Source organism: Streptomonospora sediminis (assembly GCF_054778995.1).
Window position 1 is genome coordinate 1 of sequence record NZ_BAAGYZ010000021.1, and the last position, 115,343, is coordinate 115,343.

Consider the following 115,343-nt stretch of genomic DNA (forward strand, 5'->3'; position numbering starts at 1 on the left):
GATCTTCGGCGCCCTTCGCCATGCCCGCAGCCGGTTCGGGAAACTCCCATCAACGATCTAGGGTGTGTTTGGTGGGTCCGTCCGTAGCGAGCGGCGCACTCGTGTGTGCCCCGCGCCCGATGCGCGAAGCGCCGTTGCGGCGCGGGGTGCTGCGATAGGGCCGCCCCTACTCGGCGGACTTCGCCATTATCGCCGAGCGGGGCCCGTGCCGCTCTCGCAAGGCCGAGGAGGGAGTAAGGGTGGTTCACCTTTCGACCGACGAGAACACTGCGAGAGTGAGAATCCCTACCCGAGACGGCCGCGCAGTAGGACAGCGACCCACTAAACGCACCCTAGGTTGGTGACGCAGGCCACGCCGCGGCGGGCGGCGCGCCAGGATGCGCAACGGTCTGCTCGTTTCGGCTGCGGGAGGCCACATGGGATCCGGTGACCCGGTACCGACCAGGGCGAGCACGGTCGATGGGGTGCTGCGCCGCAGCGCTGCGCGTACCCCGCGCCGGGTCGCGCTGCGGTTCGGCGACCGCGAATGGACCTTCGGCGAACTCGACCGGGGCGCCACCCGGGTGGCCGCCTGGCTGCTGGGTCTGGGTCTCACCCGCGGCGACCGTGTCGCCGCCTACGGCCACAACTCCGACGCCTATCTGCTGGCGTTTCTGGGCTGCGCCCGCGCCGGGCTGGTGCACGTGCCCGTGAACCAGAACCTGGGCGGCGCCGAACTCGGCTACCTGCTCGCGCAGTCGGGCAGCATCGTGGTACTGACCGATCCCAAACTCGCCGGCCGCATCGAGGAAGTGCGCCGGCAGATCCCCGCCCGCGACGTGCTGGCGCTGCGCGGCCACGAGGAGTCCGTGCTGGAAACCGCGCGCGACCCCGACGCCCCCGAGGACGTGTTCACCGAGGCCGCCGATACCGACCTCGTGCAGTTGCTTTACACCTCGGGCACCACCGCCCAGCCCAAGGGCGCGATGATGACCCACCGGGCGCTGGTGCACGAGTACCTCAGTTGCCTGCACGCCCTCGACCTCGGCGCCAACGACCGCATGCTGCATGCGCTGCCGCTGTACCACTCGGCGCAGATGCACGTGTTCCTCATGCCGGCCCTGGCCGCGGGGGCCTATAGCGAGCTGGTCGAAACCCCCGAACCCGCCGATCTGCTGAACCGGATCGAGGGCAACGGCATCACCGCTTTCTTCGCGGCCCCCACGGTCTGGTCCGCGCTGGCCAACCACCCCGACTTCGCCGAACGCGACCTTTCCGGGTTGGCCAAGGCCTACTACGGCGCCGCCATCATGCCGGTACCGGTACTTGAACGCATCCGCGAACAGCATCCGGGCATCGGCTTTTACAACTGCTTCGGGCAGAGCGAGATCGGCCCGCTGGCCACGGTGCTGCGCCCCGAAGAGCATGTGGCGGGGCGGATGGAGTCCTGCGGGCGCCCGGTCCTGTTCGTCGAGGCCCGCCTGGTCGACGAACAGGGCGCCGATGTGGCCGCGGGCGAACGCGGCGAGATCGTCTACCGTTCCCCGCAGCTGTGCGAGGGCTACTGGGACAAGCCCGAGGAGACCCGCGAGGCGTTCCGCGACGGCTGGTTCCGCTCGGGCGATATCGCACGGCGCGATACCGAGGGGTTCTTCACGATCGTGGACAGGGTGAAGGACGTCATCAACACCGGCGGGGTGCTGGTGGCGCCGCGCGAGGTCGAGGATGTCCTCTACCGGCACCCCGCGATCGCCGAGGTCGCGGTGGTGGCGGTGCCCGATCCGCACTGGGGCGAGGCGGTCACGGCGGTCGCTGCGCTCAAGGAGCCCGCCACGGAGGACGAGCTGATCGCGTTCGCGCGCGAACGCTTGGCGGGCTTCAAGACGCCGAAACGCGTCCACATGGTCGACGACCTGCCGCGCAACGCCAGCGGCAAGCTGCTAAAGCGGGTGCTGCGCGAACGGTTCAGCGGCGGCTGAGCGTCCCGCTCCGCGGGCTGCGGCGCGGTCCGGCCCACCGGGTGGCGGGCGTGCTGTGTGCCTGTTGTGCCGCTTGTCGCATCAGGGCATAGCCTGCGGGTATGCGAATCGTCATCGCCGGAGGACACGGCAAGATCGCGCTGCGGCTCGAACGGCTCCTGGCCGAGCGCGGTGACACACCGGTCGGCCTCATCCGCAATCCGGAACACGCCGCCGACCTAACGGCGGCCGGAGCCGAACCCGTGCTGATCGACCTGGAGGACACCACCGCGACCCGGCTCGCCGAGAAGCTGATGGGCGCCGACGCCGTGGTATTTGCCGCGGGCGCCGGTCCGGGCAGCGGCGCGCAGCGCAAGTCGACGGTCGACCGCGACGCCGCGCTGCTGCTCGCTGATGCGGCCTCGCTGGCCGGTGTGCGCCGCTACATCATGGTCTCGGCCATCGGGGTCGACGACGGCCCGCCGCCGGGATCGGAACCGGTCTGGGCGGCCTACATCGAGGCCAAGCGGGCCGCCGACGACGAGCTGCGCCAGCGCAGCTTGGAGACCGACTGGACGATCCTGCGGCCGGGGCGGCTCACCGACGATCCGGGAACCGGAACCGTGTGGCTCGCGCCGAAGGTGGAGCGGGGGGAAATCCCGCGTGAGGACGTTGCCGCGGTCATCGCCGCGCTGCTCGCCGAACCGGCCACCGTCGGCCGGGTGCTGGAACTCGTCGGCGGCAACACGGCGGTCGGCGAAGCGGTCGCGGCCGTCGGGGCTTAGCGGCCGGTCAGGGATTTCTGGCTAGAAGTCGCCCAAAGAAGGCATCATGGGTGCGGACGGGCCCGGCGGACCGATTCCTCGGCTGACGTGGATGGCGGGCAACGCTCAACGGGCAGGCGAAATGCCGCACAGAGCAGATAGGTACGGTTGACAAATGAGCGTCACGCAGGTCGTGAGGGACAGCACCGTCGTCGAGCACGCGAAGGTCGCCGCGCAGCAGAAACGCCGGATGTTCATCGTGCAGTTGGACATCAACAGCTACGACGAGGCCTCCAGCAAGGTCCGCCCCGGCCTGACCCGCATCCTTGAGGGGATCGAGGAGGCCGGGTGGCTGCTCGACCAGATCACGCCCAGCGCGGGCGAAGAGTCGGAATCCGCGCGCCTGTTCCTCTTCCGGCCGAACACGGCCGGTACGCCAGCGGCCGGCGGCCACGAGGCCGCCGACCACAACAGCGGGCAGCAGCAGGCCTACCAGCAGCACCACACCGGTGCCCAGCAGCAGCAGGACCCCTACGCCGGCTACCAGTACCCGACCGGGCAGCAGTACAGCCAGGGTTACCAGCAGCAGCACTACCAGCAGCAGTACCCGGGCTACGGGCAGCAGCAATACCCCGGTTACGGACAACAACAGCAGCCCGGTTACGGACAGCAGCAGCCGGGCTATGGGCAGCAGTACCCGGGATACGGCCAGCAGGGCTGGTGATCGCAGACCCGGCCCGGAGCGGCGCATTCGCCGGCTTCCCGGCCGGCGGCGGCCGGCTCCGGCCGTTCCCGTTCGATTCGACCGAACGGCCCCAACGGCCCGCGTGCGCCGCACGCGGGCCGTTCGCATGTCTAAGGGCGCCTTCGGTGGGTCGCTGCGCCAAGGGCGCGAACCGCGGGTGCCTGCGCAACGGCGCCGGGAGAGTCGCGGTTGCGGCGGATCCGCGCCTGGTCGGCGGCCGGTCGGCGACACACCCGCAATGCGCCTGCGATGTGCCGGTTCCACCGCATTAGCCGGATCCTTGCAGGCCATGGGCAAAATAATCGGCGGCATTTTGCCCGCAATAACGTGACGCGCTTAAACGGCTACGTTAAGTTACTTCCCGCGGGGCGCAACGCGCCGCCCCTTCGAGCTTCCCGTACGTCCGAGAGGATTCCCATGAAGCGCATCGCCACGGTATCTGGCCTCATCGCCGCCACCGCTCTCGCCTTCGGCGCCATGTCCGGCACCGCCAGCGCCGACAACAACGCCGAAGTGCAGAACATCACTGTCCCGATCTGCGTCGACCTGCTGCAGGCCTCGGGCGTCGCCCCTGACGGCTGCTCCGTCGTCGACGTGCACAAGGAGAAGGGCCTCGGCATCAGCTGACCCGGACACGCTGGCGTGACAGGGCTCGGGCTCCGGTTGCCGGCCGCCCGGGCCCTCGCCTGTGCCCGGGGGCGGACCCGCCGGCGGGTGTGTCGCGGCCTCCCGGTAGAGCCGCCGGTGGCGGCGGGATGCAGATATGCCGCAAACCGCGGCGGATCGGGCGGCAGCGCACCGCAATCTCGGCGTACCCGCCCGTAACCGGAACCGCGGGCTGAATACTGGCCGCCATGCAGCAGAGGAGGCAGTATGGCAATCATGAGCACCGACAAGCCCGCCCCGTCCACCCGGCGCCTGACAGTCGACGACCTGGCACGCATGCCGGACGACGGCAGGCGCTACGAGCTCGCCGACGGGGAGCTTGACGTGTCGCCGGCACCCGTGTTCCTGCACACGGTCATTGAGTCGCGGCTCACCACACACCTGGGGTTGATCGCCCCCGAGGACTACTACGTCCTCCACGGGGCGGGCATCAACTTCAACGCGGACCGCACGCACCACCGCATCCCCGATGTCGCGGCGGTCCGCACCGAAGACGCCGAGCACCCCTACCTCACCCGGCCGCCCAAGCTCGCCGTCGAGGTCGTCTCCCCCGAAAGCGTCATCCGCGACAACCACACCAAGCGCCGCGAATACGCCGAGTTCGGCATCGAGTCGTACTGGATCATCTCCCCCGCGCCCGACAAGACCAGCCTCATCGAACTGCGGCTCCGCAACGGCCGCTACGAAGAGGCCAACCAGGTCCACGGCGAGGACCTCTTCGAAACCGACCTCCCCTTCCCGGTCAAACTCGTCCCGCACTGGCTCACCGCCGACGGCCCCTGGCGCAGCCACATCGGCGGCGCGTGAAACACCCCCGCCGCCGCGCAAAATATGCCGCAAACCGCGGCGGATCAGACGGCAGCGCACCGCAATCTCGGCGTACCCGCCCGTAACCGGAACCGCGGGCTGAATACTGGCCGCCATGCAGCAGAGGAGGCAGTATGGCAATCATGAGCACCGACAAGCCCGCCCCGTCCACCCGGCGCCTGACAGTCGACGACCTGGCACGCATGCCGGACGACGGCAGGCGCTACGAGCTCGTCGACGGGGAGCTTGACGTGTCGCCGTCACCCGTGTTCCTGCACACTCGGATCGAAGCCCGGCTGATGTTCTGCCTCCAAACGGCGGCGTCCGAGTACTACGAGGTCCAAAGCGGAATGGGCGTCAACTTCAACGCGGACCGCACACACCACCGCATCCCCGATGTCGCGGCGGTCCGCACCGAAGACATCGAGCACCCGTACATCGCCCGCCCGCCCAAGCTCGCCGTCGAGGTCGTCTCCCCCGAAAGCGTCATCCGCGACAACCACACCAAGCGCCGCGAATACGCCGAGTTCGGCATCGAGTCCTACTGGATCATCTCCCCCGCACCCGACAAGACCAGCCTCGTCGAACTCCGGCTCCGCAACGGCCGCTACGAAGAAGCCAACCAAGTCCACGGCGAAGACCTCTTCGAAACCGACCTCCCCTTCCCGGTCAAACTCGTCCCGCACTGGCTCACCGCCGACGGCCCCTGGCGCAGCCACATCGGCGGCGCGTAAAACACCCCGCCGCCACGCAAAATCCGGTGTCGGCCGCGGGTCCTTGACACCGGTTGTCAGGTATCCGCGGCAGACTCCCCGCCATGTACGAGACCCAACCCGAACTCGATGACCTGCAGCTGCTGCTCGACCGCTCCCTGGAGGGCTCCGGCTCGCATCTGCGGTCGATTTACCAGGCCGGCAGCGACCACCCGCACACCCTCACCGCCGCTCAGCTCACCCGGGTGCTCACCGGTATGTGCACGCTGGCGATCTCGACCGTGACGGCGCGCGGCGAGCCCCGCATCAGCGGCGTGGACGGCCACTTCCTGCACGGCCGCTGGATCGTCGGCACCGAGCTTTCCGCAGCCAAGGCCCGCCACTTGGCCGCCCGCCCCGCGGTCAGCGCCGCCCACATGCGGGGCGAGGCGCTGGGGGTGTTCACCCACGGCACCGCCGTGCCCATCAGCCCGCTGAACGCCGCCGACCCCGAAGCGGAGGGGTGGCCCGCGGTGCTCGCGCACCTCACCGCCCACTACGGCGATTCGCCGGAGAACTGGGGTCAGGTCGTCTACTACCGGATCGAACCGGAGTGGATGACCGCCTACTGCGCCGACCCGGAAAAACTGCTCTCCGAGTCCTGAACGGTATGGCCGCGGACCCGGCGCACTGGCCGCCGGGGCAGCCGCGGCGCGCAGCGCCCACCGAGGCGGGCGCCGGGGTTGCCCGGCGCCCGCCTTTTCTGCTGCCGGCTCCCGCGCCCGGTCACGCCGCTGCCGGGGCGGCTGTTGCCTCTTGTTGCGGATGTGGGTTCTGCAGCGGATGTCCAGCAGGCTGCACCACCGGCCGTGGCGTCCACGGGCGGGCGAACAGGGCAGCACGCTCCGCAGACCCGGAAGTGCCCGTCTCCCTAGAGTTTTCTCATGTCGGGACCGGTCGCAAAGGTCCCGCTTCTTCCCTCCCCCGCCGACGAAGATGAGGAGACGGCACCGTGTCGTCACGAATCCGATCCGCGCTCTCACTGTGCGCCGCGGCGGCGCTGACCGTCGGAATAGCCGTACTTCCCGCATCCGGCGCCGCTGCCGACGAGACCGGCGCAGCCGGCAACGCTCCCGCCGAGGCAACCCCCGCCAACGTGCAGCGGTTCCTCGACAAGCGGATCCCCGAACTGCTGAACGAGTACAACATCCCCGGCGCCACGGTGTCGGTCGTGGCCGACGGCCGACCGGCCGTCGCCGGCGGATACGGCGAGGCCAACGTCGAGAACGGCACCCCGGTGGAGGCCGATAAGACGTCCTTCCCCATGGCCTCGGTCAGTAAGACCTTCACGGCGACCGCCGTGCTCCAGCTCGTGGACGCGGGCGAACTCGACCTCGACGCCAACGTCAACAAGTACCTGCCCCAGGACGCCCGGATCCCGGACACCTACCCGGGCGAACCGGTAACCCTGCACCACCTGCTCACCCACACCGCCGGCTTCGAAGACAGCGCTCTGGCCATCGCGGCGACCTCTCCCGAGGACCACATCGACCTGAGGCAGTACACCGTCAGCCACAAGCCGGACCGTATTTACCCGCCCGGCCGGTTCATCGGGTACAACAACTACAGCACCACGCTGGCCGGTTTCATCGTCCAGGAAGTCACCGGCACGGAGTTCAACCAGTACATCGGCGAGAACATCTTCGCGCCCCTGGGCATGGAGGAGAGCGCCTTCGCCCAGCCGGACGAGGCCGCCGACATGTTCGACACGCCCACCCTCTACGACCCTTCGGCCACCAACGAGGCCGCCACGCTGTGGGTCAACCAGGCGCCGGCCGGCGCCGGCTGGGCAACGTCACCGGACATGGCGCGCTTCCTGGCCGCGCTGCTGAATGGCGGCACCTATGACGGCGCGACCATCCTCTCGCCGGAGAGCGCCGGGATGGTGCTCAGCCCGCAGACCACCATGCACGAGGAAGTGACGGGGTCGGGCTACGGAAGCTGGGAGACCTCCGGGTACGGCCAGTTGGTGATGAACCACGGCGGCGACATCCACGGCGGGCACACCCAGTGGCGGGCCGCACCCGAGGAGGACTTCGCGGTTTACGTCGCCGTCAACGGTGACGGGACGGGCGCCAACTCGCTGCAGGACGGCCGCGCGCACATGGTCGAAGACGTGATGGCCGAATTCGTCGGTGAAGCGACCGCCGAAAAGCCCGAAGCGGCCGATATCCCGCTGGAACGCTACGTGGGCACCTACCGGACCACCCGCATCAACCACAGCGACGTCAGCGAAGCGGCGAACGCCATGACCATGTCGAACGTCACCACCACCGGCGACGGCCGGCTGCAGACCGTCGACCTGCTGGGCAAGACGACCTGGACGCCCATCGAGCCCAACCTGTTCCAGAACAAGGACGGGGACCATCTCGCGTTCGTCGAGGAGGACGGCGAGGTCATCGGCTTGGCCATCGACGCCATCCCCGAAATGGCCTTTGAGCGCATCTCCACGCTGGAGAACTTCAACGTGCACGCCGCCGCGGCCGGTGCGGCGCTGGTGATCATGCTGACCGCCCTCGTCTGGCCGCTGGCCGGCCTGGTGCGCCTGATGCGCGGCCGCCGCGCCACCAGCACGGCCGGCTCGGTCAGCGCCCGCGTCCTAGCGGGAATCTCCGGGGCGATCTGCATCTACTACACCGGTTTCCTGGTGTACCTGGTCTCCAACGGGTCGCTGCTCCAAGAGATGCTGTTCGACGTGTCGCCGCTGCTGAACGTCCAGCTCCTGCCCGCGGTCCTGACGGGGGCCGGCGTCCTGGTGTCCGCGGTCGTCGCCTGGACCAACAAGTGGTGGAGCGTCGGCGGCCGGATCCACTACACCGTGATCACCCTGGCCCTGATCCTGTACCTCGTCATCGCCGCCAAATACGGCATGATCGGTGTCCCGCCGGAGTAACCGGCCCACGCACCACCCGATGAAGCGGGCGCGCGGGAGCACTTCCCGGCGCCCGCTTCTCGTTTGCACGCCCGCCCACCGGGCGGCGGCCGGTTTCCGCACCGGAGACCGAGCCGAGGGGCGGGCGCCTATGGGCCGGCGGGCGCTGCCTAACCTTGTTGACGTGGCCAGACAAGACACCCGACCGGACCCGGCAGCCGGGGTGCCGGATGCGGGACCGCCCGACGCCGGGCCGGCGCAGCGCGGCGCGGTCGACCGGCGCAGGCTTCCCCTCTACGCCGCCGGCGAGATCGAGGTGCCGTTCGCCGTCGCGAGCAGGACCGAACGCCTCCCCAGCGATACCTACTGGGAGGAACACTCGCACCCCACACACGAGCTGCTCTGGAACCAGCAGGGCGCCTCCTCGGCGCGGATCGGCAGCCGGGTCTGGACGATCACCCCGGCGGTCGGCCTGTGGATTCCGGCGGGCGTCCGGCATTCCGGCTGGACACCGGCCGGTGTGCTGCACCGCGCCGCGCAGTTCGCCATCGACGCGGTGCCGCCGCTCGCGGACCGTCCCGTCGCAGTGGAGCTCACTCCCCTGCTGCGGCTCCTGCTGGACCGGCTCGATACCGGCACCCTTGCATCGGCCGCCCGCTCGCGGACGGAGGCGATGGTGCTCGACCTGCTCGCCCCCGCGCAGCAGCAACTGACGCTGCAGATACCGGAGTCGCCGCTGCTGGCCCCGATCTGCGCGGCCGTGCGCGACGATCCCGCTGATACCACGACGCTGGCCGTGTGGGCGGCGCGGCTCGGGGTGAGCACCCGGACCATCACGCGGGCGTTCCAGGCCGAGACCGGCCTGGGGTTCAACCAGTGGTTGGCCACCGCCCGGATGCAGCACGCGGTCTCGATGCTGGCCCGCGGCGAACGGCTCGACGAGGTCGCCGTGCGTGTCGGGTACCACTCGGCGAGCTCGTTCGGCGCGGCCTTCCGCCGGATCACCGGGATAAGTCCCGGCCGGTTCCGCTCGCGGTGATGCCGTTGCGGTGCGCCGGGGCACCCGGTACCGGCCGCTGGGTACCACTGCGCAATGCTTGTCCGTTTTGCGATAGATGCTGTCTTATTTGCGCGATTGCGCGCTCACCAGCAAGCACTCTAGTTTTGGTTAGGCAAACCTAACCCCCCAATACGTGACCTCTCGTCGCAGTGGTGGCGGCAGTACGTTCCGGCTGCCCCGGCCGCCCTGCCCCCAGCGGCCGCGCGCCACCGGCGCGCCCCTGCGGCGGGACGACCGCACGCCCCGCCGCAACCGGAAGGAAACCATGCCCCGCGTTTCAAGGCCGGCCGCGCTCTCCGCGGCGGCCCTGCTCACCGTCGGGCTCGCCGCCTGCGCCCCCTCGTCCGGCGAAGAGGACGGCGGCTCGGCAGGCTGGGAGCCCATCACCATCGAACACGCGCTCGGCACGACGACCATCGAGTCCGAGCCCGAGCGTGTGGCGACGGTCAACTGGGCCAACCACGAGGTCCCGCTGGCCCTGGGTGTCGTACCGGTCGGGATGGCCGCGGCCAACTTCGGTGACGACGACGGCGACGGCGTACTCCCCTGGGTCGAGAAGAAGCTGAAGGACCTGGACGCCGAGACACCCGTGCTGTTCGACGAAACGGACGGCATCGACTTCGAGGCCGTCGCCGACACCCGGCCGGACGTCATCCTGGCCTCCTACTCCGGACTGACCCAGGAGGACTACGACACGTTGAGCGAGATCGCTCCGGTCGTCGCCTACCCGCAGACCGCCTGGGGGACGCCGTGGCGCGAGGTGATCGAGATGAACAGCAAGGGGCTGGGCATGGCCGAGGAGGGCGACAAGCTCATCGCCGACCTCGAAAAGGACATCGAGGAGTCGGTCGCGGAGTACCCGCAGCTCCAGGGCAAGTCGGCGATGTTCCTGACCCATGTGGACACCACGGACCTGAGCGAGGTCAGCTTCTACACGTCGCATGACACGCGCACGATGTTCTTCGAGGATCTCGGCCTGGACATCTCCGAGAGTGTGGCCGACGCATCGGCCGAAACCGAGAAGTTCTCGCTGACCCGCAGCGCCGAGCAGGCCGACTCGTTCAACGACACCGACATCATCGTCACCTACGGCGGCGACGAGCTCGTGGGCGACCTGCAGGACGATCCGCTGCTGTCGCAGATGCCGGCGGTGGCCAACAACTCGGTCGTCAACCTCCCTGAGAGCAGTGCGCTCGGCACGGCCGCGAACCCGACCCCGCTGTCGATCTCGTGGGTGCTCGACGACTACCTGTCGCTGCTGGCCGAAGCCGCCGACGAGGCGCAGTGACCGCAAGCACCGCGCAACCCGTTTCGGACGCCGCCGCCGGGCGGCGTCCGAAACGGGGCAAGACCCTGTGGCTGCTTGTCGTGCTCGCGGCGCTGACCGCGCTGATGTTGGCCTCGGTCACCGTCGGCTCCCGCGACGTGCAGTTGCACGACATCCTGGCGGCTTTCGGCGGCTCCCCCGAAGGCTTCGACCAGGCGGCTGTCGCAAAACGGATTCCCCGGACGCTGCTCGCCGCCATCGCAGGTGCCTCCCTCGGCGTAGCGGGCGCGGTCATGCAGGGCGTGACCCGCAACCCGCTGGCCGACCCGGGCATCCTGGGCGTGAACATGGGTGCCTCGCTCGCCGTCGCCGTTGGGATCGCCGTCTTCGGTCTCACGTCGGCGACCAGCTACATGTGGGTGGCGATCCTGGGCGCGGGCGCCACAGCGGTGTTCGTCTACATCATCGGATCGCTGGGGCGGGGCGGGGCGACACCGCTCAAACTGGCGCTCGCCGGCGCGGCGACCTCGGCCGCCCTCGCGTCGTCCATCAGCGGCGTCGTGCTCTCCCACGGCAACGTCGCCGACGGGATCCGCTCGTGGCAGGTCGGCGGGGTCGGCGGCGGGACGTTCGAGGCCATCGCGCGCGTGCTGCCGTTCCTCCTGGTCGGGATGGCCATCTGCCTGCTGTCGGCGCGCGGGCTGAACCTGCTTGCGCTGGGCGACGACCTCGCCGCGGGTTTGGGGGAACGGGTCGCGGTGGCGCGCGGGGCCGCCTCGCTCGGCGCCGTCGTGCTGTGCGGGGCGACCACCGCGATCACCGGTCCGATCGCCTTCGTCGGCCTGGTCGTACCGCACGTGTGCCGGCTGCTCGCCGGTGTCGACCACCGGTGGTTGCTCCCGTTTTCGGCCTTGGCGGGTGCCGCGCTGCTCACCGCGGCCGATATCGCCGGACGTATCGCGGCCCGCCCGGGAGAGATCGACGTGGGGATCGTGACCGCCTTGATCGGCGGCCCGTTCTTCATCTATATCGTCCGCCGTCAGAAGGTTCGTGCACTGTGAGCGCCCCCGTCTCCGAGACCGCCGCGGCCGCGGAGAGCACCGAGACCGCCGAGACCGTGGCCCGCGGCCGCAAACGCCGGACGCGCCGGCGGCGCACCGTGGTCGCCATCCTCGCCGCCCTGACCGCCATCGCGTTCGCCACCGCCCTGATGGTCGGGCGGACCTTCTACCCGCCCGCCGATGTCATCGGTGTGATCCTCGGCTACGACGTGCCGGGCGCTTCGTTCACCGTCGGACGGCTGCGGCTGCCGCGTGCCGTACTGGGCCTGGTCGCCGGAGTCTGCTTCGGGCTGGCGGGTGTCACCTTCCAAACGATGCTGCGCAACCCGCTCGCCAGCCCCGATGTCATCGGCATCAGTGCCGGGGCCAGCGCGGCGGCGACCTTCGCGATCGTGGTGCTCTCCCTGGACGAGACCGCGGTGTCGGTGTTCGCGATCACCGCCGGCCTGGCGGTGGCGGTGGCCATGTATCTGCTGTCGTTCAAGCAGGGGGTGGCCGGAACCCGGCTCATCCTCATCGGTATCGCCGTCGCGGCCATGCTCGACAGCATCACCGCCTATGTGCTCGACCAGGCGGCGCAATGGGACCTGCAAGAGGCGATGCGGTGGCTGACCGGCAGCCTCAACGGCGCCACCTGGGACGAGGCGGTCCCGGTGACGGTAGCGCTGCTGGTGCTGGCCCCGGTGCTGCTGTACCAGTCGCGCAACCTGTCGATGACGCAACTGGGCGACGACACCGCGTCGGCACTTGGAGTCCGGGTGGAGCGCACGCGGCTGATCGCCATCATCGGCGCGGTCGGCCTGATCTCCTTCGCCATCGCCGCAGCCGGGCCGATCGCGTTCGTGGCCTTCCTAGCGGGCCCGATCGCGGCCCGGATCGTGGGGCCGGACGGATCGCTACTGGTCCCCTCGGCGCTGGTCGGGGCCCTGCTGGTACTGGTGGCCGACCTGTGCGGCCAGTACGCGTTCGGCACCCGGTACCCGGTCGGCGTGATCACCGGCGTGCTGGGAGCGCCCTACCTCGTGTACCTGATCATCCGCAGCAACCGCACGGGTGGGAGTTTGTGAGGCCGGCTGCCGCGACGCGGAACGTCTACCGGCTCATTCGTAGTCCTCCATGCGGAACGCAACAAACTCATCGCGTCCCGCCCGGATATCGTCCTGCACACGATCGATCTCTGCACCATCGATCAGGTCCTCGTAGCGCGCCACCCACTCAAACCGCGCAGCCTCGTAGGCTTCCAAGGCACCGTGCTCCGCCATACGGCTGTCTCGCAGTTCGTGCCAATCCGAACGCGGGTTCATCCCAGGCCTCCTCCTCGCCGACGAGGGTGTGCGCATCAACGACACACAGGTTCCTGGCACGCTGCAACACCTCGCAGGCCCTCCCGGGGGGAGGGCCGTGGAGGTGGTGCGGGCCCGGCGGGTTAGCCGGGTGTGCGGGCCACGCCTACCGGGCAGGTGGCTCCGGTTTCGCCCAGGCCGCAGTAGCCGTTGGGGTTCTTTGCGGCGGACAGATACTGCTGGTGGTAGTCCTCGGCGAAGTAGAAGGGGCCTGCGGCGGCGATCTCGGTGGTGATCGTGTTGAAACCCGCGTTGGTGAGGACCTGCTGGAAGGCGTCGCGGGAGGACTCTGCAGCGGCCTGCTGGGCTTGGTCCTGGTAGTAGACCGCCGAGCGGTACTGGGTGCCGAGGTCGTTGCCCTGGCGCATGCCCTGGGTGGGGTCGTGGTTCTCCCAGAAGACCTTGAGCAGGTCGGTGTAGGAGATGCTGCTGGGGTCGAAGACCACCCGGACGGCTTCGGCATGGCCGGTGCGGCCGCTGCACACCTCTTCGTAGGTGGGGTTGGGGGTGTAGCCGCCGGCGTAGCCGACCGCCGTGGTGATGATGCCGGCGCCCGCACCGAGCTCCCAGAAAGCGCGTTCGGCGCCCCAGAAGCAGCCCATGCCGAACTCGGCGATCTCGCTGCCCTCGGGGTAGGGCGGGGCCAGCGGTGTGCCGAGCACCTCGTGGCGCTCGGGCACCTGGATCGGAGTGTCCCGGCCGGGCAGCGCCCGTTCCGGAGTGACCATGCTCATCTGCTTGCCCAACATGCCTCCAGATTACCCGCGCAACCGCCCGCGGGCGTTCCCGTATCCCCAAGACAGGCAGCGCTTCGGGTACTCATGGGATGAATTTTCGCTTACGCTGGCGCGCGTGCCTGAATCCAACCGCGGTGTACTTTTCGGAGCCGGCGCCTATCTGATGTGGGGGCTGTCCACCCTCTACTGGCCGCTGGTCGCAGCCGCGGGCGCCACCGAGGTGATCGCCCACCGCATGGTGTGGTCACTGCTCACGGTGCTGTCCGTGCTCGCGCTGCGCGCGCACTGGCGGTGGCTGCTGCCCACGCTGCGCCGGCCCCGCCAACTCGCGATGCTGGCCGGCGCCGCGGCGGTGATCTCGGTGAACTGGGGACTGTTCGTCTACACGGTCAACAGCGGGCAGACCAGCCAGGCCGCGCTGGGCTACTTCATCAACCCGCTGATGAGCGTACTGGTCGGTGTGCTGTTCTTCTCCGAGCGGCTGCGCCGCGCCCAGGTGGCCGCCGTCGCGCTCGGTGCGGTGGCCGTGGCGGTGCTGAGCGTGGCCTACGGCGGCGTACCGTGGCTGTCGCTGGGCATGGCGGCTTCGTTCGCCACCTACGGGGCGTTGAAGAAGATCGCCGGGCTCGACGGGGTCGAGAGTCTGGCGGTGGAGACTCTGCTGCTGTTCCTACCGGCCACCGGCTACATTGTGTTCCTGCAGGCCACAGGGGCGGGAACATTCGCCACCGGCTCGCCCTGGCACTCCGTGGCACTGGTGGGTTCGGGCGTGGTGACCGCGCTGCCGCTGCTCGCGTTCGGTGCCGCCGCCCAGCGGGTGCCGCTGACCATGCTGGGGCTGCTCCAGTTCATCGTGCCGGTGATGCAGTTCCTCTTCGCCTGGCTGGTGTTCGAGGAGCAGATGTCACCCAGCCGGTGGATCGGTTTCGCGATCGTGTGGACCGCGCTGGCCGTGTTCGTCACCGACATGCTGCGCAACAACTCCCGCGCGCAGAGCGCCCGGGCACCGGCGCGGCCGGCCGGCTCCGCCGAACCCGCGACCGACCCGCCGAAGCCCTGACCGGACGAGCGTTTCCGGCGGCACGGCGGTGCCGGTGCGGCGGTGGCGCCGTTGCCGCCATCGCCGCACCGGTGAGACACCGCCGGACGAAGGCACCCGGATGGCTCACCCCTTGTCCGCACCGCGCTGCGAGGACTGCGGGCGCTCGCTGTCGGGTTCCCAGATCCGCTGCCGGGCCGGCTCCCCTTCGCGGCCGTCGCTGCGCCCGGCCCGCTCCGCGGACTCCCCCGCCTCTGCGGACTCCGCCGACTCCGCCGGCCCGCCCTGCTCAGCCGGTTCGGGGCGCGCGTGCCGCCCCCGCGGGCGGCTGTACTGCTCGGGGACCCGTTGGCCGGGCACTTCCGGGGTGAGCCCGTAGTGCTCGTAGACCCGGTCCTCCTGCTCCACCGAGATGTGCTGGTCGATGTCGAAGCTCGGAGCGCTCTTGATCTTGTTGCGGGACCAGGGCACCTGCAGGGCGTCGTAGACCATTTCCGCGCCCACCAGCGGCACTAGGTTCTCGCGTGAGCCGAACAGGCCCATCCGCACCGTGATCCACTTTGCCGTGTCGGTCTGGTCGTCGTAGAAGACCTGGCCGATCTTGCCGACGGCCGCGCCGTCCCTGTCGACCAGCCGGTGCCCGATAAGTTGCTGGGTTCCCATCTGCGGTGCCACGGCGACTCACTTCCCCCCGTTATCGCCCGGTGCTCCTCGGCCGGCGCCCGGTGCGCTGCACCGGGGCCGCCAGTCGCCAGATTCCCGCAGGTGAATGGGCGCATGCGACCGCCGTGGGGACATTGCCCGCAGATGACCGATTCGGTGACCGGCCTTTGCTCCCGGGCACCCGCCGCGCCTCTGATCGGGCACGCAGCTCGGGCGCCCAGGAGAAAGAGATGTCAGCCGCTGCGCCGCACCGCGTAGTCGCACAGGGCCTCGAACGCCTCGCGGGGCGGGCCCTGCGGAAGGGTGGCGAGTTCCGCGCGGGCCCGGTCGGCCCACTCCCGGGTGGTCTCGCGGGCCTCCTCCATCGCCTTGTGCGGACGCAGCAGGTCCAGGGCCTCCCTGGTCTCGGCATCGTCGAGCGGGCGGCCCAGCAGTTCGCTCAAGCGCCCGGGCGCACTACCGCCGGCCTCGGACCGCAGCGCGTACAGCATCGGCAGGGTCAGCACGCCTTCGCGCAGGTCGGTGCCTGGCACCTTGCCCGAGGAGCTGGGGTCGCCGGCAACGTCGAGGATGTCGTCGGCGAGCTGGAAGGCCATGCCCAGCGAGTCGCACGCGCTGGTGATGGTCCGGATGACCGACGCCCCGGCACCGGAGTAGGTCGCGCCGAACTCCGCCGACGAGGCGATGAGCGAAGCCGTCTTGTCGGAGATGACCCGCAGGTAGTGGTCCAGCGGGTCGGCACCCGCCTGCGGCCCGGAGGTCTCCAGGATCTGGCCCTGCACCAGCCGCCCGAAGGTGCGCGCCTGCATCCGCACCGCGTCGGTGCCCAGGTCGGCGAGGATCTCCGACGCGCGGGCGAACACGTAGTCGCCGGTGAGGATGGCGACACTGTTGCCCCACCGCTGGTTGGCACTGGGCTCGCCGCGCCGGAGGTCGGCCTCGTCCATGACGTCGTCGTGGTACAGGGTCGCGACGTGGGTCAGCTCGACGACGGCGGCCGCGCGCACCAGATCGGGCACCGTGGGGTCGCCGAAGTGCGAGGCCAGGAGCACGAGGGTGGCGCGGAACCGCTTGCCGCCCGCCGAGAGCAGGTGGGAGGCGGCCTCGGTGAGCAGCGGGTCGCTGGCCGACACGCTTTCGCGCAGCAGCTTCTCGACTTCGTCCAGAGCCTCCTGGACCTCCTTGGCGAGACCCGCGTCGATACTCGGCAGAGCGAGGAAATCGCTCGGGACAGCACCGCTCACCTGGAAGCTCCACACGTCAGCAGGCGCGCGATACCTCCGGAATCGGACGTACCGCGCGCTCTCGGGATGAACAACAAAACCGACTTGCCAAGTTATCTGACCCTGATTCGGCTGCCAAAGCCACCCACCGGGTGCTGCCGGCTACTGCGCACCTTCCTCGCCTGCCGTGGCCAGCAGCGACTCGCTCTGCTCCTGCTCCGGCTGCGGGATGAGATTGTCCAGAACCGGCGAGGGGAACACGCCGAGCAGGAACGTGGCCGCCACCCCGATACCGATCGCCGAGCCGGTGAACACGCCCGCGCGCATCACGGTCGGTCCGGTCTGGGCCGCATCGGCGAAGAACATCAGCACGATGATGCGCACGTAGAAGAACGCGGTCACCGCGCTGCTGAGCACGCCCACCACGACCAGCGGAGTCGCCCCGGCTGCCATGGCCGCCTCGAACACCGCGAACTTGCCGATGAACCCGCTCGTCAGCGGAATCCCCGCGAAGGTGAGCAGGAACAGGGCCAGCGCACCCGCCAGCAGCGGCGAGGACCGGCCCAGGCCGGCCCACTGCGACAGCTCGTTGGCCTCGGGGCCGTTGTCGTGCGTGCGCACCAGGGTGACCACGGCGAACGCGCCGATCGTCGTGAAGCCGTAGGCGGCCAGGTAGAACATCGCCCCGGCCAGACCCTCGGGCGTGGCGGCGATCACCGCGGTGAGCACGAACCCGGCGTGGACCACCGAGGAGTAGGCGAGCAGCCGCTTGATGTCGCGCTGGGTCACCGCGATCACCGCCGAGAGCACCATGGTGAGGATGGCCACCACCCACAGCATCGGCGCCCAGTCGGCGGCCGCGGGGCCGAAGGGGACGAAGAACACCCGCAGCAGGGCGCCGAAGGCGGCGACCAGCGTGCAGGAGGCCATCAGCGCGGTGATCGGGGTGGGCGCGCCCTGGTAGACATCGGGCTTCCAGTTGTGGAACGGCACCGCGCCGACCTTGAACAGCAGCCCGACACCGACCAGCCCGATCCCGAGCAGCAGCAGCGGCCGCCCGCCGCCGTCGGCGAACAGCGGCCCACCGCCCTGCTCGACGGCCCGGGCGACCTCGTCGAAACGCACCGACCCGGCGTAGCCGTAGACCATGGCGATACCGAACAGGAAGAACGCCGAGGAGAACGCCCCAAGCAGGAAGTACTTGACGGCCGCCTCCTGGGAGAACAGCCGGCGCCGGCGCGCAAGCCCGCACAGCAGGTACAGCGGCAGGCTCATGACCTCCAGTGCGACGAACATCGTCAGGAAGTCCCCGGACGAGGGGAACAGCTGCATGCCCAGCAGGGCGAACAGCACGAGCGGGTAGACCTCGGTGTGCTGCGACCCGGCCAGCACGTGCTCGCGCTCCTCTTCGCTGCCGGGCACCGCCGCCGCCTGCGCGGAGAACGCGCTTTCGCCGCGGCGGTTCTCGGCGATGAGCAGTAGGCTGACCAGCCCGAGCACCAGCACCGTGCCCTGCAGGAACACTGACACCCGGTCGACGGCGACGCTGCCGAAGGCGATCGGTACCCCCGCCTCACCAGAGGGCAGCCAACCGGCGACCAGGACGGTCAGCACGAACGCCGCGGCGACCGCGGCCAGCGCCAGACCGAGCTGGATCGGGCGGCGCCGCGCCGCGGGCACGAACGCCTCGATCAGCACGCCCAGCACAGCGGCGCCGAAGATCACCAGCATCGGCGACAGCAGCCAGTAGTCGATCTGCGGCGGGTTCTCGGTGATGACCGGCGCGGCCATCAGCGCCTGTGCCGACGGCAGCATCAGAAGTGTTCTCCCATCTCACTCACCATTCCTCGCGCGCTGCGCGGACGGTGTATGTCGGCTCCGCATCGGCACCGCCCACTCCGCTTACTCGTCGGGCTCACTCGTGCCTGCTTCTCACTCACCGCTCCTCGCGCGCTACGCGGACGGTGTATGTCGGCTCCGCATCGGCACCGCCCACTCCGCTTACTCGTCGGGCTCACTCGTGCCTCCTGGTTCGTGGTCCGCAGCTTCGGCTTCGCCGATCGCCGGCTGGGGGTCGGTGACGCCGACGGACTCCATGGTCGCCTCGACGGCCGGGTTGATGACGTCCAGCAGCGGCTGCGGGTAAACACCGAAGACGACCAGCAGGGCGACCAGCGGCGCGACCGCCAGGGTCTCCCGGCGGGAAAGGTCGCGCAGCCGCGCCAGCCCCTCGGGCAGCGGTCCGGTCATGGTGCGCTGGTACATCCACAGGATGTAGAGCGCGGCCAGTACCACGCCGACCGACGCGATGATCGCGGGCACCGGGTGGAAGGCGAAGGCGCCGATGAACACCAGGAATTCGCTGACGAACGGCGACAGCCCCGGCAGCGCGAGCCCGGCCAGCCCGGAGACCAGGAACATGCCCGCCAGCACCGGCGCTTTCTGCTGCACACCCCGGTAGTCGGCGATGGCCGTGGACCCCCGGCGCGCGACCAGGAACCCGACCACCAGGAACAGCGCCCCGGTCGCGAACCCGTGGTTGACCATGTACAGCGCCGCACCGGACTGGCCCTGGGAGGTCATGACGAACACGCCCAGGGTGATGAACCCGAAGTGCGACACCGAGGTGTAGGCGATCAGCCGCATCATGTCGCTCTGCGCGATGGCCAGGACCGCGCCGTAGACGATGCTGACCAGGCTCAACACCACCACCGGCCAGATGAACCAGGTGGCGGCGCCGGGGAACATCTCCAGGCAGTAGCGCAGCATGCCGTAGGTGCCGACCTTGTCCAGCACGCCCACCAGCAGCACCGCCGTGCCCGGGCGGGACGACCCGGCCGCGCTGGGCAGCCAGGTGTGCACCGGCCACATCGGCGCCTTGATGGCGAACGCGATGAAGAAGCCGAGGAAGAGCCAGCGTGCCACCGCCGGGTCCAGCCCGGCCAGCGCGCCTTGGGCGCCGACCAGCTCGCTCCACAGGAACGTGCCGCCGTAGACGTAGACACTGATGACGGCCACCAGCATCAGCAGCCCGCCGAGCAGGCTGTAGAGCAGGAACTTCACGGCGGCCGCACGGCGCGCGTCCCCGCGCCCGTAGCGCCCGATCATGAAGTAGACCGGGATCAGCATGGCCTCGAAGAACACGTAGAACAGGAAGACGTCTGTGGCCGCGAACACGCCGATCATCATCGCCTCCAGCAGGAGGATCAGCGCGAAGTAGCCCTTGCCCGAATCGGGGGCGTCGTCGTTCTCCCGCCAGGCCGCCAGCACCACCAGGGGTACCAGCACCGCCGACATCAGGATCAGCACCAGCGCGATGCCGTCGACCCCGACCGCGTAGTTGATGCCGAACCGCGGGATCCACGGGTAAACCTCGGCGAACTGCAGCCGGTCGCCGCCTGATGGCGTGAACCGGGTGGCCATCGCCGCGACCAGCAGCAGGGTCGCCGCGGTGACGGCCAGCGCCGTCCGTTTGGCCGTTTCGGCCCGCTCGCGCGGGAGCAGCGCCACCGCCAGACTGCCCAGGGCGGGCAGCGCAATGGCGAGGGTGAGCCAGGGGAAGTCGGTCATCTAGATCCTCACAGCCAGCGTTGCGACGACGATGGCGGCGCCGAACAGCATCGTCAGCGCGTAGGTGCGGGCAAAGCCCGTCTGCGCACCGCGCAGCCCGTGGGAGCTGCCTTGCACGCTCCTGCCGACCCCGTTGACCAGCCCGTCGACCACCTTGGTGTCGAAGGCCTTCAGCGCCGCGGCAAGGGCTTGGCCCGGGCGCATGAACAACGCTTCGTTGAGGGCGTTGCCGTAGAGCTCGTTGCGGGCGAAGGCGGTCACCCAACCGGGCCGCGGCGCCGTGGCCGGTACCTCGCGGCGGCCGTACATGAACCAGGCGGCGCCGGCGCCGACCACCATCAGCCCCAGCGCCGCCAGGCTCGGCAGGCTGGTGAACATGGCGGCCAGGTGGAACTCATGCGCCTCTTCGGGCGCGCCGACCGCCGGCTCCAGGAAGTGCGCGAAGCGGTAGCCGAACACCAGGACCGCGCCCAGGAACACCGACCCCGCGGCCAGCACGATCATCGGCGCGGTCATCGAGGCCGGCGACTCGTGCGGGTGCGCGCCCTCGGCCCAGCGGCGCTCGCCGAAGAACGTCATGATCATCACGCGGGTCATGTAGAACGCGGTCAGCCCGGCGCCCACCAGCGCCGCCGTGCCCAACCCGGTTCCGACCGCTCCGCCGGAGGAGAAGGCGGCCTCGATGATGCCCTCCTTGGTCCACCAGCCCGACAGCAGCGGGAACCCGATGATGGCCAGGTAACCAAGCCCGAACGTGGCGAAGGTGATGGGCATGGCCTTGCGCAGCCCGCCGTAGCGGCGCATGTCGACCTCGTCGTTCATGCCGTGCATCACCGAGCCCGCGCCCAGGAACAGCCCGGCCTTGAAGAAGCCGTGCGTGATCAGGTGGGCGATGGCCGCTGCGTAGCCGACCGGGCCCAGCCCCGCCGCCAGGGTCATATAGCCGATCTGGCTCATGGTGGAGCCGGCCAGCGCCTTCTTGATGTCGTCCTTGGCGCAACCGATGACGGCACCTGCCAGCAGGGTCGCCGCGCCGACCACGGCAACGGTGAGCTGGGCGGCGGGTGCGGCCTCGAACACCGGGCCCGCCCGCACGATCAGGTAGACGCCGGCGGTGACCATGGTGGCGGCGTGGATGAGCGCGGAGACCGGAGTGGGGCCCTCCATCGCGTCCAGCAGCCACGACTGCAGCGGCAGCTGCGCCGACTTGCCGCAGGCCCCCAGGAGCAGCAGCAGGCCGATGGCGGTCATCACGCCTTGGCCGGCCTCGCCGGCGGCGCCGAAGACCCCGCTGAAGGCGACCGTGCCGAACGTGGTGAACATCAGCATGACCGCGATCAGCAGGCCGATGTCGCCGACCCGGTTGACCAGGAACGCCTTCTTGGCGGCGACCGCGGCGGAGTCCTTGTGCTGCCAGAACCCGATCAGCAGGTAGGAGGCCAGGCCCACGCCCTCCCAGCCCAGGAACAGCAGCGCGAAGTTGTCGGCGAGGACGAGCACGAGCATCGCCGCGACGAACAGGTTCAGGTAGGCGAAGAACCGGCGGCGCCGCTCGTCGTGGGCCATGTAGCCCACCGAGTAGATGTGGATGAGGGAGCCGACACCGGTGATCAGCAGCGCGAAGCTGATCGACAGCGGGTCCAGCAGCAGGCCCGCCTCGGCGGTGAACCCGCCCGCGGAGAACCAGGTGTAGACAGGGACCGCGAAGCTCCGGTCCTGCGGCGCGGCGGCCAGGATCTGGAACAGGGCCGCCACCGCCCAGCCGAAGCTCGCCAGCGGCAGGGCCGTTGCCAGCAGGTGGCCCCAGCCGTCGGTGCGCCGGCCGCCCAGCAGCAGAATGGCGGCGCCGACCAGCGGAAACGCGATCAGCAACCAGGAGTTGGCCAGGATCGCCCCACTGGCCTCGGAGGTGACAGCGGTCCCGTGCTGCTCGGCGGCGAGGGTTATCTCAGACACAGCCACGTCGCCTTCTAGTGCTTGAGCAGGTTGGCGTCGTCCAGCGACGCCGACCTGCGGGTCCTAAAGATCTGCATGATGATCGCCAGGCCCACCACGACCTCGGCCGCGGCCACGATCATCACGAAGAACGCGATGACCTGGCCTTCGATGTCGCCGAGCATGCGGGCGAAGGCGACGAACGCCAGGTTGCAGGCGTTGAGCATCAGCTCCACGCACATGAACACGATGATGGCGTTGCGCCGCACCAGCACACCGATGGCGCCGATCGTGAACACGATCGCGGCAAGCACGATGTAGTTCATCGGGTCCATGTGGGCTCGGCCTCCTGTCCGTTGGCTCCGTTGGCTCCGTCGGCGCCGTCGGTCCCACCGGCATCGCCTTCGTCCGCGTCCGGCTCGGCGGGGCCGAGCGGGTCGGCCTCCTTGGAGCCGGCCGAATCCGAGGCGCCGCCGGCCTGCGGGATGGCGCCCAGCCGGAAGTCCTCGGGCACGCCCGACTGCAGTTCGGGGTCGCGGGCGGTGAGCACCGGGTTCAGCGACAGTTCCGAGACCGAGCCGTCGGGCAGCAGCGCCGGCATGTCGATGGCGTTGTGGCGTGCGTAGGTGCCGGGCCCGGGCAGCGGTGTGGGGTGGTCGCCGCGGATGCGCTCGCGGGACTGCACCCGCTGCGTGCGGCGCTTCTTCAGCCGGTTGACGTGGGCAAGCACGAGCGCGCCGAGCACCGCGGTGATCAGCAGCGCACCGGTGGCCTCGAAGGCGATGATGTAGCGGTAGATCACTTCGCTCGCGATCCAGGGGACGCTGCCGCCGGCCGCGGCCGCGCCCGCGCTCAGCCCGACCGGGTCGGCGGCGGTGATGCGGGTCAGCCCGAGCGTCAGCGCACCCAGGAAGCACACCGCGACCACCGCGGTGAGCACCCGCTGCCCGCGCAACGTCTCGACCAGGGAGTCCGCCGAGCTGACGCCGACCAGCATCAGCACGAACAGGAACAGCATCAGCACCGCGCCGGTGTAGACGACGATCTGCACGACCATCAGGAACGGCGCCTGGTTGATCCCGTAGAAGACGGCCAGGCCGAGCATGACCATCGCCATCATCAGCGCCGAGTGCACGGCCTTGCGGCTGAAGACCACGCCGATGGCGCCGAGGACCACCACGGTGGCCAGGACCCAGAAGATGGCGGCCTCGCCGCCGCCGATGGGGTTGCCCGGCGCGGCGGAGGCGCCGGTGAGGATGTCGGCGTTCACCTGCTCGCCTCACCCTCGGGCCGGGGCGGCACGGCGGCCTCGGCCGCGGTGGCACCGCTGCGGTAGTACTCCTCCTCGGTGTCGCCGAGCCGCATGGGGTGCGGCGGCGCCTCCATGGCCTCGGTGAGCGGCGCGAGGAGCTGCTCCTTGGTCCAGATGAGGCTTTCGCGCTCGTCGTCGGCGATCTCGTACTCGTTGGTCATGGTCAGCGCCCGGGTGGGGCAGGCCTCGACGCAGAGTCCGCACAGGATGCACCGCAGGTAGTTGATCTGGTAGACGCGCCCGTAGCGCTCGCCCGGGGAGTAGCGCTCCTCCTCGGTGTTGTCGCCGCCCTCCACGTAGATCGCGTCGGCCGGGCAGGCCCAGGCGCACAGCTCGCACCCGATGCACTTCTCCAGGCCGTCGGCCCAGCGGTTGAGCTGGTGCCGACCGTGGAAGCGGGGCGCGGTCGCGCGCTTGACCTCGGGATAGTTGGTGGTCGGCACCTTCGTGAACATGGTGTGGAAGGTGACGCCGAACCCTTTGACGGGGTTGAGCCAGTCAAGCACCGGTAACCTCCTCACGCTTGTCGTCGGGGGCACGCGGGACGTAGCGGGGCCCCTCGGCCGGCACACTGCTGCCGTAGTGGGGTGCGCTGGGCGGTGGCACGGGGAATCCTCCGTAGGCGGGGTCTTCGCGCATGAGCCGCAGCTCGTTGCGGCGCTCTTCGGCCTCGGCGGCGCGCCTGCGCCGCACCGAGCGGGCCCAGGCCACCAGCACGGCGACGGTGATGGCGCTGAAGACCGCCACGACCGCGGCGATCGCCCAGGCGGGTGCGCCCTCGTTGCCGAGGATGCGCACGAACGCCACGGCGGTGATCCACACGAGCTGCACGGGGATGAGGATCTTCCAGCCGAGCTGCATGAGCTGGTCGTAGCGGATCCGCGGCACCGAGCCGCGCACCCAGATGAACAGGAACATCACGAACAGGAACTTCAGCAGCCACCACAGGGCCGGCCACCAGGCCTCGTTCGCGCCTGCCCAGAACATGGTCAGCGGCGGCGGTGCGAGGTAGCCGCCGAGGAAGAAGGTCACCGAGACCGCGGCGACGGTCACCATGTTCACGTACTCGGCGAGGAAGAACATCGTGAACTTCATCGACCCGTACTCGGTCATGAACCCGCCGACGAGCTCGCCTTCGCCCTCGGCGAGGTCGAAGGGCAGCCGGTTGGTCTCGCCGACCATCGTGACCAGGTAGATCAGGAACGACGGCAGCAGGATCACCGCGAACCACACGGGGCGCTGCGCCTCGACGATGCCCGAGGTGGTCAGGGTGCCCGAGTACATGAACACCGCCACAAAGGACAGGCCCATCGCGATCTCGTAGCTGATGACCTGGGCCGAGGCGCGCAGCCCGCCCAGCAGGGCATAGGGCGACTGCGAGGCCCAACCGCCCAGCACGATCCCGTAGACGCCCACGGCCGCGGTGGCCAGCACCAGCAGTGCCGCGATGGGCAGGTCGGTCAGCTGCAGCGGGGTCTGCACCCCGAACAGGTTGACCTCGGGCCCGATCGGGATGACCGAGAACGCCATGAACGCGGGTACCGCGGCGATCATCGGCGCCGCGATGTAGACGGCGCGGTCGACACCGCGCGGGATCAGATCCTCCTTCAGCGACAGCTTGACCCCGTCGGCCAGGGACTGCAGCAGCCCCAGTGGACCGAACCGGTTGGGGCCGTGGCGCTGCTGCATGCGGCCCATGACCTTGCGGTCGGCCATGATCATCATCAGCACGCAGACCATCAGGAAGACGAAGATCGCCAACGCCTTGATCAGCGAGATCCACCAGGGGTCGGTGCCGAAGGCATCCAGTTGGGCCTCGGCGGCCATGGGCACCGCCGCGCCGGCCTGCGCGGTCGTCATCACTGGTCGCTCCCCGCACTCGTCGCGGTCATCTTGGCTTCCACGGCGGTGTCGGCCACGGCCGCTGCGCCGGCTGTGTCGGCGGCGGCGTCCGGGGCGGCGTCGGCGCTGATGGCGACCACCGTTCCGGCGGCGGCGCCCAGGTCGCGGTGGATGTCGCAGTCCTGGGCGTTCTCGGGCAGCCACACCACCCGGTCGGGCATTGCGGTGACGATGGCGGGCGCGCTCACCGAGCCGCCGGGGCCGCTGACCCGCAGCCGGCCGCCGTCGGCCAGCCCGATCTCCGCGGCGGTGGCGGCCGAGACGCGGGCCAGGGCCGGGCGCGCGGTCCCGGCGAGGTAGGGCTCGCCGTCCTCCATCCGGCCGCGGCCCAGCAGCTGGCGCCAGGACGACAGCACCGCTTCGCCCTTGCCGGGCTCGGGCGCTTTGGCGGGGCGGGCCAGCGGATCGGGCACGCGTTCGCCGGCCCAGCCCCCCAGTTCGTCGAGTTCGCGCCGCGCTGCCGCGTCGTCGGGCAGGCCCAGGTGCACGTCCATCTCGTCGGCCACCGCCGAGAGCACCCGCAGGTCCGAGAGGAGCCCGGGTTTCTTCAGCGCGTCGCCGAACGGGCGGCGGCGGCCCTCCCAGTCGACGAAGCTGCCGCTCTTCTCGGCGACCGCGGCCACCGGCAGCACCACGTCGGCCCGGTCGGTGACGTTGCTCGCCCGCATCTCCAGGCTGACGACGAAGGGCACGCGGGCCAGTGCGTCGCGGGCGGCGGCCGGGTCGGGCAGGTCGTCCAGGTCGACACCGGCGATGACCAGCGCCTCCAGTTCGCCCGAGGCGGCCGCCTCGATGATCTCGCCGGTGGAGCGGCCCTCGCGTTCGGGCAGGCTGCCCACGCCCCAGGCGCGGGCGGTCTCGGCGCGGGCCGTGGCGTCGGTGACCGGGCGTCCGCCGGGCAGCAGGTTGGGCAGCGCCCCGGCGTCGGCGGCACCGCGTTCACCGGCCCGGCGCGGCACCCAGGCCAGGCGGGCGCCGGTGCGGTCGGCCAGCCGCGCCGCGGAGGACAGCGCTCCGGGGACCGCGCCCAGCCGTTCGCCGGCCAGGATGATCGCCCCCCGTTGCCGCAGCGCCTCCAGCGCCTCGGGGTCGGCGTTGCCCAGTTCGTCCAGTACCCCGGGTTCCGCGCCGGGTGCCGCGGGCACGAGCCGCCCGCCCGCCTTGGTCAGGCCGCGTACCTCGTGGGAGGCCAGGGAGAACACGCGGGTGCCGTTGCGGCGGTGGGCCTTGCGCAGCCGCAGGAACACCACCGGCGACTCGTCCTCGGGGTCGAAGCCCGCGAGCAGCACCGCCGGGGCGTTCTCCAGGTCGGAGTAGGTGACGCCGATGCCGGTGCCCGCCACGCGGGCGGCCAGGAAGTCGGCCTCCTCGGCGGAGTGGGGGCGGGCCCGCATGTCGACGCTGTTGGTGCGCAGCGCGACCCGGGCGAACTTGGCATAGGCGTAGGCGTCTTCGAGGGTCAGCCGCCCGCCGGTGAGCACGCCGACACGGCCGCCGCGGTCGCGCGCCTGCGCGAGGCCGCGCGCGGCCAGGGTCAGCGACTCGGGCCAGGACGCGGTCTCCAGGGCGCGGGTGTCCTCGTCGCGCACGAGGGGGTGGTCGAGCCGGTCGGACTGGCTGGCGTACTTGAACGCCCACCGGCCCTTGTCGCAGTTCCACTCCTCGTTGACCTCGGGGTCGTCGCCCGCCAGGCGCCGGGTGACCTTGCCGCGCCGGTGGTCGGTGCGCTGGGCGCACCCGGCGGCGCAGTGCTCGCACACGCTGGGCGTGCTGACCAGGTCGAACGGCCGGGAGCGGAACCGGTAGGCGGCGCCGGTCAGCGCGCCGACCGGGCAGATCTGCACGGTGTTGCCGGAGAAGTAGGACTGGAACGGCTCGCCCTCGGCGATACCGACCTGCTCGTCGGCGCCGCGTTCGAGCAGTTCGATGAACGGGTCGCCGGCGATCTGCGCGGAGAACCGGGTGCAGCGGGCGCACTGGATGCAGCGCTCGCGGTCCAGGAGCACCTGGGAGGACAGCGCGATCGGTTTGGGGAAGGTCCGCTTGGTGTCGAGGAAGCGGGTCTCGCCGCCCCCGTTGGACATCGCCTGGTTCTGCAGGGGGCACTCGCCGCCCTTGTCGCAGACCGGGCAGTCCAGCGGGTGGTTGATCAGCAGGAACTCCATGATCCCGCGCTGGGCCTTCTCGGCGGTCTCGGAGGTGAGCTGGGTCTTGACGACCATGCCCTCCATGACCGTGATGGTGCAGGAGGCCTGCGGTTTGGGCATCGCCCGCCCGTTGCCGGCGTCGGGGATCTCGACCAGGCACTGGCGGCAGGCGCCCACCGGCTCCAGCAGGGGGTGGTCGCAGAAGCGCGGGATCTGGATGCCCAGCAGCTCGGCGGCGCGGATCACCAGTGTGCCCTTGGGGACCTGGATCTGGAAGCCGTCGATGGTGACGGTGATGAGGTCCTCCGGCGGCACGGCCGGTGTGCCGCCCGAGGCGCTGTTGGTCGTGACGGTCACTGCTCCTCCTCTCCTTCCTGCGCCGGCGGCGCTCCTGCGGCGGCCGCGGACTGGCCGGTCATGCGGTGCCTCCCCACAGGGTCGACTTGCGGTGGTCGAACGGGCAGCCGCCCTGGGTGACGTGGTCGATGTACTCCTGGCGGAAGTACTTGATGGAGGACATCACCGGGCTGGCCGCGCCGTCGCCGAGCGCGCAGAAGGAGCGGCCCAGCAGGTTGTCGCAGATGTCGAGCAGTTTCTCCAGGTCGGCTTCAGTGCCCTCGCCGCGTTCGAGGCGGTCCAGCACCTGCACCATCCAGTAGTTGCCCTCGCGGCAGGGCGTGCACTTGCCGCAGGATTCGTGGGCGTAGAACTCGATCCAGCGGCCGACGGCGCGCACCACGCAGGTGGTCTCGTCGAAGATCTGCAGGGCGCGGGTGCCCAGCATCGACCCGGCCGCGCCCACGGACTCGAAGTCCAGCGGGGTGTCGAGGTGTTCGTGGGTGAAGATCGGGGTGGAGGATCCGCCGGGTGTCCAGAACTTCAGTTCGTGGCCTTCGCGGATCCCGCCGGACATGTCGAGCAGTTCGCGCAGCGTGACACCGAGCGGCGCCTCGTACTGGCCGGGGCGGCGCACGTGGCCCGACAGCGAGAAGAACCCGAATCCGGCGGATTTCTCGGTGCCCATGGACGTGAACCACTCGGCGCCGTTGCGCACGATGCTGGGGACGCTGGCGATCGACTCGACGTTGTTGACGACCGTGGGCGAGGCGTAAAGCCCGGCCACCGCGGGGAACGGCGGCTTGAGCCGCGGCTGGCCCCGGTAGCCCTCCAGCGAGTCCAGCAGCGCGGTCTCCTCGCCGCAGATGTAGGCGCCGGCGCCGGCGTGCACCACCACGTCCAGGTCGAACCCGCTGCCGAGCATGTCGGGGCCGATCAGGTTGGCTTCGCGGGCCTGTTCGACGGCCTGCTTGAGCCTGCGGATGACGTGCAGCACCTCGCCGCGCACGTAGATGAACGCCTGGTTGCTGCGGATGGCGTAGGCCGAGATCGCCACGCCCTCGATGAGCGCGTGCGGGTTGGCGAGCAGCAGCGGGACGTCCTTGCAGGTGCCCGGCTCGGACTCGTCGGCGTTGACGACGAGGTAGCGGGGGTTGGGGTTGTCCTTGGGCAGGAACCCCCACTTCATCCCGGTGGGGAACCCGGCGCCGCCGCGCCCGCGCAGGCCCGATGCCTTGACCAGGTCCACGAGCGTGTCGGGTTCCATGGTCAGCGCGGTGCGCAGCGCCTGGTAGCCGCCGCCGGCGCGGTAGCCCTCCAGGGTGAAGGAGTCGGGGCGGTCCCAGTTGGCGGACAGGACCGGGGTCAGGGTGGTCACTTCGCGCTCCCTTCGTCGCCGCCGGCGGCGCCCGGCTCGGGCGCGGTCCAGCCGCGCCGCTGCGCCAGCCGCAGTCCCTCCAGGGAGGGTTCGCCGGCCTGGGTGCCTTCGCCGCCGCGCCCGTCGGAGAACCCGGCGAGCAGGCGGCTGGCCTGTTTCCAGGTGCAGAGCTGCTCGGGGCCGCGGGTGGGGCGTACGTCGTTGCCCAGGCGCAGGTCGTCGACGAGGCGTTTGGCCGACTCGGGGGTCTGGTTGTCGAAGAACTCCCAGTTGACCATCACGACCGGCGCGAAGTCGCAGGCCGCGTTGCACTCGACGTGTTCGACGGAGACGCGGCCGTCGTCGGTGGCCTGGTCGTTGCCGACGCCCAGGTGCTCCTTGACGGAGGCGAAGATCTCGTCGCCGCCCATGACCGCGCACAGCGTGTTGGTGCACACCCCGACGTGGTATTCGCCGGTGGGGCGGCGCTTGTACATGGTGTAGAAGGTCGCCACGGCGGTGACCTCGGCCGTGGTCAGGCCGAGTTGTTCGGCGCAGAACCGGATACCGGCGGTGGAGACGTAGCCTTCCTCTGCCTGCACCAGGTGCAGCAGCGGAAGCAGCGCTGAGCGTTCGCGCGGGTAGCGCGCGATGACGTCCTTGGCGTCGACCTCCAGCCGCGCGCGGACCTCTTCGGTAAAGGTGCTGCTCACCGGTCCACCCCTCCCATCACGGGGTCGATACTGGCCACCGCGGCGATGACGTCGGCCACGGTGCCGCCTTCGCACATGGCCGCGACCGCCTGCAGGTGAGTGAAGGAGGGGTCGCGGAAGTGCACGCGGAAGGGGCGGGTGCCGCCGTCGCTGACGGTGTGGCTGCCGAGCTCGCCCTTGGCGCTCTCGACGGCCGCGTAGGACTGCCCTGCCGGGACCCGGAAGCCTTCGGTCACGAGCTTGAAGTGGTGGATCAGCGCCTCCATCGACCCGCCCATGATGTGGGCGATGTGGTCGGGCGAGTTGCCCAGGCCGTCGCCGCCGAGCTCCAGGCGGGCGGGCCAGCCGATCTTGGGGTCGTCGACCATCACCGGTCCGGGCTCCAGCCGGTCCAGGCACTGCTCGATGATGCGCAGGCTCTGCTCCAGCTCGGCCACGCGCACCCGGTAGCGGGCGTAGACGTCACCGCCGTCGGACACGGGGATGTCGAAGTCGTAGTTCTCGTATCCGCAGTAGGGCTTGGCCTTGCGCAGGTCCCAGGCCAGACCCGAGGCGCGCAGCATCGGGCCGGTGACACCCAGGGCCATGCACCCGGCGAGGTCCAGGTGGGCGACGTCGCGGGTGCGGGCCAGGTACAGCGGGCTGGCGTCGAGCAGTTTGCGCAGGATCTCGATGCGCTTGGGCATCTCGTCGAGCAGCTCGCGGATCTTGCCGACCGCGCCGTCGGGCAGGTCCTGGGACACGCCGCCGGGGCGGATGTAGGCGTGGTTCATCCGCAGGCCGGTGATCAGCTCGAAGATGTCGAGCACCAGCTCGCGCTCGCGGAACCCGTTGGTCATGATGGTGGTGGCGCCCAGTTCCATGCCGAACGTCGCCATCGCCACGAAGTGCGACGACATCCGGTTGAGCTCCATCATCAGCACGCGGATGACGTTGGCGCGCTCGGGGATGCGGTCGTCGATCTCCAGCAGCCGTTCCACCGACAGGCAGTAGGCCACCTCGTTGAAGATCGGCGTGAGGTAGTCCATGCGGGTCACGAACGTGGTGCCCTGCGTCCACGTCCGGAACTCCATGTTCTTCTCGATGCCGGTGTGCAGGTAGCCGATGCCCACCCGCGCCTCGGTACAGGTCTCGCCGTCGAGGGTGAGGATGAGCCGGAGCACGCCGTGCGTCGAGGGGTGCTGGGGGCCCATGTTGACCACGAGGCGCTCGGCGCCGCTGCTCTGCGCCTTTGCGACGACCTCTTCCCAGTCGCCGCCGGAGGCGTCGATGTAGTCCTCTGTGACATTCGTCATTGGTATGACCTCCGCTCGTCCGGCGGCGGGACGGTGGCACCGCGGTACTCAACGGGGATCCCGCCGAGCGGGTAGTCCTTGCGCTGGGGATGGCCGTGCCAGTCGTCGGGCATCTCGATGCGGGTTAGCGCGGGGTGCCCGTCGAAGACGATCCCGAAGAAGTCCCAGGCTTCGCGCTCGTGCCAGTCGTTGGTGGGGTAGACCGACACGATCGAGGGGATGTGCGGGTCGGCGTCGGGGCAGGCGGTCTCCACCCGGATCTCGTTGTTGTGGGTCAGCGAGCGCAGGTGGTAGACGCCGTGCAGCTCGCGACCGGTGTCGTCGGGGTAGTGCACGCCACTGACACCCGTGCACAGCTCGAACCGCAGGGCGGGGTCGTCGCGCAGCAGCCTGGCGACCTCGGGCAGGTTTTCGCGGCGCACGTGGAACGTGATCTCGCCGCGGTCGACCACGACCCGTTCGACGGCCCGCGTGCCGGGGGTGTCCTCGCTGGACAGCGCGCGTTCGAGCGCGTCGGCGATCCCGTCGAAGGACGCGGTGCGGGGGTCGTCCGGGTCGGTGAACGGCCGCCGCGAACCCGCGCGGGGCGGTTTGCGGACCTGCAGCAGGCCGTAGCCGGAGGTGTCGCCGGTGGTCTTGGCGCCGAACATCCCGGTGCGGGCGACGGGCGCGCTGAGCCGTTCCTCGCCGGCGCGGGCGGGCAGGTCGGCCTGCTCCTCGGGCTCCTCGGGATTGCGGCCGTTGGCCCCGGGGCCGTTTCCGTTGGTGCTCACCGGCCCGACACCTCGCTCGTGTCCAGTAGCGGAAGCTCGCGCCGCAGCCGGCGCTCCTCCTCTTCCTCGATCTCGGCCTTGCGGTGCGCGCCGAGCTTGGTGTTCTGCACCTTGTCGTGCAGCTTCAGCACGGCGTCGAACAGCATCTCGGGCCGGGGCGGGCAGCCGGGCACGTACATGTCCACCGGGACGATGTGGTCGACACCCTGCACGATGGCGTAGTTGTTGAACATGCCGCCGCTGGAGGCGCACACACCCATCGAGATGACCCACTTGGGCTCGGGCATCTGGTCGTAGATCTGGCGCACGACGGGGGCCATCTTCTGGCTGACCCGGCCCGCCACGATCATCAGGTCGGCCTGGCGCGGTGTTGCGCCGAACTTCTCCATCCCGTACCTGGCGATGTCGTAGTGCGGTCCGCCGGCCGACATCATCTCGATGGCGCAGCAGGCCAGCCCGAATGTGGCCGGCCACATCGAGCTCTTGCGTACCAGGCCGACGACCTGCTCGACCGTCGTCAGCATGATGCCGCTGGGGATCTTCTCCTCAACGCCCATCCGGCGACCCCCCTTTCCCGTCCGTCGGTTTGCGGTTGTTCGGTGTCTCGGCGCCGCTCGGGCGCGCAGCGGCGGTCAATCCCACTCCAGTCCGCCGCGGCGCCACTCGTAGGCGTAGGCGATCGACACGTTCACCAGGAACAGCACCATCGCGATCAGCCCGAAGACGCCCAGTTCGTCGAAGTGGACGGCCCACGGGTAGAGGAAGATGATCTCGATGTCGAAAACGATGAACAGCATCGCGGTGAGGTAGTACTTGATCGTGAAGCGGCCGCCGCCCGCGGGCTGGGGCGTGGGCTCGATGCCGCACTCGTAGGACTGCAGCTTGGCCCGGTTGTACCGCTTGGGCCCGGCAATGGCCCCCGCGATCATCGAGACCGCGACGAACGCGGCTCCGATGGCGGCGAGGATGAAAACGGGTGCGTACAGCTCCATTGCTAGGCGTTCCCCTCAGTGCCGGTTGGGCGTGCGGGCGCGACCGGTGCACGCGCGCTTGTGATTGCGTTCACGTGCTCGCTATCGAGCAGCTGCCAGATGTCGTACATGGTGTGCGGTCTCTCCGCCTCAGGCCGCGGGCGCGATTTTGGACATGCCGTTGATGACCCGGTCCATGGCGTCGCCGCTGCTGGGTTCGGTCAGATTGGCGAGCATCTTCAGCGCGAACCGCATCAGCGTGCGCTGCGGCAGGCCGTACTTGGTCGCGTACTTCATCAGCTCCGGGTTGCCGATCATCTTCACAAAGACCCGGCCCAGCGTGTAGTAGCCGCCGTAGGTTTCGGAGAGGATCTGCGGGTAGCGCAGCAGTGTGCGCTCCCGGGCCTGCTGTGTGGGGCGCGCGTGGGCCTGGGCGATGACATCGGCGGCCATGTGGCCGGCCTCCATCGCGTAGGCGATCCCCTCGCCGTTGAACGGGTTGATCATGCCGCCGGAGTCGCCCACCAGCATCAGTCCGCGGGTGTAGTGCGGCACCCGGTTGAAGCCCATGGGCAGCGCGGATCCGCGGATCTTGCCCTGCTGGTTCTCCTCGGTGAACCCCCACTCGGCGGGCATGCTGGAGGTCCAGCGCCGCAGCAGCGAGCGGTAGTCGACGTCTTGGAAGGACGCGGTGGAGTTGAGGATGCCCAGTCCGACGTTGCTGGTGCCGTCGCCGACTCCGAAAACCCACCCGTAGCCGGGCAGCAGCACGTCGCGGCCCTGGTCCTTGTCCCACAGTTCCAGCCAGGACTCCAGGTAGTCGTCGGTGTGGCGGGGACTGGTGAAGTAGGTGCGCACGGCCACGCCCATGGGGCGGTCGTCGCGCTTGCGGATGCCCATGGCCACCGAGAGCCGCGAGGAGTTGCCGTCGGCGGCCACCACCAGGGGCGCGCGGTAGGTCACGGGCTCGCGGTCGGGGTCCTTGGCGGTGACACCGACGATGCGGTTGCTGCGCGGGTCGATGACGGGCCCGGTGACGTTGGTGCTCTGCAGCAGGCGGGCCCCTGCCGAGACGGCGCGCTCGGCGAGGATCTGGTCGAAGTCCTCGCGGGTGCGCACGAGGCCGAAGCCGGGGTACTCGGCCAGATCGGGCCACGGGAGTTCGACACGCACGCCGCCGCCGATGATCCGCAGCCCGTGGTTGCGGATCCAGCCTTTGTCGTCGAGGGAGACGCCCATCGCGGTGAGCTGCTTGACCGCGCGCGGGGTCAGTCCGTCGCCGCACACTTTCTCGCGCGGGAACGCGGATTTCTCCAATAGCAGGACGTCCAGCCCGGCCTGCGCGAGGTAATAGGCGGCCGTGGATCCGGCCGGTCCGGCTCCGACGACGATGACGTCGGCTTCGGCCTCAGGGCGGCCCCGGACGGACAGGAGGGCGGGTGCTGTCTCGCTCACGAGTTGGTCCTTGGCTCACTTGGCGCGGCTCCGCGCCTCGGGGGTGCGCCGGCGGCGACGCTTGTGCGGTTCGGCTTGGTCGGTGGCTGGTCTGGCTGCGGTCTACTGCTGGTGTGCTGCTGGCCTGCGGCTGCATTACTGCTGGGCTGCGATGTTATGTACGACTCGTACGCTTGTGAAGTCCTTCACAAGGGCTCTCGGTTGGCAGTCTAGACCTTTCCCGCTGCTGGGGCGACCCCCAAGGCGCATTCATCTTGATGGGCCCCTTACGCTGACAAAAACGACGTTCGGCGCATTACCAGGAGAAGTAAGGCACACCTACGTCCGTTTTGTTGGCATTTGTCCTGACTATCGAAATACGGAAAACCCATGGCCACGGCACCCCGAAGACGGCGGCCCGGGATGCGGGTGTAGGCGCGGCCGCGGGGCGGCCGACCCCCGGTGCCGCCGTCGTCGCCCGCCCGCGGCGCCGTACCGGTCGGGCATCCCCCAGCCCCCATTGCGCACGGACGCCGAAAGTCCTTGGGCGCTCGGCGGTGCCCGCTGCCAGAATGCCCGCATGGATACCGCCCCGCTCTCCCTGCTGCGCTGGCAGTTCGAGTTCACCTGGTCGCTGTTCGAGTACCACTTGGAGCGGGTGGAAGAGGACGACTTCCTGTGGGAACCCGCGGCCGAGTGCTGGACAATGCGGCGCAACGCCGAAGGCGGCTGGGAACCGGACTGGGCCGACACCGAACCCGACCCCGTTCCGGCGCCCACGGCGGCCTGGGTCACCTGGCATATCGGCTGGTGGTGGAGCGTCACCCTCGACCACATGCACGGCCGCGCCCCTCGGGAACGCCACGAGATCGCCTGGCCCGGACCGGGCGAACCGACCGTCGCCTGGCTGCGTGACCTGCGCACCCATTGGCTGGCGGCCCTGGACGGCTTGGCCGGCACGGACCTGGACACCCCGGCGCCGTTCCCCTGGCACGACGAACCCGGCATGACGCTCGCGCACACGATCGGTTGGGTCAACGGCGAACTGATGAAGGACGCCGCCGAATTCGGCCAACTGCGGATGCTCCGCGCCGTGTCCGCCGCCTGAGACCGGACGGCCGTATACCTTAGACCTGCGGAAACGTCCGACTCGGCCTCGGCACGGGTAGCGGGCGGACCGTGTCAGCCGGGCAGTGCGTAGACCAGTGCAGGAGCCCGCTGCACTTCGCCGAACGCGTGGGTGAACGTTCCAATGCGGATCCGGCCCATGCGCTCATAGAGGCGGATCGCCGCCCGGTCCTTCTCCAGTACTTCGAGAACCACCTGGGCTGGTTCGCCGCGCCCACCGTCCCCGACGCCGCCGCGATCATGACCGTCACCAGCGACGGAGCGCCCCATCACTGGCTGCTAACCGATGATTCCTGGGGCGGTCTCGGCGAGGACGGGCGCGTCGTCCAAGGCGGCAGGCGGCGGATATGGGACGAGATCGAAGCCGCCTGGAACGAATGGCTGCGTCTGGGGGAACCCGAACGAGACCGGTTTAGCGTGGCCGTCGGTGCCGATGGTGCCCATCTGCGGCTCGACGGCCCGGAGCAGCGGGGTTGGCCGATGTGACCGCTGCCGCCGCGTCAGCAGGGAAGGTTCAGTCGCGGCGGTAGCCGCGGTGCAGGGCGACGACGCCGAAAGTGAGGTTGCGCCAGGCGACGGACGACCACCCGGCGGACTGCATCCGGCCGGCGAGGGCGCGCTGGTCGGGCCAGTCCATGATGGACTCGGAGAGGTACTCGTAGGCCGCGGACTCGGTGGTGACCAGCCGCGCGATCTTCGGCAGGGCGCCCATCAGGTAGGTGCCGTAGATCCGGTCCAGCGCGCCGACCGGGATATGGCTGAACTCGCACACCACCAGGCGGCCGCCGACCTTGGTCACCCGGCGCAGTTCGCGCAGGGCCTGGTCGGTGTCGTTGGTGTTGCGCAGCCCGAACGAGATGGTCACCGCGTCGAAGGTGTCGTCGGCAAAGGGCAGGGCGAGCGCGTCGCCGGCCGCGAAGGTGACTCCGCGGCGCGAGGCGCCGCCGCGCCGCTGGGCGCCGACACGCAGCATGCCCTGCGAGAAGTCGCAGGCGATCACCCGGGCGCCCTTCTTGGCGAAGGACTCCGAGGAGGTACCGGTGCCCGCGGCAAGGTCGAGCACGAGTTCGCCGCCAAGGGCGTCGACGGCCTGCACCGCCGCACGGCGCCATGCCCGGTCCTGCCCGAGCGATATGACGTCGTTGACCAGGTCGTAACGGTCGGCAATGCCGTCGAACATGCTCGCGACGTCGGCGGGCCGCTTGTCGAGCTCAGCGCGGGTCATGGCACCACTTTAGGGCCGCGGCCATACCGGGCCGAACAGGGTCTGCCGCGCCGCGCGCGGCGGGTGGCGCCCGGCGCACCGATGATCATGCGGAAATACCTAACCACTGAAGCTGAGATGGCCATTTCCGCATGATCGCCACCGATCTCGCGCTGGGCCGCCGCTTGGCTCGCGCGCAGTCCGCGCGGCGGCGGTGGTTCGCCCGAGGACGCGGACGGTTCAGCGGGCCTCTTGCGGGGAGCCGCCGGGCAGGGGGCCCTGCTGCCCGCCGTCCGCGTCGTCCAAGCCATCTGCGCCCTCCGGACCAGCTGCCCCATCCGGAACGTCCTGGCTCTCGGCGCTGTCGGCCCGCGCGCCGTCCTGCGGTTCCGCTTCCGGATCGGCCGCGCCGGTGGTTCCGGCCGCAGCAGCGGCCCGCTGGGCGGCGTCCTCCTTGGCAGCGCCGGTTTCCAGGCGGGCGCCGAGCCCGCGCATGCTGCCGATTCCGCGAGCGATCACACCGGACATCGCATCGCGCTGCCGCGACAGCAGCACATAGCTCACCATGCCGCTGATCAGCACCGCCAGCGCTGCGGCGAGCAGCCCTCGGGCCCCCAGTAGGTAGAGAACGCCGAAGGCCACCGCGAACAGCAGCAGGCGCGCTGCGGTGTAAGCGAGGACGCTACGCATGAAAACCGCCTCACAACGGATCATTCGGCAATAGATTGAGGTCTGGGCGAGGCAGCCGGAGCTTCCGAGCACCTGCGCGGCTCGCGTGCGCGTGCTCGCGGCCCGAACTCAATGACAGGGTACGGGCTGGTCACCGGTGGCCTGCCGCACCCCCAGTGCGGCAGGTCGCGCATGCCCCGTCCGGGGCGCCGAACCGATCATGGGATGGGTTCAATCGGACACTCCGAATTGGAGGTTACGTTCCGATCACATATTGCGTACTCGCCCCCAGTTCCTCTCTGTTTTTACGAAAACTAGGGAGGAAACGGACTAACTCATGCACACTAGGGGATCAAACGCCCGCCTCCCCCCAAGTCGACTGGCGGGCCTGAAGGGGGATTGTGAAGGTGGAAAGAGGAAGCGAACGCTTGCTGACCCCCGGAGAGGTGGCCTCCCTGTTCCGTGTCGACCCAAAGACCGTTACACGGTGGGCCGCATCGGGACGTATCAGCAGCATCCGCACCCCCGGCGGCCACCGCCGGTTCCGTGAGTCCGAAGTACGCGCCCTCCTGCACGGAGAACCGACCGAAACCGCACCCTGACCACACGTCCACCCACTCGCCCTATCGCGTCGGAGCCCCCACGGTGGTCCCGCTCCAGTCAGCCACCGGGCTCCTACGTTCTCCGTTCCGCGGCACGTGCGTGGACGATCCCGGATAGGCTGAAACCATGGTGTGGCTCGCTGGCCTAATCACGCTGCTCACGATCGCGCTGTGGGTCTACGCGTTCTTCGACGCGCTCACCAGTCCCGCCGCGGATGTGCGCAACCTGCCCAAGATCCTCTGGCTGATCGTCATCGTGCTGTTCACGCCGGTCGGTCCACTGCTCTGGCTCTTTCTTGGCCGCCCTCGGGAGACCATCGTCCCCGAAGCGGAGGCCACGACCGCTCAGACCACGTCGCTGGAGCACTTGGACCCGTCGGACTTCCACCAGGCGTCCGACCGCGACCAGCCGCTCGGCCCCGACGACGACCCGGAGTTCCTGCGCCGTTTGAACCGACGCATCAACCCCGAGGACTAGCGCGCCGTACGAGCGCCGCGAGCGTACGGCCCGCCCCGATGGGGTGGGCCGTACGCTCGTGTGCGCCGCTGCAGGGCCCCGCAGCGCCTTTGCGACCGCCGCCGCCCTGTCCGCCGCGACCGCGCCCCCGCATCGCGCGGCGTTGCCGCCCCGGCCCCGCGGCCTGCACAGCATGCCAACGGCGCCGGCGGCAAGAGCGACCAACGCACGCGGCGCAGCCCGCACGGCGCAGGCGGTACCAGGGACGGCGCTCGGGCGCAGCCGGTCAGGCGTAGCTGTGCAGGCCGCTGAAGATGTAGTTCACGCCAAAGAAGTTGAAGAGCAGGCAGGCGAACCCGGCCAACCCGATCCAGGTGGCCTTGGACCCGCGCCAGCCCGCTGTGGCCCGGGCGTGCAGGTACGCCGCATAGACGACCCAGGTGATGAAGGACCACACCTCCTTGGGGTCCCAGCCCCAGAACCGGCCCCAGGCTTCGTCGGCCCAGACCGCACCGGCGATGATCGCGAACGTCCACAGCGGGAATGCCAGGATGATGAACCGGTGGGAGACCCGGTCGAGCAGCTCGGCGGCCGGCAGCTTGGCGGCCACGCCGGCCACCCGCTCCCCCGCCGCCCGCTTGAGCTCGGCGCGGCGCGACATCAGATAGGCGACGGCGCCGGCACCGGCCACCATGAACCCGCCGGTGGCGATGATGGCCGCCGAGACGTGGATCGCGATCCAGTAAGAGTGCAGCGCCGGGATGACCGGGCCGGCCTCGCTGTAGAGCCACCGAGCGGCGATACCCAGCAGCAGCACCACCGGCACCAGCACGAACGTGCCCAGGAAACGGGCCTGGTAGCGCACTGCGGCGAAGAGGAACGCGGCCACACTGCACAGCGAGATCGCCACCACGAACTCGAACATGTTGCCCCACGGCCACCGGTCGGCGGCGATGCCGCGGGTGACGATCTGGGCCAGGTTGAGCAGGAGACCCAGGGCGGTGACCACCAGCGCGACCCGGCCCAGCACATGCTGGGCGGCGGTGGGCTCGGGCTCGTCGCGGCGCAGCCTGACGGACAGGTCGTCGCCGTCCGCGGCGGGGCCGTCGCCGGCGTCGAGGTCGAACCCTGCGGTGCCTGCGGGCGCTGCGTAACCGCCGATGGCCGCACCGGATGCGTCCGCGGTCGCCGCCGCGGGTGCCGCTGCGGAGCCGGCCGTGGCCGGCATCAGCCGGTTCGCGCGCAGCCGCCGCGTGCGGCCGTAAGCGGCCTCGATGGCGAAGAGGAACAGCGCGGTCGCATAGACCACGATCATTGCGACGATCAGGTTGTCGCTGATCGAGGAGAGTTGGTTGTCAAGTGCCGTGTCCGCGGCGAGCGTGTGCACCACCGGCTACTCCTTTGCGCCTGTTTCGGTAGCGGGGCCATCCCGCAGCCGGTCTCTCAGCGAGGTGGCGAAACGATGGAACTCCGTGGTCAGTGCGGCGTTCTCACTCTTGCCCAGGCCGGCCACCTCGACGACCGTGCGCCCGTCCCCTCGGGCGCGGGCCCGCACCCAGACCCGGCGCGGCCGCACGAACAGGGTCGCCAGCAGCCCCAGTACGGCCGTTGACGCGGCCAGGAGCACGGGTAGGCGGGCGGGGTTGCTGTTGACCTGCATGCTGATGTAGTCGCTGTAGCCGGTGAAGGTGACCGTCCCGGCGCCGTCGGGTAGATCCCAGGACTCGCCGGGCCGCAGTTCGGGCGAATCGCCGAGCTTGCTCATGTCGTCGGTGTAGAGCTGGTAGACCGACTGCGAGCCGCCGTCGCCCAGCCCCAGGTCGCCCTGGTATCCGGTGAGCGTGACAACGGGGTCGCGGGGCGCGGGGAAGTCGGAGACCAGCTCGCCTTGTGGGCCTTCGGCCGCCGAAGGCAGGAACACCGCGGTGAATCCGAGCTGCTGCTCGCCTGCGTCGGGCACCTTCAGCACGCCGTCGGAGGTGAACGTGCCCTCCTCGCGCGCGATGAAGGGCACCGGCTGGTCGAACACCACGTCGCCCTCGGCATTCTCGACCTTGAACTCGGGCGCGTAGCCGTGGCCGAGCAGGTAGACCTGGGCGCCGTCCACCGACAGCGGGTTGTTGACCTCCAGCTTGTGGTGGCGTTCGGGGGCGCCGGGAGCCGTGCGGTAGGCCAGGTCGGCGGCGAAGGAGGCCGCCTGCCCGGCGACCTTGCCCTCCTTGACGAAGGTCGCCTGGAAGTCCTCAAGGGTGAAGGAGAACGGCTGGAGGTTCTCCTGGTCCACGGCGTTACCGGGGAAGTAGGAGTCGTAGGAGGTCACCGTGTTGGCGAACCCGTCGCCCTCGACCACCAGCATGTTGCCGCGGTAGCCCAGGAAGGACCCCGCGGCCAGCGCGATGAGCAGCGCGAGCAGGGCCAGGTGGAACAGCACGTTGCCGGTCTCGCGCAGGTAGCCGGTCTCGGCCGACAGCGCGCGGGTTTCCGGTGCGGGTGCGCCGGCGGCGGAGCCGGTGGTGGACTCGGCTGCGGAGTCGGCGGCATCGGCGGTGGCCGCGGCCCGGGCGCCGGTGCCGGTTCCCGTCACCGCCGGTATCCCGGTATCGGTCTCGATCCGGTGGCGCCGCAGCAGGGCGCGTGCGCCGCCGATCACCTGTTCGGGCGCCGCCGAGGTGGTGAAGGTCGCCGAGTACGGCATCCGGCTCAGGTTGCGCGGTGTCCGGGGCGGCCGGGCCCGCATGGCGCGGTAGTGCGCCAGGGCCCGCGGCAGCACGCAGCCGGTCAGCGACACGAACAGCAGCAGGTAGATCGCCGCGTACCAGGGCGAGGAGTACACGTCGAAGAGGTAGAACCGGTCCAGCCACGGCGCAAGGTCAGGGTTGTCCAGGAAGTAGTTGCGCACCTGCTCGACGCTCACCCCCCGCTGGGGCAGCATCGATCCGGGGATGGCGCCGACCGCCAGCAGGAACAGCAGGATCAGCGCGGTGCGCATCGAGGTGAGGATGCGCCAGGCCCAGCGCCCCCAGCCCAGCGCGGAGAGCCGGCCGGCAGTGGGCGCGGGATCGGCGGGACGTCCCTGTTCGGCGATGTCCGCCTCGGACGTTGGGGTCTGTTCGGAAGGCACTGCTATATCACCGTCGAGTAGTCGGCCACCCACCGCTGCATGAGCGCGGTGATGTCGGTCCACAGGCCTGTGGCCAGTAGAATCCCCACCACCACGAGCATTGCCCCGCCGGCGATGGTGATGGCGCGGTAGTGGCGCTTGACCCGGTCGAACGCACCCAGTGCACGCCGGTAGAGCAGCGAAGCGCCAATGAAGGGCAACCCCAGGCCCAGGCAGTAGACCAGCGAAAGCAGCGCGCCCCGGCCCGCGCTGCCTTCGGAGAAGGCGAGGGTCTGCACCGCCGCCAGGGTCGGCCCGATGCACGGGGTCCACCCGAGGCCGAAGACCACGCCCAGCAGCGGTGCGCCGGCCAGTCCCGCGCCGGGCATCCGGTGGATGCGGAACTCGCGGTTGAGCCCGGGGACCGCCCCCATGAACATCAGGCCCAGCACGATGGTCACCACGCCCAGGACGCGAGTGACCGGCTCGGCGTAGTCGAGCAGCAGCCCGCCGATCCCTCCGACGAAGACTCCGACGGACACGAACACCGCGCTGAACCCGGCGATGAACAGCAGGCTGCCGGCGAGCATGGTGCCGCGGCGGCGCTGCAGGACCTCGTCGACGGTTGCGGCCGGCGCACCGCCCTCGCCCGGCTGCCCCGCAGCGCTGCCCGCGGCGCCGCTGCCGCCGGCGGTGCGGGCGCGGCGCTGGGCTGCGATGTCGGCTCCGCTCAGCCCGGTGACGTAGGAGAGGTAGCCGGGCACCAGCGGCAGCACACACGGCGACAGGAACGACACGAGTCCCGCGGCCAGCGCCAGCGGGATGGCCAGGAGCAGGGAGCCGTGCAGGACGGTATCGGCGATCATGCGGGGTCCGCGGTGCGGGCGCCGGTGGTGGGCGCGCCGCCGGTGCGGCCGCCCGCCGCGGAGCCGCCGTCCTCGCCGAGGACGGGCTCGACCAGTCCGCTGAGCTCGTTGTAGCCGGTCTCGCCGATGACCCGGGCGGCGATGCGGCCCTGGCGGTCGATGACCAGCGTGCTGGGGATGGCGGCCGGCGGCACGGTTTCGCGGAACGCCTGGGGCACCTTGCCGGGCTGGTCGTAGAGGCTGGGGTACTCGATGTCCTGGTTTTCCTCGAAGGCCTCGGCCGCGGTGGCGTTGTCCTTGATGTTGACGCCCAGGAACGCGAGTCCGTCGTCCTTGTGCTCGGCGTAGATCTCGTTGAGGACCGGGGCCTCGGAGCGGCAGGGGCCGCACCAGCTGGCCCAGAAGTTCAGGACCAGGACCTCGCCGCGGTAGTCGGCCAGGCTGACCTGATCGCCGTCGAGGGTTTCGCCGCTGACCTCGGGCGCGGCAGTGCGGTCGGCGGGGTCGAAAGCGGTGCTGGAGCCGTCGCCGGCAACATAGCGGTCCTCTTCGGAGCCGCCGCCGGAGTCCGATGCCTGTGAGGCCGTTCCCTGGGTGCAGCCGGCGGTCAACACCGCCAGCAACGCCGCGGCGGCTGCGAAGGGGAGTACCCGAGCGCGGGACTTCCAGAGCATCGGCGGAACCTCAAATGGGGAGGTGGCAAGGTGTCAAGTGCGTCAACGACGAAGTGTAGTAGACGCTTTGGCACCGCCACGGGCACCCCGACCCCCAAGGGGACCGGGGCCGCCGCAGCCCTGAGTACCGCGCTCACCCGCGGGGCGATGGGGTGGCACCGCCCCCGGGGTAAGACCGCCGGTTGCTATCCCGCTTCTACGAAAGCCTCGCGGAGGTAGTCCTGCACGGCACGTTCGGGTACGCGGTAGGAGCGCCCCACGCGAATCGCGGGGAGCGCGCCCGAATGGACCATTCGGTAGACGGTCATCTTGGACACTCGCATGACCGTGGCAACCTCGGCCACGGTCAGGAACCGGACCTCGTCGAGAGGAGCCTTACTCCCGTTCATCTTCCGCCGCCCTCACTTCCGGACGTGAGCGTGGATGTCCCTGCCTCTGCCATCCGGAGCGGCGAAGCGGTCGCCGCCCCGGCGTGTCGTTCGGTAACTGCTGGCACGTCCGTTTTCAGGGTAGAACCGGGTTCACGGCATTGAAAGGCCGGTTTTGCTGTCCCTGCAGCTACATGAGTGCCGCGGGTCGCCTGAGGTTTAGGAAGTGGGTATAACCGGCTCGGCTTAGGTGGCGGGCTAGGCGGCGAGCTAAGCGAGCCCGGCTCTGGCCAGCACATATGCGGCCATGGGCTCGTACTCGGGCGGGGCATAGCCGTCGTCCAGCGGAACCGTGACCAGCAGCTTTCCCTCGTATTCGGCCAGAAACAGCGCTGGATCGTTGCAATCCGCAAAACCGATCGTCGGCACACCCGCCTCACCCGCCGCACCGGCGAACCCGTGATCGGCGATGACCAACTGCGGCCATTGTTGGGATTCATCGGCGAGGGTCTGCAGCGCCGCCCGCATGGCGAACGGGTGGTGGCTGTGCCGCGCGCTGCCGCCGTCCATCACAAAGCCCACACCGTCCTTCCACACCAGCACCCGGCGGTTGGGCGGGTGCTCCGTGGCGACCTCGTAGGAGTAGCCGGCGGCGGCGGTGACGACCTCGCAGCCGCGTTTCTCCAGCGCCGTTTTCCAGGCGCGGTAGGTGTCCGTGAGGTTCTTGGGGTGCCCAGTGGCGAACATCACACGTTCGCGGCGGCTCGCGGCCTCGGCGAGGCGGTCGGCCACCGCGTCGAGCGCCTCGACGGTGCGGTCGGGGTCGATGGTGTCGATCCCCCATTGGTGGGCATCGTCGGCGACCACGCCGCAGCGCTTGGCCATCAGCGCGAGCACCTCGTCGAACTGCCACTCGTGCCCGAAGGTCAGCCCGAACTGGTAGTAGGGGTCCTTGTGGCACAGCCGCCGGTAGTGCCGCAGGTTGTTCTGCCGCGGCGTATCGACGTGCCCGGCGATTCCGGTACGCACGAGATAGGCGACGAGCTCTGCGCGCGATGGCGGCGTCACCAGTGATCCCCTTTCCCTCAACCCGGTGGCCCGGTGATGGCGGCGGCCCCTTGGTGCGGACGCCGGCCTGCACGGTCTAAGGAGGCGTCATACCCTTTTCATGACATATTCAACTTTGAGGCTTGCTAACAGTCCGGCATGCTCGCAGGCGCGCCGCTCCGGTTTCGGTCCAGGCTTAATCGGCGGCGCTTGTCCACCCGAAACCCGCCACCGCGGCAGTGCCGACAGGTCCGGCAGGTCCGCCGGCTCCCGGCGGCCGCGCGGCGCCGGCGCACTGCGCGGCCGGGACCGCTGCCTAGAGGCTCGGGTCCATCCCGTGGCTGGGGAAGACCGCGCGCCGAGTGGCCTGGATGGCCTGGTCGACGGGGTCGTCGGGATCGAACCCGTCCTCGAACGGAGTGACCTCGACGGTGCGGCCATCGGTCATGTACAGCGGCGGGACCTCGCCAGTGCGCTCGCGGACGAAGCCGCGCCAGGACTGCGGGGTCTCGCGGTCGGGGTCGAGTTGCCGCCCCGAGGCCTCGGCCAGCAGGTGGGTCCAGGCGCGCGGCACCACTTGGACGAGCTCGTAGCCGCCCCCGCCCAGCACGACCCAGCGACCGCCCGCGGTCTCCTTCGCCAGCCGGTGCAGTGCCGCGTAGGTACGCCGCTGGCCGTCGACACTGAGCATCAGATTGGCCAGCGGGTCCAGCGCGTGGGTGTCGGCGCCCTGCTGGGTGACCAGCACCTCGGGCTGGAACTCGCGCAGCAGCGGCGGCACCACGGACTCGAACGCCCGCAGCCAGCGGGAGTCGTTGGTGCCGGCGGGCAGTGCCACATTGACCGCGTAGCCCTCGGCCCCGGCCCCGCCGGTCTCGGTGGGCCGGCCGGTGCCCGGGAACAGGGTGGCCGGCGACTCGTGCAGGCTGACGGTCAGCACCCGGGGATCGTCGTAGAACATGGTCTGCACGCCGTCGCCGTGATGGACGTCGACGTCGACGTAGGCGACGCGCTTGGCGCCCTGCTCCAGCAGCCAGGCGATGGCCAGCGCCGGGTCGTTGTACACGCAGAAGCCCCAGGCATGGCCGGGCATCGCGTGGTGGAGGCCGCCGGCGATGTTGGCCGCGTGCTCGGACTCGCCGTTCCACACCGACGAAGCCGCCCGCACCGACGCCCCCGCCACCAGCGCGGAAGCGTCGTGCATGTCAGGGAACACCGGGTTGTCGGAGGTGCCCAGGCAGTACGGGTCGTCGGGCTCCAGAGTCTTGCCGGCCCGCTTGACGGCCTCGATGTAGTCGGCGTGGTGTACCAGCCCCAGCAGGTCGTCGGAGGCGGGCTCGATCGGGCTCAGCGCCACGTTGGAGCGGTCGAAGATTCCGTACTCGCGGGCCAGCGCCATGGTGAGTTCGACCCGCACCGGGGCCAGCGGGTGCTGCGGGCCGAAGTTGTAGGAGGTCAGTGCGTCATCCCAGGCCACGTGCAACGAACAGGCCATGTGCCCCTCCCGCCGAGCGGATCGTGTAGAGCGCGGGTGTGTGGGGGGTCACCCGTCGTATCCCAGCCTAGTCAACGGCGGCGGCCGGCTGCGGCGCCGGGGGCGCCCCGGCCGCGCCGAACCGCCGACCGCCGCGCGGTTCAGACCTCGGAAAGCCGGCGGCTGCGTTCGCGCGCCGCCTCGATGGCATCGGTGAACGCGGTGCGCACGCCGTGGCGCTCCAGTTCGCGTACTGCCGCGGCTGTGGTGCCGCCGGGCGAGGTGACCGCCTCGCGCAGCACGACCGGGTGGGCGTCGGGGTCGTTGAGCATGGCCGCAGCGCCGCCGATGGTCTGGGTGACCAGTTTCTGGGACGCAGCGCGGGTCATGCCCATGGCGACACCGGCCTCGATCATGGTTTCGGCGATGAAGTAGAAGTACGCCGGGCCGCTGCCCGAGATGGCGGTGACGGTGTCCATGTGCTGTTCGGGCACCCGCACGACCTCGCCGACCGAGCGCAGCAGGGACTCGGCGTGGTCCAGCTGGTCGTCGGAGGTGTGGGCGCCGCCCGAGACAGCGGTCATGCCGCGGCCCACCAGTGCCGGTGTGTTGGGCATGGCCCGTACCACCGCCACCCGGCCGGACAGGTGTTTTTCGACCAGCGAGGTGGTGACCCCGGCCGCGATCGAAATGACCAGGGTGCCGGAGGCGAGGTCGCCGTCGAGCCGGTTCAGGAGGTCGGCCATGTCCTGCGGCTTGACCGCCAAGACCAGGGTGTCGGCTCGGCCGGCGGAGGCCGACAACGGGACCACCGCCACGCCGTAGCGTTCGCGCAGTTCCGCGGCCCGTTCCGGAACGGGCTCGGTGACCAGCACCTGGGCGGGTTCGTACCCGGTGGCCAGCAGCCCGGCGAGCAGCGCCTCGCCCATCTTGCCGCCGCCGACGATCGCGATCATGACTTCACCCCATAGTTTTTACGTTTACCCAACGCTATCGGGGCGGCGCTGTGTGCCGCACCACCGGGCGAGCGCCTGTGGACGGGTGGGCACGACGACGCGGGCGGTGCCCGGCCCCCTTGGTTGGCACAGCCGTTTCCATGGCCCGCTCCGCGCCCGCCGGCCTGGCGGCGGTCGGGACCGGCGGACGGGGCAGCGGACGGGACGGCGTCACGCAGGGGCGCCGAGCGGCGGGTGCTCGAGCACGCGGGGCTTGTACTCGACCAACTGGATGCGGCCGTCGAAGGTGCGGTGGTCGATCATCTCCAAGGCGACGTCCGGATAGCCGTCGTAGATGCGTTCCGCGCCGGTGGCCCCGGTGATCACCGGGAACATCACGACCCGGAAGCGGTCGACGAGTCCGGCCCGCAGCAGGGACCGGCACAGGCTCAGGCTGCCGATCGTGCTGAGGGGCCCGGAGCCGCTCGACTTCATGGAGCGGACCGCCTCGACGGCGTCGTCGCGGACGAGCGTGGTGTTGGCCCACGCCAGTGGCTCCTCCAGTGAGGAGGAGAACACCACCTTGGACGCTTGCGTGAGCTCGTCCACGGACGCCTCTTCTTCGGCCCTGAACTCGTCTTGGCCATTGGGGACCTCGCCGGCGGCGAAGCCCGACATCTGGCGGTAGGTGTTCGCGCCCATCAGGTAGGTGGCCTCGGGCTGCTTACCGTCCCAAGCGAGGTACTCCGGCCCCTCAAGGCCCCACCACCCGGGCCATCCCTCTCCCGATGCGTAGCCGTCGAGGGAGGTGATGAAGTCGACGAGAAGCTCCGACATTGCGGTGTCCTTTCCTAGGGTGTCACGAGCTTTGACCGGCCGGGAGCCGCAAACTCATCGGTCGCGCCGCGACGATCCCCACCCGTGCGATCTCTGAAAAGGCCGGCCGCATTGGCCGTGGGCACAACAATGCCGGAGGTGCCGGGGGACCCCTTATTTCAAGTCAACCCGACACCACCCCCACACCACCAGCCCGATCCGCCGACCTGTGGAAACCCGCGCCGCGCCCGCCCCGGCAGCACCCGCGGCACCCCGATCAGCCGCGGCCCAGGACCGCCCGCGCCGCAAAGGCCGCATTGGCCGGGCGCTCGGCCATGCGCCGGACCAGGTAGCCGTACCAGTCGCGGCCGTAAGGCACGTACACCCGCATCCGGGCGCCCAGGTCGGCGATGCGCTGCTGCTCGTCGGGGCGGGCGCCGTAGAGCATCTGGTACTCGAAGTCGTCGTAGGTGCGTCCGTACCGGCGGGCCAGGGTGGTGGCGATGTCGATCAGCCGCGGATCGTGCGTGGCGACCATCGGGTAGGCCTCGCTGTCCATCAGCCGGCGCAGCGAGCGGACATAGGCGGCGTCGACGTCGCGGCGCTGGGTGAACCCGGTGCCGGGGTCGGGGGCGTAGGCACCCTTGCACAGCCGCACCCGCGAGCCCTCACCGGAGGCCATGGCGGCGGTGTCGCCATCGGTGCGGTGCAGGTAGGACTGCAGCACGCAGCCCAGCCAGGGGTACTCCGAGCGCAGCGAGGCGACCAGGCGCAGGGTCGGGCCGACGTGCTGCTCGGCCTCCATGTCGAGGGTGACCGCGGTGCCGGCTTCGGCGGCCGCGGCACAGATCCGGGCGATGTTGTCAGCGGCCAGCTCCGGGCCTTCGTCGCCGAGGGCCAATCCGACGGCGGTCGGTTTCACCGATACCTCGGCGGCGGAGGTCAGCCCGGCATCGGCCAGCAGCCGCAGCAGGTACAGGTACTCCTTGGTGACATCGCCGGCCTGCGCGGGGTGCCCGATGTCCTCGCCGAGGTGGTCGATGGAGGCCAGCAGCCCGCGTTCGGCCAGCTCCCCGGCAACACGCACCGCGTCCTCGGCGTGCTCTCCGGCCACGAACCGGTTGACGATGCCGCGGGTGAGCCTGCTGCCCGAGACGATCCCGCGCAGCCGGTCGCTGCCCGAGGCCGCCAGAAGTGTCTGCCGCAGAGCCATCCCGCACTCCTCACTCGCCGGTTCGCGCCTTGCCGCATTGTCCTACCCTCCTGCCCGCCGGAGCCGCGAATGCACACCCGCGGCGGGCTGCATCAGAGGCTACGCCGCGGCAACCCGCGCCTGCCGGGACCGGGCCCGCAGGTGCCCGGGCCGCCGTCCGGCCTGGCGCGGAGCGATGAAGTAGGGTTTGTCGTCGTTCCGCCCAGCGGCGGCCCGGCGGCCCGCGGGCTGCGGCGGCAGCGGGGGCACACCATCCAGACCAAGGACACGCACAGCCATGGAACTCGTCCACTCCGGCAAGGTCCGCGACGTCTACGCCGACGGCGGCGACCTGGTCCTCGTCGCCTCCGACCGCGTGAGCGTCTATGACGTGGTCCTGCCCACCCCCATCCCCGACAAGGGCCGCATCCTCACCCAGCTTTCGCTGTGGTGGTTCGGGCAGCTCGCCGACATCGTGCCCAACCACGTCGTCTCGGCGAGCGATGTCCCCGCCGAGTGGGCGGGCCGGGCGATCCGGTGCCGGCGGCTGGAGATGCTCCCGGTGGAGTTCATCGCCCGCGGCTACCTCGCGGGGCTGGGCCTGCAGGAGTACCGGAAGCAGCAGGCGGTATCGGGCGTGCCGCTGCCCCCGGGGCTGACCGAGGCCTCGCACCTGCCCGAACCGGTGTTCACGCCTTCGACCAAGGCATCCGAGGGCCACGACGAGTACATCACCTTCGACGGCGTCGTCGCCGAGATCGGCGCCGAGACCGCCGAGCGCCTGCGCGAGACCACCTTGCAGGTCTACTCGCGCGGCGCCGAACTGGCCGCCGAGCGCGGCATCATCATCGCTGACACGAAGCTGGAGTTCGGCCGCGCGGCCGACGGGTCGCTGGTCCTGGCCGACGAGGTGCTCACCCCCGACTCCTCGCGGTTCTGGCCCGCCGACCAGTGGCGGCCGGGCCGCCCGCAGAACTCGCTGGACAAGCAGTTCGTGCGCGACTGGAGCAGTACGGTCGCGGGCTGGGACCGCACCCCGCCGGGCCCCGAGATCCCCGCGGACATCGTTGAGGCGACCCGCGCCCGCTACGTGGAATGCTACGAACGGATCACCGGGCAACGCTGGCGGTAGTAGCCCTTGCCCTCACCGCACCCGCCGCTGCGCGGGCCGGCCGGCTCAGGCGCGCCGGTCGACGGTGCCTTCGGCGGACACCGCGAACGTGCGCGGCGGTGCGGCGGCATCGGCGAGCGCATCGGCTTCGGCGGCCGCGGCCGCCTCAGCGGCTTCGGCTGCTGCGCCGGAGCGGTCGGCGTCGTTCAGCAGCGTGGCGCGCTCCCGCACGTGCCCGGAGCCCTCGCTGGCGGGATCGCTGCGGATGCCGGCGAAGTGCAGGCGGGTGAACGCCAGGGCCTCGGCGAGTTCGAGGTGGCGGGTCTCGGAGTCGGCGGCCTTGCGGGTGTTGACCTCAAGCACGATCTGCCCGTCGTAACCGGTGGTGGCCAGGTGTTCGAGGACGGCGGAGCAGGGCTGGGTGCCCCGGCCGGGGATCAGGTGCTCGTCGAAGTTCTGGGTTCCCGTGCCGTCGGTCAGGTGCAGGTGCGACAGCCGGTCGCCGAGCTGCTTGGCCATTTCCAGCCCGTCGGAGTGCGACATCGCCGAGTGGGAAAGGTCGAGCGTGACGTCCGGGTAGCCGCGGTCGATCGGATTCCAGCTCGGGGCGTAGGGGACGACCTCGCGGTCGCGCATCCGCACCGGGTACATGTTCTCGACAGCGAAGGTGACGTCGGTCTCGTCCTGCATCCGGTCGATGCCGGCCTCGAACTCGCGGGCGTACTCGCGCTGCCAGCGGAACGCCGGGTGGACCACGATGGTGCGGGCGCCCAGCGCCTCGGCCATCTCCTTGGACTTCACGAGCTTGCCCCAGGGGTCGCGGCCCCACACGAGCTGGGTGAAGATCAGGCACGGTGCGTGCACGGCGAGGATCGGCACGCCGTGGTAATCGGACAGCCTGCGCAGCATGTCGATGTCCTGGCTCACCGGGTCGGTGGAGACCAGCACCTCGACGCCGTCGTAGCCCAGCCTGGCGGCGATTTCGAAGGCCGCCGGAGTTTTCTCCGGGTAGACCGACGCCGTCGACAGCACAACGGGCGCGTCTGGAACCTGGACGGAGTTCACTCCACTAAGACTATGCGCTGTTCCGGCGGCGTGTATCGCAGGGGCCGGGCCAGAACCGAGCCGGCGGGTCGCCGCCGCGGCGCGCGGGGCGGGCCGCACCGGCGGTGTCCGCGGCGTCGCCGCACCGCGTTGGTCCCGGGTTCATCCCGGTGCTGCCTATCCTTCCTCTGGTGAGAGCAGCACTGGCAGGGGCGGTCCCCAGCCCCAACATCTGGCACAACCCGCAGGTTTACGAACTGGAGAACGAGGCCGTGGACCCGGACGGGGTCATCGACGCGGCCATGCGCGGCGTTCGCGGCACGGCCGGCGCGCACGTGCTCGACATCGGGTGCGGCAGCGGCTACCACCTGCCCGGGTTCGCCCGCGAGGCCGCCCGCGTGACCGGAGTCGAACCGCACGCTCGACTGGCAGCAGCGGCACGGGCGCGGACGGCCGGCGCAGCCAATGTCGAGGTGCGCAACGGGGTGGCCCAACGCCTGCCGGTGCCCGATGCCAGTGTCGATGTCGCCCACGCGCGCTGGGCGTACTTCTTCGGGCCCGGCTGCGAACCGGGGCTGGCCGAGCTGCGCCGGGTCATGCGCCGGGGCGGGGCCGCGTTCGTCATCGACAACGACGCCACCCGCAGCACGTTCGGCGGGTGGTTCCGCCGGTTCCTGCCCGAGTACGATCCCGGAGCCGTTGAGCGGTTCTGGTCGCGGCACGGATTCCAGCGCACCCCGCTGACGATGCGCTGGCGGTTCCGCAACCGCACCGACTTCGAGGCGGTGGTGCGTATCGAACTGTCGCCGCAGGTGGCCGCGGAGGTAATCGCCGAGCACCCCGGCACGGAGGTCGACTACGCCGTCAACCTGTGGTGGCGGGAGTACTAGGGCGTGTTTGGTGGGTCCGTCCGTAGCGAGCGGCGCACTCGTGTGCGCCCCGCGCCCGATGCGCGAAGCGCCGTTGCGGCGCGGGGCGCTGCGATAGGGCCGCCCCTACTCGGCGGGCTTCGCCATTATCGCCGAGCGGGGGCCCGTGCCGCTCTCGCAAGGCCGAGGAGGGAGCCTCCCCTACTGTGCGGGCTCCGCAAGCTCCGCAAAATCGCACAGCGGGGGCCCAGGTGGTTCCCCTTTCGACCGTCCCTAACGGGCGGCTTCGCCATTTTGCCCGTCAGGGGCCCGGAGAACGCCGCGAGAGTGAGAATCCCTACCCGAGACGGCCGCGCAGTAGGACAGCGACCCACCAAACACGCCCCAGCCAGTGCCCTGATTGATCGGTCGCAGGAGGCGGGCCACCCGGCGCACCGAAGTGACCATGCGGAAACGCCTGGATCTTAAAGCTGAGAAGGGCTTTTGTGCATGGTCATCGCCATCGCCGAACGCCCGAGCCGGCGCTCAGGCCAGTGGGCTGTTGCGTTCCACCTCCTCGGCTCCCAACGCGGACAGCACACGGTCGGCGACCACCGCCATGCCCGTGGCGTTGGGGTGTACCGGGAAAGTCGGGCGCGACGGGACGATGCCTTCGACCCAGCGCTGCCCCGGCGGCGCGCACATGTCGTGTCCCGGGCCCGAGGTGTCGACGAAGACGGCCCCGGCCGCGGCGGCCTGTTTTTCGAGTTCGGCGTTGAGCTCGGACCAGATGCCGTACATGTAGGGGATGTCGCCCTGGGCGAAGGGCACCTGCAGGCAGGGATCGTCGGACGGCAGGAGTTCGAGGTAGCCCACGACGGCGATGGTGGCATCGGGGCTGCGTTCGCGGATGGCGCCGAGGACATCGCCGATCCGCCCGCCGGCGGAGTCCAACCGGGCGCGGAGTTCGTCGTGGCCGTGGTCGACGTAGTTGTCGCGGCAGGGGGCGCCGCCGGAATCGGTCAGGGAAAGCGCGATGCAGCTGAGCATGATCTCGACGAAGCCGAGGTCCATGCCGCCGATTCCCAACGTCACGAGCGTGGTGTGCGGGGTCAGCGAGTCCAGTTGGGGCGGGTTTGTGGTAAGCAGCAGCTCCTGAGCGGAGGTCATGTGACCGGTGGTGGCGGCAATGCAGCTGGCGTCGGTGAACCGGCGGGCGCCGAGCGCATCGGCCACCAGATTCGGGTAGTTCCGGCCCGAGCGCATGCACAGGGTGGGCCGGTCGTGCGGCGGCGGGATCAGCGGGCCGGCGGTGAACGAGTCGCCCAGCGCGACGTACTCGGCGGCCAGGGCCCGCGTCCGCTCAGCGGCGGTGTCGGCATGGGCCGAGCCTGCGGCTGCCCCGGTGAGCGTGAGCGCGGCGGCGGTGAGGTGCGCGAGGGCTCGGAGGGCTGCGCGGGGGCGGCGGGCGGGTGGTGCGGCGGATGCGGACACGCATGGCTCCTGGGGTCGAAGGGCGGCGCGGGCAGTGCCGCTGGGCTCGGCAGGGGCCTGCGGGACGGGGCGGTGGGGCAGGGTGGAGGAGACGTTGGAACGATCACCTTTCGCACCATAAATATAACCGGGAGTGACCATCCCGCGGCGGTTTTCCCCAGGCCGCACCGGCACCGGTTCGCGATGTCCCCGCCGGCCGCTACCGTGCATCCATGGCCAAGGCTGCAAAGACCACTTTCCGCTGCAGTGAATGCGGCTGGACCACGTTCAAATGGGTCGGGCGCTGCGGCGAGTGCCAGGCGTGGGGCACCGTCGAGGAATCCGGCGCCCCCACCTCCACCGTCATCGCCCCGGCGCGGGTCAGCAGCCCGGCCCAGCCCATCACCGAGATCAGCGTCGAAACCGCGCACGCCGCACCCACCGGGCTGGACGAACTCGACCGCGTCCTGGGCGGCGGCGTGGTCCCCGGCGGGGTCATGCTGCTCGCGGGCGAACCCGGCGTGGGCAAGTCCACGCTGCTGCTCGAGGTCGCCGCGCTGTGCGCCGAGTCCGGCCCCGTCCTCTACGTCACCGGCGAGGAATCCACCGGCCAGGTGCGCCTGCGCGCCGACCGGCTGGGGGCGCTGTCACCCAAACTGTTCCTGGCGGCCGAGACCTCGGTGGCCGCTCTGGTCAGCCACGTCGACGCGGTCGCACCCTCAATGCTGATCGTCGACTCGGTGCAGACCATGAGCTCGCCCGACGTGGCGGGGGTGCCCGGCGGCGTAAGCCAGGTGCGCGAGGTCGCCGGCGCGCTGATCCGGCTCGCCAAGGAGCGCGGCATCGCCACGGTGCTGGTCGGCCATGTCACCAAGGACGGATCCATTGCCGGTCCGCGGCTGCTGGAACACCTCGTCGACGTCGTGCTGCAGTTCGAGGGCGACCGGCACTCGCAGCTGCGCATGCTGCGGGCAGCCAAGAACCGCTACGGACCCACGGACGAAATCGGCTGCTTCGAGCTCACCGACTCCGGAATCGTCGGGCTGCCCGATCCCAGCGGCCTGTTCCTCACCCGCCGCAACGAACCCGTGCCCGGCACCTGCGTCACCGTCACCCTCGAAGGCCGCCGCCCGCTCATCGCCGAGGTCCAGGCGCTGGTGGCCTCCTCCAACCTGCCCCAGCCGCGCCGCGCCAACTCCGGGCTCGACACCGCGCGGGTGAACATGGTCATGGCGGTGCTGGAGCGCCGCGCGCGGGTACGCATCGCCAACTCCGATGTATACGCCTCCACGGTCGGCGGCGTGCGGCTGGGCGAGCCTTCGGTCGACCTCTCGCTGGCGCTGGCGGTGGCGGGCTCGGTGCGCGACGAAGCGCTGCCGCGGGGGCTGGTGGCCATCGGCGAGGTCGGGCTGGCCGGCGATGTCCGCGCCGTCACCGGCGTGCAGCGGCGGCTGGTCGAGGCGCAGCGGCTCGGCTTCACTCGGGCGATCGTGCCGCAGACCAGCGAGGAACCGCTTGAAGGCATCGAGATCGTGGGGGTCGACGACGTCGGCGCGGCCCTGCGATCGGCTTTCCCGGCGCAGTAGCGGTCGGCGGCCACCACCGGCGGGGTTCCGGCAGTCGGCAACCGGCCGTCGAAACGCCCGCGCGGCGCCGCGGTTGCGGCAATGGGGCGCTGTCCGTGCCGCCCCATTGCCGCGGGTGGCGGATCAGTTCAGGCGGAACACCTGCGGCTCGGCTTCGGTGTCGTAGGTGCTGTGCAGTTTGACCACGTAGGTTCCGGGGCGCTTGGCCTTGACCTGCTGGTCGCGGCACTCCTTCCAGGAGCGCCCGCGGTCCCAGGTGACGGTCTTGGAGTAGGGCTTGCCGCGCTCCAGCTTGTGCTTGTCGGTGCCCGAACCCTCGACACAGTCGGCCGTGGAGAACACGCGGTCCTCGCCGGAGGTGATGCGCAGCTCCAACCCCTTGCGGCCCACGTCGACGGTGCAGGTCTGTTCCGCGGTGTTGACCAAGGTCAGCTTGAACCGCGGCTTGTCGTTCCAGTCGTAGTCGCTCTTGTCGGTCTTCAGGGTCGTGACCACGTCGGAGGGTCTGCACGGATCGCCGGCGTTCTCGGGGGCGGCGATGCCCTGCGACTCACCCGACCCCTCTTCCGAATCACCGGAACCCCCGCCCGACTCATCGCCGGAGTCGGTGGAATCTCCCGAATCTTCGGAGTCGCCGGAGCCGTTTTCGCCGTCGCCATCGGCGGCGTCCGCACCGGCGCCGGCGGAAGGGCTGGAAGCGGCACTGGGAGAGGCCGGGGGTGAGATACTGGCCTGCGACGTCTCCTCGGGGGTCGGGCTCGCACCGGCGCCGGAGGCTGCGCCGCCGTCGTCCGTGGCCGAGGACCGGGTGCACGCGTAGGTGATCAGCGCCACGACAACGAAGAGACCCACCAGCACGAATACACGCCTTCTCCAATATGTCTCGGGACTCACCGGTCCCGGTTGTCCAGCACTTGACGCCATAGGCGTAGTATTCCGGGTTTCCCGGCGCTACACCTACTCAACCCGCCGATCCGCTCATCGATTGACATGTTCGACAACCCTTACAGCACCGCCGTTCTGGCGTGGTACGAGACCAATGCCCGCGAACTACCCTGGCGGAGCGACGACGCCTCCCCCTGGTCGATCCTGGTCAGCGAGGTAATGCTGCAGCAGACCCCCGTCGTGCGGGTGCTGCCCGCCTGGCAGGCCTGGCTGGAGCGCTGGCCCACCCCCGCTCATTTGGCCGAGGAGCCTTCGGGCGAGGCGGTGCGGATGTGGAACCGGCTGGGCTACCCGCGCCGCGCCCTGAACCTGCACGCCGCCGCCTGCGCCATTGTCGAGCGCCACGACGGCGAGGTCCCCTCCGACCATGCCGACCTGCTCGCGCTGCCCGGCGTCGGCGCCTATACCGCCGCCGCGGTGGCCAGCTTCGCCTTCGGCCAGCGCCACGCGGTGCTGGACACCAACGTGCGGCGCGTGCTGGCACGCGCCCACAGCGGGGTGGAGTACCCGCCCAAGGCCCAGACCCGGGCCGAGGTGGCGTTGGCCGAGACCCTGGTGCCGCCGGAACCCGCGGTGGCCGCCCGCTGGGCCGTGGCGGTGATGGAGCTGGGCGCCCTGGTGTGCACGGCCCGCTCGCCCGCGTGCACCGACTGCCCGATCGCCACGCAGTGCGCTTGGCGGCTGGCCGGCAAACCCGCCTACGACGGCCCACCGCGGCGCGGCCAGACCTACGCCGGCACCGACCGGCAGGTGCGCGGCCGCCTACTGGCCGTACTGCGCGACTCCCCCGCGCCGGTACCCAAAACGGCGTTGGACGTGGTCTGGCAAGAGCCGGTGCAGCGCGAACGGGCGCTGGACGCGTTGGTGGCCGACGGCCTGGTCGACCCGCTGGACGACGGCACCTACGCGCTGCCGAACTGACCCGCGCCGAGCTCGGCCGACCGGGGGCGCTCCGCTGAGGGGTCCCGGCCGACCGTTCGGCCGTTCGCGTCTTCGGCCGTTCACGCCTTCAGCCATTCGGCAGTCCGGCCATACGGCAGTTCAGCATGCCGGCAGTTCAGCGGTTCAGCGGTTCAGACGGCTTCCAGGGTGGCGTCGGTACCGCTGCTGCAGGGCGCGCCCGGCTCGGGTGTCCGCGGACCCTGCACGTAGGTGTTCAGGAACTCGACCAGGCGCGGATCTTCGGCGTCTTCCAGGACGAGCCGCTTGCCCCAGGCCACCGCGGCGATGGGCGCCTGCTGGCGGCTTTGCGCCGGGCTGATGAGCAGGAAGTCGCCCTGGCGGTAGAGATCCTCCAGCTGGGCCACCTGGTCACCGGGCAGTTCGTCGCGGTAGGTGATCCACACGGCGCCGTGCTCCAGGGAGTGGACGGCGTGCTCGGGCATCAGCTCCTGCTGGTAGACACCGCAGTTCTGCCAGACCGGGTGGTGCCGGCCGCCGGGCGGCGGGTACACGTCGTAGGACACCGGCTCCTCGGTGTGCTCGCGGGACACATCGCCGAAGGTCCGCACGCCTTCGATGTCGCCGGGTTCGGTCTTGCCGGGCTGGTCTTCGGCCACCGCGGTCCCGTTACCGCTGCCGCCATCGCCGAGCAGCAGGTAGGCGGCCACTCCGCCGCCCGCCACCACCAGGACCAGCACCAGCGCGCCCGCGCCCAGGATCCACCACAGCGCACCTGAAGACCGCTTCTGCGGCGCCCCGCCGGGTGGCGGGGGGCCGTAGCCGCCGTAGGGCTGCTGGCCGGGAGGTTGACCCGGGGGTTGGCCCGGAGCTTGGCCGGGCGGTTGCCCCGGCGCCCCGTAACCGGCCGGCGGGCCGTAGGGCCCTTGATCGGCCGGACCGCCCTGCCCGGGATGGCCGCCCTGTGCGGCCTGTCCGGGGCCGGGTCCGGTGTTCTGCTGCCAGGGCTGCGGTCCGGAAGGCGGGGCCGCGCCGCCTTGGGAGGGCGGGGGCGGCCCGCCGTGGGGCGGCTCTGCGCCACCCTGCGACGGGTACTGGTGCGGAGAGTTGCTGTCGGGAGGAACCACAGCCGCCAACCATATCGGGCGGCCGCGGCGAACGGCACGCGCACCGGCACCCGGGGCGGGCCCGCGGCCGGATGCGGGCCCGCCCCGGGTGCGGCCGCGAACGGTGTCCGGCCGGTCCGGCTACCGGGCAACCGCACCGGCCGGAACCGGCGCCGGTGAGGCGGCACAACGAAGGGGGCGGCCCCGAAGGACCGCCCCCTTGTCGCCGTTCGCGCCGCGGCGCCGGAAGCCCGGCGCCGGACCGGCGGTGTTACTCGCCCGTACCGGCCGCGGTCTCCTGCACGGCAGGAGTGTCCGGGACGGCCTCGGGCTTGGGCACACCCTGGAAGGTGAACTTGCCGTCGGTTCCCTCGCCCTCGGCGTCGATCACGACGATCTGGCCGGGCTTGAGGTAGCCGAAGAGGATCTTCTCCGACAGTGCGTCCTCGATCTCGCGCTGGATGGTGCGGCGCAGCGGCCGGGCACCCAGCACGGGGTCGTAACCGCGTTCGGCCAGCATCTTCTTGGCCGCCGGACGCAGCTCCAGCCCCATGTCGCGGTCCTTGAGCCGCTCATCGAGCTTCTCGACCATCAGGTCCACGATGTCGATGATCTCCTGCTCGGTGAGCTGGTGGAAGACGATGACGTCGTCGACGCGGTTGAGGAACTCGGGCCGGAAGTTCTGCTTGAGCTCTTCCTGGACCTTGGCCTTCATCCGGTCGTAGTTCGTCTGTGCGTCGTCCTCCTTGGCGAAGCCCATGGCCGCGCCCTTGGAGATGTCGCGTGTACCCAGGTTCGTCGTCATGATGATGACGGTGTTCTTGAAGTCGACGTTGCGGCCCTGGGCGTCGGTCAGGCGCCCTTCCTCAAGGACCTGCAGCAGCGAGTTGAAGATGTCGTTGTGGGCCTTCTCGATCTCGTCGAAGAGGACCACGGAGAACGGCTTGCGGCGCACCTTCTCGGTGAGCTGGCCGCCCTCTTCGTAGCCGACGTAGCCGGGAGGCGAGCCGAACAGCCGCGAGACGGTGTGCTTCTCCATGAACTCGCTCATGTCGAGCTGGATCAGCGATTCCTCGTCGCCGAAGAGGAACTCCGCCAGCGTCTTGGAGAGCTCGGTCTTACCCACACCGGACGGGCCGGCGAAGATGAACGAACCACCCGGGCGCTTGGGGTCCTTCAGCCCGGCGCGAGTGCGCCGGATGGCCTGCGAGAGCGCCTTGATGGCGTCCTCCTGGCCGATGACCCGCTTGTGCAGCTCGTCCTCCATGCGCAGCAGGCGGGAGGACTCCTCCTCGGTCAGCTTGAAGACCGGGATGCCGGTGGCGGTGGCCAGAACCTCGGCGATGAGTTCCTCGGTCACCTCGGCGACGACATCCATGTCGCCGGCCTTCCACTCTTTCTCGCGCTGCGCCTTCTTGGTCAGCAGGCCCTTCTCGTCGTCGCGCAGCGACGCCGCTTTCTCGAAGTCCTGGGCGTCGATCGCCGATTCCTTGTCGCGGCGGACATCGGAGATCTTCTCGTCGTACTCGCGCAGGTCCGGCGGCGCGGTCATACGGCGGATGCGCATCCGCGAACCGGCCTCGTCGATGAGGTCGATCGCCTTGTCCGGCAGGAAGCGGTCGCTGATGTAGCGATCGGCGAGCTGGCCTGCCGCCACCAGGGCGCTGTCGGTGATCGACACGCGGTGGTGGGCCTCGTAGCGGTCCCGCAGGCCCTTCAGGATCTCGATGGTGTGCGAGATCGTGGGCTCGTCGACCTGGATCGGCTGGAAGCGGCGTTCCAGCGCCGCGTCCTTCTCCAGGTGCTTGCGGTACTCGTCCAGCGTGGTGGCGCCGATGGTCTGCAGCTCACCGCGGGCCAGCATGGGCTTCAGGATGGACGCGGCGTCTATGGCGCCTTCGGCCGCTCCCGCGCCCACGAGCGTGTGCAGCTCGTCGATGAACAGGATGATGTCGCCGCGGGTGCGGATCTCCTTGAGGACCTTCTTCAGCCGCTCCTCGAAGTCGCCGCGGTAGCGGCTGCCCGCCACCAGCGCACCCAGGTCGAGCGTGTAGAGCTGCTTGTCCTTCAGGGTCTCGGGGATCTCCCCCTTGACGATCTTCTGGGCCAGCCCTTCGACCACTGCGGTCTTGCCGACACCGGGCTCGCCGATGAGCACCGGGTTGTTCTTGGTACGGCGCGACAGCACCTGCATGACGCGCTCGATCTCCTGGTCCCGCCCTATGACCGGGTCCAGGTTGCTCTCGCGCGCCGCCTGGGTCAGGTTGCGCCCGAACTGGTCCAGCACCAGGGAGGTCGAGGGGGTGGACTCCGAAGAGGCACCCGTGGCCTGCGGCTCCTTGCCCTGGTAGCCGTGCAGGAGCTGGATGACCTGCTGGCGCACCCGGTTGAGGTCGGCGCCCAGCTTGACCAGAACCTGGGCCGCCACTCCCTCGCCCTCGCGGATGAGGCCGAGCAGGATGTGCTCAGTACCGATGTAGTTGTGCCCGAGCTGCAGGGCTTCCCGGAGGGAGAGCTCCAGAACCTTCTTGGCACGGGGGGTAAAGGGGATGTGGCCGGAGGGGGCCTGCTGGCCCTGGCCGATGATCTCCTCTACCTGCTGCCGAACCGCTTCGAGGCTGATACCCAGGCTCTCCAGAGCCTTCGCAGCGACGCCCTCACCCTCGTGGATGAGGCCGAGCAGGATGTGCTCTGTACCAATGTAGTTGTGGTTGAGCATCCTGGCCTCTTCCTGGGCCAGGACCACCACGCGCCGTGCGCGGTCGGTAAACCTCTCGAACATGTCTCGTCGCTCCTCACAGAGCGGTCAGGCAGGGACGGAAGTTCCGACCCTCGCTTTCCGCATTTCGGCCCCTGCGGGGGGAAAGCCCCGTGGAGGCGCTCGGCCACCCGTCCACCAAGCGGCCGGGGTCCCGGCGCGCCCGACGAACCCATCCTGCACGGAAGGACTGCGGGCCTCCCGTGCCAGAGACTTTCCCCGACGATAGGGCGTTCATCCTCATCCAACTACCTATCGGGGGGTCAGTGTTCCGTCTACGCCGCAAGCGAACGGCCCGCGCACCCCGGTATATCGAGGGCACACGGGCCGTGAACGCGCATTCGCGCGCAGATTTGCTCTCAGCGAACACCGCCGCCGGGACGGCGCTGCCGACAGGTAATGGCCTTGCGCGGGTCTCCCGGGTCCGAAAGAGCTCCGCGCAACCGCCACTCGCATGCCGGCGCCGCCCCGGGCCTCAGCGCTGGGCGGCCTCGTACTCGGCGACGATGGCCGCCGGGATCCGGCCGCGCTCGTTGACCTGCTTGCCTGCCGCCTTGGCCCACGCGCGGATCTCGGCGCTGCGCTCGCGGCTGGGGGCACTGCGCTGCTGCCGCTTGCCGCGGCCGCCGCCGGTCTTGCTGGGAGCCTTGCGCGCGGCCTCGACGTAGGGCGCCACTGCCTCACGAAGCTTGGTCGCGTTGTCGACGCTGAGGTCGATTTCGTAGGAGGTGCCGTCAACACCGAACGAAACGGTCTCCTCGGCCTCGCCGCCGTCGAGATCGTCGACGAGAAGCACCTGAACTTTTTGTGCCATAGATAGAACCTTTCCAGCAGAGCGGTGCGATGGCACCTGAATATAAAACTAGCCGGAGAGCAGGCGAAAGACAATTCTCCACGCGACTGAAAACCGGCCGGACCTATGCCCGGGGCGCGACCCGGAGCAAATCGCAGCTCGTCGGCCGATACGACTCCGCACCCCTGCCCGGGGCCCGGAGTCGTTAACGCGAGGGACGCACCCGTCCCTTTCCCGTGCGTTGCCGGTTAGCGGTCGGCCCGGTCGGGGCCATCGCCGGGGAGTTCCGATCCGGAGCTCTCCGCACCCTTTGCCCCGCCTTCCGCGGCAACGGCTTCGGCACCGGGTTGCGGAGCCGCTGGACCACCCGCGGATCCGCGGCCGGATGGCGTGTCGGTCTTACCGACGAGCCGCCCGTCCGACGTTCTCGGCGCCATCTCCTTGCGGAGCAGCTTCACCACGAACGTGCAGAAGACCGTAGCGACAACAGCAGGGGGGATCAGCGCCGACAAAACGTCTTCCATCGAGCGCACGCCCCTTCCTTGATGTTACTTTATGCAGCAATTACCCCACGCAGGGGTGCCGCCGACTGGGGCCGGCGACCAACCGACACACCCGCTCATACAACGGGCGCGGACTCCGACATCATAGACACCGCGCGTACCTGTTCGGACGCCACCCCGGCGCCGACTTTAGGACGGCCCCAAAAGCCCGCTACATAAGGGCTTCCGGGTGTCCGCGGAGCCGGGTGAACCGTCTCAGCGGAGTCGGCCGCAACCGAATCGCCATTGAAATGACTGTGCATCGTGGCCAACATCGCGGCCAACGGCGAACACGGGTAGCCAACAGCGAACACTGAACGCACCCCGGATTCGGCCTCAGGCGGGACCCGGAGTTCCGCCTGCAGGCGGAGCGGGCATATGGATCGGCGGCCTCCCCACGGGGCAGGCGCCCGCAGAAGCCCTGGCGGCCACTGTCGAGATCTCCCCCGCAATGCACAGATTACCTGTTCGTATACACCTCTCCCACCGCGGTGGGCATAAGCCCGCGAAGGTGCCTGCGAGTTGTGGATCGTGGCATGCTGACTCCGGGGCGAGTCCGGCATCGGTCGGCGAGAGCGGACCCTACTTCGCTGCGCGCGACCGGGTCACTGTGGGCATTGAGAGGACCTCACCGTGGACTTCCACGCAGATCTGCATATTCACTCCAAGTACTCGCGGGCGTGCAGCAAGGATTGCGACCTGGAGCATCTGGCGTGGTGGGCGGCGCGCAAGGGGATTGCAGTCGTGGGCACCGGTGATTTCACTCACCCCGCCTGGCGCGAACAGTTGCGCAGCAAACTCGTGCCCGCCGAGCCCGGTCTGTTCCGCCTTGCCCCCGATATCGAGGCCGAGGTACTGCGCACCCTGCCGCCCTCGTGCCGGAATCCGTCGCGGTTCATGCTGTCGGTCGAGATCTCCACCATCTATAAACGGGGCGAACGGACCCGAAAGGTGCACCATTTGCTCTACGCCCCAACGATGGAGGCGGCCGCGGCCATCACCGCGGATTTGGCCCGTATCGGCAATCTCGCCTCCGACGGGCGTCCCATCCTGGGCCTGGATTCGCGCGACCTGCTGGAGATCACCCTCGCGAGCGACCCGGGAAGCTATCTCGTGCCCGCACACGTGTGGACCCCGTGGTTCGCCGTTCTCGGCTCGAAATCCGGATTCGACGCCGTCGCCGACTGCTATGCCGACCTCGCCGACCACATCTTCGCGATCGAGACCGGGCTCTCCAGCGATCCGGAGATGAACTGGACCGTGTCGTCGCTGGACGCCTACACGCAGGTCAGCAATTCCGACGCGCACTCGCCGCCGATGCTCGCCCGCGAAGCCACCCGCTTCGACACCGAACTCGATTACTACGCCATCCGCCGGGCCCTGGAGACCCGCAACGGATTCCGCGGCACCGTCGAGTTCTTCCCCGAGGAAGGCAAATACCATCTCGACGGCCACCGCAAATGCGGCGTCCGCATGGAGCCCGACACCACGCGCGAGCACGGGGGCCGCTGCCCGGTCTGCGGCAAGCCGCTGACCGTCGGGGTCTCCCACCGGGTCTTCGAGCTGGCCGACCAGCCGCTGGGCCGCCGCCCCGAGGGCGCCACCGGGTTCACCAGCCTGGTTCCGCTGCCCGAAATCGTCAGCGAGATCGTGCGCGTGGGGCCCAAGAGCAAGCGGGTGCAGGGCGAGGTGGCGCGGCTGGTGGGCGAGCTCGGCTCGGAATTGGACATCCTCACCACCACGCCCACCGACGAGGTCGCCCGCGTCGGCGGCACGCTGCTGGGCGAGGCGATCACCCGGCTGCGCGCGGGCGCGGTCGTGCGCGACGGCGGCTACGACGGCGAGTACGGCACCATCCACATGTTCGAGCCCGGTGAGCTGGCCGGAGCCGGTTCCGCACCGGCCCTCTTCGACGCCGGCGACCTCGCGCCGCCGGCCGCCGCACCGCGTCCGCCGCAGCGGGCCGCCCCGGATCGGCGCCGCGGCGGCTCCGGCTCTCCAGCCGCCCCCGGCCAGGAGGACCATGGCCGCGGCTCTGCCGGGGCCGGCAACGGCCGGGGCGGGAACGGAGGCGGAAACGGCGGCGCCCCGAACGGCCGCGGCCCGTCCGGACCGCGTGCGGCAACCCTGTGGACCGACGCGCCCCTCGAGCCCGCCGCCGGGCCCGCGGCCGCCTCTCCCGCCGCGATGCCCGCAGCAGCCACCTCAGCGGCGTCCAGCACGCTTCCGGTAACCGGGCGAGAGGCATCCGGGCAAGAGGCAAATGACGTGGATCCGCCGCTGCTGTTTCCCGATGGCGACGGGACTGCGGTTGCGGCTTCGTCGCGCAGCGTCCTCGACGGCCTCGACCCCGACCAGCGGGCAGCCGCGCAGGCGCCGGGCGGCCCCCTGCTCATCGTCGCCGGGCCGGGCACCGGCAAGACCCGCACGCTGACACGGCGCATCGCCCACCTCGTCGCCGATCAGGACATTCCCGCCACCGGTTTCCTGGCCATCACCTTCACCCGCCGCGCAGCCGAGGAGCTCACCGAACGCCTCGCCGACCTGCTCGGCGACCGCGCCGGCGACCTCACGGTCGCCACGTTCCACCGCCTCGGCCTGCTGATCCTGCGCGAACAGCACGAGCGCGCCGGGCTCTCGGCCGGTTTTGCGATCGCCGACACCGCGCGGCAGCTGGAGGTGGCCGCGGAGGTCGCCGGGTCCGAGCGCGAAGGCCGCCGGCTGCTGGCCCGGCGCGATTCCGGCGAACCCGCGGCCGAAGACGCCGGCTACGAGCGCCGCCTGCGCGAACTCGACCTGGTCGACTTCACCGACCTCGTTGCGCTGCCGGTGCGCCTGCTCGGGGCCGACGATGAGCTGACCGCCGTGTACCGGAACCGCTGGCCCTGGGTCAGCGTCGACGAGTACCAGGACGTCGACGAGCGGCAGTACGCGCTGCTTCGGCTGCTCACCGGCCCCGCCGGCAACCTCACCGCCATCGGCGACCCCGACCAGGCCATCTACGGTTTCCGCGGCGCCGACGTGGGCTTCTTCCTGCGTTTTCAGAACGACTTCCCCGGGGCGGCCGCGGTGCGGCTGGGCCGCAACTACCGCTCCAACGCGGCGATCGTCAGCGCCGCGGTCCAGGCGATCGCCCCTGCATCACTGGTTCCGGGCCGGGAGTTGCGCGCCGTTGGCGACTTCACCGACCCGCCGCGGATCGGCCTGCACACGGCGGCCGACGAACGCGCCGAGGCCTCGTTCGTGGCCCGCTCGATCGACCGGCTGCTGGGCGGCACCTCCTGGCACTCGCTGGACAGCGGCCGGGTGACCGGCGACGGCGACGGCGGGCTGTCCTTCAGCGACTTCTGCGTGCTCTACCGCACCGACGCCCAGAGCGAGGCGGTGATGCGGGCCTTCAACACCGCGGGTGTGCCCTACCAGAAGCGCTCGCACGACAAGCTGGCTGCGCGGCCGGGCGTGCGGATGCTCGCCGAGGAGCTGGCGCACCATCCCGCCGGACCGCTGGTCGACCGCGTGCGATCGGCGGTGGCGCTGCTGTGCGAGCGCCACGCGGGCGGCACCGGCACCGGCACGGACGCCGACACCGGCGCCGAAACCGACATCCGCACCGACCTGCGCACCGCCGCCGACCTGGTGCTGCCGCTGGCCGCCGAGTGCGGCGAGGATCTGGGGGAGTTCTTGTCGGCGCTGGCCATGGGGGCCGAGGTCGACGCGCTGGACCCGCGGGCCGACCGGGTGGCGCTGCTGACCCTGCACGCCGCCAAGGGGCTGGAGTTCCCGGTGGTGTTCCTGGTGGGCTGCGACGACGGGCTGCTGCCCTTCCGGCTGCCCGGCGCCTCCGCCGACACGGACACCGCTGAGGAGCGGCGGTTGTTCTTCGTCGGGCTCACCCGGGCCCGGCACCGGCTGTACCTGTCGCGGGCGCGGCGCCGCACGCGCCGCGGCACCGCGGTCGACACTGCACCGTCGCCCTTCCTGGATGCCATCGACCAGGGGCTGACCATGCAGGTCGATGAGGAGTCGGCGACTCGCAAGCGGCCCCGCGACCGGCAGATGCGGCTGCTGTAGGCCGCCCCGCAGCGCCGTCCCGGTCGGCGGCCGGCTGCTGGAAGGAACGGCCGGCGGGGCGGCGGCCGGGATGCGGCGGCTCCGGCTGTTCCGCGAACTCCCAACGGTTGCGGCGGTCCGGATCCGGGACGGATGCGGCGCTCAGTGCGAGCGCGGGGTTCCGGGTTCGTTCAGGTACACCAGCATCCGGGTGTTGCCCAGGGTGTTGGGTTTGACCCGTTCCAGATCCAGGAACTCGGCCACGCCCTCGTCGTAGGAGCGCAGCAGCTCCTCGTAGACCCGCGGCGAGACCGGGGCGCCCTGGATCGGCTCGAAACCGTGCCGGGCAAAGAACGCGGTCTCGAAGGTCAGGCAGAAGACGCGCCGCACGCCGAGCTCGCGCGCGCGGTCCAGCAGGGCCGCCACGATGCTGTGGCCGACACCGCGGCCCTGCGCCGCGGGATCGACGGCCACGGTGCGGACCTCGGCGAGGTCTTCCCAGAGCACGTGCAGTGCGCCGCAGCCCACAATGGTGCGTTCGGGGCCTTCCCCGGTTTCGGCGACACAGAACTCCTGCACGTCCTCGTACAGGTTCACGGTGCTCTTGCCGAGCACCCGGCGCTCGCCGCTGAAAGAGTCGACGAGCTGCCGGATGCGGGTGACATCGCGGGTACGGGCGCGGCGAACGGTGACCTGGGTTACGGGCATGGCCGAATCAGGTTACTCGTCCGCGGCGCCCCGAGGCCACGAGCGGGGCCGCCGCCCCGGCCCGGAAGGACAGCGTGCCGCCGCGAATGGGTCCATCGCAAGCGCGTTCGGCCGGTTCGAGGGGTTGGGGGTCTGTTTTGCCGGCCGGCGGTGTGCTGGGGTCAGATGAGCTGCTTTCGCGCCGCCCAGACGACCGCCTCGATCGGGGTGTTGACTCCGAGTTGGTCGCAGATGGCGCGCAGGCGGCGCCGCAGCGTGCGTGCGCTCAGCTCCAGTCGGCGCGCTGCAACATCGGTGGTCACACCGGTGGCGATCTCCGCGAGCAACTGCAGTTCGTCGTCGGTCAGGCTGACCGGAAGGTGCTGGCCCCCGTCGGGGACCGGAACCGGCGCCGACACAATGCCCCCGCGCATCAGCGGGGTGCCCGGGTCCTTCACAGCACGGCGTACAAGTGTGGCCTGTTCCACTCCGTCCTCCCTCATCCGTGGTGAGTGCGGAACATCAGCTCGTTGCCGAAGCGGACTAGAAGGGGTGGAGGCGTATGCCTCTGGCACGTGAACGCCGGCGTTGGCCGGATACCGGCACCCGCTGGCGCCCGGGCAGCGAGCCCCTCTGGCACAGGGGCGCACGCCGGGTGAGCCGGGAGTGCGCGGTCCCGGTCGGCGCGATCTGGGACGGACAGATCGCGCGTGGGCGCACACGGCCAAGGATGGTCGGGCGTATCCAGCCATCCTCACTCACCGTCATGTCGATCCACTACGGCAAACCAGCGGAGGAACACTCCGCTGCTTTGAAACGCTAGGTGGATGCGAACTGCCCGTCAAGGTCGATTTGACTACATTGGGTAGCATGGCGATCATCGCAGGTCACAAGCTTAGGCGTCGGAAAGCCCCGAAGAACAGATTGACCTGCGAAAAGAACCTACGTACCGGAGTGTCGCCCCCACTGCGAACAGGGCGGGCGAGGCTCACTGTGTGATCTCGGCAACAATGCCGATGACCTGCGGTTTTCGGAATCCCCCGAATATCACGATCCCGCAACGAGATCGCCGCAAGCGGCCTTAGCAGGGCGGCGCGCGGCCGGTGCCGACGCCGCCGTGCTCACTCGGGCTTGACGAGCGGGAACAGCACGGTCTCGCGGATGTTGCGCCCAGTGAGCGCCATGAGCAACCGGTCGATGCCCACACCCACACCGCCGCTCGGCGGCATACCGTACTCCAGGGCACGCAGGAAGTCCTCGTCGAGCTGCATGGCCTCGGGGTCGCCGCCGGCCGCCATCAGCGACTGCTCGGTCAGCCGGCGCCGCTGCTCGATGGGGTCGACCAGCTCGGAGTAACCGGTGCCCAGTTCCATACCGAACCCGATGAGGTCCCATTTCTCGGTGACCAGCGGGTCGTCGCGGTGCCGCCGGGTTAGCGGGCTGGTCTCCAGCGGGAAGTCGCGCACGAATGTGGGCTGCTGCAGAGTGTGCTCGACCAACTCCTCGAAGATGTGCTCGACCAGCTTGCCCTGCCCCCAGTCGGGGCTCCACTCCAGGCCGCGGGCATCGGCGGCCTTGCGCACCGACTCCAGCGGGGTCCGCGGGGTGACCTCGTCGCCGAGCGCCTCGGAGACCGCGTCGTAGAGCCGCACCGCGGGCCACTCGCCGCCCAGGTCGTACTCCTGCCCGCCCCGCTCGACGACGGCGGTGCCGAACGCCGCGCGCACCGCCTCCTGCAGCAGGTCGCGGGTGAGGTCGGCCATGACGTCGTAGTCGGCGTAGGCCTGGTAGAACTCCAGCATCGTGAATTCGGGGTTGTGCGTGGAGTCGGCGCCCTCGTTGCGGAAGTTCCGGTTGATCTCGAAGACCTTCTCCATACCGCCCACAACAAGTCGCTTCAGGTACAGCTCGGGCGCGATACGCAGGTACAGGTCGAGGTCGTAGGCGTTGATGTGGGTGCTGAAGGGCCGCGCGGTCGCTCCGCCGTGCACCCGCTGCAGCATCGGGGTCTCGACCTCGGTGTAGCCGCGGGAGTCCAGCCCGTTGCGCAGCGCCCGGATGGCGGCCGCGCGGCTCTGCACGATCGCGCGGGACTCGGGGTTGACGATCAGGTCGACATAGCGCTGGCGCACCCGGGCCTCGGGGTCGGTCAGGCCCTTGTGCTTTTCGGGCAGCGGCCGCAGGCACTTGGCGGTCAGCTTCCAGGAGTCGACCTGCACCGAGAGTTCGCCGCGGCGGGAGGTGATGACCTCGCCCTCGACCCCGACATGGTCGCCGAGGTCGACGTCGCTCTTCCACGCGGCCAGGGAGTCGGCACCCAGCTTGTCCAGCGAGAGCATCACCTGCAGGTCGCCGGAGGAGTCGCGCAGGGTCGCGAAGCACAGCTTGCCGCCGGTGCGGTAGAGCATGACGCGCCCGGCGATGCCTACACGCTCACCGGTTGCCGAATCGGGTGCGAGCTGCCCGTGTTTGTCGCGGACCGGACCGATCAGGGTGGTCCGCGGGAAGCCGAGCGGGAAGGGGTCGATACCCTCCGCACGCAGGCGGTCCAGTTTCTCGCGCCGGATGCGCATCTGTTCGGGCAGGTCGTCGTACGATTCGTCCAGTCCTTCGCTCACGCTGTGAATCCTATCGGCCCGTTGCGGGTGGGCCCGACGCGCGCCGGGCGCGGAAGCGGCCGGCAGTGGCCGCAGCCGCCTCCGCGCCCGGCTGCGGCCCTGTTGCCGCCAGGCTCAGCTGTTGCGCTCGTAGACCATCCGCAGGCCGATCAGCGTGAGCCAGGGCTCGTGGGCGTCGACGGTCTCGCACTCGTCGACGACCATGGGAGCGAGCCCGCCGGTGGCCACCACGGTGACGTCGTCGGCGTCGTCGGTGAGCTCCTGGGCCATGCGGTCGACGATCCCGTCGACCTGGCCGGCGAAACCGTAGACGATCCCCGAGCGCAGTGCCTCGGTGGTGTTCTTGGCAACCACCGAGCGCGGTTTGACCAGCTCGACCATGTGCAACTGCGCGCCGCGCCGCGACAGCGCCTCGACCGAGATGTCTATGCCTGGCGCGATCGCCCCGCCTACGTACTCGCCCTTGGCGCTAACCGCGTCGAAGGTGGTCGCGGTGCCGAAGTCGACCACCACCGCCGGGCCGCCGTACTGCTGTACCGCCGCCAGAGCGTTGACGATTCGGTCGCTGCCGACCTCCTTGGGGTTGTCCATCCGGACCGGCACGCCGGTCTTGACCCCGGGTTCGACGATGACCGCGGGCACGTCGCCGAAGTGGCGGCGGAACATTTCGCGCATCTCGTGCTGGACTGTGGGGACCGAGCAGCACATCGAGATACCGCCGACATGCCCGCTGCCGATGATGGAGCTGCCCCCGATCAGCCCGTGCAGCACCACCGCCCATTCGTCTGCGGTGCGCCGCGCCTCGGTCGAGACCCGCCAGTGTTCGACGAGCACCTCGCCGTCGAAAAGCCCGAGAACCGTGTGCGAGTTGCCGACGTCGATCGCAAGGAGCATCTGGGGCCTCTCCTGGTGAGTTATGGAGGATCTCAGCGAATGTCCCGAAGATCGAGTGCAATGTCCAGTGCAGGACTGGAATGGGTCAAAGCTCCCACGGCCAGATAGTCCACCCCGGTGGCGGCCACCGCGGCCGCGTCGGCCGGCACCAACCCGCCACTCGACTCCAAACGCGCACGTCCGGCCACCGCCGCGACCGCTTCGCGCAACTCCCCGACCGTGAAGTTGTCCAACAGGATCTCTGTAGCACCGGCGGATACGGCCGGTTCGATCTGGTCTATCCGGTCGACCTCGACCTCCAGTGGGATGCCCGGGTAGGCGTCGCGCACCGCGCGCACGGCCTCGGCCACTCCCCCGGCGGCCAGCACGTGGTTGTCCTTGATCAGCGCCGCATCGGCCAGCCCGAAGCGGTGGTTCACCCCGCCGCCGCAGCGCACCGCGTACTTTTCCAGCGCCCGCAGGCCCGGGTGCGTTTTGCGGCTGTCGCGGACCCGGGCACCCGTGCCCGCGATGGCGGCCACCCAGCCGGCGGTCGCGGTGGCGATTCCGGACAGGTGCGTGAGCAGGTTCAGCGCGGTCCGCTCGGCGGTGAGCAGATCGCGGGTGCGGGCGGTGACGCTCATCAGCACGTCGCCGCGGGCGACCCGGTCGCCGTCGGCCGCATGGCGCTCGACCTCCAGGACGCCCCCGGTGACCGCGGCGAAGACGAGTTCGGCGGCAGGCAGCCCCGCCACCACACCGCCGGCTCGCGCCACCACATCGGCGGTGCGCACCTGGGCGGCCGGGATCGTGGCGGCGGTGGTGACGTCGGTGCCGGGCCCGCCCGCGCCGCCGGGCAGGCTCAGGTCTTCCCGCAGCGCCGTATGCACCCGGTCGAGGATGCCGGCCGCTCCGCCGCCGCGGTGCTCACCGGACCGCGCGATGGCGTCCAGTTCGGCGCCGAGCGTGCCGGCGAGCGGGTCGGCGGCCACGGGAGCCGTTCCGCGGTCTCCGTCGAGCCCCACGCGGACATTGATCCGGGCCGGAACCGGGGCGGACGGGGTTTCGGCCGCCGCGCGGGAGTCGGCGCCCACCCGCAGCAGTGCCGAGTTCACCAGTGCGGTGGCGACCGTGAGCAGGTTGGTCGCCTCCCACGCGTCGGTACCGGGCCGGGCCGCTTCGTTGGCGGGGTCGGCGGCGATCCCGGCCAGCTCCGCCAGTGCCGCACGCAGCCCCGCCTCGTCGCGCACCACCCCGGCGTAGCGGGACATTACTGTGCGGATCCGGGTGACGGCGGCGGGCGCGACCAGGCCGCTGGGGCCGGCGGGCCCGGCGGGGCCCGCGGCGGCGGAGCGCGCCAACGGCTCGGCAGGCTCGGGCCCGGTGCGTTCGGCCAGGTCCTCGGCGGCGCGGTGGGCGAACACCACGCTCTCCAGCAGCGAGTTGGAGGCCAGCCGGTTGGCGCCGTGCACGCCGGTGCGGGCGACCTCGCCCACCGCGTAGAGGCCGCTGATACCGGTGCGGCCGCGCAGGTCGGTGCGCAGCCCGCCCGAGGCGTAGTGCGCCGCCGGGGCAACCGGGATCGGTTCGGTCACCGGGTCCACGCCGTGCTTGCGGCAGGAGGCGAGGATGGTGGGGAAGCGCTCCTCCCACATCGCCGCGCCGAAGTGGCGGGCGTCCAGCAGCACATGGTCGGCGCCGGTGCGGGCCATCGCCGCGGCCATGCCTTGGGCCACGACATCGCGGGGGGCGAGGTCGCCCAGCTCGTGGCGGTCGGGCATGAACCGGTGCCCGCCGGTGTCGAGCAGGAACGCGCCCTCGCCGCGCACCGCCTCCGAGATCAGCGGCTGCTGGCCGCGCGACTCGGCGCCCAGCCACAGCACGGTCGGGTGGAACTGCACGAACTCCAGGTCCTCGGCCGTCGCACCGGCGCGCAGGCCCAGCGCCAGGCCGTCGCCGGTGGAAACCCCGGGGTTGGTCGTGGAGGCATAGACCTGGCCGATCCCGCCGGTGGCGAGCACGACCGCGCGCGCCCGCACCCGGCCCACACCGTCGCGCTCGCCCTCGCCGATGACGTGGACGGTGACACCGGCGGCCGCAGGCGCGGACCCGGGGCCGGCGGGCCGGGCGGTCAGCAGGTCGGGCGCGAACGCATGCTCGATCACCTCGATGCGCGGGTCGGCGGTGACGGCGTGTACCAGCGCACGCTCGATCTCGGCGCCGGTGGCGTCGCCGCCCGCGTGGGCGATGCGGCGGGCCCGGTGGCCGCCCTCGCGGGTGAGCGCCAGGCGGCCGTCGGCCGAGCGGTCAAAGGCCGTGCCGCGCTCGATGAGCCAGCGCAGCGCCTCGGGGCCGGCGGTGACCAGGGTGTGCACGGCCGCCGTGTCGCACAGCTCGCGTCCTGCCACGACCGTGTCGACCATGTGCGCCAGCGGCGCGTCGGAGGGGTCGGTGACCGCGGCGATCCCGCCCTGGGCCCAGCGGGTCGAGCCGGTGGAGAGCAGGTCCTTGGTCACCAGCACCACCCGGCCGTGCGGCGCAAGCTCGGTATAGCGCAGGGCCGTGCTCAGTCCGGCGATGCCGGAGCCGACGACCACGGTGTCGGCCGAGGCGGTCCAACCCGGTTCGGGCGCGGCCAGCCTGCGCGGCAACGAGAGCGGGAGTGCGGGCGCAGACGCAGGTGCAGGTGCGGGTGGGAGTGGCGTGTCCGGCACCGCGGATCCTCCTTCATCCAGGGTGCCGCCGCCTGCCGCGGGGGAAGCGGTTCACAGGGTGAGCGGCACGTTGTCGATCAGCCGGGTCTGACCGACGCGCGCCGCCACGAGCAGTACGGCCTCGCCGCGGAAGTCGCTGGGGACCTCCGCAAAGGTGTGCGCGTCGACCAGGGACAGGTAGTCCACGGCGACCGGTGGGTCGCCCGCGGCGGCCTCGTCGAGAACTGCGCGGGCCGCACTGACAATACCGACCGGCCCGGTGACCGAAGCGTCCGCCCCGGACAGCAGCGCCTTGGACAGGGCCAGGGCGCTGCGGCGCTCCTCGGGAGTGAGGTAGGCGTTGCGGCTGGAGGAGGCGAGGTTGTCGGGGTCGCGCATGGTCGGTGCCGCGGCGACCGCGATCGGCATGTTCAGGTCGCGGACCATCCGGCGCACCAGGGCGAGCTGCTGGGCGTCCTTCTGCCCGAACACGGCGGCATCCGGCCGGACCAGGTTGAACAGCTTGTTCACCACGGTCAGCACGCCGCTGAAGAAGCCCGGCCGGAACTCGCCCTCCAGTACCTCGCCCATGGCGCCGGGGTCGATCCGCACGATCTGCTCGCCGGGGTACATGTCCTCCGCCGACGGGGCGAACACCAGGTCGGCGCCCTCCTCGGCGCACACCGCCAGGTCGGCGGCAAGGTCGCGCGGGTAGCGCGCGTAGTCCTCACCGGGGCCGAACTGCAGCGGGTTGACGAAGATACTGACCACGAGCGCGTCGGCCTGCTCGCGGGCCGCGGCCATCAGCGCGCGGTGGCCGTCGTGCAGTGCTCCCATGGTGGGGACCAGGGCGACGCGGCCCAGGCGGGAGCGGAGCTCGGCCAGCTCCTCGGACGTGCGGGCGAGCGCGGGCGCGGTGCGCGGTGCTTCGGCGGGATCGATCATGGGGGTGTCTCCCTGGGTCCGGGGGATTCGCTCACGCTTGGAGGACGTCCAGCAGGCGTTCGGCGTCGTGCGGCTTGAGCAGTCCGGCCGCCAGGGCGCGGTCGGCGGTCAGCCGGGCCAGCGCGATGTAGGCGGGCACGCTCTCGGGCGAGTGGCGGCGCAGTTCGCCGATGTGGGCGGCCACGGTCGCGGTGTCGCCGCGCAGGACCGGGCCGCTGAGGCCGTCCATACCCAGCCGCAGCCCGTTGTCCAACGCAGCGCCGAGCAGCGGACCGAGCATGCGCGCCGGATGCTCCACACCCGCGGCCCGCAGCAGCGAGGCACTCTCGGCGACCAGCGTGACCAGGTGGTTCGCGCCGCCGGCCAGGGCCGTGTGGTAAAGCGCGCGGTGTTCCTCGGGAATCCACACGGGCTCGGCGCCCATCTCGACGACCAGCGCCTCGGCGATGGGCCGCAGCGTATCGGGGGCGGTGACACCGAAAGTGCAGCTCACCAGGCGGTCGATGTCCTCGTCGCGGCCCGTGAACGTCATCACCGGGTGCAGGGCCAGCGGCAGCGCCCCGGCTGAGGTGGCCGGCGCGAGTACGTGGTGGCCGTGGCTGCCGCTGGTGTGCACCAGGAACGTGCCGTTGACGTCGACACCGGTCTCGATGAGCCCGCGCACGAGGGGTTCGAGGGCGTCGTCGGGGACCGTGAGCAGCACCAGGTCGGAGCCGGCCACCACCTCGGCGGGTTCCGCGATACGCGCCGCGGGCAGCCGCCGTGCGGCCCGCTCACGGGAATGCTCGGACACCGCGGAGGCGGCGACAACCTGATGGCCGGCCCGCTCCAGCGCAGCGCCGAGCACCGAACCCACCCGGCCCGCGCCGACAACGCCGACCCGCAGCCGGGCCGGCCGCTGCGTGTTCTCGTCCGCCTGCTGCATCGCACCTCGTTCCAGTCCACCCGGGGTACCGGACATCTGCGCGGCCAGCTTACTTACCGCCGGCGGCCGTGCGGGCCACGCCGTCCCGCCGGGCCCGCCCGCCGACCGCGCTGCAGGACCCGGCGGCGCCTGCGGACAACAGAGAGCCGGCGCCGCCCCGCGGGACGACGCCGGCTCGTGGCTCAGCATGTGCTCCCCCAGCGCGGGAGCACGAGAGCGGTGTTGGTTACTCCCAGACGCTTGCGCCCGACTTGTGGCAGGCGCCGCCGCCGTTGCCGAGAACGCCGATTCCGTTGCCGCAGACGTTAACGGGGACGTTCAGGTCGGCGACGATCTGGTTGCCGCCCAGGAGCGACCCGTTGCCCGACGTCATGATGTCATCGTCGGCGGAGGCGCTCGGCGCGCTCGCGAGGATCGCACCGGCAGCGGCGGCGGTGAGGGCACTGGCGACCAGAGTCTTCTTCAGCACGTGGGTTCCCCTTATGCAGGCCGGACGGCGACACCGCCCGGCGTGTTCGACTGTGCGTGAGAACACGATTACACATCGCGTCCAGTCACCAATCTAGCCACACGCCACCCCCTGTGTCCGGCATTTTCATCAACTCCACGAATGTGAATAACCGGCCGCAATCATTCAGGCACCCTGCGTGGCGGGAATTGTCCGGACATTCCACCACCAACCTCCAGCCTCAGTGGCACGCAGGCGCCACTTGTGTGACACACGCCACTTTGGTCAACACCGGCATCTCCGGGTGCGGGCATGGTTGCGGGCCGGGTTGCCGAAGCCGAATCATCGCGATCTCGACCATGGTGAGGGGTGGAGGGGTGGAAGCGGTGGAGCGGCAAGGCGGTGGGGTGGCAACCATGGCGGCCACGGTCCGCTGGGCGGCCTTGTGACCGGCCGGGTAACGGGCGGCCTACAGGGAAAGCGGAACCAAAGACGACTCGGGCTTCGGTCGACCGCCACGAGTGCCGTGCACAGGTGGTGGCGGCCGCAACGGGGGCGGCGGTGGCAGGCGGCGTTGCGGCCGACCGCGCTGCCTTGTTTCGTCCCGCCCGAATCAGCACGCAATCCGGGCATCTCAGGAGTAATACGTCAGTTGTGAACCCATCGGCGCCCTCGGTGCCGCCTTTCTCTGCAGACCACCCGCCGCCCGGCAGACCACAAGGCCGCGCAGCCGACCGGTCGCCGCAACGTTGCAAATGCTCAGTACGGTCGGCGACCGGCAACCGCGGCTGGGTGTGCGGTCATCCGCTCAGCGGTCGTTAAGCAGAGGTATTGCCGTCGGCCGCCGCGTCGCTGCGGGTGGCCCAGCGCTCCGGGCCGGCATTCAATCGGCGGGCGGTGTGCCCGTAGGCGGCCATGCCGTCGACGATCCGGCGCGCCTCGCCGATCTCGCAGCCGGTGGCCCGTGCCCTGATGGGTCCGGGCGGGGTGTCGACGTCGACGGTGGCCACGCCGCGCCGCCGGCTGAGCGGTCCCGCGCTCATCCGGATGGTCTGCGTCCGGGTGTGCGGCACGATCTCGGTCACCTGGCACACGATGCCGCGGCGCGTCGCGAACAACCGGTCGTCGACACCCACGGCGCCGTCGCCCGGTCGCCCGCTCGCGGCAGGGCGCATTACCGGCGTGTGCGCGACGTCGGTCCCGGGGAACAGTTCGCCGACCAGCAGATAGCCGAGCCGCCGCGGGACGACCGGGAGCAGCGTCGAGGAGTCCATCTGCCGCTCGCCGACGTAACCGGCCACGTTGGCCTCGACCCGCACCACCCCCAGCGCCCGCCACAGCAGCGGTTCGACGATGCGGACGGCCTGCACCCGCCCCGGCGGCACGGTCTGCATGCGGGCTTGGAAGGCACCGTAACGCAGCCGCAGTCCGTCCGGGGACAGTGAGGCGTAGAAGTCGGTGTAGCGCATGAGCGGGCCCAGGAAGCCGCGCATCAGCCCCAGCAGCAGTGGCACGGCGCCGCCGAGCACCCCGGCCTCGAAGATGCCCGTACCTGCACCCACGGCCATGCCGGCCGCTATGAGCAGCACGAACAGCATCACGCTGCCCAGCACGGGCAATCGGAACGCGAGCGCCCCGAGCAGCAGTCCGAACGGCAGCTTGTAGAACGGCCACTCCGGGGCCTCGGGTGTGGCGCCCGAGAGCCCGGCCGCGTGGGCGAGCAGGGTCGCCCGCAGGCGCTCGGCCCGGCCCCAGCTGAGGTAGCGCAACCGGATCTCGCTGGAGTCGCCGCCGGCGAGCTCCACGCGCAGCTCGGCCAGCCCGAGGACCTGCATCAGCAGCGGCCGCACAACGTCGACGGCCTGCAGCCGGCTCAGCGGGATCTCGCGCGAGGACCTGCGGAGCAGGCCCGTGTGCACCACGAGATGGTCCTCGCGCAGGCCAAAGGAGGAGTTCCACCAGGCCAGCAGGGTGAACGCGACCGCGCCGCAGGCGATCGCCAGCGCCATGAGCAGCACCCAGGCGAGCCCGAACTGGAGCAGCAGCGGCCCGGGAAGGGCAAGGAAGACGACAACGGCCAGCAGCACTTGGAGCGGCACGGTCGCCCAGTGGGTGCGGTGGGCGCCGCGGGTGATGTCGGGCTCGTTCGCCTGCTGGTGTTTCTCGGGCCCGCGCTGCGCAGGAGCGGCAGGTGCGGAGCCCGGCGGAGTCTCGGCTGTGGGCGGCAGGAAGCGCACGTGCCCGCCGCCGGAGGTGTCGACGGGCTGCGGGGCAGGGCCCCGCGGCGGTCCAGGCGGGCCGGGAGGCAAACCGGCCCCGGGCGCCTGGCCGGGAGCCGGTCCCGGCGCGGAGGGTCGGCCCGGGGCGGCGGACGGGCCCTGTGGATTCTGCCGGTGCTGGGACTGCTCCGGGTGCGCCTGCGGACCGGCGGCGGGCGGCGGCTGCGGCGAGGCGGCCGGGGGCGCCGGTGGATGCGCCCACTCTTGGGCGGCACCCGTGTGCCGGGGGTCCGCAGCGGGCGGTCGAGCAGGATAGGCGGTAGCGGGCGGCGGGCCGGTCGCCGGTGTTGCGGGCGCGGGAGCGAACCGGGGCTGTCGGCTCCCCCGGTTCGGCGGTCCGGCGGTCGAACGGCCGGGCTGGTCGCCGGCAGACCACTCGACCGGGACACCTGCCGCGTTGATACCGACAATGGTGCCGCCCGGTGACGCGTCGGCGCCGGAACCGCCCGCGGGCTGGTCATCGGGTCGCTCGCCCGACCCGTGCTGTCCGGATTCAGCGGACTCGCCGGCTCCGCCCCGAGCCGCGTCCGCGCCGCCGGTGCCCTCGGCGGTGTCCGCGCCGTCAGTGCTGACAGCCCCATCGGCAGATCCGCCAAGGTCGGCGCCGCTGCCGGCCGCGGTCTCCGCACCTTCCTCGGGCGCGTAGAACGGACGCTCATCCGCCGGCGGCGGCGCAACCTGCTCCGAACGGTGAGTATCGGTTGGAGCGGTCACCGGCCGCAGTCCAGGGATCTCGCGCCGCGGCGGTTCCTCGTCGAAGGCCCAGGCGTCGGGATCGCCGTCGTCCTCATCGCCGCCGTCGTGATCAGCACCGCCGCCCACCGGATCCCGGCCGCTGCCGTATCCCCCGGCGCCGCCGGAACCGCTCGACCGGCGCGGTTGCGCAGTCGGCTCGCGATCGTCCGCCGCAGCCGCGGCGCCTTCGGTGTCCGCCGGGGACCGGCTTTCGGCTCGGGCAGCCGGACCACCGGGGTCTTCGGGGGCCTCGGGGATTTCCGAGTCCTTGCTCTCGTTCGCAGCATCGCAGGCGCGGATTCCGGAGCCGGGTTCGTCTTCGGGTCCGCCGTCTGCCGCCGGCTCGTCTGCACCGGCGTCCGGTTCCGCGGCGAACCAGGCCGCCCCGCGCCGGTCGCCCGGCCCGTGGCCGCCGCGAGCCGGGTTGGCTGGATCGGCCGAGTCAGCAGGGTCAGCGGAGCCGAACCACGTTCCGCCGGCGGGCGGCTCCCGGCGGGGGTTCGCTTGGTGATCGTGCGGCTCGGCTGAACCGCCGCCGGGCCCGCGGCTCTGGTCGTCGGCGGGTCCGCCGGTGTCGGCTCCGGGCCCGTTGCGGTCGGCGTTGCTCACGGTCACAACCCCGTAGAGAAGGTCTCGCTGCGGGCGGCCAGACGGTCGCGCAGCTGTACGGCGTCGTCCAGCAGCAGCCCCGGGATGCGGGTGTCGGCGGTGGTGGCCGCCGTGCGCACCTGCACCGTGGCCGTGCCCAGCGCCTGTTCCAGCAGGTCGGAGGTGACGTCGACCACTTGCATCCGGCCGTAGGGGATCACGACGAGCTGGCGGGTGGCCAGGCCGTAGGTAAGGTACAGGTCGGTTTCGCCTTCGGCGTAACCCCAAGTGCCGCGGATGAGGTCCGCCGCCCACCAGCCGCCGGCGCCTGCACCGGCGACCAGAATGGCCCAGAGCAGGGCCCACGGCCACCCGGCCACCCACAGCGCGGCCCCGCCCAGCAGCAGCACGGGCACGAGCACCGCGAGCAGGACGAAGCGGCGGTACCAGGTCAGCGCCGGGGCGACCCGGTTCCATGGCGCGCCCGCGGGCGCGGCAAAGGCGGCGTCGATGCGGGCGGCCTGTTCGCCCTGGCCACGGCCTTGGGCGGAGTCCGGGGCGCCCTGGCCGGGCAGCGCGCCGCCGGCCTCGGGCGGGCCGGAGGCGGTTTGCTGAGAGTCTGGCTCAGACGCGGCAAAATCCACTATTCCAGTCAATCATCCCGATGCCATTCCGGGGCGCCGCCGCGCACAGGACCGATCGAACCAGTCCGCAACCAGCCATTTCGGACGCCACCCGGCGTGCCGCGCCCGGCGTGTCCCGGACCCGCTCGCCGCTGCCTGCGGTTCCGCACACGCGCGGTTGTCCACAGCCTGTGCAGCACCGGCGGCTCGTCAGGTCTTGGGGCCGTTCGGCTCGTCCTCGCCCGGTACACGGCAGGCGTACTCCAGAAACAGCGCCGCCACCAGCAGGACGATGGCCGCCAGCAGGGTGCCGCCCGCCGTCAGCGCGTCCGTGCGGGCATCGACCGCCGTGAGGCGGCCGGCCAGGGCGGTCAGCATTCCGGCGAAACCGCCGATGGCCACCGACGCGAACATCGCGCTGGCCTTGGCCAAGGCCACCAGGCGGGCGGCGCTCAGCGGTTCGATGGGCTCGGTGCCGGGCACCCGCTGGATCCGGCGCCGGGTGTGCACGGCCGCGATCGCCTCGGCTGCGGCGAGCAGCAGCAGTGTGGGGATCGCGCTCCACGGCAGCATCGGGATGGACGCGTAGACGCTGTCGACCACGAGGTAGGTAAGCACCGCCGCCACAACGGCGATGCCCAGCGGCACGCGCCACCCGGTCGGCCCGATGCGGCCCGGCCCGCCCTCGCCGCCGGAGCCGTGTTCGCCGCCGTGCTCTTCGGGCCGGTCCTCGTTGTCGTCGTACACAGTCCTCACAACCTCGTCGGCGGCCACGCTCAGACCCGCAGTTCCAGATCGTCCCGGCGGTGCAGTTCCTGGTCGGCGACACCGGCGAGCAGGTCGCGCACTGCGCCGCGTCCGGCGATCTCGGCGCCGGGGTCGATATCGGCCCAGGGCCGCAGTACGAACGCCCGCTCGTGGGCGCGCGGATGGGGCAGGGTGAGCCGGGGGTCGTCGCTGAGCTGCCGGTCGACCGCGATGATGTCGACGTCGAGGACCCGCGGCCCCCAGCGCACGTCGCGCACCCGGCCCAACGCCTCTTCCACCGACTGCGCGCGCTCCAACAACACACCCGGGGGCATCCGGGTGTCGGCGGCGATGACGGCGTTGAGGAACGGTCCCTGCTCGGGTCCGCCCACCGGTGCGGTCTCGTAGACCGGTGACAGCGCCACCGGCTCCAGGCCGGGTGCGTCGAACAGCGCGTCGACGGCGTTCTGCAGCGCGGCCAACCTGTCGCCGACATTGCTACCCAGCGACAGCACGACCCGCCGCGGAGCCACGTTTTCACTCATCGCCCACCGCCCCTTTCGTCCACCGCGTGCTGCGGTCCGCGCCCGGTGCCCGGGGCCGTTGCCGCCGGGGGCTCGGCTCGCCGCACTCGTTCACCCGCTTTCACGCACGATCGTGACGGCGACGTCGCCGAACGCGTGCGGGATGGGCGCCTGGGGTTTGTGCACGGTGACCTCGGCCCGGCGCACCCGGGCCTCGGCCAGACACACCGCCGCCAGCCGCTCGGCCAGGGTCTCGATCAGGTCGACCGGATCGCCGCGGACCACCGCCACCAGGCGCTCGGCGAGTTCGCCGTAGTGCACCGTATGCGCGAGGTCATCGCTGCGCCCGGCCTCGCGCAGGTCGACGTGCAACACCGCGTCGACCACGAACTCCTGGCCCTCGCGCCGTTCCTGCGGCAGCACCCCGTGGTATCCGCGGGCGCGCAGCCCGCTCAGCCGGATGCGGTCGGAGGAGGCGTCGGAGGCATGGGTCAAACCGGGTCACCGTCCTGCTCGTCGCCGTCGTCGTCGAGCAGGACCGGCGAGGCATGGTGCGACCACAACCGCCAGCCCTGGGACGTGCGCACGAACAGGTTGGTGGTGACCACCTGCCCGCCCGCGACGAACCCGGGGTTGTCGTCTTCGGCGGTGAGCACGTTCTCCTCGCAGGTGACCATGGCCACCTCGCCGCCGACACCGATGTGGGTCTCGGTCAGCACGTACTGGATGTAGGGAACGTTGGCCATGATCAGCGCCCAGGCGCGCATGATCTCGGCGCGTCCGCGCAGCAGCGGCCATCCGGGGTTGATGCAGACGAGGTCGGGAGCCTCGTCCTCCTCGGCCCATACGCGGCGCATCAGGTCGATGTCGCCGTTCTCGATCGCACCGTAGAACTGCGCGTTGGCCTCGGCCACGCGCTCCATGACCTCCTGCCGGGATTTCACAGGCCGCTCCGGCCGATGGGTTCACCGCGTCCCGCATCGAGCAGCGCACCGCCGGAGCGCCAGGCTCCGGCGACCCGCACCGCGTCGGCGTTGGGCAGCACGTCGTGTACCCGGACCGCCCAGGCGCCCTGAGCGGCGCAGAGCGTGGTCAGTGCGAGAGTGGCGTCGTCGCAGCCGGTGAAGGCGCGTTCGTTGCCGTCGGTGTCGCTGAGCAGCCGGCTGAGGAAGCGCTTGCGGGAACCTGCGATCAAGAGTGGGCGCCCCAAGTCGTTGAAACGGTCGAGATGGGCGAGCAGTGCCCAGTTGTGGGCGCGGTCGGGCAGTTTCGAGAACCCGAGCCCGGGGTCGAGGACGATCTGGGCGGGGTCGACGCCTTCGTCGACCATGGCCGCCATGCGGTCGCGCAGTTCGTCGTGGACCTCGCCGACGACGTCGGCGTAGCGGGCGCGGTCCTGCATCAGGTGGCTGTGGCCGCGCCAGTGCATCAGTACGTAGGCGACACCGGACGCCGCGACCAGGCGCGCCATGGCGGGATCCGCCAGGCCGCCGCTGACATCGTTGACGAGCCGTGCTCCGGCCGCGACCGCGCGTTCGGCGACCTCGGCGCGCATGGTGTCGACGCTGACGGCGATGCCCTGGCCGGCGAGTTCGCGGACCACCGGCTCGACGCGGCGCAGCTCCTCATCGCGGGATACCCGCTGCGCCCCCGGGCGAGTGGACTCGCCGCCCACATCGACGATGTCGGCGCCGTCGCCGGCGAGCCGGACACCGTGCTCGATGGCGGCGGCGGTGTCGAACCATTCGCCGCCGTCGGAGAACGAGTCGGGCGTTACGTTGACGACGCCCATGACCAGGCACCGCTGCCGCACGGGCAGGCCGGGAAGGTCGGCGCCCGAAGGGAGCGGGGCGGGCCCTGCGGCGGCGCCCTCCCACTGCTGGGATCCGTTCGCTTCGATAGCCGTGATCTTTTCTTCCCCTCACGCTCGTGGACCGCCGCGGCCGGGGCGCGGGCGGCGCCCGCCCTCATCCGGGCCGCTGAACGGCGGCGGAGTGCGCCGCGGCGGACCGGCCGATCTTGCCGATCAGCCTACGAGACCCCCGGCTTCCGCTGCGACCCGCCATACGATCGATCATGGGAGTTCACCCAGTCTCAGTGGCGGGGCCGGGCGGCGGAACCCGCGCCGGCACCGGCGGCCGGAGCGCCGCGGGCCCGGCACGCGGGTGTTTCCGAGGGCTCAGTGCTGGCCGAGGATCAGGCTCATGGCCTCGGCGCGGGTGCGGTCGCGGTTGCGGAAGTCGCCGCGCACCGCGGAGGTGACGGTCTTGGCGCCGGGTTTGCGCACCCCCCGCATTGTCATGCACAGGTGCTCGGCCTCGATCACCACGATCACCCCCCGCGGTTCCAGGTGGCTCATGATGCCGTCGGCGACCTGGGTGGTCAGCCGCTCCTGCACCTGGGGGCGGCGGGCGTAGACGTCGACCAGCCGCGCGATCTTGGACAGCCCGGTGATCTGGCCCTTGCTGTTGGGGATGTAGCCGACGTGGGCGCTGCCGTAGAACGGGACGAGGTGGTGTTCGCACGTGGAGTACAGCTCGATGTCGCGGACCAGCACCATCTCTTCGTGCCCGGCCTCGAACACCGTGGTCAGCACGTCCTCGGGCTGCTGGTTCAGCCCGGCGAACTGTTCCTCGTAGGCCCGCGCGACCCGCGCCGGGGTTTCACGCAGGCCGTCGCGGTCCGGGTCCTCGCCGATGGCCAGGAGGATCTCCCGGACCGCTTTCTCGATCCGCGGGTGGTCGACCGCCTTGTTCGCGGGTACGACCAGCGGGATTTCGTCGGGATCGGGGGATTCGGCGCTCACGCCTGGTCCCCGGGCTCGTCTTCGGATTCGCCCTGCGGGCGTTCGCGGCCGTTCACTCCGCCGGTGGACGTACCGCCCTCGGCGTGCTCGCCCTGCCGGTCGGACTCGCCCCAGGGCTCGCCGCCGGAGTAGTCGACCTGGCCGTTGCCCGCCGACAGTTCGTCCAGGTCGCGCGGCCCCATCAGGGCGAGTTCCTTGGGCGTCTGCACGGGCGGGCGGGAGGACGGCTGGCGCTTGCCGTAGCCGGTGTAGGAGCCTCGCGAGGGCCGCTTGGTGATCGGCGCGAAGATCTCCAGGACCTCCTCCTTGGACAGGGTCTCCTTGTCCAGCAGGTGCAGCACCAGGTCGTCGAGGACGGCGCGGTACTCCAGCAGGATCTCCCAGGCTTCGTCGTGGGCCGACTCGATGAGGCGGCGCACCTCTTCGTCGATGACCGAGGCGATCTCCTCGGAGTACTCGCGCGAGTGCGACATCTCGCGGCCCAGGAACGGCTCGGTATTGCCGCTGCCGAACTTGCGCGCACCCAGCCGCTCGCTCATGCCGTACTCGGTGATCATGTTGCGGGCCAGGCTGGTGGCCTTGTCGATGTCGTTGGCCGCACCCGTGGTGGGCTCGTGGAAGACCATCTCCTCGGCGGCGCGTCCGCCCAGCATCATCGCGAGCTGGTCCATCATCTCCGAGCGCGACGTGAGGAACTTGTCCTCCATCGGCACCGACATGGTGTAGCCGAGCGCGCGGCCCCGCGGCAGGATGGTGATCTTGTGGACGGGGTCGGCGTTGGGCAGTGCGTGGCCCACCAGGGCGTGGCCGCCCTCGTGGTAGGCGATGACCTTTTTCTCGGAGTCGGACATGACGCGGGTCTTGCGCTCGGGACCGGCCATCACGCGGTCGATGGCCTCTTCCAGGGTCGCCATGTCGATCTCGTTGTGTCCGGCACGGGCCGACAGCAGTGCGCCCTCGTTGACGACGTTGGAGAGGTCGGCGCCGGTCATGCCGGAGGTGCGGCGGGCGATGACGTTGAGATCGACGTCTTCGGCGACCGGCTTGCCCTTGGCGTGGACCTCGAGGATGCCCTTGCGGCCCTCCATGTCGGGGCGGTCGACGACGATCTGGCGGTCGAAGCGGCCCGGGCGCAGCAGCGCGGGGTCGAGGATGTCGGGGCGGTTGGTGGCGGCGATCAGGATGACCCCGCCCTTGATGTCGAACCCGTCCATCTCGACCAGCATCTGGTTGAGGGTCTGCTCGCGTTCGTCGTGGCCGCCGCCCATGCCGGCGCCGCGGTGGCGCCCCACGGCGTCGATCTCGTCGACGAAGATGATGGCCGGCGCGTTGGCCTTGGCCTGCTCGAACAGGTCGCGCACCCGCGAAGCGCCCACACCGACGAACATCTCGACGAAGTCGGAGCCGGAGATGGAGTAGAACGGCACACCGGCCTCGCCGGCGACCGCGCGGGCAAGCAGCGTCTTACCGGTGCCGGGGGGACCGAAGAGCAGCACGCCCTTGGGGATCTTCGCGCCCATCGACTGGAACTTCGAAGGGTTCTGCAGGAAGTCCTTGATCTCCCCGAGTTCCTCGATGGCTTCGTCGGCCCCCGCGACGTCGGCGAACGTGCTCTTGGGCGTGTCCTTCGTGATCAGCTTGGCCTTGGACTTGCCGAAGTTCATCACACGGCCGCCGCCGCCCTGCATCTGGTTCATGATGAACAGGAAGATGGCGATGATCAGGACCAGCGGCAGGAAGCTGAACAGCAGCGACACGAGCATGCTGTCCTGCGGGACCTCGATGTCGTAGGACTGCAGGTTGCCGCCCTGGTCGGCGTTGCCGCCGTCCTGCTCGAGGTCTTCGAGTTGCTGCGCGATCTCCTGGCCCTGGCCGGCGACCCAGTAGGCCTCGTAGACCTTGCCGCCGGTGGTGGTCAGCTCGATGCGCTGTTCTTTGTCGATCAGCCGGGCGTTGTCGACCTTGTCCTGAGCGATCAGGTCGAGGACCTTGGAGGTGTCGACTTTCTCCGGTTCATTACCGGAACCCGGTCCGATGAACTGGAAGACGGCGAACAACATCACCAGGCCGACGAGCAATATCCACAGCCATGGCCCGCGGTAATAGCGCTTGAGATTCATCTATCCGGAACCCCGCTGGGTCCGTCCCTCCTGACCAGGCGGCTTGCCCCGAAAACCGCAGGGGTCGGCACGGCCTCAGCAGCGGACGCCGGCGCCTGTGCGCCGTGTGCGCAACCCGCACTGTTGGTCGAGAAGCCCCATGTGGCCGCCGGAAGCGGAACCTATCGGACACTTTCCTATATTCGCTGCGGAGGCGCGCAGTGTGTACGCCTGCCCGCAGAGTCCCTACAGCTACGCCGGGATAACCGACGGTACACCCCGTTCATTACCAGGTGCACTGACGTCTCCCTGCGTTCGCGGACGGTGTACAACCGTCATGTCTCAAACGTACAAGGAGGGGCGCGTTGTTCCCGCTCCTGCGCTCCGGCTACCGCTGCATCATCGCACCGGCCTGCCCCCGCAGGGACCATCGGCCGCAAAGCCCGCCGTGCCCCTGCCGCAGCGGGCGCGGGCCCGAGGGCACCGGTCAGCTCTGGTAAACGTGCTCGGCGAGGGTGCCGATGAACGGCAGGTTGCGGTACTTCTCGGCGTAGTCCAACCCGTAGCCGACGATGAACTCGTTGGGCACGTCGAAGCCGATGTAGCGCACGTCCAGGTCCACTTCGAAGGCGAGCGGTTTGCGCACCATCGTGCAGATCTCGACCGACTCGGGTCCGCGCGACCGCAGGTTTCCAACCAGCCACGACAGTGTCAGCCCGGAGTCGATGACGTCCTCGACGACGAGGACGCTGCGGTCCTTGATGTCGATTTCGAGGTCCTTGAGGATGCGCACGACCCCCGAGGAGGTCGTGCCTGCCCCGTAAGAGGACACCGCCATCCAGTCCATCTCGCACGGGTGGTGCAGTTCGCGGGCGAGGTCGGCCATCACCATGACGGCGCCCTTGAGGACACCGACGAGCAGCAGGTCCTTGCCGGCGTAGTCGGCGTCGATCTCGGCCGCCATCTCGCTCAGCCTGGCACTGATCTGGCTCTCGGTCGCCAGGACCTTCTCCAGATCCTCGCCCATGTCTTTCGCGTCCACGCTTGGCTGACCTCGCTGCTCAGGTCGGAGTTGGCAGAACGTCCCCAGAATAGACGGACACCGCGCGGCGCCCGTCCCCGCCCGCCGTGCTCGGCGGCGGCACCGCCCTGATACGCGGCACACGCGCACCGCTGTGCGGCCGCTGTACCCCGCCTGCCCCGGCACCGGGCGGGCCATGGTGAGTTGGGCCACCACGGCCGCCCGATAATCCGCTACCCCGGATCCGGCGCCGCCCGATCAAAAGAGATGCGGCCCTGTTCGCGCAGCCCGCGCACCCCTCCGGGCAGGTCGATGTGCGCCTGACCGCGCCAGTCGGCCACCAGCCGGTCCAGCTCGGCGATATGGACCGCGCCCAGTGCGCCCGCCGGCGCCCCGGCGGCGATCGCGGCGCGGCGCAGCAGCCTGGTGCGTACGGCGCGCGGCAGCTCGGCCAGCGCGGCGGCGTCGAGGACCCCGCCGCTGCCGGAACCCGCGCGCACCTGCGCGTCGGCGGCATCGGCCCAGCAATCCAGCGCTTCGGCGTCGTCGCGCAGCAGGTCGGCGGTGCGGGCCAGCGCCTCGGCGATCCCCGGCCCCAGTGTCGCCTCCAGGACCGGCAGCGCATCGCGGCGCACCCGCGAGCGCGCGTAGGCCGGATCGGCGTTGTGCGGATCGCTCCACGGCACCAGCCCCATGTCGGCGCAGGCGGTGTGCACCTCGGCGCGGGAAAGCCCCAGCAGGGGCCGCAGGTAGCGCCCGGTCCGCGCGGGCATCCCGGCCAGCGAACGGCCGCCCGAGCCCCGCGCCAGGCGCAGCAGCACGGTTTCGGCCTGGTCGTCGCGGGTGTGCCCCAGCAGGACGGCGGCCGCCCCCAGCCGCTCGGCCGCCCGGTCCAAAGCGGTGTAGCGCGATGTGCGGGCCGCGCCCTCGGGGCCGCCCTCGGCACCCACGTGCACCGCTGCGCTCTCAGCGGGGTCCAGGCCGACGGCGCGCATGGTGGCGGTGACCTCGGCCGCGCGGTCGGCCGAGCCGTCCTGCAGCCCGTGGTCGACGGTGATACCGCCGGCGCGCAGCCCCAGCCGCGGGGCCGCGAACGCGGTCGCGCCGGCCAGCGCCAGCGAGTCGGCGCCGCCGCTGCAGGCCACCAGCACCAGCGAGTCGGGCGCCAACCCGGCCAGCGTGCCGCGGACGGCGCGGCGCACCGCGGCGACCGCGGCGGGCGGACCGCTCACGGCCGGCCCCCGGCCGCGACCCGAATCACCCGCCGGTCGAGCCGCCCGGGGCCCCGGCCGCAGGCGGCGGCCCGGAGGGGCCTTCGCCGAACTCCTGCGGCAGCGCCGCCGGGCGCACGACCCGCTCGACCCAGGAGTCGGGGTTGCGGATCTCCTTCATGGTCGGCAGAGTCTCCGGCGACTCCCACACGCGGTTGAACTCGGCCATGCCCACCTGGGCGACAACGGAGCGCACGAACGCCGCGCCCTCCTCGTACTGCTTCATCTTCAGGTCGATGCCCAGCAGCTGGCGGATGAGCTTGTCGATGCGGTTTGCGCCCTCGCGGCGGCGCTGGAAGCGGCGCCGGATCTCGGCGACGGAAGGGACGACCTCGGGGCCGACCGCGTCCATCACGTAGTCGCCGTGGCCTTCGGCGAGGGTCATGACCGCGGTGATGCGGTCCATGATCTCGCTCTGTTCCTCGCTCTGGAAGACCTCGACGAGGTTGCCCTCTCCGCCGCGCACCGCATCGGCAACGGCCTCGCCGGCCGAGCGCAGCCGGGCGAGCACATCGGCGGCGTCGATGTTGGAGGCCAGCAGCATCTCCTGCATCTGGCCCTGCACGTAGTCGCGCAGCCAGGGCGTGGAGCTGAACTGCATGCGGTGGGTCTCTTCGTGAAGGCACACCCACAGCCGGAAGTCGCGGGGGTCGACGTCGAGTTCGCGCTCGGCGTGCACGATGTTCGGCGCGACCAGGGTCAACCGCCCCGTCGGCGCGCTGCCGTCGGGGTCGGGCGGCAGGAACAGTTCGTACTGCCCCAGCACGCGCCCGGCGAGATAGGAGAGCACGGCACCCAACTGGACCCCGGTGACCCGGGACCCGACGACCGTGGTCAATGTGCCCGCGGCCCCGTTGGACTGCGCACCGCCGAGGCGGTCGAGGATGGGCTCCAGTACCACGCGGAACCCGTCGACGTTCGATTTGATCCAGCCCGGACGGTCGACGATGACCGCTGGTCCGGCCGGTTCGAGAGGTTTCATACCGGTGAACTCGCGTACGTGGCCCTGCGCGGTGACGGACAGCTCGCGAAGCTGCGCCACGGCCTGGCGGGCATCTGCGAGGTCCACCTGCGGGCCGGGCCGCACGAGTCGGACTCCGGTGCTGACGGCTACGTCCCAGTCGATCAAACTCACGCATTCACCGTACCTACGAAATCGCCGATCGGGCGCTGGGCGCGGCGATTTCCGGGATTCCTCAGGGATGTTCCCGACGGCGGCCTCGGCATGGGGCCGGTCGGGCCCGGGGATCCGGGGCCGGGGCCGGGAGCTAGCTGCAACCGCATTCGGCGATGGCGGCGGCGAAGGTGTCGAGCGTGCCGCCGTATGCGGACGGGTCGTTGAGCATGAACGCGAACGCCAGCAACTGCCCGTCGGCCGTGTAGGACGTTCCCGCCAGAGTGCTCACTCCGCTGAGGGTGCCGGTCTTGGCGTGGACGCGCCCGGCGCCGGCCTGCGCGCCGCTGTCGTCGGTGTAGCGCTCGGCAAGGGTGCCGGTGAAGTGGCCGGTGGGCAGGCCTCCGACCACCGGGTAGAGCCCCGGGTGCTCGGGGTTGGCGGCCAACCGCACGAGCTTGACCAGGGCCTTGGGCGTGATGCGGTTGTTCACCGACAGGCCGCTGCCGTCTTCGAGGTGCACGCCTTCGACACCGAGTTCGGCCATGACCTCGTCCACGCCCTCGGCGCCGCCGGCGAAGGATGCGCCGTGGCCCTGGGCGAGGCCGATCTGGTGGAACAGCGCCTCGGCGATGTTGTTGTCGCTTTCCAGCAGCATCCACTCCACCAGGGCGGCAAGCGGCGGTGACTGCACGGAGGCGATGGGGTCGGCGCTGTCGGGGGCCTCGGCGGGGCTGGGGTCGCCGGCGACCTCGATACCGGCCGCCTCCAGCTGCTCGTGGAAGGCGTCGGCGGCGACCCGGGGCGGGTTGCCGACACGCTCGCTGTAGTGCTCCTCGGGGTGGACACGGCCGCCGTCGAGCATGAGGGCGTGCACGGTCGAGGCGCTGCCTTCGTCAATATAGCCCGGTTTCCAGCCCGGCGCCATGTCCGAGCCGCGGTAGAGCGAGTCGTCGTAGCCGAGCTCGACCGAGTCGGTACCGGACTCTTGCAGCGCGGCGGCGGTCTTGGCCGCCAGGTCCTCCATGGTGGCCGGGCTGGGGACGTGCTCGAAGGAGCCGTCGGTGCTGATGGTGGGATCGCCGCCGCCGACGAGCACGATGCCGCCGTCGTCGTCGCGGACCACGTCGGTGGAGAGCCGCGCCTGGGGACCCATGGCGTGCAGCGCGGACACTGCGGTGACAACCTTGGTGGTGGAGGCGGGCACAGCGGCCTTGCCGCCGTTGCGGGCGAACAGGCGTTCACCGGTGTCGGCATCGGCTACATATGCATAGAGGCCATCGCCGGCTTCGGAGTCCGACATGGGACCATCGAGCTTGTCCCGGAGCCGCTCCGGATCCACCTGGGCGGTGTCCCGCGGTGCCGCATCCGGCGCGTCCTCGGCGAAGGCGACAGGGTAGGTCATGGTCGCGGGGGGCCGGGAACCGATGACGTCGATCGCGACAAGGCCTGCAACCAGCACGAATATGTTGAGGACGGCCAAGGCGAGCAGAGCTCGTGCCCGTACCTGCCGCACCCTGGACCTGCCTTCCGTTGGCATGCGACGACCTTTGACTGTTTGTAGCGACACTAGCCGTAGAGGAAACCGAGAGCAGCATGGAATTCGACGTCACGATCGAGATCCCCAAGGGCGAGCGTAATAAATATGAGATGGATCACGAAACAGGTCGTATCCGTCTGGACAGGATGCTGTTCACGTCGACCAGCTACCCCGCTGATTACGGGTTCATCGAGGGCACGCTCGGCGACGACGGCGACCCGCTCGACGCGCTCGTCCTGCTGAAGCACCCGACCTTCCCCGGGTGCCTGATCCGCTGCCGCGCCGTGGGCATGTTCCGCATGCGCGACGAAGCCGGCGGCGACGACAAGCTGCTGTGCGTGCCGGCGACCGACCCGCGCATGGAGCACCTGCGTGACATTCACCACGTGAACGAGTTCGAGCGGCTGGAGATCGAACACTTCTTCAGCGTCTACAAGGATCTTGAGCCCGGGAAATCGGTCGAAGGCGCCACGTGGGTCGGCCGCCACGACGCCGAGCAGGAGGTGCTCGCCTCGGTCAAGCGCGCCGAGGAGAACGGCGTGCACGGCGACTCCTCCCACATCAAGGTGAGCGAATAGGCCGAGTCGGCGGCCGCACTGCCGAGCCGCTGCGCAGCGGGACCGCGCGCGGGCGGGGAAGATCCGGGCGCGGCGGGCGGGTGCACGGTCGGGGCCGCTCGCCGCGCGAGGACGTGTTGGGTCGCTCCGCCCGGTTCCGGTATCCGCTCGCCCCGGCGGGAGCGCTCATTCCGGCGGCCCGCGCCGTTCCAACCGCTCGGCGAGGCGCCGCACCTGCCCGGCCGGGAGCGTGCCGGGCCGGTCGAGGATGTACCGGGCCGCCGCCCGGGGACGGGCCAGCAGCACCGTCCCTGTTCCGATGACCGGGACGGCCTCCGCGCCGATGTCGGGGGCGGCGCCGGAGCCGGAGCGGGGCCCGGTTCCGGTGTCCGCGCCGGCGGTGCCGTCCGTGTGGTTGCCACTGGCGGTGCCTGCCGCAGCGGCAGTAACGGACGTGCCGTCCGTGCCGCGGCGCCGCCCGGTGGCCACGATCAGGGCGACCGCGGCGGGCGCCGGTCCCAAGCCGCCGTCATCTTGCCCGGGCCGACCGGTCCCCCCTGCGGGCGGCACCGCCGCTGACCCGGCGTCCGTGTCCCCGTCCTGTGCGGAGTCCGCCTCCGCCGCCAGCGCGCGGTCGACGCGGGCGGCCTGCGCGGCCACGCGTTCGGCGAGCCGTTCAGCGGACCGGCCGCCGATCCGCCAACCGCGGGCCCCGTGCCGCACAACCCGCCGCCGGGTGGCCACCACCAGGTACACCCCTCCGGGCCCCACCGCCACGTAGCGGCCGGCGCCGTCGGGCACGACCCGGTATCCGCCGCCGCGCAGCGCCCGGAGCGCGCGCCGCAGCCGGGCCGAGGCCGCGATGCCCGAACCCGCGATGCCCAGCAGCACGTAGGTGAGCCCTGTCAGCCCCGCCACGAGCACACCGGCCCGCCAGTCCAGGAATCCGGCGGCCATGACCCCGGCGGCAGCGGCGACCGCAGCGCGCACCGCGAACCGGACCCACCTGCCGGCGGGCTCGGCGAAGGGCCGCCCGGTTCCCTCGGGCCGGATCGCACCGCCGCCCAACGATCACCTCCGGCGAACCTGCTCGGCAGGGGCGCGCTCGTCTTCTTCCGGATCCGCCGCGGCGCCGCATCGGCCGCGGCCGGCCCGCACGTGTTGCGGACCGGCCCGCAGCGGCCCGTGCGGGCACGGCCTGCAGCGCTGTCGCCGGCGCGCCGGCGACGCGCGCGAGCGCGCCGGTCCCGGGCACCCGCTGGGACGCACTGGCCGGGGCAGGAATGCGACCACCACACAGGTTCCGGGCTTAGCGGTCCCTTATGCCATCACCGAAACCAGCGGCACCGCAACGCGTTTGCCGAAAATTGGTCCGGACAGATTCCTCGATTCCGGGCATCTTTGCCGCCGGTATGCCGGGCCGTACCTGCGCCGACGGCGCGGACCGGCGCGGAAAGCCGAGACCGGTCAGGCCCCCCGGCGCCGGGCGTGATACATGCGACACGCCGAATGAGCTGCATTTCAGCGGCACTGCTTGACAGGTGCGCTGCGGTCTTGGTGTTCTTGCCGGTATGCATCCGCGCACCCGTTCCGATCAGCCCCTCATGGCTCGCAGCGCCTTCGCCGGCGCTCGCCGTGCGGTCGGTGTGCGCTGCCTGTGTTGCTGTTCGCCGTGCCGCGACCCCCGCTGAACCGCAACCGCGCCGTAGGCACCGCCTGACCGCGCCGTTCCGCCGTTCGGCGGCTCCGCCCCCGGCCGCCCGGCCCGCCTGACCACTTGGCCGCTTGGCCGCTTGGCCATCCGGCCGGTCAGCCATCCGGTCACCCGGCCGCCCGCCCGCCGATGCGCGTCGCCGCATGTCCCGGCGGCAGTGCCGGGGCGGATCCAGCGCCTTTTCCGTTCCCCAGCGCCGATGCCGCGCATCGCGCTCCACTCCGCGAAGGACGGCTCCACCCATGGACCACGACAGCTCCGCCGCAACGGCGACCGCACCGCGATACGCCAAGTACCGGGTCGAACACGTTACGCAAGATCCCGCCGAGCACGCGGTTCGGGCCGCGCCCGCCCGCCCCGCCCCCGCTGCGGCACCGGCGGCGTCACCAGAGGGCATCGGCGACATCGTCCTCGCCGGACGCCCCGCCCCATACGCCCATCTGCGCACCCGGCGCGCCCCGACCGTGGGACGGCTGGCCGCCGCGGCCCGCAGCGCCGCCGCGGCACTGGCCCGGACGGCCCTGCAATCCGGCCGCAACGGCCGCTGGCAGCCCGCACCGCGCGCCGCCCGGCGCGGTACCGCGGGGCGGATGCGCGTCAGCACGCTGGTCCTGGCACCGAACGGTTTCGCCGCGGTATCGGCCGGGACCGGTGGCCGCGAGGCCGTTCTGCAACCGGCCGGCGGCCGGGTGCACCTGGTCACCGCGGAGCCGAACGGCGAGATGCGGGCCGTCCAAGAGCTCGCGGAAGGGCGCGCCCGTGTACTCGGCTCGGCCGATGAGCACCAGCTCATCAACACCGGCAGCGAGCCGGCGGTCGTCGTGCGCGTGACCGGCTGAGGGCTCGGAGCACCCGCCGGCTACTGTCCTGCTTGGTTAGTGCGTTGTGGGATTCGGTTGACACGGGTCCGCTCGGCGGCCTTGCCCGCGGTCGGCCTACGGGTGGTCTGAACTTGAAAAGCGGCATCGACGGCCACAGGCGGCCGGGGCGGGCGGCCACCGGTCCCGCGCGCAGGCGGCGGGTCACCCGGCGCACCGAATGATCATGTAGAAATACCGAGATTTTAAAGCTGATGGGCATTTCTGCAGGGTCATCGCCGACCGCCACCCCGAAACCCGACATAACGGACACATGCCCGCCCACCCGGGCCCACCCCGCGCGCTTGGCGCCGCCTTTGCCTGCAGACCACCCGCCGCCGGCAGACCACAAGGCCGCACAGCCGGCCGTTGCCGCCGCCGACGGTCCTGGTTGCCGAGTGCCCCGCCGGCGGGTGGATCGGGCGGCGGCGCGCCGTGCCGCCGCCGACGCAGGCGGGTCCTAATCGGCGCCGCCGGCCGCTGCGCGGAGGGCCTCGTCGACGACCTCGATCGACCGCAGCACCGCGGCCATGCGTTTTCCCTCGGCCTGGTAGGCGTGCATGACCTGATCGAGGGCGTGCTGGGGCATGTAGTCGCGCAGGTCGACCCGCGCGGTGCGGTACCCCTGGCGCGCGCCTTCGAGCGACGACGCGACATGCTGGCGCGCCAGCCGCGACAGGGCAACCGGATGCCGCCGCAAAACACCGTGCAACCGGTAGTCGGCGGGCACGTGGTCGAACAGCCAAACGGTGGCCGTCTGCTCGAACGACTCCGAGCCCGGCGGGTGCACGCTCTCCGGCCAATCCGGAGATAGCTGCTGGTCAGGCATGCCACCAGCCTATCCGATGTCGAACTCGTGTTCGATTCCGGGGCGCTGCCGCGCGCCCGCTGCGGACCCGGCGGGCGCGCTCGCGCCGCACCTGCAGGCGCTGCGCCCGCGCGCAGCCGTGCTCACCCCGGCAGTTCCTCCGAAGGGCCCGACGGCCCGGACTCGGGCTCCGATCCGCCCGCGCCGCCCCCGCCGGATTCGCCCTGCTCCTGCGCCCGGCGCTCGACCTCGACCCGGAGGGCGTACTCAGCGGCGTCGACCGCCGCGCGAGCGGTAATGGCGTTGGTGTGCGCACTGTCGAGATCGTCCAGTGCGATGCAGTCGAACGACACCCGCGCGTCGTGGATCGCGGCTTCGAGTTGGCGTCCGGCCTCGTCCAGGCTCATGGTCTCCCCTTCCCTGCAGTCGTGCGGCCCGCACGGGCCGCGACGTTCGGCTACCGGGTCCTCCATGCGCGAATCCGTCGCGAGGAGACGCGCGTTGAATGTGTCTACCCCCGTGGCGGCGGCGGCATGTCGCGCCGATCGCCCGTTTTGCCCGTGTAGCGAACCCGTAGCGCAGCGCAGCACCGCCGCCCGTCCACACGCCGCGTATCCTGCCTGTCGGCCTGGGACCTCCGAAATCCCCGGATCGCGCAGAATCGTCGCCACCCGCAGTTAGCATGACCGCAGACGCGAAGGAAGCAGGGAAATTCGATGCGCAACCGCTATCCGGGAACATGCACCACCTGCCAAACCCCCGTCGCGGCCCAGGAAGGAGTCGTCCTCAAACAGGACGGGCGGTGGCGCACCTACTGCGCCGAACACGAGCCCCGACCCACACCCCCGCCGCGCGGCGACCACATCGGCTGGCACACCGGCACCCTGGCCGGATACGACTGCGAGACCTCCGCGCGCGACCCCCGCGCAGCGTTCCTGGTCTCCGCGGCATTCGTCGACTCCTCCGGTAGCGCCCGCACCTGGCTGGTCGATCCCGGCGAACGCGAGATCCCCGAGGACGCCATCGCGGTCCACGGCATCACCACCGAACGCGCCCGCGACGAAGGCATACCCGCGGTCAAGGCATTGGACGAGATCGCCGATGCCCTCAGCACCCACCTGACCGCCGGACACGGCCTGGCCGTGTTCAACGCGCCCTTCGACCTCACCGTGCTCGCCGACGAGCTCCAGCGCCACGAACTCCGCCCGATGACCGAACGCGTCGGCGCCGCCACCCTCTCGCCCATCGTCGACCCGCTGGTCATCGACCGCGGCGCCGATCCCTACCGGCGCGGCCCCCGCAACCTCTCGGCCATGTGCGAGTTCTACGGGGTGAGCCTGCACGACGCGCACACCGCCCACGGCGACGCCTCGGCCTGCCTCACGCTGGCATGCGAGATCGGCGCGCGCCGCCCCGAGGTCGCCGCGCTGGACCTCGCCGCGCTGCACCAGCGCCAGATCGAGTGGGCCGCCGCCTACGCCCGCAACCGCCAGGAGTGGCTCGACCAGCGCCGCCCGGGCCACGGCACAATCGTCGACGGCACCTGGCCCTACGCGGCCTGATCGGGGTCTACGTGCGCAGGCCGATCGTGGCGCTGGCGCGGCGCTGTTCGGTCGGCAGCCACGACAGCGGCACCAGGTCGGCCAGGAACCCGTAGCTGCGGGCCAGTTTCCTCTCGGCCGCGCTCTGGCCGGCGGCCACCTGGCCCCACCACGAGGCGATGTCGGCCCACCCCGGCGCCGACAGGGAGCCGCCGGTGTGGCGCAGCGACAGCGACGCCGAGAGGTTGGCGAACCGCAGGCGCTGCTCCAGCGGCCAATTCGCGAGCGTTCCGACCATGAACGCGGCGCCGAAGACGTCGCCGGCGCCCGTGGTGTCGATGGCGTCCAGCACCAGCCCTTCCACCTCGGCGCATTCGCCGGTCAACTGGTCGACGGCCACGGCACCGCGGGGGCCGTCGGTCACCACCGCCACCGGCACGTACTCCGCCAGCGCCGACAGCGCCGAGGTGGGGCTGCCGGTGCGGGTGTAGGACATGGCCTCGATCGCGTTGGGCATGAACGCGTAGCAGTGCCGCAGCTGCTCCAGCACCTCGCCGCTCCAGGTCTCGCTTTCGTCCCAGCCCACGTCGGCGAAGATCCGCGCGCCATTGGCGGCCTGGTCCAGTGCCCACTTCGGGACCCCGCTGTCCAGGCCCAGGCCGACGAACGCGGCGCGGGCCTGCGGCAGCTCGTGCGCCATCTCCGCCTGGGGAGTCGGCGACGGGTGCTCGTGGGTGACCATGCTGCGGTCGCCGCGGTAGGCCAGCGACACGGTGAACGGCGAGTGCCAGTCGGGGATGCGCCGCGAAGCCGACAGGTCGACCCGCTCCTGGACACCGAGAGTCTCCCAGGCGAAGTCGCCGTAGACGTCCTCGCCGAACGCCGCCGCGACCGCTGTGCGCAGGCCCAGCCGCGAAGCCGCCACTGCCAGGTTGGCCACACCCCCCGGGCACGAGCCCATGCCTTCGGCCCCGACCTCGGTGCCCGACGCCGGCGGGGCGGTCAGCCCGGTCAGCACAATGTCGAAGAACACCGTCCCGCTCAATGCCAGGTCGATTGCAGGGCTGTCGGGCTCGCGCTCGCCCGCCAGCACGTCGTGCGGCTGCCCCACGAGCGGCGCCGACTCCAACCTTTCGCTCGCCGTGCCCACCTGCTTGCTGTTCACGCGTTTCTGCACGCCCATGGCCGTCCCTGCGATCGCCTGCCCCGGTTGAGAGGCCTCTTCGAAGAGTCCTAGATGTGCAGGCTACGCAAGCGCGCCACCGCCGGCACGCTGGTCACCGCACGTATCCGCCTGCACCTCGGGCAGACTACGGTGATCGGGTTACCGGATCCGGCGAAAAGGAGACGCGGACGTGCGACTGGCGATCCTCGGCGGCGGCGGGTTCCGCGTGCCGCTTGTGCACCGTGCCCTACTCGCCGAATCCCTGCGCAGCGATGCGGTCGTCACCGAGGTGGTCCTCTTCGACACCGACGAGCACCGGCTGAGCGGTATCCGCGCCGTGCTCGACCAGCAACGCGGCACCCACCGCGCCGCCCACGGCGACCCCCCGTTGGCGGTACGCGCCGAAACCAGCCTGCCCGCTGCACTGGAGGGCGCGGACATGGTCTTTTCGGCCATCCGGGTCGGCGCGATGCCGGGCCGGGTCACCGACGAGCGTGTCGCGCTGTCGGCCGGGGTCATCGGCCAGGAGACGATCGGGGCGGGCGGAATCAGCTACGGGCTGCGCACACTCCCCGTCGCGCAGCGCGTGGCGCGCGCGGTCGCCGAGCACGCCCCCGGCGCGTGGGTGATCAACTTCACGAACCCGGCGGGGCTGGTCACCGAGGCGATGTCGGCCGTGTTGGGCGACCGGGTGATCGGGATCTGCGACTCCCCCGTCGGCTTGGCCCGCCGGGCGGCGCGCGCGCTGGGCCTGGACACCTCGCAGGTGCACGCCGACTATGCGGGCCTGAACCACCTCGGCTGGCTGCGCGGCCTGTGGAGCGGGGGCCACGACCTGCTGCCCGACCTGCTGGCCGACACCGAGGCGCTCACCTCGTTCGAGGAAGGGCGGCTCTTCGGCGCGCCGTGGCTGCGTGCCCTGGGTGCACTGCCCAACGAGTATTTGCACTACTACTACATGGCGCGCGAGGCCACCGCCGCTGCCGCCGGCTCCGCCGACCAGGGCCGGACGCGCGGCGAGGAACTGGTCGAACAGCAGCGCGGCTTCTACCGCGAGGCCGCCGCCCGCCCGGGCGAGGCGTTCGAGCTGTGGGACCGCGCGCGGCTGGCGCGGGAGCGAAGCTACATGGCCGACAACCGCCGCGCCGCCGGGGGCGTGGAACGCGCAGCGGCCGACCTTGACGGGGGCGGCTACGAGGAGGTGGCGCTGGCGGTGATGCGCGCACTGGCGCGCGACGAGCCGGCGCGGCTGATCGTGGATGTCCGCAACCGCGGTGCGCTGGCCGGGCTGGATGACGACGCGGTGGTCGAGGTGCCCTGCCTGGTCGACTCGGGCGGCGCCCAACCACTGGCCGCCGCCCCGCTCAGCGGGCACCAGATGGCGCTGGTACTGGCGGTGAAGTCCGTGGAGCGCGACATCATGGAAGCGGTGCGTACCGGCTCGCGCACCCCGGCCCTGCGTGCGTTCGCCGGCCACCCGCTGGTGGACTCGGTGACCACCGCCCAGACGCTGCTCGACGGCTACCTGGAGGCGTTTGCCGACCTCGGCGAAGTACTGCCGAACCCGTAGCCGGCGCGGGTGTCCGCCGGTAGCGGCCGGATCCCCTGGGTGGCGGGGACTCGACCGGCACCGGCACCGTCGGTCGACTCGAAGATCAGGGCTCGTCGATCCACAGGATCAGGGCGACGAGGTCGCCACCCGCATTCCGTGCCGTATAAGCGTCAACGAAGCCCAGCTCGACCACCGGGAACCCGAGGATGTTCGCCCCGGAGCCCGGATCGGCGATCGCGCTGGGATAGTTCCCCGGCTCGGCGAGAACGCCGGCGGACCCCACCGCCTCCTCGAGCCAGGGCATGGTGTCGCTCTCACGCTCCCACCAGCGCCTGACCGCCGCATCCTCCGACCGGTCGGTGGACAGGAACGCGCAGTTTTCGACCTGTGCGCCCTCAGGGTCGTCGAAACGGCTCCACTGCGCCTCGGCCACCTGCTCCCAGGACGCAAAGGGCAGGACCAATTGGAACACGCGGAAGTGCGGCGTTCCATGCTTACCGGAATCGTAGGCCGCTGCGTAGACTGGGTGCGTCCCCGGAGGGGCCGGGTACCTGCATCCTCCGTCCGCCCAGTACTTCGGGTCTTTCCACATCACCTTGTCGTCGCCGACCACCACAAGATCCCCCACCCGGCCGAACCATTGCGGGCCGTCTTCCTCAAGAGGCAGCCGACGCAGCATGGCCTTAACGGAATCAATGGCAAAATCCGACGTTTCAGCTTCCATGTCGGGCATGGTGCCACGGGCCGCGGACGTTTCCGGGCGGACCGCGTGCACCTGCCCGGTTCGGGCGGCTAGTCCTCGGAGACCCAGAGGACCACGGCGCGGAGTTCGCCATCATCGCTGCGTGCCGCATAGCCCTCGACAATGCCCCACTGCACGGGGAAGGCGAGGATGTTCGCTCCGGTATCCGGATCAACGACTGCGCTGGGATAGTTGCCCGGCTCGGCGAGCATATCGGCGGTTCCCGTCGCGTCTTCGATCCAGGGGATGGTGTCGTCCTCCCCAGCGCCGGCTTGCGGCCAGCTCCGACTGCTCGGTCCACAACCCTACGCAGCCTTCGACCTCGGCCCCCACGCTGTCGTTGACGCGCGTCCAGTGTGCGTCGGCCACCTGCTCCCAGGGCGCGAACCGCAGGAACAAATGGGTCACCCGGTATTCCGGCTCCCCGGGTTCGCCCGAGTCAACGGCCACCGCGTAAACCGGATGCGTACCTGGCACGACCGGATAGTAGAACCCGCCGCCCCTCCAGTTCGCCGGGGTCGTCAAGCTCACCTTGTCTTCGCCTTCGACCACCACGAAGTCGCCGGCCCGGCCGACCCATTGCGAGTCGGCCGGCTCAAGGCGCAGTTGGTGCAGGACTTTCTCGATGAACTCGGCCCCGGATTCGGACGTTTCAGTTGTCATGCCGGGCATGGTTCCACAGAGTTGCGACATTCAGGGTTGCCGCATTGCAGCGGTGCGGCATTTCCGACGGGACGGCAGCCGACCCAGCGGCTCACGGCTGCCCGGAACGGCGGATATCGGCCACGATCTCCTCGGCTCGGCGCGCATCGCAGCCGGTGGCGTCGCGGACCGCGCCGACCGCCTCGTTGCCGCGGCCTTCGGCCAGCAGCCCGCGGACGCGCGAAAGTGTCCGGTCGGCGACCGGGTGCCCGGAATGCGGATCAGCGCCGCCGTCGAGCAGCGTGTAGCCGCCCGCAGCGGGTTGGTCGGGCAGTGCGGGGGCCGGTGCGGCCCCGTGCAGCTCGGACGCTCCGTAGCCGTTCGGGTCGGATTCGCCGTAGGAGTGCCGCAGTTGCGCCGCGATCCAGGCTCCGAGGCCGAGCACGGCCAATGCTCCCAGTAGTGCCAGCACCATCAGCAGCAGGCTCATAACCGGGATATACCCAGCGCGTCCTGATTTGCACTGTCTGTGATATTAGTCGCCTAGCACAAGCAAAGCCCGGGGCGACGGCGAAGTCGCGCCCGGGCCGTATTGAGCCGCCTGTCGGAATCGAACCGACGACCTATTCATTACGAGTGAATCGCTCTGCCGACTGAGCTAAGGCGGCGCCGCCCCACCGGGGGCGGGGCGGTGACCAGTGTAGCGTGTCCCGGCGCCCGGACGGTACGCGGCAGAGCACCGCCCGGGCGGGCGGTGGGCGGATGCGGTGTTCACGAGCACACCGTGCCCTTCGCGGGCGGCTTGGCGCGCAGCAGATAGGTGTCGACCGCGTCGTCGACGCAGGCGTTGCCGTGGCCGTAGGCGGTGTGGCCGTCGCCATCGCGGGTGAGCAGCACACCCGAATCCAGCTCGTTCGCCATCGCCTCGGCCCATTCGTACGGCGTGGCGGAGTCGCGCGTGGTGCCCACGACCAGGATCGGCGGGGCTCCGGGAGCGTCGAGGGGTTCGGTTTCGGGCGCGGCATCTGCGGGCCAGTAGGCGCAGGTGAGGCTGCCCCAGGTCAGCGACGCGCCGAAGAGCGGCGATGCGGTGTCGGCCCGGTCGACCGCATCGGCGAAGGCGCCGATATCGCGGGGGCTCTTCCGGTCCGAGCAGTTCACCGACACCAGCGCCGAAGTGTAGTTGGCGTACTCGGCGGTGTCGCCCCGGTTGTAGAGATTGCCCGCCATTTCCAGCAGTCGGGTGCCGTCGCCGTCGAAGGCCTCGGTCAGGGCGCTGCGCAGCTGCTGCCACGAGCGTTCGCTGTAGAGCGCGGAGTGGACGCCCAACTCCAGCCACGAGCGGTGCGCCGTGCGGCCGTCGCCGAGGCCGCTGTCGAGCGGGTCGCGGCCGGAGTCCTCGAGCAGGCCGGCCAGTTTCGCGGTGGCGGACTCGACACTGTCGGAGGGGCCACCGAGGGGACAGTCGGAGCGGTCCAGGCAGTCGCCGATGAAGGCCTGCAGCGCGATCTCGGCCCCCTCGGCCTGCTGCATGCCGAGTTCGACGATTCCTGCCGATGGGTGCAGCGCGCCGTCGAGCACAAGGGCCCGTACGCGCTCGGGGAACCGGTCGGCGTAGTGCGCCCCGAGAAAGGTGCCGTAGGACTTGCCGAGGAAGGTCAGCTTGTCGTCGCCCAGTGCCGACCGCAACACGTCCATGTCGCGGGCGACGTCGTCGGTGCCCATGTGCATCATCAGCTCGCCGGAGTGTTCGCGGCAGCCCTCGACGAAGCCTCGGTTGAGATCGGCGAGCTCGTTGAGGCCCGGGCCGCTGACCTCGGCGGGGTCGGAGTCGCCGTCTTCGCTGGTGAAGTCGACCGCGAGGAAGTCGTCCATCGCCGACCGGCGCAGGCAGGTGATCGGCGAGCTGCGCTGCACGCCGCGGGGGTCGAAGCCGACAACGTCGAAGCGTTCGCGCACGGGTTCGCCGACGGTGCGGGAGGCGGCCGCCGCGTAGTCGACACCCGACCCGCCGGGCCCGCCCGGGTTGACCACCAGGGATCCCGCGGGGTCGGGCGAGGTGGCGGGCACCCGTTTGGCGGCGATCTCCAACACCTTGCCGCCGGGGCGGGCGTAGTCGAGCGGGACCTGGAACGTGCCACATTCGGCGCCGTCGCCGCAGTCGTGCCAGTCGATGCGCTGGCCGTAGAACTGCGCGAGCGGGCCGCCGCTCGCCGCGCCGTCGCCGGGGCCGCCGCCCTTTCCGCCGTCCGAACAGCCGGCCGCCGCGGCGAGCAGGACCAGCGCCAGCGCCGCACAGAGGACGCGCACCGGCCGGCGCACGCGCAAAGCGCCGGTGTGCGGGCGGATCGGGGTCACTCGCCGAGTATGCACAGGCGCCAGCCTAAGCCGGGCCGGCGGCACCGCGCCGCGCCCGTCCACAGGCCGCCCGGGGAGTGGCCTCATCCGGCCGGTGCCGCCCGGCCGGTCCCGCGGCTCGGGCCGGGGCCGAGGGGGCCATCGTCCTGCCGCCGCCATCCGCTCGCAACCGGGGCGGCCGCCCGCGCGATCAGCCCTGGTAGAGCGCCGCCGTCATCGCCTCCATGGCGATCTGCGGATGCACATTGGCGGCGATGCGCTCGCGGCAGAGCATGATGGCGTCGATCCGGCGCAGTGTGGTCTCGGGTGCGCAGGAGCGCGCGCTGCGCTGCACATCGCCCTCGTGGCCGACTGCGGCCAGCTCCACCTGCGCCCCGAGCTGGACGGCGAGCACATCGCGGTAGAACGCCACCAGGTCCATCAGCGCGAGGTCGTAGGTGTCGCGTTTGATCCGGGTGGCGCGGCGCTTCTGCTGCTCGTCGAGGTCCTTCAGCGCTCCGGCGGCGCCGCGCACGGCCTTGGCGACACCCTTGCCGGTCGAGCCCTCGCCGAAGGCGGCCTTGAGGTCGGTGCGCTCCTGCTCGTCCAGGCCGGACGTGGTGGCCTTCGCCTCGGCCTCGGCGAGCTCGTACAGCCGCGCTGCAGCGGCCACGCACGCGCCCATCCCGTCCAGGCGGGCCGGTATCCCCAGTACCTCCGAGCGGCGTTCGCGGGCCTCGGGGTCGGACGCCAGCTGCCTGGCGCGCTCGACGTGGCCCGCAGCCGCCTGGGCGGCCCGGGCGGCCTGGTCGGGTGCGGCGCCGTCGCGGCGGATGAGGAAGTCGACCACTGCGGCGGTCGGCGGCGTGCGCATGGTCACCTGGCGGCAGCGGGAGCGGATGGTGACCAGCATGTCCTCGGCCGTCGGCGTGCACAGCAGCCACACAGTGCGCGGCGAGGGTTCCTCGACGGCCTTGAGCAGGGCGTTGGATGCGGCCTCGGTAGCACGGTCGGCGTCCTGGAACAGCACGACGCGGAACCGCCCGCTCGTGGGGCGCGAAGCCGCCTGCAGCACGAGTGCGCGGGTCTTGTCGACGCCGAAACTGAGCCCGCTGGGACGCACGTAAAGCACGTCGGCATGGGTGCCGGCGAGTACCTGGTGGCAGGAGTCGCAGACCCCGCACCCGCCCTGGGGGCACTGCAGCGCGGCGGCGAAGGCGCGCGCCGCCTCGGCCCTGCCGGTGCCCGGCGGGCCGGTGAACAGCCAGGCGTGGGTCATACCCTCGCCTGCGCCGCCGGCGAGGAAGTCGGCGGCGGCGCGGGTGGCCGCGCGGAGCCGCTCGACCACGGCGTCCTGGCCGACAAGGTCGTCGAAGACCCCGGCATCCACTCGTTCGTTCACGTCTGCGCCCCGCTGCCGCTCGATCGCCGACTCGGCCCGAACGGTGCGGTCCGGGCCGACCTGACCACAGGATAGACGCGCCCGCTGACACCCCGCTGCGACCGGCCGCATTGCATGGCGCGGGCCCCGCACACAGGCCGGCCGCCGGAGCCGCGGCGGGCTCCGGCGGCCGCAAGGGTCGGCGGGGGCGGACGGATCCGCGCGCTACTCCTGGATCGTGGGCATCATCCCGGTGATCGCCTCGGCGTCCTGGGGCACCGGGTCGGGCAGCAGCGGGCGCAGCCGCCGCTGGATCTCGCGGCTGATCTCTTCGGCGGACTCGCGCGCGTCGACCACCAGGTACCGCGACGGCTCGCGCTCGGAGAGGTCGCGGAAGCCCTGGCGCACGCGGGCGTGGAAGTCCTCCGACTCCGCCTCCATGCGGTCGGTGCTGCCGCCGAGCCGGGACAGGCCCTGGTCGGGCGGGATGTCCAGCAGCACGGTCATGTGCGGCACGAGGTCCTCGGTGGCCCACTCGTTGACGTGCTCGATTTCGTCGCGGACCAGCTCGCGGCCCGCACCCTGGTAGGCCAGCGTGGAATCGACGTAGCGGTCGCTGATGACGATCGCACCGCGCCGCAGGGCCGGCAGGATCACCGACTGGACGTGCTCGGCGCGGTCGGCCGCATACAGCAGGGCCTCGGCGCGCGCGGACATCCCGGTGTGCTCGCGGTCGAGCAGCAGCGCCCGCAGCCGCATGCCCAGCTTGGTCGAGCCGGGTTCGCGGGTGGTGACCACTTCGAAGCCCTCTTCGCGCAGCCACACCGAAAGCCGGCCGGCCTGGGTGGACTTGCCCGCGCCTTCGCCGCCCTCAAGGACGATGAACGTGCCGGGCAGGCCCTGCTCCTCCTGCTGCTTGTCGGCGGTGGGCAGCGGCGCGCCGCGCAGCGCGGCGAACAACTCCTTGACCAGCGGGGCCTCGCCGCCGCGGTCGACGCTGCGGGTGGTGATCAGCGCGGCGGCCAGCACCAGCACGCCCGCGATGAGCAGGACCGCACCGGTGCCCAGGAACCCGTAGGTGAGTTCGCCGAACGGCAGCGTGTAGTCGCCGATGACCGCGGCCAGCAGCGGTGCCACGACCATCGCGACCAGCAGTTCGGTGCGGGCGACGGCGTTGAGGAAGCCCATCGTCCGGGTGCGGATGTCCTCTTCGAGCTCCTGGTTGAGCAGAGTTGCGCCGGTCACCCAGGTGATCCCGGCCGCGCCGCCGGCCAGCGTGGCCAGCACCGCCGCCATGACCATGTTGGGGATCAGGCCGGCGGCCAGCAGCGCCAGCGCCGCGGCGGCGATGCTCACGCCGAACAGCCGCGGACGGCTGAGGTGGTGCAGGATGCGGGGGCCTGCCAGCACGCCGAGCCCCATGCCGGCGAATACTGCGGCGAAGAGCACACCAAAGCCCGCGTTGCCCCCGCCCAGGCTCACAACGTGCAGCGGGGCCGCACCGGCCACTGCCGCCACAGCCGGGAAGACGCTGACCATACCGGCCAGCAACCCGCGCACCAGGGGCGTCGTGCCGGCGAACCGGCCGCCCAGCCACAGGGTGCGCAGCAGGTTCTCGGGCCGGTGGCGCGGCTGCGCCGGGTGAGATCCGCCCGCGGACTGCCCGGCGGAACCGGCCGGCTGCGCCGGAAGCGCAGCGGTGGCGGGCTCGGGGGCCGGCGACAGCTGCGCCGTGGACTCGTTGTCGGCGCCGGATTCGGCGGCCGGGACCATCGGGGCGGTGAGCTCGTCGGAGGCGGCGCCGCCATCGCCGTGTCCCGCACCGGTTGTCTCCAACTGCTCGGTGGGAGCCTCGGTGCGGGCCTCCCCGGCCTCCCCGGTGGGGGAGGTGGTCGCCAGCGGCGAGGTCCCCTCGGTGGTGGCGATCGGGGACGTGCGCTCGTTGTCGGCGGCCGGTCCCGGGCGCGGCGCAGGGCCGTCCGGGGCCGCGGCCGACGGGGTCTTGCCGCGCGGCGCGGGCACCAGCCAGGCCGCCACCGCCGCGCCCGCGAATGCGACCCCGGCCGCGTACAGGGCGGCGTCGGCCTGCGGAGCGAAGAAGGCGTCGGCGGCGGGCCCGCCGCCCGCGGGCACCAGGGCGCCCACCAGCCAGCTCAGTGACGCCAGCAGGGCGAAGACCGCGGCGGCGGCCGGAGCGGCACCGTAGTAGGTCCATAGGCTCACCCTGGTGGCCTGCGCGAGCTTGCGCTTGGGCACCAGGTCGCTGAGGGTCAGGTCCTTGGCGGGTGCCCCTGCCAACGCCGCGATCTCGGCGAGGAAACCGGCGATGAGCAGCCAGTCCAGGCGCCCGACAGCGGGGATGGACAGGTAGAGGACGGCGCGCACCGCATCGGCGGCGACCAGTGTCAGGCGCCGGTCGAACCGGTCGGCGAGCAGCCCGGCCAGCGGGCTCAGCAGCACCGGTGGTGCGAGCTTGACGGCGGCCGCGCCGGCGACCGCGAAGGCGCGCATCAGCGGGTCGGCGTCGCGGGTCAGGGTCGTGGCCAGGGCAACCAGGGCGAGTAGGCCGAGCCAGTCGCCGAGACTGGAAAGCGACAGCGAGACCCACATGCGGCGGAACGGCTTGCTGGAAAGTACGCCGCGCGCCTCGCCCGGCGCTCCTAAGGGGGCAGATCTGCTCATAGCGATGAAGGTATCGACTGTTCTGGTGCGGGGAAGTGGGCTTTTCGGCCCTAATCGGACCGGCAATCGCGGCGGCCGCGCGGGCCGCTTCGGCTCAGCTGGCGCTATGCCAGCCCAGGGCGTGTTCGGTGGGTCGCTGCCCTACTGCGCGGCCGTCTGGGGTAGGGATTGTCACTCTCACGGCGTTCTCCGGTCCCCTGACGGGCACAATGGCGAAGCCGCCCGTTAGGGACGGCCGAAAGGGGAACCACCTTGGTTCCCTCCTCGGCCCTGCGAGAGCGGCACTGGTCACTAACGCAGCACCCCGCACCGCAACGGCGCTTTGCGCATCAGGCGCGGGCGCCACACACGAGTGCGCCGCTCGCTGCGGGCGGACCCACCAATCACACCCTAGTGCGAGAAGTGAGAAAGACGATAGGTCGCTCGGCAATCACAAGGGCCGGGCCCCTGTGTTTTGGGCCGTGCGGGGTAAAGGAGCGTCCGCGGCACTGTAGCGCCGGGCGCACATCGGCGCCACCCCGCAGGCGGTATCCGGGCGGCGGCCGCGCCGGGCTCGGGCGCTTGCGGACCGGGCAGGCAAGCCGCGGCCTGGGGGTGCGCTCACGGGGCGGCCCAGCGTACGTTCCCGTCACACTCGGCGGATTCGGCCGACCGGTTGGCGCTGGGCCGCCGAGCCGCTTTCCGCGGCGCACGGCTGCGGCAGCGCGGTGGGCCGCCATCCGGCGCGGCTGTGCCTGCGCAGTGCAGCGGCACGGCGGCCGGCGGCCGCCGTGCCGCTGCACTGCGCTGCGCGGGGCTCAGGACTGCGAAGCGCCGCCCTTGGGCGTACCGTCCTTGGTGCCCGTCTTGGTGCCCGACCGCGTGCCGGCAGCGGCCGTGCTCTTGCGCGTCGTGGTCTTCTTCTTGGTGGTGCCCGCCGCGGAACCCGTGCTGGAGGACGTTCCGGACTTGGCGCCGGACGACTTCGCCGCGGACGACTTGGCTGCGGAGGTCTTCCCGGCCGAGGACTTCGCCGCGGTGGTCTTGCCGGAGGACCCCGAGGACTTAGCCGCGGACTTCTTCGCCGGAGCCTTGGCCCGCCGCTCGGCCAGCAGTTCGCCCGCCCGCTCGTCGGTGATCTGCTCGACCTCGTCGTCCTTGCGCAGCGAGGCGTTGGTCTCGCCATCGGTGACATAGGGCCCGAAGCGGCCGTCCTTGACGACCATCGGCTTGCCGGTGGCGGGGTCGTTGCCCAGTTCGCGCAGCGGCGCCGCTGCCGCGGCCCGGCGCCCCCGCTGCTTGGGCTGGGCGAACAGCGCCTTGGCCTCGTCCACGGTGACCGTGAAGATCTGCTCTTCGGACTCCAGCGACCGGCTGTCGGTGCCCTTGCGCAGGTAGGGGCCGAAGCGGCCGTTCTGCGCGGTGACCTGCTCGCCGTCGATCTCGCCGACCACCCGCGGCAGCGAGAGCAGCTTCAGCGCGTCCTCAAGGGTGATGGTGTCCAACGACATCGACTTCAGCAGCGAAGAGGTCCGCGGCTTGGGCGCGGTCTTGGACTTCGCCTTGGACTTGGTGCCCCCGGCGGCCGCGGCACCGTTGTCGGCCTCTTCAAGCACTTCGGTGACATAGGGGCCGAAACGCCCGTTGCGCGCGACGATCTGCCGCCCGGTCTCGGGGTCGGTGCCGAGCTCGCGGTCGCCGCTGGGCTGGGCGAACAGCTCCTCGGCCTTCTCCGGGGTGAGCTCGTCGGGGGCGAGGTCCTCGGGGACGTTTACCCGCTGGTCGTCGCGCTCCATGTACGGGCCGTAGCGCCCCACCCGGATCATGATGTCGGTACCTGCCAGCGGGAAGGAGCTGACCTCCTTGGGGTCGATCTCACTGAGCTGGTCGCCCACGAGCTCCTTGAGGCCGGACTCGTCTTCGCCGCCGAAGTAGAACTGCTGCAGCCACGGCAGGCTCTCGGTGTCGCCGCGGGCGATGCCGTCGAGCATGCCCTCCATGCGCGCTGTGAAGTCGTAGTCGACCAGGCTGCCGAAGTGCCGCTCCAGCAGCTGCACCACTGCAAAGGCCAGGAAGGACGGCACCAGTGCCGACCCCTTCCGGAACACGTAGCCGCGGTCGAGGATGGTGCCGATGATCGAGGCGTAGGTGGAGGGCCGCCCGATCTCGCGGTCCTCCAGCTCCTTGACCAGGCTGGCCTCGGTGTAGCGCGCCGGCGGGCGGGTGCTGTGGCCCTCGGCCTCCAGGCTCTCGGCCTTGAGCGGGTCGTCCTCCTCCAGCGGCGGCAGGCGGCGCTCGCGGTCGTCGAGTTCGGCGTTGGGATCGTCCGACCCCTCGACGTAGGCCTTGAGGAAGCCGTGGAAGGTGATGACCTTGCCGGTGGCGGTGAACTCGGCCACTTCACCGCTACTGGAGGTGCCGGCGACCTTCACGGTCACCGACTCGCCCACCGCGTCCTTCATCTGCGAGGCGACGGTGCGCTTCCAGATCAGCTCGTAAAGCCGGAACTCCGCGCCGCTCAGCCCGGTTTCGGCGGGGGTGCGGAACGTGTCGCCGGCGGGGCGGACCGCCTCGTGGGCCTCCTGGGCGTTCTTCACCTTGCTGGTGTAGACCCGCGGTTTGGCCGGGACGTAGTCGGCGCCGTAGAGCCGGGTGGCCTGGTCGCGGGCTGCGGCGATGGCGCTGTCGGACAGTGTGGTGCTGTCCGTGCGCATGTAGGTGATGAACCCGTTCTCGTAGAGCCGCTGGGCCACCTGCATGGTCTGCTTGGAAGACAGGCTCAGCTTGCGCGACGCCTCCTGCTGCAGGGTGGTGGTGCGGAACGGGGCATAGGGCGAGCGCTTGTAGGGCTTGCGCTCGACCGAACGCACCGCGAAATCGCTGCCGGCCAGCCGCTGGACCAGGCCGCGCGCGGCCTCCTCGTCCAGGTGCAGCACACCCGAACCCGAGCGCAGTTCGCCCGCCGAGGTGAAGTCGCGGCCCGTCGCGACCCGGGCGCCGTCGACCGCGGCCAGGGCCGCGTTGAAGGTGGTCGGGTCGTCGCCGGCGCCGCCGCCCGCCGAGTCGAAGACCGCTTTCAGGCCCCAGTAGTCGGCCGAGACGAAGGAGATCCGCTCGCGTTCGCGCTCGACGACCAGGCGCGTGGCCACCGACTGCACGCGGCCCGCCGAAAGCTTGGGCATGACCTTTTTCCACAGCACCGGCGAAACCTCGTAACCGTAGAGGCGGTCGAGGATGCGGCGGGTCTCCTGGGCGTTGACCAGCGGAAGGTCGATGTCGCGGGTGTTCTCGGCGGCGCGGCGGATGGCGTCCTTGGTGATCTCGTTGAACACCATGCGGCGCACGGGAACCTTGGGGTTGAGCTCCTCGCGCAGGTGCCAGGCGATGGCCTCGCCCTCGCGGTCCTCATCTGTGGCGAGGTAGAGCTCATCGGCCTCGGCGAGCAGCTCCTTGAGCCGTTTGACGTGCGACTTCTTGTCGGAGTTGACGACATAGAGGGGCTCGAAGCCGTGCTCGACGTCGACGCCGAGCCGCGCCCACTGCTCGCCCTTGTAGCGAGCCGGGATCTCGGCGGCCTTGGTGGGCAGGTCGCGGATGTGGCCGATGCTGGATTCCACGACGTACCCCCGGCCCAGGTAGCCGGCGATGGTCTTTGCCTTGGCGGGCGACTCGACGATGACCAGCCGGTTGCCGCCCTGGTGTCCGGTGTCCTTGGAGCCGTTCTCGCCGGCGCTGCCCTTCTTGGGTGGCACGCTTTTCCCCTACATCTCGCCTTGCGCTGTCTGTGCGACCGGTCAACGGGTTCGCCAGCCGCCGGATTCCCAGCCACTGACGGTAACCGACGGCAACGGAGTCCGCTGTCGAGATGGCGCGGTCCGGCCGCCCCTCCACGACCGGCCCCGCTAACCAGCGGGGTCGGAGGTTCACGTGTACGAACGGTATGGCACGAACGTCGCCGGCGGTCGCAGAATAAGGAGGATGGTCGAGTATGAATACCGGGAGATCCGCTTTCCGCGCGGCAGCTCGCGCAGCGCCACACGCCAGGCGCTGACCGAGCACGCCGAGTACGGCAAGTGGGAACTTGCCCGGGTACGCCTGTTTCCCGACGGAAGCCGCAGAGTCACACTGCGCCGCAAGATCCTTCGCCAGATTCGTTTGATGTGATTTCAACCACACTTTGGTCGCGCCACCGCTCCCCGGGTGCGCCCTGACCGGATCCGGCCCCGGCGGCCGCCCCTGCACACAAGCAAGCGGCGAGCCCTCTCGGAAAGCTCCGAGAGGACCGCCGCACCGGCCGTTCCGGCCCCCGCCCGTCCACCACGACGATCACTCGGCGGGAGCGCGGCACCGACCGCGCGCCGGTCCATCTCGAAAAGCCCCGAACGGACTCGCCGCTTCAGCGCCGCGGCCGCCGTCCCTGCTCACCGCCCGTCCACCACGACGATTACCTGGCGAGTGAGCACTGCGCCGACCGCGCGCCGGTCCATTGCCTTCCCCGGCGCACCGCGCCGGGCTTCTCGGCCGCCGCTTAGAGCGGGCCGAGGTCGGTCTCGATGCTCTCGCCGAGCAAGCCGCCGGAGCCTCCGAGCAGGCCGGCCCCCTCGGAGGCACCGGACCCGCCGGCTTGGCCGGGCGCCGCCCCGGGCAGGCCGGACAGCTCCGCGGGAGCGTCGGCCGGCTTGGGCGCGTCAGCGGGCGCCTGGTTCTCCGCCGCCTGCGTGCCCGGGACCTCCTTGGTCAGCGGCAGGCTGCTGACGGGGTCGGGCAGCTCGTCGCGCAGCGGCAACTCGTTGACCACCTGGCCGACGACACCGGAGGCCGCGGGCACCTCGTTGCTCGTCGACCGGGTCTGGTCCTGCTGCTGGTCCTGCTGCGGCGCCTCCTGCTCGGCCTCCTGCTGACCGGCGCCGCCCGAGTTCTCGCCCTTGGGCTGGTGCAGGATGGGGCCGGCGTCGATGCTGTGCGGGCTGATGTACAGCGGACGGCCCAGGTTGGCCCAGTCCAGCAGGCCGCTGCCGGGCGCCTTCTCCCCGCTCCCCGCGGTGGGAGCGGCCTGGTGGGCGCGGTGGTAGCCGTCGTGGCCGTTGTCGCCATGGCCGTGGTGGTGCTTCCCGCCGCCCTCGGCCACCAGGGCACCGGTGTCGTGGGCCGCCGCTCCCGCGGTGCCCAGCACCGCGCCCACCGCGTTGCCCGACACGTTGAGCGGCACGTCGCCGTCGATCACGGCCTGGTTGCCGCTCACCGCCGACCCGTTGCCGGAGGTGTGCGGGCCGTCGCCGCCGTGGTCGATCACTGCGGCGCCGCTGTCGTCTGCTCGGGCACCGGCGACTCCGCCGACCGCGCCGATGGCGTTTCCGGTCGCGTTCACCGGCAGGTCGAGGTTGGCCACCAGCTGGTTGCCGCTCAGCAGCGAGCCGTTGCCCGTGGTCTTGGGGTGGCTGTCAGCAAACGAAACACCGGCGCCCAAGGCCACGAAGCCGGCTGTTAGCAAGGCCATCCTTGCGGATGTGCGAACCCACTTACGCATATGGGGGTCCTTTCGGATTGTTCAGCAACTGAGTGAGATGGATTCAATGAGTCGCGCGGCGCGGCACCCGCGTCCCTGGCTGGGACGCCGGCCGCTGCGGCCGCTGCCGTTCGGCTGCCTGCGCACCTGGCGGGTGCGGGCTGCTCGGAACAGGTGGGCGGTGTGCCCCGTCCGGCGCCGGTTCCGGCGCCCGGCAACCGGGCACACCTGGGCAGCTCCCCTCCGGCTGAGGAGAGGCTGACGTGAGTCCCGCGGACGTGGCCGCCGCCCGCGGGACTCGCGCCAGCCCCCCGGTCCTGGCGACCGGGGAGCCGACCGGTCAGAGCGAGCGCCGGCCCCTGCGGCGCACGACCGCCAGCACGCCCAGGCCGACCGCGACCGATCCGGCTGCCGCGGCGACCATGGGCAGCAGCCCGGTGCCGGTGCGCGGGAGCTCACCTTCCGGGTGCGCCGGAGGCGCGGCACCGGCGTCGGCGGGCGGGGCCTCATCGGCGGGGCTCGACGGGGCTTCGGAAGGAGACTCGCTCTCCTCGGGCTCGCTCGGGCTCGGGCTCTCGCTCTCGTGGTCCTCGGGCTCGGTGGGCTTGTCGGTGGGCTCGTCAGTGGGCTTGTCGGGCTCCGGCTCGTCGTGGGGCGGCTTGTGCCCGCCTTCGCAGTCGGCTCCCGCGTTGCCGAGCACGCCGACGGCGTTGCCGCAGGCGTTCACCGGGACGTCGCCGTCGACGCCCACCTGGTTGCCCCCGAGGACCGAGCCGTTCCCGCTGGTGGTGGTGTCGCCCTCGGACTCCGAGACCGATGCGCCCCCGCCCGAGCCGCCGGAGGTACCGGAAGCGCCCGTGGAGGCCCCGCTGCCTTCGCAGGCAGCGCCGGCGGTGCCGAGTACGGCGATCCCGTTGCCGCACACGTTCACCGGGATATCGACGTCGCCGATGATCTGGTTTCCGCCGAGGATCGAACCGTTCCCGCTGGTCTGGGTGTCGTCGTCGGCGAGGGCGGCGGGCGCGACGGAGAAGAATCCGGCCGTTACGAGGGCGGCGAGTGCCGTGGTGGTTTTTGCGGACATAGGTGACTCCTTCGGATCGTTTGCGACACGTGAAAGGTGGCTGGCGTAAGACAGGTGGCCCGATGCGCGGTGGCGGGCGGGCGGCGGGCATCCGAGCCGCGCAGCGCAGGCGCGCAAGCGGTGTGGCCTGAGGGCGCGCGAGAACGCGCCGCGGTCAGACGTGCGCGCTGGGCACGCCCGGGCGGCGCGTACTAGTCAGGCGAGAACGACGGGTCGTCCGCGGTGTAGCGGACGACCACGGCCGGGTCGGTCGGCAGCGCGACACGCTGGGCGACGAGCCGCAGCGTGTGGCCGCGGTCGAGCAGAAAGGCCGCGGGTGCCACGAGCATCGGCGAAGACGACACGGTCCCGGTGGAATCGGACGTGTCGTGCCAGGAGGTTCCGTCGACCGGTTCCACCGGTTCGGCGGGATCGGCCTCAGCAGAGGACGCGGAATCGGCGGGCTCCGCCCACATTGCGGCGGCTGCCGCAGGGTGGGCCGGTGCCGCCTGCTGCACGGCGAACCCGGGTGCGGCGGAGCCGTTGCCGGGCCGGCGTTTCTCGGAGTCGCCGGCGCCGGAGTCGGGCTTTTTGCCGTCGTCCTTGGCGGTCCGCGGAGCGAGGCTCGCCGCAATTCCGTCGAGCCCGGCCCGCGGGCCCTCCGCGGCGGTCCGCTCCACCTGGTCCTGGAGGGCGCCGGTCGGGCCGTTGATCCCTGCGGAAACAGCGCCGGTGAGTCCGGATTCCGCGGCAGGTTCGCCGGATGCGTTCCCGGCGCCCACAGCGCTTGCGACGACCTCGCCGGCTCCCTGCGCGGTGGCCACGACCACGTGGCCCGCCCCGGTTCCGGCGGCAGCGGCGGCATCGGCGACGCCGATGGGATCGCCGACGGACTCGGACCCGGGTGTGCCGCCGGCGGTCGGCCCGCTGTGCTCGGGGCGGTCTTCGGAGTCGGGCTCCGCACCGCTGATACCGGCTCCGGAGGCGACTTCGGTCGCGGGCGCGAGGCCCGAGCCGGGCAGCTCATCGGCTGTGGCGACCGCTCCCCCCAGCAGCCAACCCGCAGCCGCCAGGCCGGTCAGTACACCCAGCCGGCGAACGGTGAGCGCCACGGAACGGCGGCTCGCGAGAGCGGGGAGACCCCGCCGCTTGCGATCCGCGAGCACCATGGACAGCCCTCCAACGAACACCGGCTTACACATGTGGCGTGCTAGGCCACCTGGAGAGTCCGCGGAGAATCTCTTGCGAACTCAAAGTTACCGTAACATCACTGAGGGCAATCGGTGGTGGCAAAACCAGTGATGCGGCCGAGGTTTTTTCCCAGGCCGGTTTCCCGATGCCGCAAAGCGGGCAAAGGGCGTATCCGCCGACCGGAGACCGCGTATGCGGCCGACGGATACGCGCTGATAGGCGCCGATGAGGGCCAAGGGGCTGCAACAGCGGCACATGCGGCTGCGAACACCGCGCGGCAACGCCGGCGTCCGGGGCCGCGGCCCCGGACGCCCTGCGGCGGGCGAGTCGCGGAAGGGTGGCCGACAGGCAGCAGACGGTGATCGGCAATCGGTTATCGGCCCGTCCGGAACGCGGCGCCTGCGGCGATGCGGTGTCAGCTCATGTCAAAGAACCGGTCAAGGACCCGTACGCCGAACTGCAGCCCATCGACGGGGACTCGCTCGTCGACACCGTGGAACATCCCGGAGAAGTTGAGCTCGGGGGGCAGCCGCAGCGGGGCGAACCCGTAGTTGCGGATGCCCAGCGTCTGGAAGCTCTTGGCATCCGTGCCGCCCGACAGGCAGTAGGGCACTGCCTTGGCTCCCTCGTCCTCGGCGAGCAGCGCCTCCGACATGGCCGTGACGATCCCGCCCTCGAACCCGGTCTCGACCGAGGGCAGGTGGTGGATGAACTCGCGGGT

101 protein-coding genes and 1 tRNA gene (1 of these 102 running past the window's edge) are annotated in these 115,343 nt (G+C 70.9%); 27 read left to right on the forward strand and 75 right to left on the reverse strand.

Annotation, left to right across the window (positions count from 1 at the left end; all coding sequences use genetic code 11):
* Positions 1–416 precede the first annotated feature (416 nt).
* The 12 genes from ACYVD5_RS05545 to ACYVD5_RS05600 all read left to right on the forward strand — a co-directional run bounded on the left by ACYVD5_RS05545 (position 417) and on the right by ACYVD5_RS05600 (position 12,998).
* Positions 417–1,958: a fatty acyl-CoA synthetase gene (locus ACYVD5_RS05545; RefSeq protein ID WP_460999818.1), complete on the forward strand. Its 1,542-nt coding sequence runs from the start codon at positions 417–419 to the stop codon at positions 1,956–1,958.
* A gap of 101 nt (positions 1,959–2,059) precedes the next feature.
* Positions 2,060–2,722, forward strand: coding sequence for an NAD(P)H-binding protein (locus tag ACYVD5_RS05550; protein WP_460999819.1), 663 nt, complete (start codon positions 2,060–2,062; stop codon positions 2,720–2,722).
* Positions 2,723–2,876: 154 nt separating this feature from the next.
* Entirely contained in the window at positions 2,877–3,425 is a 549-nt protein-coding gene (locus ACYVD5_RS05555) for a hypothetical protein (protein ID WP_460999820.1), read from the forward strand.
* A gap of 438 nt (positions 3,426–3,863) precedes the next feature.
* Complete coding sequence (locus ACYVD5_RS05560) at positions 3,864–4,073, forward strand: hypothetical protein (protein WP_460999821.1); 210 nt, start codon at positions 3,864–3,866, stop codon at positions 4,071–4,073.
* 246 nt (positions 4,074–4,319) lie between these two features.
* A complete protein-coding gene (locus ACYVD5_RS05565; protein ID WP_460999822.1) occupies positions 4,320–4,919 on the forward strand; it encodes a Uma2 family endonuclease in 600 nt (199 codons plus the stop codon).
* Between the two features lie 134 nt (positions 4,920–5,053).
* A complete protein-coding gene (locus ACYVD5_RS05570) occupies positions 5,054–5,653 on the forward strand; it encodes a Uma2 family endonuclease (protein WP_460999823.1) in 600 nt (199 codons plus the stop codon).
* 83 nt (positions 5,654–5,736) lie between these two features.
* On the forward strand, positions 5,737–6,276 hold the full coding sequence (locus ACYVD5_RS05575; RefSeq protein ID WP_460999824.1) for a pyridoxamine 5'-phosphate oxidase family protein: 540 nt from the start codon (positions 5,737–5,739) through the stop codon (positions 6,274–6,276).
* Positions 6,277–6,623: 347 nt separating this feature from the next.
* Positions 6,624–8,564, forward strand: coding sequence for a serine hydrolase domain-containing protein (locus tag ACYVD5_RS05580; RefSeq protein WP_460999825.1), 1,941 nt, complete (start codon positions 6,624–6,626; stop codon positions 8,562–8,564).
* A gap of 163 nt (positions 8,565–8,727) precedes the next feature.
* Positions 8,728–9,582 carry an AraC family transcriptional regulator gene (locus tag ACYVD5_RS05585; protein WP_460999826.1) on the forward strand — a complete coding sequence of 285 codons (855 nt, stop codon included), beginning with the start codon at positions 8,728–8,730 and terminating at the stop codon, positions 9,580–9,582.
* A 286-nt stretch (positions 9,583–9,868) separates the two neighbouring features.
* On the forward strand, positions 9,869–10,891 hold the full coding sequence (locus tag ACYVD5_RS05590) for an iron-siderophore ABC transporter substrate-binding protein (protein WP_460999827.1): 1,023 nt from the start codon (positions 9,869–9,871) through the stop codon (positions 10,889–10,891).
* Entirely contained in the window at positions 10,888–11,931 is a 1,044-nt protein-coding gene (locus ACYVD5_RS05595) for a FecCD family ABC transporter permease (RefSeq protein ID WP_460999828.1), read from the forward strand. The genes ACYVD5_RS05590 and ACYVD5_RS05595 overlap by 4 nt, the downstream gene beginning before the upstream one ends.
* Positions 11,928–12,998 carry a FecCD family ABC transporter permease gene (locus tag ACYVD5_RS05600; RefSeq protein ID WP_460999829.1) on the forward strand — a complete coding sequence of 357 codons (1,071 nt, stop codon included), beginning with the start codon at positions 11,928–11,930 and terminating at the stop codon, positions 12,996–12,998. The genes ACYVD5_RS05595 and ACYVD5_RS05600 overlap by 4 nt, the downstream gene beginning before the upstream one ends.
* 33 nt (positions 12,999–13,031) lie before the next feature.
* Here the strand turns inward: ACYVD5_RS05600 and ACYVD5_RS05605 are convergent, their stop codons facing one another.
* On the reverse strand, positions 13,032–13,235 hold the full coding sequence (locus tag ACYVD5_RS05605) for a hypothetical protein (RefSeq protein ID WP_460999830.1): 204 nt from the start codon (positions 13,233–13,235) through the stop codon (positions 13,032–13,034).
* A gap of 122 nt (positions 13,236–13,357) precedes the next feature.
* Positions 13,358–14,023 (reverse strand): peptide-methionine (S)-S-oxide reductase MsrA, encoded by a 666-nt coding sequence (gene msrA / locus ACYVD5_RS05610; protein ID WP_460999831.1) that lies wholly within the window; start codon positions 14,021–14,023, stop codon positions 13,358–13,360.
* Between the two features lie 103 nt (positions 14,024–14,126).
* Here msrA and rarD point away from each other — a divergent pair, with 103 nt between their 5' ends.
* Complete coding sequence (rarD, locus tag ACYVD5_RS05615; protein WP_460999832.1) at positions 14,127–15,071, forward strand: EamA family transporter RarD; 945 nt, start codon at positions 14,127–14,129, stop codon at positions 15,069–15,071.
* 105 nt (positions 15,072–15,176) lie between these two features.
* On the opposite strand, the gene ACYVD5_RS05620 is transcribed toward rarD, so the two are convergent.
* From ACYVD5_RS05620 to ACYVD5_RS05700, 17 genes are all read right to left on the reverse strand, one after another.
* Complete coding sequence (locus tag ACYVD5_RS05620; protein WP_460999833.1) at positions 15,177–15,725, reverse strand: PRC-barrel domain-containing protein; 549 nt, start codon at positions 15,723–15,725, stop codon at positions 15,177–15,179.
* A gap of 221 nt (positions 15,726–15,946) precedes the next feature.
* Complete coding sequence (locus ACYVD5_RS05625; RefSeq protein WP_460999834.1) at positions 15,947–16,957, reverse strand: polyprenyl synthetase family protein; 1,011 nt, start codon at positions 16,955–16,957, stop codon at positions 15,947–15,949.
* Positions 16,958–17,098: 141 nt separating this feature from the next.
* Positions 17,099–18,751 carry an NADH-quinone oxidoreductase subunit NuoN gene (gene nuoN / locus ACYVD5_RS05630; RefSeq protein WP_460999835.1) on the reverse strand — a complete coding sequence of 551 codons (1,653 nt, stop codon included), beginning with the start codon at positions 18,749–18,751 and terminating at the stop codon, positions 17,099–17,101.
* A gap of 186 nt (positions 18,752–18,937) precedes the next feature.
* Complete coding sequence (locus ACYVD5_RS05635; protein WP_460999836.1) at positions 18,938–20,506, reverse strand: NADH-quinone oxidoreductase subunit M; 1,569 nt, start codon at positions 20,504–20,506, stop codon at positions 18,938–18,940.
* Positions 20,507–22,462 carry an NADH-quinone oxidoreductase subunit L gene (nuoL, locus tag ACYVD5_RS05640; RefSeq protein WP_460999837.1) on the reverse strand — a complete coding sequence of 652 codons (1,956 nt, stop codon included), beginning with the start codon at positions 22,460–22,462 and terminating at the stop codon, positions 20,507–20,509.
* Between the two features lie 14 nt (positions 22,463–22,476).
* Positions 22,477–22,776 carry an NADH-quinone oxidoreductase subunit NuoK gene (gene nuoK, locus ACYVD5_RS05645; protein ID WP_040275013.1) on the reverse strand — a complete coding sequence of 100 codons (300 nt, stop codon included), beginning with the start codon at positions 22,774–22,776 and terminating at the stop codon, positions 22,477–22,479.
* The gene (locus tag ACYVD5_RS05650; RefSeq protein ID WP_460999838.1) at positions 22,764–23,711 is read right to left on the reverse strand and encodes an NADH-quinone oxidoreductase subunit J; all 948 of its coding nucleotides are present in this window, start codon (positions 23,709–23,711) and stop codon (positions 22,764–22,766) included. The genes nuoK and ACYVD5_RS05650 overlap by 13 nt, the downstream gene beginning before the upstream one ends.
* On the reverse strand, positions 23,708–24,259 hold the full coding sequence (gene nuoI / locus ACYVD5_RS05655; RefSeq protein ID WP_460999839.1) for an NADH-quinone oxidoreductase subunit NuoI: 552 nt from the start codon (positions 24,257–24,259) through the stop codon (positions 23,708–23,710). The genes ACYVD5_RS05650 and nuoI overlap by 4 nt, the downstream gene beginning before the upstream one ends.
* Positions 24,252–25,613: an NADH-quinone oxidoreductase subunit NuoH gene (nuoH, locus tag ACYVD5_RS05660; RefSeq protein WP_460999840.1), complete on the reverse strand. Its 1,362-nt coding sequence runs from the start codon at positions 25,611–25,613 to the stop codon at positions 24,252–24,254. Before nuoH ends, nuoI begins: the two co-directional genes overlap by 8 nt.
* Positions 25,613–28,159: an NADH-quinone oxidoreductase subunit G gene (locus ACYVD5_RS05665; RefSeq protein ID WP_460999841.1), complete on the reverse strand. Its 2,547-nt coding sequence runs from the start codon at positions 28,157–28,159 to the stop codon at positions 25,613–25,615. Before ACYVD5_RS05665 ends, nuoH begins: the two co-directional genes overlap by 1 nt.
* A 58-nt stretch (positions 28,160–28,217) precedes the next feature.
* Positions 28,218–29,516, reverse strand: a complete 1,299-nt coding sequence (gene nuoF, locus ACYVD5_RS05670) for an NADH-quinone oxidoreductase subunit NuoF (protein ID WP_460999842.1) — start codon at positions 29,514–29,516, stop codon at positions 28,218–28,220.
* Positions 29,513–30,208 carry an NADH-quinone oxidoreductase subunit NuoE gene (nuoE, locus tag ACYVD5_RS05675; protein ID WP_460999843.1) on the reverse strand — a complete coding sequence of 232 codons (696 nt, stop codon included), beginning with the start codon at positions 30,206–30,208 and terminating at the stop codon, positions 29,513–29,515. The genes nuoF and nuoE overlap by 4 nt, the downstream gene beginning before the upstream one ends.
* Positions 30,205–31,503, reverse strand: coding sequence for an NADH-quinone oxidoreductase subunit D (locus tag ACYVD5_RS05680; protein WP_460999844.1), 1,299 nt, complete (start codon positions 31,501–31,503; stop codon positions 30,205–30,207). The genes nuoE and ACYVD5_RS05680 overlap by 4 nt, the downstream gene beginning before the upstream one ends.
* A complete protein-coding gene (locus ACYVD5_RS05685; RefSeq protein ID WP_461000035.1) occupies positions 31,500–32,207 on the reverse strand; it encodes an NADH-quinone oxidoreductase subunit C in 708 nt (235 codons plus the stop codon). The genes ACYVD5_RS05680 and ACYVD5_RS05685 overlap by 4 nt, the downstream gene beginning before the upstream one ends.
* Positions 32,208–32,272: 65 nt before the next feature.
* On the reverse strand, positions 32,273–32,833 hold the full coding sequence (locus tag ACYVD5_RS05690) for a NuoB/complex I 20 kDa subunit family protein (protein WP_460999845.1): 561 nt from the start codon (positions 32,831–32,833) through the stop codon (positions 32,273–32,275).
* Positions 32,834–32,908: 75 nt separating this feature from the next.
* On the reverse strand, positions 32,909–33,268 hold the full coding sequence (locus tag ACYVD5_RS05695; protein WP_460999846.1) for an NADH-quinone oxidoreductase subunit A: 360 nt from the start codon (positions 33,266–33,268) through the stop codon (positions 32,909–32,911).
* 129 nt (positions 33,269–33,397) lie between these two features.
* On the reverse strand, positions 33,398–34,702 hold the full coding sequence (locus ACYVD5_RS05700; RefSeq protein WP_460999847.1) for a geranylgeranyl reductase family protein: 1,305 nt from the start codon (positions 34,700–34,702) through the stop codon (positions 33,398–33,400).
* A 559-nt stretch (positions 34,703–35,261) separates the two neighbouring features.
* On the opposite strand from ACYVD5_RS05700, the gene ACYVD5_RS05705 reads away from it, so the two are divergent.
* A complete protein-coding gene (locus ACYVD5_RS05705) occupies positions 35,262–35,789 on the forward strand; it encodes a DinB family protein (RefSeq protein WP_460999848.1) in 528 nt (175 codons plus the stop codon).
* 128 nt (positions 35,790–35,917) lie between these two features.
* Positions 35,918–36,295 carry a hypothetical protein gene (locus ACYVD5_RS05710; protein WP_460999849.1) on the forward strand — a complete coding sequence of 126 codons (378 nt, stop codon included), beginning with the start codon at positions 35,918–35,920 and terminating at the stop codon, positions 36,293–36,295.
* 28 nt (positions 36,296–36,323) lie between these two features.
* Here the strand turns inward: ACYVD5_RS05710 and ACYVD5_RS05715 are convergent, their stop codons facing one another.
* Together ACYVD5_RS05715 and ACYVD5_RS05720 are read right to left on the reverse strand one after the other, a co-directional pair.
* A complete protein-coding gene (locus tag ACYVD5_RS05715) occupies positions 36,324–37,034 on the reverse strand; it encodes a demethylmenaquinone methyltransferase (RefSeq protein WP_460999850.1) in 711 nt (236 codons plus the stop codon).
* 219 nt (positions 37,035–37,253) lie between these two features.
* Positions 37,254–37,703 (reverse strand): DUF4229 domain-containing protein, encoded by a 450-nt coding sequence (locus ACYVD5_RS05720; RefSeq protein WP_460999851.1) that lies wholly within the window; start codon positions 37,701–37,703, stop codon positions 37,254–37,256.
* 380 nt (positions 37,704–38,083) lie between these two features.
* On the opposite strand from ACYVD5_RS05720, the gene ACYVD5_RS05725 reads away from it, so the two are divergent.
* Both ACYVD5_RS05725 and ACYVD5_RS05730 read left to right on the forward strand, forming a co-directional pair.
* Positions 38,084–38,284, forward strand: a complete 201-nt coding sequence (locus tag ACYVD5_RS05725) for a BldC family transcriptional regulator (protein WP_460999852.1) — start codon at positions 38,084–38,086, stop codon at positions 38,282–38,284.
* Between the two features lie 127 nt (positions 38,285–38,411).
* Complete coding sequence (locus ACYVD5_RS05730) at positions 38,412–38,762, forward strand: PLD nuclease N-terminal domain-containing protein (protein ID WP_460999853.1); 351 nt, start codon at positions 38,412–38,414, stop codon at positions 38,760–38,762.
* A 265-nt stretch (positions 38,763–39,027) separates the two neighbouring features.
* Here the strand turns inward: ACYVD5_RS05730 and ccsB are convergent, their stop codons facing one another.
* The 10 genes from ccsB to ACYVD5_RS05780 form a co-directional block, all read right to left on the reverse strand.
* Positions 39,028–40,131 carry a c-type cytochrome biogenesis protein CcsB gene (gene ccsB / locus ACYVD5_RS05735; protein ID WP_460999854.1) on the reverse strand — a complete coding sequence of 368 codons (1,104 nt, stop codon included), beginning with the start codon at positions 40,129–40,131 and terminating at the stop codon, positions 39,028–39,030.
* Positions 40,132–40,134: 3 nt separating this feature from the next.
* The gene (resB, locus tag ACYVD5_RS05740; RefSeq protein WP_460999855.1) at positions 40,135–41,862 is read right to left on the reverse strand and encodes a cytochrome c biogenesis protein ResB; all 1,728 of its coding nucleotides are present in this window, start codon (positions 41,860–41,862) and stop codon (positions 40,135–40,137) included.
* A gap of 2 nt (positions 41,863–41,864) precedes the next feature.
* A complete protein-coding gene (locus tag ACYVD5_RS05745; protein ID WP_460999856.1) occupies positions 41,865–42,707 on the reverse strand; it encodes a cytochrome c biogenesis CcdA family protein in 843 nt (280 codons plus the stop codon).
* Positions 42,704–43,381 (reverse strand): TlpA family protein disulfide reductase, encoded by a 678-nt coding sequence (locus ACYVD5_RS05750; RefSeq protein WP_460999857.1) that lies wholly within the window; start codon positions 43,379–43,381, stop codon positions 42,704–42,706. The genes ACYVD5_RS05745 and ACYVD5_RS05750 overlap by 4 nt, the downstream gene beginning before the upstream one ends.
* Positions 43,382–43,566: 185 nt before the next feature.
* Positions 43,567–43,770 (reverse strand): helix-turn-helix domain-containing protein, encoded by a 204-nt coding sequence (locus ACYVD5_RS05755; protein ID WP_460999858.1) that lies wholly within the window; start codon positions 43,768–43,770, stop codon positions 43,567–43,569.
* Between the two features lie 249 nt (positions 43,771–44,019).
* Positions 44,020–44,817, reverse strand: coding sequence for a phosphatase (locus tag ACYVD5_RS05760; RefSeq protein WP_460999859.1), 798 nt, complete (start codon positions 44,815–44,817; stop codon positions 44,020–44,022).
* Positions 44,818–45,112: 295 nt separating this feature from the next.
* Entirely contained in the window at positions 45,113–46,291 is a 1,179-nt protein-coding gene (locus ACYVD5_RS05765) for an acetoin utilization protein AcuC (RefSeq protein WP_460999860.1), read from the reverse strand.
* 140 nt (positions 46,292–46,431) lie between these two features.
* Positions 46,432–47,226 (reverse strand): pyrroline-5-carboxylate reductase, encoded by a 795-nt coding sequence (proC, locus tag ACYVD5_RS05770; protein ID WP_460999861.1) that lies wholly within the window; start codon positions 47,224–47,226, stop codon positions 46,432–46,434.
* Positions 47,227–47,436: 210 nt separating this feature from the next.
* On the reverse strand, positions 47,437–48,042 hold the full coding sequence (locus ACYVD5_RS05775; RefSeq protein WP_460999862.1) for a dihydrofolate reductase family protein: 606 nt from the start codon (positions 48,040–48,042) through the stop codon (positions 47,437–47,439).
* Positions 48,043–48,298: 256 nt separating this feature from the next.
* Positions 48,299–49,234, reverse strand: a complete 936-nt coding sequence (locus ACYVD5_RS05780; RefSeq protein ID WP_460999863.1) for a proline dehydrogenase family protein — start codon at positions 49,232–49,234, stop codon at positions 48,299–48,301.
* A 277-nt stretch (positions 49,235–49,511) separates the two neighbouring features.
* Here ACYVD5_RS05780 and ACYVD5_RS05785 point away from each other — a divergent pair, with 277 nt between their 5' ends.
* Positions 49,512–50,345 (forward strand): phosphoribosylaminoimidazolesuccinocarboxamide synthase, encoded by an 834-nt coding sequence (locus ACYVD5_RS05785; protein ID WP_460999864.1) that lies wholly within the window; start codon positions 49,512–49,514, stop codon positions 50,343–50,345.
* Between the two features lie 45 nt (positions 50,346–50,390).
* Here ACYVD5_RS05785 and ACYVD5_RS05790 read toward each other — a convergent pair whose 3' ends face one another.
* Positions 50,391–51,389, reverse strand: a complete 999-nt coding sequence (locus ACYVD5_RS05790; RefSeq protein ID WP_460999865.1) for a sugar phosphate isomerase/epimerase family protein — start codon at positions 51,387–51,389, stop codon at positions 50,391–50,393.
* A 251-nt stretch (positions 51,390–51,640) separates the two neighbouring features.
* Between ACYVD5_RS05790 and ACYVD5_RS05795 the strand changes: the two genes are divergently transcribed.
* Complete coding sequence (locus ACYVD5_RS05795) at positions 51,641–52,258, forward strand: class I SAM-dependent methyltransferase (protein ID WP_461000036.1); 618 nt, start codon at positions 51,641–51,643, stop codon at positions 52,256–52,258.
* Between the two features lie 504 nt (positions 52,259–52,762).
* Here the strand turns inward: ACYVD5_RS05795 and ACYVD5_RS05800 are convergent.
* A complete protein-coding gene (locus ACYVD5_RS05800) occupies positions 52,763–53,710 on the reverse strand; it encodes an SGNH/GDSL hydrolase family protein (protein WP_460999866.1) in 948 nt (315 codons plus the stop codon).
* A gap of 212 nt (positions 53,711–53,922) precedes the next feature.
* On the opposite strand from ACYVD5_RS05800, the gene radA reads away from it, so the two are divergent.
* Positions 53,923–55,275 (forward strand): DNA repair protein RadA, encoded by a 1,353-nt coding sequence (radA, locus tag ACYVD5_RS05805; protein ID WP_460999867.1) that lies wholly within the window; start codon positions 53,923–53,925, stop codon positions 55,273–55,275.
* A gap of 123 nt (positions 55,276–55,398) precedes the next feature.
* On the opposite strand, the gene ACYVD5_RS05810 is transcribed toward radA, so the two are convergent.
* Positions 55,399–56,133, reverse strand: a complete 735-nt coding sequence (locus tag ACYVD5_RS05810; protein ID WP_460999868.1) for a hypothetical protein — start codon at positions 56,131–56,133, stop codon at positions 55,399–55,401.
* A 132-nt stretch (positions 56,134–56,265) separates the two neighbouring features.
* Here ACYVD5_RS05810 and ACYVD5_RS05815 point away from each other — a divergent pair, with 132 nt between their 5' ends.
* Positions 56,266–57,141 (forward strand): HhH-GPD family protein, encoded by an 876-nt coding sequence (locus ACYVD5_RS05815; protein WP_460999869.1) that lies wholly within the window; start codon positions 56,266–56,268, stop codon positions 57,139–57,141.
* 152 nt (positions 57,142–57,293) lie between these two features.
* On the opposite strand, the gene ACYVD5_RS05820 is transcribed toward ACYVD5_RS05815, so the two are convergent.
* From ACYVD5_RS05820 to ACYVD5_RS05835, 4 genes are all read right to left on the reverse strand, one after another.
* Entirely contained in the window at positions 57,294–58,247 is a 954-nt protein-coding gene (locus ACYVD5_RS05820) for a DUF3105 domain-containing protein (RefSeq protein ID WP_460999870.1), read from the reverse strand.
* A 250-nt stretch (positions 58,248–58,497) separates the two neighbouring features.
* Positions 58,498–61,008: an ATP-dependent Clp protease ATP-binding subunit gene (locus ACYVD5_RS05825; protein ID WP_460999871.1), complete on the reverse strand. Its 2,511-nt coding sequence runs from the start codon at positions 61,006–61,008 to the stop codon at positions 58,498–58,500.
* Between the two features lie 451 nt (positions 61,009–61,459).
* A complete protein-coding gene (locus ACYVD5_RS05830; protein WP_460999872.1) occupies positions 61,460–61,798 on the reverse strand; it encodes a histone-like nucleoid-structuring protein Lsr2 in 339 nt (112 codons plus the stop codon).
* 227 nt (positions 61,799–62,025) lie between these two features.
* Positions 62,026–62,301: a hypothetical protein gene (locus ACYVD5_RS05835; RefSeq protein WP_460999873.1), complete on the reverse strand. Its 276-nt coding sequence runs from the start codon at positions 62,299–62,301 to the stop codon at positions 62,026–62,028.
* Between the two features lie 651 nt (positions 62,302–62,952).
* On the opposite strand from ACYVD5_RS05835, the gene ACYVD5_RS05840 reads away from it, so the two are divergent.
* On the forward strand, positions 62,953–66,390 hold the full coding sequence (locus ACYVD5_RS05840) for a UvrD-helicase domain-containing protein (protein ID WP_460999874.1): 3,438 nt from the start codon (positions 62,953–62,955) through the stop codon (positions 66,388–66,390).
* Between the two features lie 141 nt (positions 66,391–66,531).
* On the opposite strand, the gene ACYVD5_RS05845 is transcribed toward ACYVD5_RS05840, so the two are convergent.
* The 21 genes from ACYVD5_RS05845 to dacB all read right to left on the reverse strand — a co-directional run bounded on the left by ACYVD5_RS05845 (position 66,532) and on the right by dacB (position 90,827).
* Positions 66,532–67,077 (reverse strand): amino-acid N-acetyltransferase, encoded by a 546-nt coding sequence (locus ACYVD5_RS05845; protein WP_460999875.1) that lies wholly within the window; start codon positions 67,075–67,077, stop codon positions 66,532–66,534.
* Between the two features lie 161 nt (positions 67,078–67,238).
* Positions 67,239–67,490, reverse strand: a complete 252-nt coding sequence (locus ACYVD5_RS05850) for a LuxR C-terminal-related transcriptional regulator (RefSeq protein ID WP_461000037.1) — start codon at positions 67,488–67,490, stop codon at positions 67,239–67,241.
* 687 nt (positions 67,491–68,177) lie between these two features.
* Positions 68,178–69,674 (reverse strand): bifunctional lysylphosphatidylglycerol synthetase/lysine--tRNA ligase LysX, encoded by a 1,497-nt coding sequence (lysX, locus tag ACYVD5_RS05855; RefSeq protein ID WP_460999876.1) that lies wholly within the window; start codon positions 69,672–69,674, stop codon positions 68,178–68,180.
* Between the two features lie 114 nt (positions 69,675–69,788).
* Positions 69,789–70,568, reverse strand: a complete 780-nt coding sequence (locus ACYVD5_RS05860; RefSeq protein WP_460999877.1) for a type III pantothenate kinase — start codon at positions 70,566–70,568, stop codon at positions 69,789–69,791.
* A 32-nt stretch (positions 70,569–70,600) separates the two neighbouring features.
* Positions 70,601–73,198 carry an L-aspartate oxidase gene (locus ACYVD5_RS05865; RefSeq protein ID WP_461000038.1) on the reverse strand — a complete coding sequence of 866 codons (2,598 nt, stop codon included), beginning with the start codon at positions 73,196–73,198 and terminating at the stop codon, positions 70,601–70,603.
* Between the two features lie 114 nt (positions 73,199–73,312).
* Positions 73,313–74,185 carry a pantoate--beta-alanine ligase gene (gene panC / locus ACYVD5_RS05870; protein WP_460999878.1) on the reverse strand — a complete coding sequence of 291 codons (873 nt, stop codon included), beginning with the start codon at positions 74,183–74,185 and terminating at the stop codon, positions 73,313–73,315.
* 31 nt (positions 74,186–74,216) lie between these two features.
* Positions 74,217–75,110, reverse strand: a complete 894-nt coding sequence (locus tag ACYVD5_RS05875) for a Rossmann-like and DUF2520 domain-containing protein (RefSeq protein WP_461000039.1) — start codon at positions 75,108–75,110, stop codon at positions 74,217–74,219.
* Positions 75,111–75,336: 226 nt separating this feature from the next.
* Entirely contained in the window at positions 75,337–75,579 is a 243-nt protein-coding gene (locus ACYVD5_RS05880; protein WP_460999879.1) for a DUF320 domain-containing protein, read from the reverse strand.
* A 797-nt stretch (positions 75,580–76,376) separates the two neighbouring features.
* Entirely contained in the window at positions 76,377–77,795 is a 1,419-nt protein-coding gene (locus ACYVD5_RS05885) for a PH domain-containing protein (RefSeq protein WP_460999880.1), read from the reverse strand.
* Between the two features lie 1,388 nt (positions 77,796–79,183).
* Positions 79,184–79,804 carry a PH domain-containing protein gene (locus ACYVD5_RS05890; RefSeq protein ID WP_460999881.1) on the reverse strand — a complete coding sequence of 207 codons (621 nt, stop codon included), beginning with the start codon at positions 79,802–79,804 and terminating at the stop codon, positions 79,184–79,186.
* A 189-nt stretch (positions 79,805–79,993) separates the two neighbouring features.
* The gene (locus ACYVD5_RS05895; protein ID WP_460999882.1) at positions 79,994–80,530 is read right to left on the reverse strand and encodes a DUF3180 domain-containing protein; all 537 of its coding nucleotides are present in this window, start codon (positions 80,528–80,530) and stop codon (positions 79,994–79,996) included.
* 29 nt (positions 80,531–80,559) lie between these two features.
* Positions 80,560–81,075 (reverse strand): 2-amino-4-hydroxy-6-hydroxymethyldihydropteridine diphosphokinase, encoded by a 516-nt coding sequence (folK, locus tag ACYVD5_RS05900; RefSeq protein ID WP_460999883.1) that lies wholly within the window; start codon positions 81,073–81,075, stop codon positions 80,560–80,562.
* A 90-nt stretch (positions 81,076–81,165) separates the two neighbouring features.
* A complete protein-coding gene (gene folB / locus ACYVD5_RS05905) occupies positions 81,166–81,549 on the reverse strand; it encodes a dihydroneopterin aldolase (RefSeq protein WP_460999884.1) in 384 nt (127 codons plus the stop codon).
* Entirely contained in the window at positions 81,546–81,998 is a 453-nt protein-coding gene (locus ACYVD5_RS05910) for a nuclear transport factor 2 family protein (RefSeq protein WP_460999885.1), read from the reverse strand. The genes folB and ACYVD5_RS05910 overlap by 4 nt, the downstream gene beginning before the upstream one ends.
* A complete protein-coding gene (folP, locus tag ACYVD5_RS05915; RefSeq protein WP_460999886.1) occupies positions 81,995–82,846 on the reverse strand; it encodes a dihydropteroate synthase in 852 nt (283 codons plus the stop codon). The genes ACYVD5_RS05910 and folP overlap by 4 nt, the downstream gene beginning before the upstream one ends.
* Positions 82,847–83,233: 387 nt before the next feature.
* On the reverse strand, positions 83,234–83,830 hold the full coding sequence (gene folE, locus ACYVD5_RS05920) for a GTP cyclohydrolase I FolE (protein WP_461000040.1): 597 nt from the start codon (positions 83,828–83,830) through the stop codon (positions 83,234–83,236).
* Positions 83,831–83,856: 26 nt separating this feature from the next.
* Complete coding sequence (ftsH, locus tag ACYVD5_RS05925) at positions 83,857–85,980, reverse strand: ATP-dependent zinc metalloprotease FtsH (protein WP_460999887.1); 2,124 nt, start codon at positions 85,978–85,980, stop codon at positions 83,857–83,859.
* Positions 85,981–86,446: 466 nt separating this feature from the next.
* A complete protein-coding gene (hpt, locus tag ACYVD5_RS05930) occupies positions 86,447–87,001 on the reverse strand; it encodes a hypoxanthine phosphoribosyltransferase (protein ID WP_460999888.1) in 555 nt (184 codons plus the stop codon).
* A gap of 212 nt (positions 87,002–87,213) precedes the next feature.
* Complete coding sequence (tilS, locus tag ACYVD5_RS05935; protein WP_460999889.1) at positions 87,214–88,212, reverse strand: tRNA lysidine(34) synthetase TilS; 999 nt, start codon at positions 88,210–88,212, stop codon at positions 87,214–87,216.
* 25 nt (positions 88,213–88,237) lie between these two features.
* Entirely contained in the window at positions 88,238–89,380 is a 1,143-nt protein-coding gene (locus ACYVD5_RS05940; RefSeq protein ID WP_461000041.1) for a zinc-dependent metalloprotease, read from the reverse strand.
* A gap of 139 nt (positions 89,381–89,519) precedes the next feature.
* On the reverse strand, positions 89,520–90,827 hold the full coding sequence (gene dacB, locus ACYVD5_RS05945; protein WP_460999890.1) for a D-alanyl-D-alanine carboxypeptidase/D-alanyl-D-alanine endopeptidase: 1,308 nt from the start codon (positions 90,825–90,827) through the stop codon (positions 89,520–89,522).
* A gap of 134 nt (positions 90,828–90,961) precedes the next feature.
* On the opposite strand from dacB, the gene ACYVD5_RS05950 reads away from it, so the two are divergent.
* Positions 90,962–91,483, forward strand: a complete 522-nt coding sequence (locus tag ACYVD5_RS05950; protein WP_460999891.1) for an inorganic diphosphatase — start codon at positions 90,962–90,964, stop codon at positions 91,481–91,483.
* Positions 91,484–91,648: 165 nt separating this feature from the next.
* Here the strand turns inward: ACYVD5_RS05950 and ACYVD5_RS05955 are convergent, their stop codons facing one another.
* Positions 91,649–92,530, reverse strand: coding sequence for a hypothetical protein (locus ACYVD5_RS05955; RefSeq protein ID WP_460999892.1), 882 nt, complete (start codon positions 92,528–92,530; stop codon positions 91,649–91,651).
* A gap of 888 nt (positions 92,531–93,418) precedes the next feature.
* On the opposite strand from ACYVD5_RS05955, the gene ACYVD5_RS05960 reads away from it, so the two are divergent.
* Positions 93,419–94,015 carry a hypothetical protein gene (locus tag ACYVD5_RS05960; protein ID WP_460999893.1) on the forward strand — a complete coding sequence of 199 codons (597 nt, stop codon included), beginning with the start codon at positions 93,419–93,421 and terminating at the stop codon, positions 94,013–94,015.
* 478 nt (positions 94,016–94,493) lie between these two features.
* Here ACYVD5_RS05960 and ACYVD5_RS05965 read toward each other — a convergent pair whose 3' ends face one another.
* Together ACYVD5_RS05965 and ACYVD5_RS05970 are read right to left on the reverse strand one after the other, a co-directional pair.
* The gene (locus ACYVD5_RS05965) at positions 94,494–94,862 is read right to left on the reverse strand and encodes a hypothetical protein (RefSeq protein WP_460999894.1); all 369 of its coding nucleotides are present in this window, start codon (positions 94,860–94,862) and stop codon (positions 94,494–94,496) included.
* Between the two features lie 122 nt (positions 94,863–94,984).
* Positions 94,985–95,248, reverse strand: a complete 264-nt coding sequence (locus ACYVD5_RS05970; RefSeq protein ID WP_460999895.1) for a hypothetical protein — start codon at positions 95,246–95,248, stop codon at positions 94,985–94,987.
* A 309-nt stretch (positions 95,249–95,557) separates the two neighbouring features.
* Here ACYVD5_RS05970 and ACYVD5_RS05975 point away from each other — a divergent pair, with 309 nt between their 5' ends.
* Positions 95,558–96,403 carry an exonuclease domain-containing protein gene (locus ACYVD5_RS05975; RefSeq protein WP_460999896.1) on the forward strand — a complete coding sequence of 282 codons (846 nt, stop codon included), beginning with the start codon at positions 95,558–95,560 and terminating at the stop codon, positions 96,401–96,403.
* 7 nt (positions 96,404–96,410) lie between these two features.
* Here the strand turns inward: ACYVD5_RS05975 and ACYVD5_RS05980 are convergent, their stop codons facing one another.
* On the reverse strand, positions 96,411–97,565 hold the full coding sequence (locus ACYVD5_RS05980; RefSeq protein WP_460999897.1) for a carbohydrate kinase family protein: 1,155 nt from the start codon (positions 97,563–97,565) through the stop codon (positions 96,411–96,413).
* A 172-nt stretch (positions 97,566–97,737) separates the two neighbouring features.
* Between ACYVD5_RS05980 and ACYVD5_RS05985 the strand changes: the two genes are divergently transcribed.
* A complete protein-coding gene (locus ACYVD5_RS05985) occupies positions 97,738–99,117 on the forward strand; it encodes a 6-phospho-beta-glucosidase (RefSeq protein ID WP_460999898.1) in 1,380 nt (459 codons plus the stop codon).
* 85 nt (positions 99,118–99,202) lie between these two features.
* Here ACYVD5_RS05985 and ACYVD5_RS05990 read toward each other — a convergent pair whose 3' ends face one another.
* From ACYVD5_RS05990 to topA, 8 genes are all read right to left on the reverse strand, one after another.
* Positions 99,203–99,823: a hypothetical protein gene (locus ACYVD5_RS05990; RefSeq protein ID WP_460999899.1), complete on the reverse strand. Its 621-nt coding sequence runs from the start codon at positions 99,821–99,823 to the stop codon at positions 99,203–99,205.
* A gap of 189 nt (positions 99,824–100,012) precedes the next feature.
* Positions 100,013–100,504, reverse strand: a complete 492-nt coding sequence (locus ACYVD5_RS05995) for a hypothetical protein (protein WP_460999900.1) — start codon at positions 100,502–100,504, stop codon at positions 100,013–100,015.
* Positions 100,505–100,595: 91 nt separating this feature from the next.
* Complete coding sequence (locus ACYVD5_RS06000) at positions 100,596–100,973, reverse strand: hypothetical protein (RefSeq protein ID WP_460999901.1); 378 nt, start codon at positions 100,971–100,973, stop codon at positions 100,596–100,598.
* A gap of 105 nt (positions 100,974–101,078) precedes the next feature.
* A tRNA-Thr gene (locus ACYVD5_RS06005) sits at positions 101,079–101,151 on the reverse strand.
* A 103-nt stretch (positions 101,152–101,254) separates the two neighbouring features.
* Positions 101,255–102,793, reverse strand: coding sequence for an alpha/beta hydrolase (locus tag ACYVD5_RS06010; RefSeq protein WP_461000042.1), 1,539 nt, complete (start codon positions 102,791–102,793; stop codon positions 101,255–101,257).
* A gap of 238 nt (positions 102,794–103,031) precedes the next feature.
* Positions 103,032–104,222, reverse strand: coding sequence for a DNA polymerase III subunit delta' (locus tag ACYVD5_RS06015; protein WP_460999902.1), 1,191 nt, complete (start codon positions 104,220–104,222; stop codon positions 103,032–103,034).
* 204 nt (positions 104,223–104,426) lie between these two features.
* Positions 104,427–106,883: a dTMP kinase gene (gene tmk / locus ACYVD5_RS06020; RefSeq protein ID WP_460999903.1), complete on the reverse strand. Its 2,457-nt coding sequence runs from the start codon at positions 106,881–106,883 to the stop codon at positions 104,427–104,429.
* 797 nt (positions 106,884–107,680) lie between these two features.
* Positions 107,681–110,614 carry a type I DNA topoisomerase gene (topA, locus tag ACYVD5_RS06025; RefSeq protein ID WP_460999904.1) on the reverse strand — a complete coding sequence of 978 codons (2,934 nt, stop codon included), beginning with the start codon at positions 110,612–110,614 and terminating at the stop codon, positions 107,681–107,683.
* Positions 110,615–110,840: 226 nt separating this feature from the next.
* On the opposite strand from topA, the gene ACYVD5_RS06030 reads away from it, so the two are divergent.
* Positions 110,841–111,026 (forward strand): DUF5703 family protein, encoded by a 186-nt coding sequence (locus ACYVD5_RS06030; protein ID WP_460999905.1) that lies wholly within the window; start codon positions 110,841–110,843, stop codon positions 111,024–111,026.
* 364 nt (positions 111,027–111,390) lie between these two features.
* Here ACYVD5_RS06030 and ACYVD5_RS06035 read toward each other — a convergent pair whose 3' ends face one another.
* The 4 genes from ACYVD5_RS06035 to ACYVD5_RS06050 form a co-directional block, all read right to left on the reverse strand.
* The gene (locus ACYVD5_RS06035; RefSeq protein WP_460999906.1) at positions 111,391–112,359 is read right to left on the reverse strand and encodes a hypothetical protein; all 969 of its coding nucleotides are present in this window, start codon (positions 112,357–112,359) and stop codon (positions 111,391–111,393) included.
* Between the two features lie 349 nt (positions 112,360–112,708).
* Positions 112,709–113,452, reverse strand: coding sequence for a chaplin family protein (locus ACYVD5_RS06040; RefSeq protein ID WP_460999907.1), 744 nt, complete (start codon positions 113,450–113,452; stop codon positions 112,709–112,711).
* A gap of 191 nt (positions 113,453–113,643) precedes the next feature.
* Complete coding sequence (locus ACYVD5_RS06045; RefSeq protein WP_460999908.1) at positions 113,644–114,543, reverse strand: hypothetical protein; 900 nt, start codon at positions 114,541–114,543, stop codon at positions 113,644–113,646.
* Between the two features lie 494 nt (positions 114,544–115,037).
* Positions 115,038–115,343: the end of a M20/M25/M40 family metallo-hydrolase gene (locus ACYVD5_RS06050; RefSeq protein ID WP_460999909.1), read on the reverse strand. It continues 1,023 nt past the right edge of the window; only the last 306 of its 1,329 coding nucleotides appear in the window; its start codon lies off the right edge, out of view — the gene reads right to left on this strand; the stop codon is at positions 115,038–115,040.

Coding starts and splice junctions, on each gene's coding strand:
- ACYVD5_RS05605 (WP_460999830.1), bottom strand. CDS start 13,235: ATGAACCCGCGTTCGGATTGGCACGAACTGCGAGACAGCCGTATGGCG.
- ACYVD5_RS05635 (WP_460999836.1), bottom strand. CDS start 20,506: ATGACCGACTTCCCCTGGCTCACCCTCGCCATTGCGCTGCCCGCCCTG.
- ACYVD5_RS05825 (WP_460999871.1), bottom strand. CDS start 61,008: ATGTTCGAGAGGTTTACCGACCGCGCACGGCGCGTGGTGGTCCTGGCC.
- ACYVD5_RS05745 (WP_460999856.1), bottom strand. CDS start 42,707: ATGATCGCCGATACCGTCCTGCACGGCTCCCTGCTCCTGGCCATCCCG.
- ACYVD5_RS05845 (WP_460999875.1), bottom strand. CDS start 67,077: ATGCCCGTAACCCAGGTCACCGTTCGCCGCGCCCGTACCCGCGATGTC.
- tmk (WP_460999903.1), bottom strand. CDS start 106,883: ATGAGCAGATCTGCCCCCTTAGGAGCGCCGGGCGAGGCGCGCGGCGTA.
- ACYVD5_RS05850 (WP_461000037.1), bottom strand. CDS start 67,490: ATGCGCGGGGGCATTGTGTCGGCGCCGGTTCCGGTCCCCGACGGGGGC.
- ACYVD5_RS05815 (WP_460999869.1), top strand. CDS start 56,266: ATGTTCGACAACCCTTACAGCACCGCCGTTCTGGCGTGGTACGAGACC.
- folK (WP_460999883.1), bottom strand. CDS start 81,075: ATGAGTGAAAACGTGGCTCCGCGGCGGGTCGTGCTGTCGCTGGGTAGC.
- ACYVD5_RS05785 (WP_460999864.1), top strand. CDS start 49,512: ATGGAACTCGTCCACTCCGGCAAGGTCCGCGACGTCTACGCCGACGGC.
- ACYVD5_RS05965 (WP_460999894.1), bottom strand. CDS start 94,862: ATGCCTGACCAGCAGCTATCTCCGGATTGGCCGGAGAGCGTGCACCCG.
- ACYVD5_RS05545 (WP_460999818.1), top strand. CDS start 417: ATGGGATCCGGTGACCCGGTACCGACCAGGGCGAGCACGGTCGATGGG.
- ACYVD5_RS05575 (WP_460999824.1), top strand. CDS start 5,737: ATGTACGAGACCCAACCCGAACTCGATGACCTGCAGCTGCTGCTCGAC.
- ACYVD5_RS05970 (WP_460999895.1), bottom strand. CDS start 95,248: ATGAGCCTGGACGAGGCCGGACGCCAACTCGAAGCCGCGATCCACGAC.
- msrA (WP_460999831.1), bottom strand. CDS start 14,023: ATGTTGGGCAAGCAGATGAGCATGGTCACTCCGGAACGGGCGCTGCCC.
- ACYVD5_RS05950 (WP_460999891.1), top strand. CDS start 90,962: ATGGAATTCGACGTCACGATCGAGATCCCCAAGGGCGAGCGTAATAAA.
- ACYVD5_RS05995 (WP_460999900.1), bottom strand. CDS start 100,504: ATGACAACTGAAACGTCCGAATCCGGGGCCGAGTTCATCGAGAAAGTC.
- ACYVD5_RS05705 (WP_460999848.1), top strand. CDS start 35,262: ATGGATACCGCCCCGCTCTCCCTGCTGCGCTGGCAGTTCGAGTTCACC.
- ACYVD5_RS05980 (WP_460999897.1), bottom strand. CDS start 97,565: ATGGGCGTGCAGAAACGCGTGAACAGCAAGCAGGTGGGCACGGCGAGC.
- ACYVD5_RS05720 (WP_460999851.1), bottom strand. CDS start 37,703: ATGCGTAGCGTCCTCGCTTACACCGCAGCGCGCCTGCTGCTGTTCGCG.
- ACYVD5_RS05570 (WP_460999823.1), top strand. CDS start 5,054: ATGGCAATCATGAGCACCGACAAGCCCGCCCCGTCCACCCGGCGCCTG.
- ACYVD5_RS05565 (WP_460999822.1), top strand. CDS start 4,320: ATGGCAATCATGAGCACCGACAAGCCCGCCCCGTCCACCCGGCGCCTG.
- ACYVD5_RS06030 (WP_460999905.1), top strand. CDS start 110,841: ATGGTCGAGTATGAATACCGGGAGATCCGCTTTCCGCGCGGCAGCTCG.
- ACYVD5_RS05960 (WP_460999893.1), top strand. CDS start 93,419: ATGGACCACGACAGCTCCGCCGCAACGGCGACCGCACCGCGATACGCC.
- ACYVD5_RS05555 (WP_460999820.1), top strand. CDS start 2,877: ATGAGCGTCACGCAGGTCGTGAGGGACAGCACCGTCGTCGAGCACGCG.
- ACYVD5_RS05765 (WP_460999860.1), bottom strand. CDS start 46,291: ATGGCCTGTTCGTTGCACGTGGCCTGGGATGACGCACTGACCTCCTAC.
- nuoK (WP_040275013.1), bottom strand. CDS start 22,776: ATGGACCCGATGAACTACATCGTGCTTGCCGCGATCGTGTTCACGATC.
- ACYVD5_RS05730 (WP_460999853.1), top strand. CDS start 38,412: ATGGTGTGGCTCGCTGGCCTAATCACGCTGCTCACGATCGCGCTGTGG.
- ACYVD5_RS05755 (WP_460999858.1), bottom strand. CDS start 43,770: ATGAACGGGAGTAAGGCTCCTCTCGACGAGGTCCGGTTCCTGACCGTG.
- ACYVD5_RS05590 (WP_460999827.1), top strand. CDS start 9,869: ATGCCCCGCGTTTCAAGGCCGGCCGCGCTCTCCGCGGCGGCCCTGCTC.
- ACYVD5_RS05990 (WP_460999899.1), bottom strand. CDS start 99,823: ATGGAAGCTGAAACGTCGGATTTTGCCATTGATTCCGTTAAGGCCATG.
- nuoH (WP_460999840.1), bottom strand. CDS start 25,613: ATGACGACCGCGCAGGCCGGCGCGGCGGTGCCCATGGCCGCCGAGGCC.
- ACYVD5_RS05780 (WP_460999863.1), bottom strand. CDS start 49,234: ATGGCTCTGCGGCAGACACTTCTGGCGGCCTCGGGCAGCGACCGGCTG.
- ACYVD5_RS05835 (WP_460999873.1), bottom strand. CDS start 62,301: ATGGAAGACGTTTTGTCGGCGCTGATCCCCCCTGCTGTTGTCGCTACG.
- panC (WP_460999878.1), bottom strand. CDS start 74,185: ATGATCGATCCCGCCGAAGCACCGCGCACCGCGCCCGCGCTCGCCCGC.
- nuoN (WP_460999835.1), bottom strand. CDS start 18,751: ATGCTGCCGTCGGCACAGGCGCTGATGGCCGCGCCGGTCATCACCGAG.
- ACYVD5_RS05860 (WP_460999877.1), bottom strand. CDS start 70,568: ATGCTCCTTGCGATCGACGTCGGCAACTCGCACACGGTTCTCGGGCTT.
- ACYVD5_RS05830 (WP_460999872.1), bottom strand. CDS start 61,798: ATGGCACAAAAAGTTCAGGTGCTTCTCGTCGACGATCTCGACGGCGGC.
- ACYVD5_RS05750 (WP_460999857.1), bottom strand. CDS start 43,381: ATGCTCTGGAAGTCCCGCGCTCGGGTACTCCCCTTCGCAGCCGCCGCG.
- ACYVD5_RS05560 (WP_460999821.1), top strand. CDS start 3,864: ATGAAGCGCATCGCCACGGTATCTGGCCTCATCGCCGCCACCGCTCTC.
- ACYVD5_RS05875 (WP_461000039.1), bottom strand. CDS start 75,110: ATGCAGCAGGCGGACGAGAACACGCAGCGGCCGGCCCGGCTGCGGGTC.
- ACYVD5_RS05690 (WP_460999845.1), bottom strand. CDS start 32,833: ATGGGCGTTGAGGAGAAGATCCCCAGCGGCATCATGCTGACGACGGTC.
- ACYVD5_RS05695 (WP_460999846.1), bottom strand. CDS start 33,268: ATGGAGCTGTACGCACCCGTTTTCATCCTCGCCGCCATCGGAGCCGCG.
- ACYVD5_RS05975 (WP_460999896.1), top strand. CDS start 95,558: ATGCGCAACCGCTATCCGGGAACATGCACCACCTGCCAAACCCCCGTC.
- ftsH (WP_460999887.1), bottom strand. CDS start 85,980: ATGAATCTCAAGCGCTATTACCGCGGGCCATGGCTGTGGATATTGCTC.
- ACYVD5_RS05775 (WP_460999862.1), bottom strand. CDS start 48,042: ATGTCGGAGCTTCTCGTCGACTTCATCACCTCCCTCGACGGCTACGCA.
- ACYVD5_RS05550 (WP_460999819.1), top strand. CDS start 2,060: ATGCGAATCGTCATCGCCGGAGGACACGGCAAGATCGCGCTGCGGCTC.
- radA (WP_460999867.1), top strand. CDS start 53,923: ATGGCCAAGGCTGCAAAGACCACTTTCCGCTGCAGTGAATGCGGCTGG.
- proC (WP_460999861.1), bottom strand. CDS start 47,226: ATGATCGCGATCGTCGGCGGCGGCAAGATGGGCGAGGCGCTGCTCGCC.
- ACYVD5_RS05680 (WP_460999844.1), bottom strand. CDS start 31,503: ATGACGAATGTCACAGAGGACTACATCGACGCCTCCGGCGGCGACTGG.
- ACYVD5_RS06035 (WP_460999906.1), bottom strand. CDS start 112,359: ATGGCCTTGCTAACAGCCGGCTTCGTGGCCTTGGGCGCCGGTGTTTCG.
- ACYVD5_RS06000 (WP_460999901.1), bottom strand. CDS start 100,973: ATGAGCCTGCTGCTGATGGTGCTGGCACTACTGGGAGCATTGGCCGTG.
- folP (WP_460999886.1), bottom strand. CDS start 82,846: ATGGGCGTCGTCAACGTAACGCCCGACTCGTTCTCCGACGGCGGCGAA.
- ACYVD5_RS05715 (WP_460999850.1), bottom strand. CDS start 37,034: ATGACCCGCGCTGAGCTCGACAAGCGGCCCGCCGACGTCGCGAGCATG.
- ACYVD5_RS06040 (WP_460999907.1), bottom strand. CDS start 113,452: ATGTCCGCAAAAACCACCACGGCACTCGCCGCCCTCGTAACGGCCGGA.